Origin of the sequence: Pandoraea morbifera (assembly GCF_902459575.1) — a bacterium.
GTDB lineage: Bacteria > Pseudomonadota > Gammaproteobacteria > Burkholderiales > Burkholderiaceae > Pandoraea > Pandoraea morbifera.
In genome coordinates this window covers 629,971-745,313 of the sequence record NZ_CABPSD010000001.1, presented here as the reverse complement: position 1 = coordinate 745,313, position 115,343 = coordinate 629,971, and the positions used below count along the sequence as shown (strand labels likewise).

General features: G+C 65.4%; 95 protein-coding genes and 1 tRNA gene (1 of these 96 running past the window's edge). 59 read left to right on the top strand and 37 right to left on the bottom strand.

From position 1 onward, the window contains the following. From PMO31116_RS03190 to PMO31116_RS03160, 7 genes are all read left to right on the top strand, one after another. Positions 1-1,027: the 3' portion of an ABC transporter ATP-binding protein gene (locus PMO31116_RS03190; RefSeq protein WP_150565416.1), read on the top strand. Its footprint begins 83 nt before the window's first position; the window shows 1,027 of its 1,110 coding nt (coding positions 84-1,110); its start codon lies off the left edge, out of view; its stop codon occupies positions 1,025-1,027. Continuing rightward, positions 1,020-1,925, top strand: a complete 906-nt coding sequence (locus PMO31116_RS03185; protein ID WP_150565415.1) for an ABC transporter permease — start codon at positions 1,020-1,022, stop codon at positions 1,923-1,925. The genes PMO31116_RS03190 and PMO31116_RS03185 overlap by 8 nt, the downstream gene beginning before the upstream one ends. 39 nt (positions 1,926-1,964) lie before the next feature. After that, the gene (locus PMO31116_RS03180; protein WP_023871609.1) at positions 1,965-2,759 is read left to right on the top strand and encodes an ABC transporter permease; all 795 of its coding nucleotides are present in this window, start codon (positions 1,965-1,967) and stop codon (positions 2,757-2,759) included. 23 nt (positions 2,760-2,782) lie between these two features. Continuing rightward, the gene (locus PMO31116_RS03175) at positions 2,783-3,187 is read left to right on the top strand and encodes a (2Fe-2S)-binding protein (RefSeq protein ID WP_150565414.1); all 405 of its coding nucleotides are present in this window, start codon (positions 2,783-2,785) and stop codon (positions 3,185-3,187) included. After that, positions 3,180-4,631 (top strand): FAD/NAD(P)-dependent oxidoreductase, encoded by a 1,452-nt coding sequence (locus PMO31116_RS03170; protein ID WP_150565413.1) that lies wholly within the window; start codon positions 3,180-3,182, stop codon positions 4,629-4,631. Before PMO31116_RS03175 ends, PMO31116_RS03170 begins: the two co-directional genes overlap by 8 nt. Then, entirely contained in the window at positions 4,624-5,787 is a 1,164-nt protein-coding gene (locus PMO31116_RS03165; protein ID WP_150565412.1) for an NAD(P)/FAD-dependent oxidoreductase, read from the top strand. Before PMO31116_RS03170 ends, PMO31116_RS03165 begins: the two co-directional genes overlap by 8 nt. A gap of 77 nt (positions 5,788-5,864) precedes the next feature. Further along, positions 5,865-6,911 (top strand): ABC transporter substrate-binding protein, encoded by a 1,047-nt coding sequence (locus PMO31116_RS03160; RefSeq protein WP_023871605.1) that lies wholly within the window; start codon positions 5,865-5,867, stop codon positions 6,909-6,911. Between the two features lie 130 nt (positions 6,912-7,041). On the opposite strand, the gene PMO31116_RS03155 is transcribed toward PMO31116_RS03160, so the two are convergent. Beyond that, a complete protein-coding gene (locus tag PMO31116_RS03155) occupies positions 7,042-7,620 on the bottom strand; it encodes a BLUF domain-containing protein (protein WP_150565411.1) in 579 nt (192 codons plus the stop codon). A 37-nt stretch (positions 7,621-7,657) separates the two neighbouring features. On the opposite strand from PMO31116_RS03155, the gene PMO31116_RS03150 reads away from it, so the two are divergent. After that, positions 7,658-9,232, top strand: coding sequence for a GGDEF domain-containing protein (locus PMO31116_RS03150; protein ID WP_150565410.1), 1,575 nt, complete (start codon positions 7,658-7,660; stop codon positions 9,230-9,232). Between the two features lie 5 nt (positions 9,233-9,237). Here the strand turns inward: PMO31116_RS03150 and PMO31116_RS03145 are convergent, their stop codons facing one another. Then, complete coding sequence (locus tag PMO31116_RS03145; RefSeq protein ID WP_150565409.1) at positions 9,238-10,326, bottom strand: helix-turn-helix transcriptional regulator; 1,089 nt, start codon at positions 10,324-10,326, stop codon at positions 9,238-9,240. A gap of 287 nt (positions 10,327-10,613) precedes the next feature. Between PMO31116_RS03145 and PMO31116_RS03140 the strand changes: the two genes are divergently transcribed. Beyond that, entirely contained in the window at positions 10,614-10,973 is a 360-nt protein-coding gene (locus PMO31116_RS03140) for a hypothetical protein (RefSeq protein WP_150565408.1), read from the top strand. A 28-nt stretch (positions 10,974-11,001) separates the two neighbouring features. Here PMO31116_RS03140 and PMO31116_RS03135 read toward each other — a convergent pair whose 3' ends face one another. Continuing rightward, positions 11,002-11,247 (bottom strand): hypothetical protein, encoded by a 246-nt coding sequence (locus PMO31116_RS03135; protein WP_150565407.1) that lies wholly within the window; start codon positions 11,245-11,247, stop codon positions 11,002-11,004. Positions 11,248-11,487: 240 nt separating this feature from the next. Here PMO31116_RS03135 and PMO31116_RS03130 point away from each other — a divergent pair, with 240 nt between their 5' ends. The 3 genes from PMO31116_RS03130 to PMO31116_RS03120 all read left to right on the top strand — a co-directional run bounded on the left by PMO31116_RS03130 (position 11,488) and on the right by PMO31116_RS03120 (position 14,493). Further along, entirely contained in the window at positions 11,488-11,811 is a 324-nt protein-coding gene (locus PMO31116_RS03130; RefSeq protein ID WP_174970779.1) for a hypothetical protein, read from the top strand. 212 nt (positions 11,812-12,023) lie between these two features. Further along, complete coding sequence (locus PMO31116_RS03125) at positions 12,024-14,030, top strand: DUF2849 domain-containing protein (RefSeq protein WP_150565405.1); 2,007 nt, start codon at positions 12,024-12,026, stop codon at positions 14,028-14,030. Next, a complete protein-coding gene (locus PMO31116_RS03120; protein WP_150565404.1) occupies positions 14,020-14,493 on the top strand; it encodes a DUF934 domain-containing protein in 474 nt (157 codons plus the stop codon). Before PMO31116_RS03125 ends, PMO31116_RS03120 begins: the two co-directional genes overlap by 11 nt. Before the next feature lie 36 nt (positions 14,494-14,529). Here PMO31116_RS03120 and PMO31116_RS03115 read toward each other — a convergent pair whose 3' ends face one another. Next, entirely contained in the window at positions 14,530-15,363 is an 834-nt protein-coding gene (locus tag PMO31116_RS03115; protein WP_150565403.1) for an oxidoreductase, read from the bottom strand. Between the two features lie 154 nt (positions 15,364-15,517). Between PMO31116_RS03115 and PMO31116_RS03110 the strand changes: the two genes are divergently transcribed. Beyond that, complete coding sequence (locus tag PMO31116_RS03110) at positions 15,518-16,429, top strand: AraC family transcriptional regulator (protein WP_150565402.1); 912 nt, start codon at positions 15,518-15,520, stop codon at positions 16,427-16,429. 117 nt (positions 16,430-16,546) lie between these two features. Then, positions 16,547-17,254 carry a VIT1/CCC1 transporter family protein gene (locus PMO31116_RS03105; RefSeq protein WP_150565401.1) on the top strand — a complete coding sequence of 236 codons (708 nt, stop codon included), beginning with the start codon at positions 16,547-16,549 and terminating at the stop codon, positions 17,252-17,254. Positions 17,255-17,303: 49 nt separating this feature from the next. Here PMO31116_RS03105 and PMO31116_RS03100 read toward each other — a convergent pair whose 3' ends face one another. The 5 genes from PMO31116_RS03100 to PMO31116_RS03075 form a co-directional block, all read right to left on the bottom strand. Further along, positions 17,304-17,501, bottom strand: coding sequence for a hypothetical protein (locus PMO31116_RS03100; protein ID WP_150565400.1), 198 nt, complete (start codon positions 17,499-17,501; stop codon positions 17,304-17,306). Positions 17,502-17,778: 277 nt separating this feature from the next. Beyond that, a complete protein-coding gene (locus PMO31116_RS03095) occupies positions 17,779-18,060 on the bottom strand; it encodes a hypothetical protein (protein WP_150565399.1) in 282 nt (93 codons plus the stop codon). 76 nt (positions 18,061-18,136) lie between these two features. Then, on the bottom strand, positions 18,137-18,349 hold the full coding sequence (locus PMO31116_RS03090; protein WP_150565398.1) for a cold-shock protein: 213 nt from the start codon (positions 18,347-18,349) through the stop codon (positions 18,137-18,139). A gap of 291 nt (positions 18,350-18,640) precedes the next feature. Next, positions 18,641-19,027, bottom strand: coding sequence for an integrase core domain-containing protein (locus PMO31116_RS03085; RefSeq protein ID WP_150565397.1), 387 nt, complete (start codon positions 19,025-19,027; stop codon positions 18,641-18,643). 975 nt (positions 19,028-20,002) lie between these two features. Further along, positions 20,003-20,079: transfer RNA gene (locus PMO31116_RS03075), tRNA-Pro, on the bottom strand. Between the two features lie 290 nt (positions 20,080-20,369). Here PMO31116_RS03075 and PMO31116_RS03070 point away from each other — a divergent pair. Beyond that, positions 20,370-22,058 (top strand): AMP-binding protein, encoded by a 1,689-nt coding sequence (locus tag PMO31116_RS03070; protein WP_150565396.1) that lies wholly within the window; start codon positions 20,370-20,372, stop codon positions 22,056-22,058. A 15-nt stretch (positions 22,059-22,073) separates the two neighbouring features. On the opposite strand, the gene PMO31116_RS03065 is transcribed toward PMO31116_RS03070, so the two are convergent. Further along, entirely contained in the window at positions 22,074-22,847 is a 774-nt protein-coding gene (locus PMO31116_RS03065; protein ID WP_246185110.1) for a sulfite exporter TauE/SafE family protein, read from the bottom strand. A 360-nt stretch (positions 22,848-23,207) separates the two neighbouring features. On the opposite strand from PMO31116_RS03065, the gene gshA reads away from it, so the two are divergent. Then, complete coding sequence (gshA, locus tag PMO31116_RS03060) at positions 23,208-24,830, top strand: glutamate--cysteine ligase (protein WP_281350088.1); 1,623 nt, start codon at positions 23,208-23,210, stop codon at positions 24,828-24,830. Between the two features lie 67 nt (positions 24,831-24,897). Here the strand turns inward: gshA and PMO31116_RS03055 are convergent, their stop codons facing one another. The 5 genes from PMO31116_RS03055 to PMO31116_RS03035 all read right to left on the bottom strand — a co-directional run bounded on the left by PMO31116_RS03055 (position 24,898) and on the right by PMO31116_RS03035 (position 29,927). Then, positions 24,898-25,221, bottom strand: a complete 324-nt coding sequence (locus tag PMO31116_RS03055) for an AzlD domain-containing protein (protein WP_023595621.1) — start codon at positions 25,219-25,221, stop codon at positions 24,898-24,900. After that, complete coding sequence (locus PMO31116_RS03050; RefSeq protein ID WP_150565394.1) at positions 25,218-26,012, bottom strand: AzlC family ABC transporter permease; 795 nt, start codon at positions 26,010-26,012, stop codon at positions 25,218-25,220. Before PMO31116_RS03050 ends, PMO31116_RS03055 begins: the two co-directional genes overlap by 4 nt. Before the next feature lie 219 nt (positions 26,013-26,231). Then, complete coding sequence (locus PMO31116_RS03045) at positions 26,232-28,748, bottom strand: penicillin-binding protein 1A (protein WP_425494754.1); 2,517 nt, start codon at positions 28,746-28,748, stop codon at positions 26,232-26,234. Positions 28,749-28,899: 151 nt separating this feature from the next. After that, the gene (locus PMO31116_RS03040; protein ID WP_150565393.1) at positions 28,900-29,532 is read right to left on the bottom strand and encodes a LysE family translocator; all 633 of its coding nucleotides are present in this window, start codon (positions 29,530-29,532) and stop codon (positions 28,900-28,902) included. A 92-nt stretch (positions 29,533-29,624) separates the two neighbouring features. Next, positions 29,625-29,927, bottom strand: a complete 303-nt coding sequence (locus tag PMO31116_RS03035) for a tetratricopeptide repeat protein (protein WP_145863988.1) — start codon at positions 29,925-29,927, stop codon at positions 29,625-29,627. A gap of 311 nt (positions 29,928-30,238) precedes the next feature. Here PMO31116_RS03035 and PMO31116_RS24240 point away from each other — a divergent pair, with 311 nt between their 5' ends. Next, positions 30,239-31,861 carry a methyl-accepting chemotaxis protein gene (locus tag PMO31116_RS24240; protein ID WP_150565392.1) on the top strand — a complete coding sequence of 541 codons (1,623 nt, stop codon included), beginning with the start codon at positions 30,239-30,241 and terminating at the stop codon, positions 31,859-31,861. A gap of 113 nt (positions 31,862-31,974) precedes the next feature. Then, entirely contained in the window at positions 31,975-32,376 is a 402-nt protein-coding gene (locus PMO31116_RS03025; RefSeq protein WP_150565391.1) for a hypothetical protein, read from the top strand. Between the two features lie 63 nt (positions 32,377-32,439). Here the strand turns inward: PMO31116_RS03025 and PMO31116_RS03020 are convergent, their stop codons facing one another. Both PMO31116_RS03020 and PMO31116_RS03015 read right to left on the bottom strand, forming a co-directional pair. Beyond that, positions 32,440-34,158 (bottom strand): NADPH-dependent assimilatory sulfite reductase hemoprotein subunit, encoded by a 1,719-nt coding sequence (locus PMO31116_RS03020; protein WP_150565390.1) that lies wholly within the window; start codon positions 34,156-34,158, stop codon positions 32,440-32,442. Between the two features lie 139 nt (positions 34,159-34,297). After that, the gene (locus tag PMO31116_RS03015) at positions 34,298-36,163 is read right to left on the bottom strand and encodes an assimilatory sulfite reductase (NADPH) flavoprotein subunit (protein ID WP_150565389.1); all 1,866 of its coding nucleotides are present in this window, start codon (positions 36,161-36,163) and stop codon (positions 34,298-34,300) included. 542 nt (positions 36,164-36,705) lie between these two features. Here PMO31116_RS03015 and PMO31116_RS03010 point away from each other — a divergent pair. From PMO31116_RS03010 to zapE, 4 genes are all read left to right on the top strand, one after another. After that, on the top strand, positions 36,706-39,567 hold the full coding sequence (locus PMO31116_RS03010; RefSeq protein WP_150565388.1) for a 2-oxoglutarate dehydrogenase E1 component: 2,862 nt from the start codon (positions 36,706-36,708) through the stop codon (positions 39,565-39,567). Between the two features lie 89 nt (positions 39,568-39,656). Continuing rightward, positions 39,657-40,925 (top strand): 2-oxoglutarate dehydrogenase complex dihydrolipoyllysine-residue succinyltransferase, encoded by a 1,269-nt coding sequence (odhB, locus tag PMO31116_RS03005; RefSeq protein WP_150565387.1) that lies wholly within the window; start codon positions 39,657-39,659, stop codon positions 40,923-40,925. A gap of 94 nt (positions 40,926-41,019) precedes the next feature. After that, positions 41,020-42,459 carry a dihydrolipoyl dehydrogenase gene (gene lpdA, locus PMO31116_RS03000; RefSeq protein WP_150565386.1) on the top strand — a complete coding sequence of 480 codons (1,440 nt, stop codon included), beginning with the start codon at positions 41,020-41,022 and terminating at the stop codon, positions 42,457-42,459. 93 nt (positions 42,460-42,552) lie between these two features. Then, positions 42,553-43,650 carry a cell division protein ZapE gene (gene zapE, locus PMO31116_RS02995; RefSeq protein ID WP_150565385.1) on the top strand — a complete coding sequence of 366 codons (1,098 nt, stop codon included), beginning with the start codon at positions 42,553-42,555 and terminating at the stop codon, positions 43,648-43,650. A 205-nt stretch (positions 43,651-43,855) separates the two neighbouring features. Here zapE and PMO31116_RS02990 read toward each other — a convergent pair whose 3' ends face one another. Next, on the bottom strand, positions 43,856-44,176 hold the full coding sequence (locus PMO31116_RS02990) for a hypothetical protein (protein WP_150565384.1): 321 nt from the start codon (positions 44,174-44,176) through the stop codon (positions 43,856-43,858). 226 nt (positions 44,177-44,402) lie between these two features. Here PMO31116_RS02990 and PMO31116_RS02985 point away from each other — a divergent pair, with 226 nt between their 5' ends. From PMO31116_RS02985 to PMO31116_RS02975, 3 genes are all read left to right on the top strand, one after another. Then, the gene (locus tag PMO31116_RS02985; protein WP_150565383.1) at positions 44,403-45,044 is read left to right on the top strand and encodes a DUF2939 domain-containing protein; all 642 of its coding nucleotides are present in this window, start codon (positions 44,403-44,405) and stop codon (positions 45,042-45,044) included. Between the two features lie 128 nt (positions 45,045-45,172). Beyond that, positions 45,173-45,607 (top strand): DUF2147 domain-containing protein, encoded by a 435-nt coding sequence (locus PMO31116_RS02980; RefSeq protein ID WP_425494757.1) that lies wholly within the window; start codon positions 45,173-45,175, stop codon positions 45,605-45,607. Between the two features lie 196 nt (positions 45,608-45,803). Continuing rightward, on the top strand, positions 45,804-46,286 hold the full coding sequence (locus PMO31116_RS02975; protein ID WP_150565381.1) for a DUF2147 domain-containing protein: 483 nt from the start codon (positions 45,804-45,806) through the stop codon (positions 46,284-46,286). Positions 46,287-46,529: 243 nt separating this feature from the next. On the opposite strand, the gene PMO31116_RS02970 is transcribed toward PMO31116_RS02975, so the two are convergent. The 6 genes from PMO31116_RS02970 to PMO31116_RS02945 form a co-directional block, all read right to left on the bottom strand. Then, positions 46,530-47,672, bottom strand: a complete 1,143-nt coding sequence (locus tag PMO31116_RS02970; protein WP_174970776.1) for a Tle-like phospholipase domain-containing protein — start codon at positions 47,670-47,672, stop codon at positions 46,530-46,532. Between the two features lie 493 nt (positions 47,673-48,165). Beyond that, positions 48,166-49,452 (bottom strand): collagen-like triple helix repeat-containing protein, encoded by a 1,287-nt coding sequence (locus PMO31116_RS02965; protein WP_150565379.1) that lies wholly within the window; start codon positions 49,450-49,452, stop codon positions 48,166-48,168. Positions 49,453-49,510: 58 nt separating this feature from the next. Further along, positions 49,511-50,242, bottom strand: coding sequence for a MarR family winged helix-turn-helix transcriptional regulator (locus tag PMO31116_RS02960; protein WP_150565378.1), 732 nt, complete (start codon positions 50,240-50,242; stop codon positions 49,511-49,513). Between the two features lie 85 nt (positions 50,243-50,327). Further along, complete coding sequence (locus PMO31116_RS02955; protein ID WP_150565377.1) at positions 50,328-51,506, bottom strand: collagen-like triple helix repeat-containing protein; 1,179 nt, start codon at positions 51,504-51,506, stop codon at positions 50,328-50,330. Positions 51,507-51,829: 323 nt separating this feature from the next. Beyond that, the gene (locus PMO31116_RS02950) at positions 51,830-53,398 is read right to left on the bottom strand and encodes a collagen-like triple helix repeat-containing protein (protein ID WP_150565376.1); all 1,569 of its coding nucleotides are present in this window, start codon (positions 53,396-53,398) and stop codon (positions 51,830-51,832) included. 27 nt (positions 53,399-53,425) lie between these two features. Beyond that, on the bottom strand, positions 53,426-53,713 hold the full coding sequence (locus PMO31116_RS02945) for a hypothetical protein (protein WP_150565375.1): 288 nt from the start codon (positions 53,711-53,713) through the stop codon (positions 53,426-53,428). 1,079 nt (positions 53,714-54,792) lie between these two features. Between PMO31116_RS02945 and PMO31116_RS02940 the strand changes: the two genes are divergently transcribed. From PMO31116_RS02940 to PMO31116_RS02865, 16 genes are all read left to right on the top strand, one after another. Next, positions 54,793-54,978 (top strand): Flp family type IVb pilin, encoded by a 186-nt coding sequence (locus tag PMO31116_RS02940; protein ID WP_023595646.1) that lies wholly within the window; start codon positions 54,793-54,795, stop codon positions 54,976-54,978. A 146-nt stretch (positions 54,979-55,124) separates the two neighbouring features. After that, positions 55,125-55,334 (top strand): Flp family type IVb pilin, encoded by a 210-nt coding sequence (locus PMO31116_RS24235; RefSeq protein WP_343038590.1) that lies wholly within the window; start codon positions 55,125-55,127, stop codon positions 55,332-55,334. A gap of 49 nt (positions 55,335-55,383) precedes the next feature. Beyond that, positions 55,384-55,863, top strand: coding sequence for an A24 family peptidase (locus PMO31116_RS02930; protein ID WP_150565373.1), 480 nt, complete (start codon positions 55,384-55,386; stop codon positions 55,861-55,863). Positions 55,864-56,071: 208 nt separating this feature from the next. Continuing rightward, positions 56,072-56,557: a TadE/TadG family type IV pilus assembly protein gene (locus PMO31116_RS02925; RefSeq protein WP_150565372.1), complete on the top strand. Its 486-nt coding sequence runs from the start codon at positions 56,072-56,074 to the stop codon at positions 56,555-56,557. A gap of 124 nt (positions 56,558-56,681) precedes the next feature. Then, complete coding sequence (cpaB, locus tag PMO31116_RS02920; RefSeq protein WP_150565371.1) at positions 56,682-57,695, top strand: Flp pilus assembly protein CpaB; 1,014 nt, start codon at positions 56,682-56,684, stop codon at positions 57,693-57,695. Between the two features lie 58 nt (positions 57,696-57,753). After that, positions 57,754-59,130 carry a type II and III secretion system protein family protein gene (locus PMO31116_RS02915; RefSeq protein WP_217424710.1) on the top strand — a complete coding sequence of 459 codons (1,377 nt, stop codon included), beginning with the start codon at positions 57,754-57,756 and terminating at the stop codon, positions 59,128-59,130. A 77-nt stretch (positions 59,131-59,207) separates the two neighbouring features. Further along, on the top strand, positions 59,208-60,548 hold the full coding sequence (locus PMO31116_RS02910) for a CpaE/TadZ family protein (RefSeq protein ID WP_150565370.1): 1,341 nt from the start codon (positions 59,208-59,210) through the stop codon (positions 60,546-60,548). Position 60,549: 1 nt separating this feature from the next. Next, positions 60,550-61,920 (top strand): TadA family conjugal transfer-associated ATPase, encoded by a 1,371-nt coding sequence (locus tag PMO31116_RS02905; protein WP_150565369.1) that lies wholly within the window; start codon positions 60,550-60,552, stop codon positions 61,918-61,920. After that, positions 61,917-62,861 (top strand): type II secretion system F family protein, encoded by a 945-nt coding sequence (locus tag PMO31116_RS02900; protein ID WP_150565368.1) that lies wholly within the window; start codon positions 61,917-61,919, stop codon positions 62,859-62,861. Before PMO31116_RS02905 ends, PMO31116_RS02900 begins: the two co-directional genes overlap by 4 nt. Positions 62,862-62,880: 19 nt before the next feature. Next, positions 62,881-63,930 (top strand): type II secretion system F family protein, encoded by a 1,050-nt coding sequence (locus PMO31116_RS02895; protein ID WP_150565367.1) that lies wholly within the window; start codon positions 62,881-62,883, stop codon positions 63,928-63,930. Beyond that, the gene (locus PMO31116_RS02890) at positions 63,927-65,033 is read left to right on the top strand and encodes a tetratricopeptide repeat protein (RefSeq protein WP_150565366.1); all 1,107 of its coding nucleotides are present in this window, start codon (positions 63,927-63,929) and stop codon (positions 65,031-65,033) included. Before PMO31116_RS02895 ends, PMO31116_RS02890 begins: the two co-directional genes overlap by 4 nt. A gap of 80 nt (positions 65,034-65,113) precedes the next feature. Beyond that, a complete protein-coding gene (locus PMO31116_RS02885; RefSeq protein WP_246185109.1) occupies positions 65,114-65,686 on the top strand; it encodes a DUF3613 domain-containing protein in 573 nt (190 codons plus the stop codon). Positions 65,687-65,692: 6 nt separating this feature from the next. Continuing rightward, positions 65,693-67,816: a pilus assembly protein TadG-related protein gene (locus PMO31116_RS02880; protein WP_150565365.1), complete on the top strand. Its 2,124-nt coding sequence runs from the start codon at positions 65,693-65,695 to the stop codon at positions 67,814-67,816. Positions 67,817-67,939: 123 nt separating this feature from the next. Continuing rightward, positions 67,940-69,361 carry a sigma 54-interacting transcriptional regulator gene (locus PMO31116_RS02875; protein ID WP_150565364.1) on the top strand — a complete coding sequence of 474 codons (1,422 nt, stop codon included), beginning with the start codon at positions 67,940-67,942 and terminating at the stop codon, positions 69,359-69,361. A gap of 345 nt (positions 69,362-69,706) precedes the next feature. Next, positions 69,707-70,441: a DUF2968 domain-containing protein gene (locus tag PMO31116_RS02870; RefSeq protein WP_150565363.1), complete on the top strand. Its 735-nt coding sequence runs from the start codon at positions 69,707-69,709 to the stop codon at positions 70,439-70,441. A gap of 412 nt (positions 70,442-70,853) precedes the next feature. Beyond that, a complete protein-coding gene (locus tag PMO31116_RS02865; protein WP_174970773.1) occupies positions 70,854-72,746 on the top strand; it encodes a potassium transporter Kup in 1,893 nt (630 codons plus the stop codon). Positions 72,747-72,946: 200 nt separating this feature from the next. On the opposite strand, the gene PMO31116_RS02860 is transcribed toward PMO31116_RS02865, so the two are convergent. Then, on the bottom strand, positions 72,947-75,289 hold the full coding sequence (locus PMO31116_RS02860) for a Tex family protein (RefSeq protein ID WP_150565362.1): 2,343 nt from the start codon (positions 75,287-75,289) through the stop codon (positions 72,947-72,949). Between the two features lie 105 nt (positions 75,290-75,394). Here PMO31116_RS02860 and PMO31116_RS02855 point away from each other — a divergent pair, with 105 nt between their 5' ends. The 3 genes from PMO31116_RS02855 to PMO31116_RS02845 all read left to right on the top strand — a co-directional run bounded on the left by PMO31116_RS02855 (position 75,395) and on the right by PMO31116_RS02845 (position 78,965). Then, entirely contained in the window at positions 75,395-76,288 is an 894-nt protein-coding gene (locus PMO31116_RS02855) for a hypothetical protein (protein ID WP_150565361.1), read from the top strand. A 126-nt stretch (positions 76,289-76,414) separates the two neighbouring features. Continuing rightward, positions 76,415-76,618 (top strand): YdcH family protein, encoded by a 204-nt coding sequence (locus PMO31116_RS02850; protein WP_023595663.1) that lies wholly within the window; start codon positions 76,415-76,417, stop codon positions 76,616-76,618. 118 nt (positions 76,619-76,736) lie between these two features. Then, positions 76,737-78,965 carry an ATP-dependent DNA helicase gene (locus tag PMO31116_RS02845; protein ID WP_150565360.1) on the top strand — a complete coding sequence of 743 codons (2,229 nt, stop codon included), beginning with the start codon at positions 76,737-76,739 and terminating at the stop codon, positions 78,963-78,965. Positions 78,966-79,043: 78 nt separating this feature from the next. Here PMO31116_RS02845 and PMO31116_RS02840 read toward each other — a convergent pair whose 3' ends face one another. Beyond that, the gene (locus PMO31116_RS02840) at positions 79,044-79,868 is read right to left on the bottom strand and encodes an outer membrane protein assembly factor BamD (protein ID WP_150565359.1); all 825 of its coding nucleotides are present in this window, start codon (positions 79,866-79,868) and stop codon (positions 79,044-79,046) included. Positions 79,869-79,889: 21 nt separating this feature from the next. On the opposite strand from PMO31116_RS02840, the gene PMO31116_RS02835 reads away from it, so the two are divergent. Both PMO31116_RS02835 and pgeF read left to right on the top strand, forming a co-directional pair. After that, the gene (locus PMO31116_RS02835; protein ID WP_174970770.1) at positions 79,890-81,050 is read left to right on the top strand and encodes an RluA family pseudouridine synthase; all 1,161 of its coding nucleotides are present in this window, start codon (positions 79,890-79,892) and stop codon (positions 81,048-81,050) included. Next, a complete protein-coding gene (gene pgeF, locus PMO31116_RS02830) occupies positions 81,031-81,852 on the top strand; it encodes a peptidoglycan editing factor PgeF (RefSeq protein ID WP_246185108.1) in 822 nt (273 codons plus the stop codon). The genes PMO31116_RS02835 and pgeF overlap by 20 nt, the downstream gene beginning before the upstream one ends. Here pgeF and PMO31116_RS02825 read toward each other — a convergent pair. Next, the gene (locus tag PMO31116_RS02825; protein ID WP_150565357.1) at positions 81,845-82,120 is read right to left on the bottom strand and encodes a hypothetical protein; all 276 of its coding nucleotides are present in this window, start codon (positions 82,118-82,120) and stop codon (positions 81,845-81,847) included. The two genes, pgeF and PMO31116_RS02825, sit on opposite strands and share 8 nt — an antisense overlap. Positions 82,121-82,406: 286 nt before the next feature. Between PMO31116_RS02825 and phaC the strand changes: the two genes are divergently transcribed. The 10 genes from phaC to PMO31116_RS02775 all read left to right on the top strand — a co-directional run bounded on the left by phaC (position 82,407) and on the right by PMO31116_RS02775 (position 94,887). Further along, positions 82,407-84,164 (top strand): class I poly(R)-hydroxyalkanoic acid synthase, encoded by a 1,758-nt coding sequence (gene phaC / locus PMO31116_RS02820; RefSeq protein WP_150565507.1) that lies wholly within the window; start codon positions 82,407-82,409, stop codon positions 84,162-84,164. 103 nt (positions 84,165-84,267) lie between these two features. Beyond that, a complete protein-coding gene (locus PMO31116_RS02815) occupies positions 84,268-85,449 on the top strand; it encodes an acetyl-CoA C-acetyltransferase (RefSeq protein ID WP_150565356.1) in 1,182 nt (393 codons plus the stop codon). 214 nt (positions 85,450-85,663) lie between these two features. Then, a complete protein-coding gene (locus tag PMO31116_RS02810) occupies positions 85,664-86,404 on the top strand; it encodes a 3-ketoacyl-ACP reductase (RefSeq protein ID WP_023595671.1) in 741 nt (246 codons plus the stop codon). 162 nt (positions 86,405-86,566) lie between these two features. After that, positions 86,567-87,157: a polyhydroxyalkanoate synthesis repressor PhaR gene (phaR, locus tag PMO31116_RS02805; protein ID WP_023595672.1), complete on the top strand. Its 591-nt coding sequence runs from the start codon at positions 86,567-86,569 to the stop codon at positions 87,155-87,157. 173 nt (positions 87,158-87,330) lie between these two features. Next, entirely contained in the window at positions 87,331-88,698 is a 1,368-nt protein-coding gene (gene rimO / locus PMO31116_RS02800) for a 30S ribosomal protein S12 methylthiotransferase RimO (RefSeq protein ID WP_150565355.1), read from the top strand. Further along, on the top strand, positions 88,698-89,660 hold the full coding sequence (locus PMO31116_RS02795) for a sugar kinase (RefSeq protein WP_150565354.1): 963 nt from the start codon (positions 88,698-88,700) through the stop codon (positions 89,658-89,660). The genes rimO and PMO31116_RS02795 overlap by 1 nt, the downstream gene beginning before the upstream one ends. 69 nt (positions 89,661-89,729) lie before the next feature. Then, the gene (gene bktB, locus PMO31116_RS02790) at positions 89,730-90,911 is read left to right on the top strand and encodes a beta-ketothiolase BktB (RefSeq protein WP_150565353.1); all 1,182 of its coding nucleotides are present in this window, start codon (positions 89,730-89,732) and stop codon (positions 90,909-90,911) included. 53 nt (positions 90,912-90,964) lie between these two features. Further along, complete coding sequence (locus PMO31116_RS02785) at positions 90,965-92,182, top strand: cystathionine beta-lyase (RefSeq protein WP_150565352.1); 1,218 nt, start codon at positions 90,965-90,967, stop codon at positions 92,180-92,182. 319 nt (positions 92,183-92,501) lie between these two features. Continuing rightward, positions 92,502-93,560 carry an OspG family effector kinase gene (locus tag PMO31116_RS02780; protein WP_150565351.1) on the top strand — a complete coding sequence of 353 codons (1,059 nt, stop codon included), beginning with the start codon at positions 92,502-92,504 and terminating at the stop codon, positions 93,558-93,560. A 208-nt stretch (positions 93,561-93,768) separates the two neighbouring features. Then, positions 93,769-94,887, top strand: a complete 1,119-nt coding sequence (locus PMO31116_RS02775) for an OspG family effector kinase (RefSeq protein WP_150565350.1) — start codon at positions 93,769-93,771, stop codon at positions 94,885-94,887. 33 nt (positions 94,888-94,920) lie between these two features. Here the strand turns inward: PMO31116_RS02775 and serB are convergent, their stop codons facing one another. Continuing rightward, complete coding sequence (gene serB / locus PMO31116_RS02770; protein WP_150565349.1) at positions 94,921-95,787, bottom strand: phosphoserine phosphatase SerB; 867 nt, start codon at positions 95,785-95,787, stop codon at positions 94,921-94,923. Between the two features lie 194 nt (positions 95,788-95,981). On the opposite strand from serB, the gene PMO31116_RS02765 reads away from it, so the two are divergent. Beyond that, positions 95,982-101,747, top strand: coding sequence for a hypothetical protein (locus PMO31116_RS02765; protein WP_150565348.1), 5,766 nt, complete (start codon positions 95,982-95,984; stop codon positions 101,745-101,747). A gap of 12 nt (positions 101,748-101,759) precedes the next feature. On the opposite strand, the gene PMO31116_RS02760 is transcribed toward PMO31116_RS02765, so the two are convergent. The 7 genes from PMO31116_RS02760 to mfd all read right to left on the bottom strand — a co-directional run bounded on the left by PMO31116_RS02760 (position 101,760) and on the right by mfd (position 112,333). Continuing rightward, positions 101,760-102,776: a GlxA family transcriptional regulator gene (locus PMO31116_RS02760; protein WP_150565347.1), complete on the bottom strand. Its 1,017-nt coding sequence runs from the start codon at positions 102,774-102,776 to the stop codon at positions 101,760-101,762. A 43-nt stretch (positions 102,777-102,819) separates the two neighbouring features. Beyond that, positions 102,820-103,377: a cysteine hydrolase family protein gene (locus PMO31116_RS02755; protein WP_150565346.1), complete on the bottom strand. Its 558-nt coding sequence runs from the start codon at positions 103,375-103,377 to the stop codon at positions 102,820-102,822. Between the two features lie 156 nt (positions 103,378-103,533). Continuing rightward, positions 103,534-104,559, bottom strand: a complete 1,026-nt coding sequence (locus PMO31116_RS02750) for an ornithine cyclodeaminase family protein (protein ID WP_150565345.1) — start codon at positions 104,557-104,559, stop codon at positions 103,534-103,536. A gap of 110 nt (positions 104,560-104,669) precedes the next feature. Then, entirely contained in the window at positions 104,670-105,698 is a 1,029-nt protein-coding gene (locus tag PMO31116_RS02745; protein WP_150565344.1) for a threonine/serine dehydratase family protein, read from the bottom strand. A 70-nt stretch (positions 105,699-105,768) separates the two neighbouring features. Continuing rightward, on the bottom strand, positions 105,769-107,055 hold the full coding sequence (locus PMO31116_RS02740) for an MFS transporter (protein WP_023874581.1): 1,287 nt from the start codon (positions 107,053-107,055) through the stop codon (positions 105,769-105,771). 305 nt (positions 107,056-107,360) lie between these two features. Beyond that, complete coding sequence (argE, locus tag PMO31116_RS02735) at positions 107,361-108,578, bottom strand: acetylornithine deacetylase (RefSeq protein WP_025249045.1); 1,218 nt, start codon at positions 108,576-108,578, stop codon at positions 107,361-107,363. A 290-nt stretch (positions 108,579-108,868) separates the two neighbouring features. Next, positions 108,869-112,333 (bottom strand): transcription-repair coupling factor, encoded by a 3,465-nt coding sequence (gene mfd, locus PMO31116_RS02730; protein WP_150565343.1) that lies wholly within the window; start codon positions 112,331-112,333, stop codon positions 108,869-108,871. 109 nt (positions 112,334-112,442) lie between these two features. Here mfd and ispD point away from each other — a divergent pair, with 109 nt between their 5' ends. Both ispD and ispF read left to right on the top strand, forming a co-directional pair. Further along, positions 112,443-113,165, top strand: a complete 723-nt coding sequence (gene ispD / locus PMO31116_RS02725) for a 2-C-methyl-D-erythritol 4-phosphate cytidylyltransferase (protein WP_150565342.1) — start codon at positions 112,443-112,445, stop codon at positions 113,163-113,165. Between the two features lie 46 nt (positions 113,166-113,211). After that, the gene (gene ispF / locus PMO31116_RS02720) at positions 113,212-113,751 is read left to right on the top strand and encodes a 2-C-methyl-D-erythritol 2,4-cyclodiphosphate synthase (protein ID WP_281350078.1); all 540 of its coding nucleotides are present in this window, start codon (positions 113,212-113,214) and stop codon (positions 113,749-113,751) included. Between the two features lie 240 nt (positions 113,752-113,991). On the opposite strand, the gene PMO31116_RS02715 is transcribed toward ispF, so the two are convergent. Then, positions 113,992-114,519 carry a carboxymuconolactone decarboxylase family protein gene (locus PMO31116_RS02715; RefSeq protein WP_023595690.1) on the bottom strand — a complete coding sequence of 176 codons (528 nt, stop codon included), beginning with the start codon at positions 114,517-114,519 and terminating at the stop codon, positions 113,992-113,994. 59 nt (positions 114,520-114,578) lie between these two features. Continuing rightward, on the bottom strand, positions 114,579-115,127 hold the full coding sequence (locus PMO31116_RS02710) for a peroxiredoxin (protein WP_150565341.1): 549 nt from the start codon (positions 115,125-115,127) through the stop codon (positions 114,579-114,581). Positions 115,128-115,343: the final 216 nt, after the last annotated feature.

Sequence of the window (115,343 nt, the reverse complement as noted above, 5' to 3'; positions counted from 1 at the left end):
GGGCGAGTTTGTCTCGCTGCTCGGCCCGTCGGGCTGTGGCAAGACCACCACCTTGCAGATGATCGCGGGATTCGTCGAAACCACGACTGGGCGCATTACGCTCGACGGGCGCGACATCACGCACATGCGTCCGAACAAACGCGGTCTGGGCATCGTGTTCCAGAGCTACGCGCTCTTTCCGCACATGACCGTTGCCGACAACGTGGGCTTTGGCCTGGAGATGCGCGGCGTCGACAAGGCGGAGCGTCAGGCGCGCGTTCGCGAGGCGCTCGCCCTGGTGCGGCTCGATGCGCTGGGCCATCGTTATCCGCGCGAACTCTCCGGCGGTCAGCGTCAGCGTGTGGCGATCGCGCGCGCCGTCGTGATCGCGCCGCCCGTGCTGCTGCTCGACGAGCCGATGTCCAACCTCGATGCCAAGCTGCGCGAGGACATGCAGTTCGAACTGCGTGCCATCCAGCGCAAGATCGGCACGACCACCATCATGGTCACGCACGACCAGTCCGAGGCACTCTCGATCAGCGATCGCGTGGTTGTGATGGAGGCCGGGCGCATCACCCAGGTCGACACGCCATATCGCGCGTATGAGCGTCCGGAAACCCCGTTCGTCTCGCAATTCATCGGCAAGGCGAACATGCTCGCCGGCCGGGTGGCGGCACGCGACGGCGAACATCTGCATGTCGAGCTGGGCGCGCAGCTCACGCAACGCGCGTCGCTGGCCGAACTCTCGCCGCGCGAGCGCGGCCTGGCCGTGGGCGACGCGATCACGCTGTGCCTGCGCCCCGAGAAGGTCCGGTTGTGCGCCCCTGCGGCAGGCCGTTTGCCGGCGACTGTGACGAGTCGCTTTTTCCTGGGCAGCCAATGGCTCTATCGTGTGGACAGCGCCCTGGGTGAAGTGCTCGTGTGCTGTCAGAACGAGGGTGGCGAGCCGCTCGACGAAGGGGCGCCGGTCGGTCTCGACTGGCAGTCCGAAGCCGTGCGCTTCATCTCGCAAGGGCCGGTGAATATGGGAGAGCGCGCCCATGTCTGAGACGCTGCAAGTCATGCGCGCCGAGGCCTCGACCGCCACACGCGCCCCCTGGCACGCGTATCTGCCGATGTGGCTCATGAGCGCGCCGGCCATGCTGCTGTTCGTGGCGCTGGTGCTCATTCCGTTGCTGATGACGCTTGCGCTCACGTTCTACCAGTTCGATCCCGCGAGTGGTCCGATTGCGGCGTTCCAGTTCGACAACTATCGGGAAGTCCTGTTCGACCCGTACTTCCATACGATCTTTCTGCGCACGTTCGGCATCTCACTTACGGTCACGGCCGTGTGTGCCGTGGTCGGCACGTTCGAGGCCTATGTGCTCTCGCGCATGGGCGACCCGTGGCGCTCGCTGTTCCTGCTGATCATTCTCTCGCCGCTGCTCGTGTCCATCGTGGTGCGCGCTTTTGGCTGGAGCATGCTGCTCGGCTCGGGGGGGCTGGTCAACCAGACGTTCGGCCTGCTCGGGATGGGACCGTTCAAGCTCGAATACACGAATTTCGCGATTGTGATCGCGCTTGTGCACGTGATGCTTCCGTTCATGGTGATTCCGGTATGGACATCGCTGCAACGGCTCGATCCGCAGACGGAGAACGCGGCACTGTCGCTCATGGCCTCGCAGGCGACCACGCTGCGTCGCATCGTGCTGCCGCAACTGGTGCCGGGCATCCTGTCGGGCAGTCTGATGGTGTTCGGCCTGTCGGCGAGCGCGTTCGCGATTCCGAGCCTTCTGGGCGGGCGACGCCTCAAGGTCGCCGCGACCGCCGTGTACGACCAGTTCCTGAGTTCGCTGAACTGGCCGCTGGGCGCGACCATCGCCGTGCTCCTGCTGGTGGCGAACCTGATCGTGATGCTGACGTATTACCGCCTGCTCGAGCGCCGCTATTCGCGCAGCATGGGCTGAGGCGCCACGTTTTCCGCAGAACAGAATCCATTGGCCATCATGCGCAAAAACAGTCCCCTGGCGCTCGCGTTCCACGCGCTCGTCATCCTCTTCGTGCTTGCCCCGATGATCATCGTGGTGCTCGTCGCGTTCACGCCGGAGCAAACGCTGTCGCTGCCAACGCGCGGTCTCTCGCTACGCTGGTTCCGCGCGATTCTCGACTACCCCGACTTCATCGCGTCGTTCTTCACCAGCCTGAAGCTCGCCTTCCTGTCGGCCACGCTTTCGCTGGCGATCGCGCTGCCCGCGGCGCTGGCGATCGGGCGCTCGCGCTTTCCCGGGCGCAACTTTCTCAACGGCCTGCTGCTCTCGCCGCTGGTCATCCCGGGCCTCGTGCTCGGCATCGCGCTGTTGCGATTCTTCGCGATGCTCGGTGTGACCGGCTCGTTTGCCGCGCTCACGTTCGCGCACATGATCGTCGTTACGCCGTTCATCATGCGTCTGGTGCTCGCGTCGATCAGCGGCCTCGACCGCAGCGTCGAGCACGCCGCGGCCTCGCTCGGCGCCGGGTCGTGGACGACCTTTCGGCGCGTCACGATGCCGATGATTCTGCCCGGCATCACCGGAGGGTGGTTGCTCGCCTTCATCAACAGTTTCGACGAGCTGACGATGTCGGTCTTCATCACTTCGCCGCAGACGGTCACGTTGCCCGTGCGCATGTACATGTACGCGACCGAGTCGATCGATCCGATGATGGCGTCGGTCTCGGCGCTGGTGATCGCCGTGACGTTGGGGGCGATGCTGCTGCTCGATCGCGTCTATGGCCTGAACCGCATTTTGATCGGCCAGCATTGAGCTCGCGTTCCGGAACGACATTCATGTCCCGCACTTCCCATTTCCTGCCAGACGAGAGCGTGCCGCGCGCGTCGGCGCAACCCCAGTTGACGCGCCTGGCCGAGACGGCGCGCACGCCCGTCACGTTCTATCTCGACGGCGCGCCGGTGCAGGCGCTCGCGGGCGACACGTTGCTCACTGCGATCCTCACGCACCAACGGCACGTTCGGTTCAGTGAGTTCAGCGGCGCGCCGCGCGCGGGCTTTTGCCTGATCGGCGCATGCCAGGATTGCTGGGTGCGCTGCGAGACATTGGGCGAGGTCACGGGCGACGCACAGCGCACCCGCGTGCGCGCCTGCTCCACGACGGTACAGGCCGGCATGCGTATCCTGACCGATGCGCCCGGCGCCCCCCATGCCGGTGACGACCAGGGAGGCACGCATGGCTGAGCCCGCCAAGATCGTGATCGTCGGCGCCGGTCCCGCCGGCGTGCGTGCCGCGCAGACGCTCGTGGCCGCCGGACTCCGTCCGGTGGTACTCGACGAAAACCCTCGCTGGGGCGGGCAGATCTATCGGCAGCCGCCTGCGCATGCTGGATTCTCGCGCTCCCCGAAAGCGCTTTATGGGTTCGAGGCGGCGAAGGCCGAAGCGATTCATCGCACCATGGCCGAGTTGCTGCCTCGGGTCGACTACCGGCCCGAGACGCTCGTATGGGCGTGCGATCCGAAGCAGCTCCACACCATGCACGGCGGTCGCGAGACGCCCGTCTCGTTCACGCATCTGATCATCGCCAGCGGTGCCACCGACCGCGTGCTGCCGGTACCGGGCTGGACGCTGCCGGGCGTGTACACGCTAGGGGGGGCGCAGGTCGCGCTCAAGGCCCAGGGCTGTGCCATCGGCGAGCGCGTGGTGTTCGCGGGTACGGGGCCACTACTGTATCTGGTGGCGTATCAGTACGCGAAGGCCGGTGCGAACGTGGTGGCTGTGCTCGACACGAACACGTTCGTCCGTCAGGTCATGGCCGCGCCGCGTCTGCTGAATCAACCCGCCACGCTGGCCAAGGGCCTTTACTATGTCGGCGCATTGCGTGCGCGCGGCGTTCGCGTGGAGCACGGCGTCACGCTCGACGGGATCGAGGGCGGCGGACAGGGCGGGGAGAGTGCCGGCGTGCAGGCGATTCACTGGCGTCGCGACGGGCGCAGGCACACGCTTGCGTGCAGCGCGATCGGGTTGGGCTTCGGCCTGCGTCCCGAGACGCAACTGGCCGATCTGGCGGGCTGCCGCTTCGTCTTCGACACACTCAACCAGTGCTGGTTGCCCGAGCGCGACGCGGCTGGGCGGAGCTCGCAATCCGGGATCTATCTGGCGGGCGACGGCGCGGGCATCGTGGGGGCCGACGCGGCCGAGCTGGCCGGTCGGCGCGCGGCGCTCGCCGTGCTCGAGGATATCGGTATCACGACACCGGCTACCGCGATGGCGACCGACGGGCCGGACGCGCTCACGCTCGAGCGCAAGCTCGCGAGCATCCGGCGTTTTCGAGAGGGCATCGAACAGGCGTTCGCCCTGCCGCGCGACCCCTCCGCCGACTGGCCCGACGACATGCTCGTGTGCCGTTGCGAGGAAATCGACGCGCGCACGCTTCGCGACTGCGTGCGGCACGACGGCGTGACCGAGATCAATCGCCTCAAGGCGCTCACACGCGTCGGCATGGGCCGCTGCCAGGGCCGCATGTGCGGCGAGGCAGCGTGCCATCTGCTGGCCGAGGCGAGCGGACAAACCCTCGCACAGGTGGGGCGTTTGCGTGCGCAGGCGCCTGTGAAACCGATTCCGATCGCCCCCATGCTGTTCGACGAGAACGTCGCGGCGATTCCCGAGGAGGCCCGCGATGAGTAACGCGCTCAATACCCGTCATACGCCGCACACCCGGCATTACGACGTCGTGGTGGCCGGCGGCGGACTCGTCGGCGCGTCGGCTGCGCGCGCGCTGGCCGAGCGTGGCATGCGCGTCGCGTTGTTCGAGCGCCGCTACTGCGGCGCGCAGGCCAGCGGCGTGAACTATGGCGGCGTGCGTTGCCAGGGGCGACCGGAAGAGCAGCTTCCGCTTGCCATGCGCGCGCGCCGGCTCTGGGACCGGCTGCCGGAACTCATCGGCATTGACGGTGAGTTCGTGCGCTCCGGGCACTTGCGTCTGGCGCGCAGGGAGAGCGATCTTGTGCCGCTCGACGCGTGGTCCGAGATGGCGGCGGGTTACGGTCTGGCCACCACCGTGTTGCGCGGCGCGGAATTTCGCAAGCGTTTTCCGTGGCTGGGCGAGGGCGCGGTGGGCGGTTCGCTGTGCATGAGCGACGGCCACGCGAATCCACGGCTCGTGTCGCCCGCGTTTGCGCGAGCGGCACGCGCGCTCGGCGCCGAGGTCCACGAGCGCACGCCGATCGCGGCGATCGCGCACGATGGCGTGCGCTTTCAGCTCAAGGCGCAGCCCGAGACGGGCGAGCCCCTGGACGTGAGCGCCGACTGGCTGCTCAATACGTCGGGCGCCTGGGCCAATCACATCGCGGGTGCCTTCGGCGAGCGCGTGCCGATGCACGCCATCTATCCGAACATGTGGGTGACCGAGCCATTGCCGAGGTTCATCGGCCACAACCTCGGCGTGTACGGTGGCGGCGTCTATGCGCGTCAGGTCGAGCGCGGCAACTGCGTGATCGGCGGCGGGCGCGGCACGGGTAACGGCGAGTACGCACAACCATCGGCCGACACCACCCGCGCGGTCATGCGCGAGGCGTGCGCGTTGTTGCCGGCGTTGCGCAACGCGCTGCTCATCCGCACCTGGAGCGGCGTGGAGGGCGAGACCCCGGACAACAACCCGATCATCGGCATGAGCCGCACCACGCCCCGGCTCGTGCACGCCTTCGGCTTTTCGGGCGGCGGGTTTCTGCTCGCGCCCGGCGTCGGCGAAGTGCTGGCCGACCTTGTTACTCACGGCGAGACCGACACACCGATCGGCGCGTTCGCCGTCGACCGCTTCGCCGCCGTGAGCGAGGCCGCCTGATGCGCCACGCGCGAACCCTGGTTCCGAGTCTGTCCCAACCCACAGTCCTACACCCTGAAAACGCAAGGAGAACCACGATGAAGCTATCCCGAAAGGTCGTCATGTGCGCTGCGGCGCTGGCATTGGGCGCGAGTAGCGCGGCCTGGTCGCAGTCCAAAACGCTTTACGTCGGCATGAACGGCGGGTCGATGGAAAAGGCTTACACGAGTCAGGTCTTTCCGGAATTCGAGAAAGCCAACAACGTGAAGGTCGTGGTCGTGCCCGGCACGTCGTCCGATGTGCTCGCCAAGCTGCTTGCCAACCGGAACAGCCCGCAACTGCATGTCGTGTTTCTCGACGACGGCGTGATGGCGCGCGCTATCGCCATGGGCGTTTGCCAGAAGCTCGACGACTCGCCGGTGCTCAAGGAGCTCATGCCGTCCGCCCGCGTGAAGGATGACATGGCCGCGGGGGTGCAACTGGGCATGACCGGCATCGGCTACAACACCAAGATCTTCAAGGAGAAGGGCTGGGCTGCGCCGACGTCGTGGACGGACTTCGCCGATCCGAAGTACAAGGGCAAGGTGGTGTTCCAGTCGGCGTCGAGCAGCACGTTCGGCCTGCACGGCTTCCTCGCGCTGAACCGGATCTGGGGCGGCAGCGAGACGAACGTCGAGCCGGGCTTCAGCAAATGGGCGACCACCGTGGGGCCGAATGTCGTCGAGTACATCCCGAACTCGGCCAAGCTCTCGGAAATGATCCAGACCGGCGAGGCCGCGATCTTCCCGCTCACGCCCACGGCCGTGAGCGAACTCCAGGAAAAGGGCATCCCGGTCGCGTACGTCGCGCCCAAGGAAGGCGCGGTGCAATTGCTCGTGGATCTTTGCGTGGTGAAGAACAGCCCGGACAATGCGATGGCGCAGAAGCTCGCGCAGTACCTGCTCTCGGCACGCGGGCAGACGCTGGCCGCCGCGGCGGGCGCGTACATCCCGACGAATACGCAGGCCACCATGCCGCCCGCAATGCAAAAGCGCCTGGGCAAGATCGATGACCTGGTCAAGAACCTCAAGACGGTGGACTGGGACGCCATCAACCAGCGCCGCGCACAGTGGGATCAACGCTGGAATCGACAGATCGAGCAATAAGCGCCGAAGGGGATGTCCTTGCGCGTGAGCCGCTCACACGCGCGAGGCCGTCGTGGCAAAAAACGCCGGATACCCGAGAGGGGTCCGGCTTTTTCTTACGGAGCGATTTCAGACGCGATTTCGGACGGGGTTACATGGCGTCGGCTTTCGCCGCGAGCGCGCCGAAAGCCGTCACCAGCGCCGCGTGGTCTGCCGGCATGACGAAGGCGCGCAGGAAATGCGGCGGTTCGTCGAGCAACAGATAGCCCAGGCTCCACGTCGAGAACGCGCCGCTCGTGCGTGGCGTGCCGTCGATCAGGACGTCGACGTCGATATGATGGCGCGACGCCTCGATGCGCCCGCGAGCATCCGCGATCGCTTCATGAGGCCCCTCGATGTACTGATAAAACATTGCCCCGTCGTAAAGCAATACGCCGGTGACGCCGTGCGCCGCATTGAACCCGCGGGAATTCACGATGATTCTCGAAAGTTCCAGCGGATCGAGATCGGGCAGGGCACGGCTGACATACGCGTAGCACTCTAACAATTTTGGTGTCCCCAAAGACAATCCACGCGAACGCGCGCGCAAAAGGCATCCGAACGACTGGGCGCATGGATGTCGACGAAACGCACCGGCCAAGCGTACGCACACATTAGAATACTCGATGTGCTGTGCTCTGGTATGAACGGCATCGCGGTCGTGCCGCGGTGCGACCCTGGCGCGGAACATCGCAACCCTCCGTTGTCATCCCGCAAGGCCATTCGATATGACCCAACGCTCGGGAGTACTCACGCGAAAGAAATGGTCGGCAAGGCTGCGAGCCCTGTCGGAAATGATCGATGCCCGTCCGTCGGCGGTGGGGTGGGCCGGCACCGGGCTGGCGCTTGGGATCTTCGTTGGCGTTGGCGTGTTGTTGCGAATGGACCTGCAGACCCGAGAGAGTTTGGTGCTGGAGCGGGCGCAGGGCGTGTCATCCGTGGTCGCAGCGAGTCTTGGCGCCAATTTCGCAGTCTACGACGCGTTGCTCAAGGAGATGGTGCGTGAGGCGGAAGACCCGGCCACCCCCATGTTTCCCGCGCGCGTGCGCGACCGTGTTCGTTTCGGTCAGGCGCTCGTCCGCGATTTTCTCGATGATGCCTACATCGTCGACAAGAACGGCATCATCGTGGCGCCGCTCGATGCCGCAGGCGCGTCGCCCGAGAACGTGGCGGATCGCGATTACTTCCGCTCGCACGAAATCAACCCGTCGCTCGGTCTCTATATTTCGCAACCCTACGCGTCGCGCAACCACCGGGGGACGGTGTCCGTGGCACTCACGCGCCGGATTGCGTCGCCGGATCATTCGTTCAATGGTGTCGCCGTCATTGCGTTGCGCCTGGACCATCTCGGCGCGCTGGTCAAAGACATCGATTCGGCCGATATTCGGACGATCGACATCGTCGAGGAGAAGGGCGCCGTGCTCGCCTGTGATCCGTGCGCCGGAACACGTCTGGGGGCGCTCGTACCGCTGCCTGGAAACGCCACGCGCGAGCGCAACCTCACCGAGGCACTGTCCTTCCCGTTGGGCGTACGGGCGCGAGAGTATCGCTCCGTGCGCGTGCCGGGGGCTTCGATGTACGTGGTGGTCACGCCGTCGATGCAAGCCGCGATGCACGAATGGCGGCGTAATGCCGCGCTGCTGGGGGCGATCGCCGCCACATGCGCGGCCACAATGATCGCCGGGGCCTGGTTGCTGGTGACGGCCATGCGGGCTAGGGCGGCGACCGTCGCGCAACGCGAACGTCTCTCGGCAACGGACGGCCTGACGGGGCAGGGCAATCGTCGTGCGTTCGACGCGAAGCTGGCCGATGCGTGGCGTCGCGCGCAGCGTTCCGGCAATCCGCTATCGGTCCTGATTGCCGATATCGATGACTTCAGGCACTTCAACGACACCTATGGGCACGCCGTGGCCGACGATGTCTTGCGCGCGGTCGCCTCGAATATCGGTGGACACATGCGTCGGGACACCGACCTGGCGGCACGCTACGGTAGCGATGTGATGGCGGTGGTGTTGCCCGAGACCGATGCGGCAGCGGCGGTGGTCATGGCGGAGCAATTTCGTCGCGACGTCGAGCGCCTGCATATCGCGCACGAGGGCAGCGCGACGGGGACGCTCACGGTCAGCGTGGGCGTGGCGACCGGCGTACCCGGCGAGTGCGGCAGTGCCGAAGCCCTCCTGAAGGCGGCCGAAGCGCAGTGCCGGCTTGCCAAGCAGGCCGGGCGCAACCGGGTCAGTGCGGTCGTGGTGAGCAGGGAAAGCGCGGGCCACGACGGCCTGAGCGGGCCCGGCCCCGGCCCCTGAGTCCGTCACGGCGAGAGCATCGCGGCAAGCCGCAACAGTTCCCCCTGGCGATGGCAGCCGGTCTTGCGCAGAATGGAGGAGAGCTGCGTGCGCAACGTGCTGGCGCTCAGTTGCAGCACCTCGCTGCACTCCCCGATGGTCAGCCCCGCCACAAGGTGGTGGAACAGGCGCGCTTCGGCCTGCGTGAGCGCGAAATGATGGCGCAGCGCCGCTTCGGTGGGCACATTGAAAATGCTGCGGCGTTCGAAGCGAATCCCGACCGCGGAGCGCAGCCCGTGGTTCATTTCGTGTCCCACGGCGCGCATCGTTACGCGAAACGCGCTGCCCCAGGAGTCTGGCACCACGAGCGAGGCGGGTTCGCGTGAGGCGCCAACCCGTTGCAGCGCCTGCGTCAGGCGGGTCTGCCACTCGGACTGGCGGTGCATGAGCTTGCGCTGCCGGATCAGCAGTTGGCTGTCATTGGCGCCGAGCAGCGAGTCGAGTCCCGGCGCCGAGGCGAGGATCCAGGCGTCAGGGGAGGCGATGGCGAACCCCTCGCGCTCGGGGTCGAGCATCTGGCCGAGAATGTCGAGGCTGGCGCGCGTGGCGGCGCGTCGCGTTGCGAAGGCGGCGGCAAGCTGTCGTTCGTACTCCGCGATTCGAGCCGCATGCGCAAAGGACGGCTCGACCACATGCATGCGCTGGATGCTCAGTGCCGTGAGGGCGTCATCGTCGTTGCAGATCACCACGCCCACGAGCTGCTGGAGCTGGTGCGGCCGCATGAATTCGTTCCAGAACACGCGATCGTTCGCCGATTCGTGCTTCAGCGCGATGGAGGAGTCGAACCAGGTGCCCGCCGGCGCATCCCAGAAGCGCCGCGTCGAATCGTCATACTGATAGAAGCGCTGCGAGTATTCCTCGATCAGGCCGGCCTCGTGCCCCGATTGTTCGACGAAACGCACCGCGTGGCTTTGCTTGTCGTGGCAGAGCAGCGTGGCCGCGTCCGCGCCAAGAAATTCGCGCGCCGTCTGCACGACATCCAGCCAGTCTGCCTGGCCGGCGCCCACGGCCCGCACCGCTTCCGATGCTCGTCGAAAACTGACATCGTCCGACATGGGACCCCCCGTTATCGCTTATTGCCGAGCCGTTGACTCGCTTTTTTTGCGAAGTGTAGCAGAGCGGGCTGTCGAAATTGATAGGGACGTCTACTGTGATTTATGCAGGCGACAATGTGTCGCGTCGCTGCGACAATGCGAGCCATGTCGGGATCCGGTCTGACGCGAGGCGGCGCGAAAGCGCGGGGGCACGGAGACCGGGCGTTACCATCGGGTGTTACAACCGGGTGTTACAACCGGGTGTTACAACCGGGTGTTACAACCGGGCCAACCAACGGGGAGCCATTGTGAACCACGGCAAATTCATCGTCGTCTGTCTGAGTCTCGCGGGCGCATTGCTGTCCGGTCAGGCCGGCGCGCAGTCCTATCTGGGGGCGGGAGATCTTGGCAGCATCCGTCAGGCCAACCAGTCGCCGGCCCGAAGCCCGGCGGTCACGGCAGTCGGTGCACCGTCCATCGCCGTGACGGACGCCCAAAGCGCCAGCGCCACCATCAACCGCACGGTCAGCGAGCGCAACGGCGCGGCGCCGGCATCGAACGAACAGGCAATTTCGGCACGAGAGCGCGCGCTCGACACGCGCGACCTCCAGCACCCCCGTCAGACCCGCTCGTTCGACGCCATCGCCCGGCCCACACGGGCGCAGTGATCGGACGCGCATGCGCTGCAATGCCGCGCTACTCGGCCATCGCGGGAATGGCGCCCTCCTGGAAAAGCACGCGTGGCGCGTCCATCGTGCCGTCTTCCTCGTCGACGAGCACCTCGTAGGCGGCGATACCCGCGAAGCCGGCCGCCATCGATTGTGCGATGCGCACCGCGCCGAATTCCGTGCTCGCCTGACGCAACTCGCCCGGTTGCAACACGCCGTCCTTGTTCTTGCGGTACGGCACGACGATGAACCTGATAGATTTGGTGTCGCTCATGATGTCTCTCGCGATGATGGGAGTGATGAGCGGAAATGTAGCATGACTACTGTATAAAAATACAGGTATTTTTCGGGGATGGAAGCCCGCGCGTCTTCCGGGGCGACGAGGCCTTCTGGCCCGAGGCGCGTGCCTGCTAAGATGTCGCGTCGTCGGCGGCGGGCGTGCGCATCGCCGACGGACGGGCTCGGGGAGTTCGTCTCGACATGTTGGATGCAGACCATCGTACACGGGGAAGAAATGAAAGTCGTTGCCGTGCAAGCCAATCTCGACGAGACGGTCGATCTGGTGCGCAAGTTCGCCCATGACGAGTTCGCCCGGTCCATCGGCGTGGAATCGCCGTCCGATCAGGACATCCGGGGCTTCCTGCTCGACCGTTTGCGCTGCATGCGCCTGCATGCCGTGGAATCGGGCGCCGAACCCACGATCCAGCGGGTGTTCGACTGTGTGTACGTGATGCCGGTATTCACGAAGGTCGACGGCACCCGCGTCGTGGAGGCCCGCCTGGTGGTCATGCCCGACGCGAAATTTGCACTGCGCGCGTATATTCCGATCTCCGACTAGGCGCGCACGCGCCGGCCACAGGCCTGCCGCTCCTGCGCCACAACCCCACCACAACCCCGCCGGACAGGGCTCGGCGGGGCGGCGCGATGCCCAAACAACATCGCGTAATGTCTAAATAACTTCTTAATGGTCGTCTATTTCCGCTCAGCTTGATAGCCTGCCGGTCGACTCGCGACGTGCGACCACAAAACAACAGGCATTGAGAGCGTGGAATGAATGCAGGCAATCTGATTTCGGCGAACCGGCTCGACGACGGCTTGGTCGTCTGGCTGGACAAGCATCACGACTGGGTCGACGACCTTGCGAAGGCGGAAGTGTTCGACGAGCATGGTCTGGCGTCGGCCCAGGCGGCCGCGCAGGCGGCGTTGGCGGCCAATCGGATCGTCGATCCGATGCCGCGCCCGGCACAGATCGGGCCGACCGGCCCGGTGCCGGTGGATTTCCGCGAGCAGCTGCGCTCGCGCGGTCCGTCGGTGCGTGCGGACCTGGGCAAGCAGGCATCGGACGCCGCCGTCCAGGCCGCGCTCGCCGACGCGCCCGCACTGACGGTCGCACCGGAACATGCGGGCATCTACCGCTACGATCCGTCGGAGCGCGAATTCCTCAAGGAACGTGCCAACGAGTTCGGCAAGCAGGTGGCGCGTCGCCTGAGCGGCGAGTTGCGCGAAGACGACTTCAAGGTTTATCGCCTGATGAACGGCCTGTACCTGCAACTGCATGGCTACATGTTGCGCGTGGCGATTCCGTACGGCACGCTGAGCGCGATTCAGTTGCGGCAGTTGGCGTTTGTGGCCAACCGCTACGACAAGGGTTACGGCCACTTCACCACGCGTCAGAACCTGCAATTCAACTGGCCGACCCTGACCGACGCCCCCGAGATCCTGTCCAAACTCGCGGACGTCGACCTGCACGCCATCCAGACCAGCGGTAACTGCATTCGCAACGTCACGACCGACCAGTTCGCCGGCGCCGCTCGCGACGAAATCGTGGATCCGCGCGTGTATGCCGAGATTCTGCGTCAATGGTCGACGGACCATCCCGAATTCACCTATCTGCCGCGCAAGTTCAAGATTGCGATCACGGGCGGCCAGACTGACCGTGCGGCGGTGCGCTTTCACGATATCGGCATTCTTGCGCGCACCAACGAACGCGGCGAAGTGGGCTTCCAGATCTATGCCGGTGGTGGTCTGGGGCGCACACCGATCGTTGCCACGCTGGTACGGGACTGGCTGCCCGAGGGCGACCTGCTGCGCTTCGTCGAGGCCATCCTGCGCGTGTACAACGCACTGGGCCGTCGCGACAACATCTACAAGGCGCGCATCAAGATCCTCATCAAGGAAATGCAGCCTGCGAAGTTCATCGAGATGATCGAGGAAGAATTCGAGCGTATCGCGCAGACGCATCGGCCGTTGCCCGACGACGTCATCGCCGCGATTCGCGAGCGATTCATCGTGCCGGAATTCGCGACACTGCCGCAGGCATCCGCGGCTTTCGATCAGTCTTACGCGAGCGACATCGATTTTCGTCGCTGGGTCGACACCTGCACGCATGAGCACAAGGTGCCCGGCTACATCAGCGCGGTCGTGTCGCTCAAGCCCGCCGGCGGTATCCCGGGCGATGCGAGTTCGCAGGAAATGCTGTTGCTTGCGGACCTGGCCGAGCGATACTCGCACAACGAATTGCGCGTGACCCACGAGCAGAATCTGGTGTTGCCGCACGTCAAGCGCGACGAGCTGCATGCCTTGTGGACGCGCCTGAAGGCGGCCGGACTGGCGACGCCCAACATCGGTCTGATCTCCGACGCGATCGCGTGCCCGGGCCTCGATTACTGCGCGCTCGCCAACGCCCGCTCCGTGCCTGTGGCCCAGCGTATCGCCCTGCGTTTCACGCCGGAGCAGCAACGCGACATCGGGCCGATCACGCTCAACGTGTCGGGCTGCATCAACGCGTGCGCGCACCATCACGTCGCGCACATCGGCATTCTCGGCGTCGACAAGGCGGGCAAGGAAAACTATCAGATCACGCTGGGCGGCTCGGCGGACGACAACGCTGCGGTGGGCAAGATTCTCGGCCCCGGCGTGAGCTACGACGACGTGCCGCAAGTGATCGAGAACATTCTCGATCGATATCGCTCGCTCAGGCACGAGGGCGAGCGCTTCATCGATACGCTCGCTCGCGTGGGCGCGGAACCGTTCAAGGGAGCTTTGAATGTTGATTGATCGAAACGGGCTGCCGGCCGCAGACGTCTGGACCTATCTCGGCGACGATGCTTCGGGCGCGTCGGGTGCGCGCAGCAAGGCCGTGCTGCCGCTCGACGCCTGGCTGGCCGCGAACGCGCAAGGCGCGGCGCCCGCCGGTGTGCGCGTGCAGGGCCACGACGACCCGGAACGCATCGCGCCGTGGCTGGCGCAACTCGAGCTCGTCGTGATCGAGTTTCCGAAGACGCGGGATGGACGGGGCTTCACCCTTGCCAAGGTACTGCGCGACAAATGGGGTTTCGAAGGCGCCATCCGTGCTGCCGGTCCGTTGCTGCCGGACCAGTTGGCGATGCTGTGGGCCTGCGGCTTCGACAGCCTGCTCTCGCCCTCGGACGTGCCGACCGCTCGCTGGCACGAAGCTGCACAAGCCGCTGCCGGGCGCGCCGCCCGCCCGCGCACGCTGCTCGCGCGCCTGACGGCCTGATCCCCCCGGCGCGGGTGCGCGCCTCGTCGATGCGTTTCAACCGTCGGTGGAAACCGTGAGCGCTTCCCACGCGTTGAATTCTTCGTTCAACGCGGACAGCTTCGCGCGAACGAGCCCGAGTGCATCGCTGCCGAGCAGCAGATGCGCTGGCGGGCGGTCGGCCGCAATCGCGGTCAATATGGCGCGCGCGGCTCGCACCGGGTCTCCCGGTTGTTTGCCGCTTTTTTCCTCGCGGGCACGACGCACGGGGTTGAACGTCTCGTCATAGTCGGCGATCGAGCGGGGCGTTCGCGCCATCGAGCGGCCCGCCCAATCGGTGCGAAATGAGCCCGGCGCCACCGCCGTCACCGTGATACCGAACGGCGCAACCTCCTTGCCAAGCGCCTCGGAGATGCCTTCCAGGGCGAATTTGCTCCCGCAGTAATAGGCGATCCCCGGCATCGTGATGTAGCCGCCCATCGACGTGATGTTCAGAATGTGGCCGCGGCGGCGCGCGCGCATGGACGGCAGCACGGCCTTCATCATGGCGACCGCGCCGAAAACGTTCACGTCGAACTGTCGGCGCATTTCCGAGATCGGCGATTCCTCCAGGATACCTTCGTGCCCATAGCCGGCGTTGTTGACCAGCACGTCGATCGGCCCTGCGTCGGCTTCGATGGCGCTTACGGCGCCGTCGATGCCGTCGAAGTCGGTGACGTCGAGCACACGTCCCCAGGCGGCGCTTGCCGAGAGGGACTCGAACGCTCGCTTTGCCGCTTCGCTTCGCACCGTACCGACGACCTTGTGTCCCGCCGCCAGGGCTTCGCGTGCGAGCGCGCGTCCGAAGCCGCTGCTGACGCCGGTGATGAGAAGTGTCTTGGCGAGTGTCATGGATGCATCTCCCAAATGTCGATGGAAGATTGCATGTTAGGCTTGCGATATCGCGAAATTAATCCAAATTCCGCGAATTTTCTTGCATAAAGCTATGAACATCGGACGGACCACAGATTTGCTGTCCGCGCCGTCCCCGCGAGGGCGGAAGCGCATGGTCGCCTTGCTGGAAGCCCTGGCGCCGGAAGAGGGTTACAACCTGACGGCACTGCCGAGCGTTCGCGTCCTGCGTTCGAATCGTTCTTTGTCGCGCACCCCCGTTCTGTACGATCCGGGCATCGTCATCGTCTGCCAGGGTGCCAAACGAGGCTATTTCGGTGATCGGCGCTATCTCTACGACGAGCAGCATTACCTGGCCGTATCGGTCCCCGTGCCGTTCAGCATGGAGACGGATGCCACCGAGGATCGTCCGTTGCTCGCGCTGTACCTGCATCTGGATTTCGCGTTGGCGGCCGAACTTGCGGAGCGGATTGCCCGCGAAGGGGGCGTAGCATCGGGAGCTTCGCCGCAGAGCATGATGTCGACGCCGATGGAGGGCGCGATGCGAGCGTCCGTGCTGCGCCTGCTCGAGGCGCTGCATCGGCCGCTGGAGGCGGCGGTGTTGGGGCAGGGACTGCTCAGAGAGCTGTATTTCCGCGTGCTCACCGGCGCGCAGGGTGGCGCGATGCGCGAAGCGTTGGCCATGCGCGGGCAGTTCGGCCGGATTGGCCGCGCGCTGCAATTGATTCACGCGAACTATGCACAGCGTCTCGACGTGCGCCAACTGGCTCGGGAAGCGGGCATGAGCGTGCCGAGTTTTCACAGTCATTTCAAGGCGATTACGCGGGTCTCCCCGATGCAGTATCTGAAGTCGACACGGCTGCATCAGGCGCGTCTGTTGATGGTGCGTCGGGGGATGACGGCGGAGGCCGCGGGTCTTGCCGTGGGGTATGGGAGTGCGTCGCAGTTCAGTCGAGAGTTCAGGCGTCTGTTCGGTTCGACGCCTGCGACGGAAGCCAGGCGGATGCGCGAGAGCTTCGCGATTCCGGCGGAGTTTGCCGATACGCCCTATGTGTCGTCGCACTGAATTTTGTGCGGTGGCTTCACCCGGGTGCTGCGCGGGCGCATACTGCGTCGCATGCGTGGCGGGGTGTCGCGCATGAACAGACTGCCCAATGCTGTTTCACACGGATCGGAATCTGCAATGACAACGTTTCAACGCCGCGCTCATCCGGAGCGTCATCGCACCGAACACATCGGCTGGTTGCGTGCCGCCGTCCTGGGGGCCAACGACGGCATCATTTCCACGGCCAGTCTGGTCGCAGGTGTCGCCGCGGCCCAGGCGAGTCATGCCAGCATTACGACCACGGCGGTCGCGGGACTGGTGGCCGGGGCCATGTCGATGGCGGCTGGCGAGTTCGTATCGGTTTATTCGCAGGCCGACACGGAAAAGGCGGATTTGACGCGCGAGCGCGAGGAGCTGAAGAACAGCCCCGATGCGGAGCATCGTGAGCTGGCCGCCATCTATGTGCGGCGTGGTCTGGATCACCAGCTCGCGGACCAGGTCGCCACGCAACTGATGGCGCACGATGCGCTGGGCGCGCATGCGCGCGACGAGTTGGGGATCTCGGAGGCGTTGAGCGCGCGTCCTCTGCAAGCCGCGCTGGCTTCCGCCGGGAGCTTCGCCGTCGGGGCGGCCATGCCGCTGGCGGTGGTGCTGCTGGCACCCGAGCAGAGTCTGCTCTATTGGGTGGTGGCAACGGCGATTGTCTTCCTTGCACTGCTCGGTATCGCCGCCGCCGCCGTGGGCGGAACGCCATTGTTCAGAAGCGCGTTGCGCGTGGCCTTCTGGGGCACTCTCGCCATGGCGGTGACGGCAGGCGTGGGGGCCGTGTTCGGCACCACTGTCTGAGTCGGTGCACGGTTCGGCTGCGGGGTGGCCGTCGCCGACGGCTACGCGCTTACCACGTCGGCCGGATCGTGTACGCGTGCCGGAAATAGGCGCGACCAAACTCGGTCGGCTCGTAGTGCTGGCCGACGGGGCGTATCAGGTCTCGCGCGAGCAACGCGTTGATCACCGCATCCGACGGCTGCAGAGGGCTTTTTTCCGCGATGCGCTGGAGCGCGGTGGTAATGGCTTGCGCTGAAAGGGCGAGCATGATGTGCTCCTGTTGGATTTGTTGGAAACCCTCGGGACTGCGTTTCGATGGAGACGCTCAGTAGGGGCCTTGAACGGCGTGGACGGTCGGTGAAGCGCGTAACCGAGTCCATTTTCGAACGCGACCGTGTCGGCATCGTGTCGCAGGAAGTGTTTTCGGGCTGAGTTTCATGGCGTCAGCGATCGATGCGACCGAAAGGCGTCTTGCCCGGCCCAACGGCGCATGGCGCGGAAACGGGAACCAACGGGCGGATGCGGTCATGGGCGACATGTTGGCGCTAAGCCTGCGCCGCGCTTCGGTCGAAAAAGCCGTCGACGAGCGAGCGGCCGTACTCATCGCCGGCGCGGCGCGCATCACCGATCGAATCGAACAGCACGCTTTCGAGCCGAAAGACGCGCGAGTCGTCCGACGGCGCCCGGTCTTCCGCGTCGACCGGGCTGATGCGTACCGAGACGGCGAGTAGTCTTTCATGCTTGCGCCCGTTCGGATCGCCGGCAGGGTCGTGAAACACCAATGTTTCGAGGCGAAAGCCGCGATACGACGGGGTTATGTGGGACATATTTCCTCCGACGAGGTGAGCGGATCCGCGTCACCGTGCATGCTTGAGGTGATCGGGAAGGCGGCGTGCGAAAGGATCAGGCTGGCTTGATGTTCGAGGCCTGCAAGCCCTTGGGGCCGCGTTTGACGTCGAACGTGACGTGCTGATTCTCTTGCAGGGTGCGGAACTCTGTGCGTCCCTGCGGCTGAATCTCGGAAAAATGCGCGAACAGATCGTCGCTGCCGTCATCCGGCTTGATGAAGCCGAAGCCTTTGCTGTCGTTGAACCATTTGACGATTCCGGTGCTCATGTGAACTCCTGGTTTTCCCGGCGAGCCGCCAACGCGGAATGCGTGACTGGGCGCCAGTGGCGGACAAACAAGAAATTCAGAGATCGGAAGTGTCTCGCAAAGATCGATGAGATCGACGCTTGATCGATAAACGTCAGACTTGATGTTCGATAGATCACTTATACGCGGGTTGGGTACCTAACACAATGAATATTGTGTAAGTGCACTTGCCCGCGACGCGACGTCCGGGGGCGCTCAGGTTGCCTGAAAGTCGGGCGCGCGGCTGTAATGACCCAGCGGAACCTGCTCAGATCAAGCGGCTGATGCGAATGCCTCAGCCGGGGTCCTCATCCCGAGCGCCTGGTGTAGGCGCCGGTGGATGTAAAAGCGTATCCAGCCACCGATCACGCGAGCGGCATGCCAGATCGTCGCAAAGTGTTGCCGATGCGCGCATTGCGCTTTCAACGTACGGATGACGCGCTCAGCCATGCCGTTCTGTTGTGGGCAATGCGGCGTGATGAACGCTTCGCGCAATCCGTAGCGGCGTACCAGCGTGGTGTCGCTTCGCGAGGTAAACACCTGGCCGTTATCCGAGCGCAGCAAAAACGGAGCGGGCACGCGACCAGGCGTGCCGAAGCGAGCGATCAGGGCGTGTTCCAGGGCGCTGACGGCAATGCAGGCCTTGCCACTTCGCGACACGTGCCAGCCCGGTAGCTCGCGCGTATGGCAGTCGGGGTCTCTGGATTCGTTTGTGGCCGTTTGCCGTCATCAGAAGCGATTCGCCCAACGTCACCCCGTCTTCAGTGGGGCTAGGTTTTGGCGTCCGAGGATTAATGTAGCTGCTTGTCTTCCGGTTTCCGCGCGTAGGTCATCGGCGTCAATCCAACATCGGCTGTTCGGCGCTCGGAGGGTATCGACGGCATCGCCAACGTCAAGCACAATCGTGGACTTCCTACCCAGAAAGCATCGCCGATGTCTCGAGCTTTAACGATCGCCTTTCTTCTCTGCGTCGCATCATTTGCCGGCAACTCGAGCAATGCATTGGCGATTGATCAATCCGAGAGACATTCCGGGCCGGCCGTTATGGTTCATTTTGACTACTATCGAACGGACGACGCAACCCTTAGGAAGCTTGAGGCGCGGCTCGGGAAAGCGATCAAACGTGCCCAGGTAGGGGATCTGGGCGAAAGCGAATTGCACCTCGATGGCAATGATGGCTATCTATACATGTACGGCCCTGATACTGACCGGTTATATGACGTGGCTCGTCCGATTTTGCGAGCCAATAGGTTGACAGCCAACGCCGAAGTCACGAAGTGGCGGGGAGGGCACACGGAGACCGTTTTGCTTTCGCCGGGTAAGGCCGACCTTCCTTCCAGTGGCGCAAATATAGCGCCGTGACGAAGAGATTTGAACCTCCGACCATCCGCAGCCCATGGGCGTTTGCTATAGCGCCGATGCGCTATAGCGTGCCATGTGTGCCGAGTGGGCAAGGGGCTGTTTTTCCGCCAACGAGGTGCAAACGATCACACGGCCCATGCTCGATGTCTTTCCTTGCTAAGACGCCAATGACGCGATATCAGGCAATTGCCTAATATCGCGCCGTACAAATCAACAGATTGACTCAAACGAAAAAACCCGCACAGCCAATGACTGTGCGGGTTTTTTCTATTCTGGTCGGGGCGAGAGGATTTGAACCTCCGACCACCTGCACCCCATGCAGGTACGCTACCAGGCTGCGCTACGCCCCGTGAGAGATGCATCTGGAAGAAGCACCGCTCGAAAGAACGCGATTATAGCAGAGCTTTTCGCGGGATTGAAAGGGGCTATGCAGGCCGGACGCATATTTTTTTGCGTGAGGGGCGTCATCGCTGCGTTCGTCGCGCATCATGCATCGATTCACCCCGAATTTTCGCGCGCCCAGGACGACCTATTTCCGCTTCCGAGCGCGGTGATGGTTATCCCGAATGTCGAATTCGAAGGCGCTCACGATAATGGAATTCTGCCGACATCCTGCCCCCTTGTGGCTCGGAGACAAGCCATGCCGCAAACCCTGAATTTCGAGGACGCGCGCGATCTGCTGCTCGCACAGCGCGCGCACTACGATGTGGCGTACCGTGACTTCCGCTGGCCGGTTCTGACCCGCTTCAACTGGGCGCTCGACTTCTTCGATCCGCAAGCGCAAGGCAACGACCGGCCCGCCCTCTGGGTCGTCGAAGAGGATGGGCACGAGACGCGTCTGTCGTTCGCCGAGATGTCGGCGCGCTCCAATCGCGTCGCCAATTTCCTGCGCCAGCGAGGCGTCGCGCGCGGCGACCGTGTGCTGCTCATGCTACCCAATCAGGTCGAACTCTGGGACCTCATGCTCGCGTGCATGAAGCTCGGCGCCGTCATGATTCCCGCCACGACGCTGCTCGCCGCCGGCGATCTCGTCGACCGACTCGAGCGCGGTCGCGTGCGGCACGTGATCACCACCGCACGTGAGGCCGCCAAGTTCACCGCGCTCGCCGGCGACTACCAGCGCCTTGCCGTGGGCGAGGCCCCGCCCGAAGGATGGACGTCGCTCGCCCCGGCCTACCGGGCCAGCAATCGGTTCGTACCCGATGGCGAGACCCTGGCGACCGATCCGCTGTTGCTGTACTTCACGTCGGGCACGACATCGCGTCCGAAGCTCGTGCTGCACACGCATCAAAGTTACCCCGTCGGACACCTCGCCACCATGTACTGGCTAGGACTGCAGCCCGGCGACATTCACTGGAACATCAGCTCGCCCGGTTGGGCCAAGCACGCATGGAGTTGCTTCTTCGCTCCGTGGAACGCCGGCGCCACGATCTTCATCTACAACTTCTCGCGCTTCGACGCCCGCACCGCTCTGCAAACTGCGGCACGCTGCGAGGTCACCACGCTCTGCGCTCCGCCCACCGTCTGGCGCATGATGATTCAGGAAGATCTCGCGCGGCACCCGGTGAAGTTTCGTGAACTCATCGGTGCTGGCGAGCCGCTCAATCCCGAAGTGATCGACCAGGTCAGGCGCGCCTGGAACATCACTATCCGCGACGGCTACGGCCAGACCGAGACGTGCTGCCAGATCGGCAATTCACCTGGTCAGCCGGTCAAGGCGGGCGCGATGGGGCGTCCCATGCCCGGCTACCGTGTCGTGCTGCTCGATCGCGACGGCAACGAGACCGACGAAGGGGAGATCTGTCTCGCGCTGGCGTCGCGTCCAACCGGACTGATGCAGGGGTACGAGGATGACAGGGAGAAGACCGCCGAAGTCATGCGCGACGGCTATTACCACACCGGCGACGTCGCGATGCGTGACGAGCGCGGCTATTTCACGTACGTGGGCCGGGCCGACGACGTCTTCAAGGCGTCCGACTACCGCATCAGCCCCTTCGAGCTCGAGAGCGAACTGATCAAGCACCCGGCGGTGGCCGAGGCGGGCGTCGTGCCGAGTCCCGATCCCGTGCGCCTCGCGGTGCCGAAAGCCTTCGTGTCGCTTCGCGCGGGCTTTCAGGCGGACGACAAACTCGCTCTCGATATCCTGCGCTATTGCCGCGACCACCTCGCGCCATACAAACGGATTCGCCGTATCGAGTTTTGCGACTTGCCGAAGACGATCTCCGGCAAGATCCGTCGTGTCGAATTGCGACGGGCGGAGGAGGGGCGTGCGCTGGAGTTGCGGCGCGAGATGGAATTCTGGGACGTCGATTTTCCCGATCTCAAATGACGTGCGGCGCCGTGCTCATCGGATGTGCTGAATCACCAGCTCCGCACCGAGCATCGCCAGGCCGACAAAGAAGCATCGGCGAAAGACGGGCGCACTCACACGGGTGCGCACCCACTGGCCGAGGAACATGCCGCCCAGCGCCGGGACGAGCGCCAGCAGGGAAACCCCGATCGCATGTCCATGGAAGATGCCGTCGTGCGCCAGGCCCGCCGCAAGTGCCAGTGTCGACACGGTAAACGACAGCCCCAACGCCTGAACCAGATCGTCCTTGTCGAGGTCGAGCGCCTGGAGAAACGGTACGGCAGGGATGACGAATACGCCCGTCGCCGCCGTGACCAGACCCGTGATCGCGCCGATACCGCCCCCGAGCGCGCCGGTCCTCGCCCGCGACCAGTGCCCTGGCACATGCAGGCGCACGGCCGCGAGCCCCAGCGCCGCGTACACGAGCAGCGCCACGCCCAGTGCGATGCCTGCCAGGTGGCCGCCGTTGGCGAGCCATCCGCTACCGGCCCATGTGCCGACGCAAACGCCGACCAGCATCGGCCACAGGCGCCTGGCCAAAGCCGCGAAACGCGGACCGGCGAGCAGTTGCCAGACATTGGTGACGAGCGACGGCACGATCAGCAGTGCCGCGGCTTCGGCGGTCGGCATGGCCAGACCGAGCAAGCCGACGGCCACCGTCGGCAGGCCCAGCCCGATGACCCCCTTGACGAAGCCCGCAAGCAAAAAGGTGACGAGCCCCAGCGAGAGCAGGGGGATGTGGTGGGCCATGTGTTGGATCGTCGTCATGGCGCCAGTATCGGCGTCGCGCACGGGGCCGCCAATGCGGCATTCACGCAGGCGGACTCAGGCGCACGCTGAGGCTGGCGCGACCGGCGCGGCATGCGCCCGGGAGGCGTCCGACGCAGTTTGGCGTTTTCAGTTATGCTCAGGCCAAATTCACGCCGTGCCGCGCATCGGGCGCGTCCCCCGGAGCTACCGCTCCGGGGGTCGCGCCGGTGCCATCGGCACCCCGTAGACCCCCGTCACCGCCCCCGCACCGATCATGGCCGTCGTCATGAGGGGCCGTCGGCGACGACAGCCATGCCAATGCATTGCGCCTGCCCAGAGGGATGGAAGTTGGAAAACCAGAATCGTCAACACGAACACATCGCACACGCCGGTCAGGAGGCTGCTCACGGGCTGCTCGACCGGCGTCTGGCGCTCATCATGCAACCCGCCCACCGCGCGCTGCTCGCTGACGGCCTGTCCGGCATCGAACGCGAGACCCTGCGCGTACAGGCCGATGGCGCGCTCGCACTGACCCCGCATCCGCGCGCCCTCGGTTCGGCGCTGACCAACGACGAAATCACCACCGATTACTCCGAAGCGCTGCTTGAGTTCATCACGCCACCCCAGCACGACGCCGCCGACGTCATTGCCCGGCTCGACGAGATCCATCAGTTCGCCTATCGCAAGCTCGGCGCGGAGTTGCTGTGGAGCGATTCGATGCCGCCGGCGCTGCCGCCGGAAGACGTGATTCCCATCGCCGACTACGGCACGTCGCACATCGGCATGCTCAAGCACGTGTATCGTCGCGGTCTCGCGCTGCGCTACGGTAAGCCGATGCAGTGCATCGCGGGGATTCACTACAATTTCTCGCTCGCCGAGCCGGTATGGGAGTTGCTTCGCGCGAGCGAGGGGGCCACCGAGTCGCCGCGCGATTACCAGTCGGCCCGCTATGTTGCGCTCATCCGCAACTTCCGCCGCTATAGCTGGCTGCTCATGTATCTGTTCGGCGCGTCGCCGGTGTTGCACGCCGAATTCCTGCGCGGACGCGAACACGGCCTCGATGCATTCGACGAAGGCACGCTCGGTCTGCCCTACGCGACGAGCCTGCGCATGAGCGATCTCGGCTATCAGAACAGCGCGCAGTCGGAAGTCTCGCCGTGCTACGACTGTCTGCCCAGCTACATCGACGCGCTCACGCAAGCGGTGAGCCAGCCGCACCCGGCGTACGAGGCGCTCGGCACGAAGCGCAATGGCGAGTGGATCCAGCTCTCGACCAATCTGCTGCAAATCGAAAACGAGTTCTATGCCACGATCCGCCCGAAGCGGGTGACGTACAGCGGCGAGCGCCCCGTGCAGGCGCTCGCGCGGCGTGGCGTGCAGTACGTGGAGGTGCGCTGCATCGACATCGATCCGTTCCTGCCGGTGGGTATCGATGTCGACACCGCACGCTTCATCGACGCGTTCCTGCTGTTCTGCGCACTCGAAGACAGCCCGTCGTGCTCGAATGCCGAGAACATGGAAAATCGCGACAACTTCGCGCATGTCGTCAAGGAAGGCCGCAAGCCCGGCCTCGTGCTGCATCGCGCCGGCGAAGCCATTACGCTGTTCGACTGGGCGCAGGCGTTGCTCGATCGCATCGATCGCACGGCGGCGGCTTTCGACGCCCAGCGTGGCGGCGCCCACTATGCGCACTCGATGGCACTGCAGCGCGCCAAGGTGCAGGACGTCTCGCTCACGCCGTCGGCGCGCGTGATGGCGGCGCTCGAACCGCTGCGTGGCACGAAGGGCGGCGCATTCCAGGCATTCGCGCTCGAGCAGAGCAAGCGTCACGCAAAGACGTTGCGCGACATGCCGCTCGATCCGAAGATCGAGGCGCATTTCGAGGCGCTCGCGCAGAAGTCGCTGGCATCGCAGGCCGAACTGGAACGCACGCAAGTGGGCGACTTCGACGCCTTCGTGGCTGCCTATCGCGCCGGCACGCTCGGGACGGTCAGCGTCTGAGGCCGAACGAACCGCTCTACGAAACAAGCGCCCCTCAGGGCGCTTTTTTTACGAGCGTGGCATGGCGTCAGGCGAGCACGCCGAGTTGCCAGGCGAAGAAGACCGCCAGCCCGGCGCCGATAGTGAGCAATTGGTGACGCGTGGCCGCGCACACGGCGATCGCCACCAGAGCGGCCACGAGTTGTGGATTGCGCCAGGTCAGCTCCAGTCCATTGCCGTGGGGCGCGAGCGTCATCGGCACGATGATGGCCGTGAGCACGGTGACGGGCACGAACGACAGCGCCTCGCGCAGCCACTCCGGGAATCTCACCCGGTCGCCCAGCACGAAGATGCCGGCCTTGACCGCCAATGTCACGGCCGCCATGCCGAGAATCGCCAGAACGTAGTTCATTGCGCACCTCCCGCCGGCTTGCCAGACGCGCCCATGCCACCGGGTTTGCGCGCATCGTCTTCGCCGCTCTTGCGGGACGGGCGCGCGCCGTTGCGACGCTTCGCATGCAGCATGATCATGCCGGCCGCGATGCCCAACGCCACGGCCGCGAGCAGGCCGAGCTTGTAGGGCAAGCCCTGGCATGCGTAGGCGCTCGCGCCGGCGACCACGGTAGCCACCGCCCAGGGCACGCGGGCCATCTGGGGCACGATGATCGCAATGAACGTGGCCACCATGGCGAAATCCAGGCCCAGGGTTTGCAGGCGTGGGAAGGCGGCGCCGAACAGCAGACCCGCGAGCGTCCACACCTGCCAGTTGAGGTACATCGACAGGCCCGAGCCGAGGAAGTACCACTGCCCCAGCGGATCGTCCGGGTGACGATGGAAGTGACCGCTGGTGACGGCGAAGGTCTCGTCCGTGAGCAGGAATCCCAGTACCGTGCGCCACCGCAGATCCAGGTGCTTCACATGGGGCAACAGGTTCGCGGCGTAAAGCATGTGACGCAGATTGACGATCAACGTGGTGGCCCACAGCACCGCGTAACCTACGCCGGTGGCGAACAGGCCTGCGGCGATGAACTGGCTCGAGCCGGCGAAGACAGTGAGTGACATGAGCTGCCCGTGCCATGGCGCGAGCGGCGTGGTGGCAACCAGCGCACCGAAAATCAGGCCGAACGGTGCTGCGCCGACGATCATCGGCAGGGTGTCGCGAGCGCCTGCGGCGAAGCTTGCCGCACGGGACGGAGCCGGCATGGAAAAACGTTCCTCGATAGAAGTCGACCGAAGTCGATGCGGGTCAATGGAAGCGGCGCGGGCAGGATCGCGCGCCAATGCCGGGAGCTTAGCGCCTGCCCGGGCCGACGCGCTTGTACGTTCTTGCGCTTGACGTGCTTGAGGTCGAAGGCCCGTGCTCATGAAAAAGCGGCCACCGCCTGGGTGGCCGCTCAGTGCGTGGACGATGCCCGGCGCGGCTCAGGGATGTTTGAACAGATCGAGAATGCGCGCCTTCTCGCGAGCATCCACGCCGCCGGGCGAGGGCGGCTGCGCGGCGGCCGGCGGCGGAGCCGCGGGCTCGGGCGTGCTGTTTCCGAAGAACGGCAGCGAGAAGCCGCCGCTGTTGTCGTCGATGCCGATACTCGCCACGAAGCCGTTGCCGGGCAGTTTGTCGGACTCATACAGCTCGCCGTTGACCACGCTCACACCCGGCGGCATGGCCATTTGCTGCTGCGGCACGCCGTTCAGGGCAACGCTCATGTATTTGGTCCAGACCGGCAACGCCAATTGCGCGCCGAATTCGCGGCTGCCGAGCGTCTTCGGCTGATCGAAGCCGAGCCAGGCCACCGCCACGAGCGTGTGCTGATAACCGGCGAACCACCCGTCGAGGGCGTCGTTCGTGGTGCCGGTCTTGCCGGCCAGATCGGTGCGCTTGAGCACGTTCGTGCCGGCGCCCGTGCCGCGTTGCGCCACCGATTGCAGCAGGCTGTTCATGATGAAGGCGTTCGGCGCCGAGATCGCGCGCGCGGCGTTCACATTCGCGATGACCGGCGTGGCCTTGTTGAGCACGTTGCCGCGCGCGTCGCGAATTTCGCTGATCAGGTAGGGCGCGACGCGATAGCCGCCGTTGGCGAACACCGCATAAGCCCCTGCCAGTTGCAGCGGCGTGGTCTGGCCCGCGCCGAGCGCCATCGGCAGATACGGCGGCACTTTGTCGGCGTCGAAGCCGAAGCGCGTGGCGTATTCCTGTGTGTATTGCGTGCCGGCGAATTGCAGCAGACGAATCGCCACCAGGTTCTTCGAGCGCTGCAGACCCTCGCGTACCGTCATCGGACCGCTGAAGGCGTCGTCGTCGTGCGGGTCCCAGGCCTGTCCGCCAGTCTGCGAGGGCGGCAGGTTGAGCGGGCCGTCCATCACCATCGTGGCGGGGCTCACCCCCTTCTCGATGGCTGCCGAATAGACCACGGGCTTGAACGTCGAGCCCGGCTGGCGCCAGGCCTGCGTGGCGCGGTTGAACTTGCTCTGATTGAAATCGAACCCGCCGACGAGCGCACGAATCGCCCCGTCGTCGGGCGAGAGCGAGACCAGCGCGCCTTGCACCTCCGGCAACTGCGCGATGCGCCACTTGCCGCGCGCGTCCTTCATCACTCGGATGATCGAGCCGGGGCGAATGCGCAGCTTCTCGCTCGCCCGGGACGAAAGTGCCGACGACGCGAAACCGATGCCGTCGCCGCTCACCACCACGGCGTCGCCCGAGAGCGGCACCGCGGTCACCTGCGACGAACTGGCCGCGACCACGACCGCCGCGACGAGATCGCCGTTGTCCGGATGTTCCAGTAGCGTGTCCTCGATCAATTGCTGTCGATCGGGCATTGCCGCGGGCAGCTCGACGAATCCCTCCGGTCCGCGGTACGCGTGACGACGCTCGTAATCGAGCACGCCCATGCGAACGGCGTCGTAGGCCGCTTGCTGCTTTTTCGAATCGAGCGTCGTGATGACCGTCAGGCCGCGCGTGTACGCGTCGTCCTTGTACTCGTCGTACACGGCCTGACGCACCATTTCGGCCACGTACTCGGCATGCACGTTGTATTCGTTGCCCGACGTCCGGGTGCGGATCGGTTCGTGCAGCGCATCTTCGTATTGGTTGCGCGTGATGTAGCCCAGATCGAGCATGCGCTTGAGGATGTATTCCTGACGGATTTTCGCGCGCTTCGGATTGACGATCGGATTGTAGGCCGACGGGGCCTTCGGCAGGCCGGCCAGCATGGCGGCCTCGCCAAGCGTGATGTCCTTGAGATCCTTGCCGAAGTAAATGCGCGCGGCGCTCGCGAAGCCGTAGGCGCGCTGGCCCAGATAGATCTGGTTCATGTACAGCTCGAGAATCTTGTCCTTCGACAGCGCGGACTCGATCTTGTAGGCGAGCAGCATTTCGTAGATCTTGCGCGTGGCGGTCTTCTCGCGCGAGAGGAAGAAGTTGCGCGCGACCTGCATGGTGATCGTGCTGGCACCCTGAGCGGCGCCGCCGTGCAGTACGTCCGACACCCCGGCTCTCAGAATGCCGATGAAGTCGACGCCGCCATGATCGTAGAAGCGGTAGTCCTCGATCGCGAGCACGGCCTTCTTCATCACGTCCGGAATCTGGTCGATCGTGACGAGACTGCGGCGCTCCTCGCCGAATTCGCCGATCAGCACGTTATCGGACGTGTAGACGCGCAGCGGCACCTTCGGGCGATAGTCGGTAATGACGTCGAGCGGCGGCAGGTTGGGGCGCATGACGATCAGCGCATAACCGACGATCAGGGCGCCGACGACCGCCAGGCCAGCGAGCGTGGCCAGGACGACGGCAAGCGTGCCGAAGCCGCGCTGACGACCGTGGCGGCTGGTCGAGGCAGCGGGCGCCTGGGATGCGATGGCGGGGGCGTGTTGGCGGATTTGGCGGTGTTGGCGCGCCGGATGAGACGGCGTGCGAGGCGGCAAACAATGCTTCAAGGACATACCCAACGAAAATTGCAGGATGGGAACAGGCCGGCCGGCCTAGCGCTGCGTGGATCCCCGCCGCGCGGCGAAATCGAAGCAGTATGCCACGCCCGGCGCGTCACCCTCCAAAAAAATGGGGGGGACGCCCGGAAGACATACGGCGTATGGGTCAGCGACGGGCCTCCGTGGCCATGCGCAGGGCGAGTGCCCCAAGCACGCCGCCCATGAGCCAGCGCTGGATGCGCAGCCATGCCGGACGCTGGCCGAGGAATCGCGCGATCCCCCCCGCCGACAGGGCGACACCGGCGTTGACCATCACGCTGCACACGATCTGCGTGGCGCCGAGGGCCAGCGACTGCGTGAGCACGCTGCCATGCTCGGGGTGCACGAACTGCGGCAGCAGCGCCAGGTACAGCATGGCGATCTTCGGATTGAGCACCGACGTGAACAGGCCCATCAGGAACAGGCGGCGGTTGCCGTCGCGCGCCAGGGCGCGAACCTCGAACGGAGAGCGGCCACCGGGCTTGAGCGCCTGCCAGGCCAGCCAGAGTAGGTAGAGGGCGCCGCCGAAACGCAGTATGTCGTAGGCGAAGGGCACCGCGAAGAGCAGGGCGGTAATGCCAAACGCCGCGCACAGCATGTAGAAAACGAAGCCCAGCGCCACACCGCCCAGCGAAACGAGTCCCGCGGCCGGTCCCTGGCACAGGGAGCGTGAAATCAGGTACATCATGTTCGGCCCCGGCGTGAGGGCCATACCGATAGCGACCAGTGCGAAGGCCAGCCAGGTCGAAAGTGCAGGCATGTTCGATGCGTCTCAAATGGGCAAACTGCACGATACCACGGTGTCGCCGGGTTCGCCGGTTGGCCCGAACCGCTCGGTCACGCGATGCGAAATCAGCCTAGCCGTTTGAGAAACACGGTCATTTCCTTTTCGGCCTGGCGGTCGCCGTGCGCCTGTGCCGCCGCGATGCCGCGCGTCCAGGCGTCGCGCGCCCCGTCCACGTCGCCGGCGCCCTGTCGCGCCTTGCCCAGCAGCTTCCACGCGGCGGTGTAGGCCGGATCGAACGCGACGCATTGCGTCAGATGCGTGGCCGCGACCGGGTAATTGCCGGCGTCCAGATAGGCCTTGCCGAGGCCGAATCGCAGCAGCGCATTGTCCTTGCCGCCGGCCAGCAGTTTCTCGAGTCCTTCGATCATGATTTGTATATATGTAATGAATATATAAAAAACGTAATAAGATTGCGAGGCTTCCCCGATCACCGGCAGCGCCACGGCCATTCGCCGTGGCGTTTTCGGTTTCGGCGTTCGAGACGCACGACGCCACTGCGTACGCGTCGACGACTTGACTTGCATCAACTGAACGTCGCGACCCGTCGTGGCGCATGGGCACGTAAACCCGCAGGATGCTCAAGTCTGGTGCACATCGCGCCGATGTGACAAGTGATGACGGCCCGTCAGAGGCACGGATCCACGGGTGGTGACCCATTACGTAAGACGGAGACGACAGCATGTTGCGTAGCTTCTCGATCAAGGCACGCCTTGGCATCACCATGGCGCTGCTGGCGGTATTGTTGATTCTCTTAGGGGCCTTGGGCATCGCGGGCATGACACGCACCGGTGACGCATTGCGAGAGACGTATGCCAATCACCTTGCGGCTACGGTGGCGCTGGGCAAGGACAACGCGACGCTCGCGCGCACCCGGGCCATTCTCGACCGCGTGGTGCTGCATCCCGAATCGCCCGATGGCGACAAGATCGCCGCCCGCGCGCGCGGCATGATCAAGGACGCGAATGCGGCATGGGCCACATATCAGGCGTTGCCGCGCGAGGCGCAGGAGGCGCGGCTCGCGGATGAGGTCGCGCGCCAGCGCGCGACGTTCTTCGACAAGGGCATGAATCCGATGCTCGCCGCGATCGACGCGCGCGACCGCACGGCGATGGACGATCTCACGATGAATGCGCTGCCCAAGTACTATGCGGCGCTTACCGCCGCGAGCGACGCACTGGCCGCGTACAAGTTGAAGCTTGGACACGACACCTATGAGGCGTCGATGACCGAGCTCGCGGCGTTTCGCTGGCTGAGCATCGGCGCGACGGTGTTCGGCGTGCTCATTGCCATCGCTTGTTATTTTTCGTTGCGCGGCGCGATCATGCGTCCTCTCGGCGAGGCACTGACGCATTTCGAGCAGATCGCGGCAGGGCGCCTGGACAACCCGGTGGAGGTGCGCGGCAAGGACGAGATGTCGATGCTCATGCGCGGGCTTGACGCCATGCAGTCGCGTCTGGCGGACACGATTCGCGGCGTACGTCGCAGTTGCGACGCCATGGCCACGGCCACCGCCGAAATTTCCGCGGGCAATACTGACCTGTCCGCGCGCACCGAGCAACAGGCCGCGTCGCTCGAGGAGACGGCGTCGTCGATGGAGCAACTGACCGCAACCGTGAAGCAGAATGCCGATAACGCCCGGCAGGCGAGCCAGCTCGCGGTCAACGCGTCGGATATTGCCGCGCGCGGCGGTCAGGTCGTCGCGCGCGTCGTCGACACCATGCAGGGTATCTCGACGAGTTCTTCGCAGGTGGTGGACATCATCGCCGTGATCGACGGCATTGCCTTCCAGACCAACATCCTGGCCTTGAACGCGGCCGTGGAAGCGGCGCGCGCCGGCGAACAGGGGCGGGGCTTCGCGGTGGTCGCAGGCGAGGTGCGCACGCTCGCGCAGCGCAGTGCAACGGCGGCGCGCGAGATCAAGGGGCTCATCGAGACGTCGGTGCAGAAGGTGGCCGACGGCTCGACGCTCGTGACCGAGGCCGGCCGCACGATGGACGAGATCCTTCAGGCGGTGCAGCGCGTGACCGACATCATGGGCGAAATCTCGGCGGCGTCCGACGAGCAAAGCGGCGGTATCGAACAGGTGAACCAGGCTGTCACCCAGATGGACACCGTGACGCAGCAGAACGCGGCGCTCGTTGAGCAGGCGGCGGCGGCCGCGGCGTCGCTCGAAGACCAGACGAACGCCCTGCGCGAGGAAATGGCGCGGTTCCGCCTGGGCGACGAGGGGGGCACGAGCGGCGCCGCCCGGCGACCGGCGCTGCACGCCGTGGGGGCGTCGCCGCTGTCGCTGGCGGCCTGAGGCGGGGGCGCGCGACACGCCGGTGTGCGGGCGAAAGCGGGGCAGCTTCATGGCGGCGGCGCGCCGAACCGGGTAACATTGCCCATCTTTTGCTCAGTTGAGGGTGTCGAAGTATGAAGCGAATGGCGCTGATGGCGGCGGTGGCCGTGGCTGTTCTGGCAGGTTGCGGCCCGATCAACCAGATGAGCCGGCCCGATCCGGCAACGGGTCGGCTGCTCGACCAGGGGACCGGGGCCGACCGCTTCATGGTGCTCAACTGCATTTATCACGGGTGGAGCGAGCTTTCGCAGAACGTCGATTCGACGTCGTACGCCCGTCCGGGGGCCGACCGCGTGCGTGTATATCGCGGTCAGGACGCGCAGGGTAACGCCATCTACAACCCCTACGTCGACGTCATGCAAGGCGGATTCGGCGCGCGCTTGCAGTATTTCGAAACGCCGGGCAGCCATCTGCCGCGCGATTTCGAAAATACGGTCAAGCGCTGCATGGTGCCTTACTCGGGCAGCAACGACTGAGCCCGACGCCGGCAATTCCATGACGGCAAGCCCCGGCACGATGTGGCCGGGGCTTTTCCTTTTTCAGCCGTGAAAGTCCTCGCGCGCCTCGACCACTTCCTTCACTACGCCCTGGCGCACCAGGAAGTCGCCGAATTTTTCGCCGGCGTCGCGCTCCTTCGCGTAGCGATGGAAAAGGGGCGTGAGCTCGGCCACGATCTGGTCTTCGCTCACCGACTCCTTGTACAGCTTGTTGAGGCGCTGGCCATGGAAGCCCGCGCCCAGATACAGGTTGTACTTGCCCGCTGACTTGCCGACCAGACCGATCTCCGCGATGTACGGTCGCGCGCACCCGTTCGGGCAGCCCGTCGTGCGAATGGTGATCGGCTCGCCCGCGAGGCCTGCGTCGTCGAGCACCGACTCCAGCCGCGTGACGAGGCCGGGCAGGGCGCGTTCGCTCTCCGCCAGCGCGAGGCCGCATGTCGGGAAACCCACGCACGCCATGGAGTTGATGCGCAGGGCGCTCTGGTGCTTGCCGTCGAGCAGGCCGTACTGACTGACCAGCGCTTCGATCTGCGCCTTCTTCGCGTCGCTCACCCGCCCGACGATCAGGTTCTGGTTGCCCGTGATGCGAATGTCGCCATCGTGCACTTTGGCGATCTCTCGCAAGCCGGACATGAGGCGATAGTCTTCCCAGTCCTTCACGCGACCGTTCTGAATGAACAGCGTGAGATGCCACAGATCGTCGGCGCCCTTGAGCCAGCCGTACTGGTCGCCGTTGGTCGTGAACCGGAAGTCGCGCGCCGGTGCGAGATTCCACCCGAGATACTGGTTGAGTGTTTCCTTGAACCACTCCACGCCGCGGTCGTCGATGGTGTACTTCAGGCGCGCATGCTTGCGATTGGTGCGGTCGCCGAAATCGCGTTGTACGAGCAGCACCTTTTCGGCCACGTCGACGATGCGATCGGCCGGCAGGTAACCAATGACGGTGCCGGTGCGCGGATACGTCGCGGCGTCGCCGTGCGTCATGCCCATGCCGCCGCCCACCGAGACGTTGAAGCCTTCGAGCTTGCCATCGGTGCCCACGATGGCGATGAAGCCCAGATCGTTGGCGTAGACGTCGACGTCGTTGTTCGGCGGAATGGCGATGGCGATCTTGAACTTGCGCGGCAGGTAGTGCTTGCCGTAAATCGGCTCGTGATCTTCCTTGCCTGCCCCAAGGCGCTTGTCGCCGAGCCAGATTTCGCGATAGGCGGTGGTCTGCGGCAGCAGATGGCGATCGATCTTCAGGCACCAGTCGAGCGCTTCGGCATGCGCCGGCGAGAGGTGCGGATTGTTCGAGACGAGCGTGTTGCGATTGACGTCGCCGCACGCGGCGATGCTCGTCATGGCCACTTCGTCCACGCCCTTGATCAGCGGGCGCAACTGGTGCTTGAGCACGTTGTGATACTGCACCGTCTGCCGGGTGGTCAGCCGGATCGTGTTGCCGCCATATTTCTGCGCGAGCTCGTCGAGCTTGAGCCACTGCGCCGGCGTGCACACGCCGCCCGGCATGCGCAGTCGGATCATGAATTGATACGCGGGTTCGAGTTTCTGCTTCTGCCGCTCGCTGCGCAGGTCGCGGTCGTCCTGCATGTAGGAGCCGTGGAACTTGAGCAGTTGCGCGTCCTTCTCAAAGATCGCGCCCGTGAGCGGATCGGCCAGCCCCTGCGCAATGGTGCCGCGCAGGTAGTTGCTGGCGTCTTTGATCTTCTCGACTTCGGAGCGCGCCGGGGCGGCGCTGGTAGGCGTAGTTTGCGTCATGTGGGCTTGCTGTCTCTGTGAGCGCGCGGTGCGGGTGCTCGGGCGCGCCTCATGTGCGAATTGGGGACGAACCGTACGCTTATCGCGTTCTCATCGGTGGCGTGTCGCTTGCGTGTCAGGGGCGTGGCGCGCGCCACGTTCAGTACACGTCGCGCTGGTAGCGCTTCTCGCGCTGCAATGCCTTCACGTACTCGGCTGCGGCATCGGGCGAAAGGCCGCCGTGCTCCGCGACGATGTCCACGAGCGCGGTGTTCACGTCGCGGGCCATTTGCTCGGCGTCGCCGCACACATACAGGTGCGCGCCTTCCTGAAGCCACGCATACAGCGCCTTGCCCTGCTCGCGCATGCGATGCTGCACGTAGACCTTGTCTTCGGTGTCGCGCGAGAACGCCAGATCGATGCGCGTGAGCGCGCCGTCCTTTACGTAGCGCTGCCATTCGCGCTGATACAGGAAGTCGGTGCGGAAATTGCGATCGCCGAAGAAGAGCCAGTTCCTGCCCGGCGCATCGAGTGCCTGCCGTTCCTCCACGAAGGCGCGAAATGGCGCAATGCCGGTGCCAGGGCCGATCATGATCACCGGTGCGTTACTGTCCGCGGGCAGCTTGAAGTTGCGGTTTGCCTCGATGTACACCGGCACCGACGCACCTTCGCGCGCAACGTCCGCCAGATAGGTCGACGCCACGCCGCGACGCGCACGGCCATGACTCTCGAAGCGCACGGCGCCCACGGTGATGTGAACCGCTTCCGGGTTGGCGACAAGACTCGACGCAATCGAATACAGACGCGGCTGGAGCGTGCGCAGCGTGCCGACGAATTCGGCGGCCTTGACCTGGCGCGCCGGGAACTGACGCACGACGTCGAGCACGTCGCGGCCGTGGAGATACTCCCGCAACGCCGTTTCGTTACCCGCCGCGAGCAAGGTCTTCAGTTCGCTCGATTCAGCCAGCGCGGCGTACTTCTCGAGGAAGGCGCGCGAGAGCGTGGTGATGTCGTACGCGCCCAGGAACGCGTCGCGCAGCGACAGCGTGCTGTCCTGCGTGGTGGTCGTGGCCTGCGGATCGAGCGCGAGCGTGTCGATGAGTTCGTCGACGAGCGTCGCGTCGTTCTTGACCACCACACCAAGCGCGTCGCCCGGCTCATAGGTCAGGTCCGAGCCTTCGAGCGACAGTTCGATGTGGTGCACTTCCTTGGACGAGCCGCGACCCGAGAGCGTGATGTTCTCAATGACGCCGGCGTCGAACGGATGCTTTCGGCTGTACTGACTGGCCGCCGCGCCGGTGGACGACGTGGCGCTCCCGCCCAGGGCGGCGAGGGTGAAGGTGTCGATGAGCGACGCCGCGCTCGCATTGCCGGCCGTCGTTGCCGTCGTGCCTGCCGTACCGGCAGGCACCGACACGCGCGAGAGCGCCTCCACCGCGTCTTCGATCCAGCGCTCGGCCGGAGCGTCATAGTCGACGTCGCTGTCGACGCGCGGCACGAGACGCTCCGCGCCGAGTGCCGCGAGTCGGGCGTCGAAGTCCTTGCCGGCCTGGCAGAACTTCTCGTAGCTCGAATCGCCCAGGCCGAGCACGGCGAAGCGCGTACCCGCGAGCCTGGGGGCCTTCTCACCGTGGAGGAATTCGTAGAAATCGCGCGCGTCGTCGGGCGGTTCGCCCTCGCCCTGCGTGGAAACCGCCACGAGCAACAGCTTGTCGTTCTTCAGGCGCGAGGCCTTGTAGTCGCCCATCGCGAACAGATCGACCTTGAAGCCGGCGGCAACGGCGCGCGCCTTGGCTTGCTCCGCCACTCCCTGCGCGTGGCCGGTCTGGGAACCGTAAAGGATGGTCAGCGCTGGTGCGGTGGCACCGGTATTGGCCTGCGTGGCAGCAGGCGCGCCGGCCTGGCGCACCGAGTGATTGATGCCCGCCAGAAAACCCCGCACCCAGGCGAGTTGCTCGGTGGAGAGTCCGTCGACCAGTTGGCTGAGCCACTGGGCCTGCTGGGAGGAAAGGGGCGTCTCTTGCATGTCGTGCTTGGCTCCAGGGGCCGGACCAGCATGGGCGCCAGGGCGGGTCGATTCCGTCAGGCCACCCCCAGATGGACCGGCAAGGGGATACACAACACCTTATCGGCTGGCACTTAGAAATTAAAATAATAAAATTTAATTCTTATATATCTATTTTCCATATAAGCATAAGGACGGGGCGTCCCGGTGGGGAGGGCCGGAGGGATGGCAATGTGCGCGATAACGGCATGTTCGCGGTGGGTTCGATGGCAGTGCCGCCCATTCGGGGTCGGATGTGGGCACGATGCGTCCATGGCAAACGGCTGTTCGAACGGGGCCCGCGCGGCGTCGGGGACGCATGCGGCGGGCACGCCGGAAGTCCCCGTGTGACGGCTTTCCGGGGGGATGGCTGTCGGTAAAACGTGCTATGCTCCTCGCCGTGATTGATCAGGTCCTTCCAAGCACCACTTGATTCTCGCAATCCGCTAATCGGTCAGGCCGTGTCGCGGAAGGTTTCGTAACCCGCTATTTCTCGAGACACTCGTAGAAAAGGTGAGCGCAAAATGAGTTTGATGGAACAATTCCAAGCGAACTCGTATCTCTTCGGCGGCAATGCCCCCTATGTCGAAGAACTGTACGAGTCGTATCTTGATAATCCGGCGTCCGTGCCGGACAACTGGCGCCAGTATTTCGACGCGCTGCAAAACGTTCCCGCTGTTGATGGTTCCAACGCCAACGACGTGGCTCACGCCCCGATCGTGGAGTCGTTCGCCCAGCGCGCCAAGGCCAATGCCTTCGTGTCGCACGCCGGCGCATCCGACCTGGCCGTGGCCCGCAAGCAGGTTCACGTGCAGTCGCTCGTGGCAGCCTACCGATTCCTCGGCGCTCGCTGGGCCAATCTGGACCCGCTCAAGCGTCAGGAGCGCCCGGCCATTCCGGAACTGGAACCCGCGTTCTACGACCTGACCGAAGCCGACATGGACAGCGTGTACTCGGCCGAGAACACGTACTTCGGTTTCGAGCAAGCCAGCCTGCGCGATCTGCTCAAGGCATTGCGCGACACGTACTGCGGCTCGATCGGCGCCGAGTACATGTACATCAGCGATCCGGTGCAAAAGCGCTGGTGGCAGGAGCGTCTGGAGAAGGTGCGTGCAACGCCCAACTTCACCGCCGACAAGAAGAAGCACATCCTCGAACGCCTCACGGCCGCTGAAGGCCTGGAGCGTTATCTGCACACCAAGTTCGTCGGCCAGAAGCGATTCTCGCTCGAAGGCGGCGAATCGTTCATCGTGGCGATGGACGAGCTCGTCCACCACGCCGGTGCGAAGGGCGTGCAGGAAATCGTGATCGGCATGGCCCACCGCGGCCGTCTGAACGTGCTGGTCAACACCCTGGGCAAGATGCCGTCGGACCTGTTCGCCGAATTCGAAGGCAAGCACGTCGACGATCTGCCTGCCGGTGACGTGAAGTACCACAAGGGGTTCTCGAGCGACGTCTCGACGGCCGGTGGTCCGGTCCACCTGTCGCTGGCGTTCAACCCGTCGCACCTGGAAATCGTGAACCCGGTGGTCGAAGGCTCGGCCAAGGCGCGTATGGACCGTCGCGGCGAAGCCGACGCGGCCAGCGTGTTGCCGGTGCAGGTCCACGGCGACGCGGCATTCGCCGGCCAGGGCGTCGTGATGGAAACGCTGAACCTCGCGCAAACGCGCGGCTACGGCACGCACGGCACGGTGCACATCGTCATCAACAACCAGATCGGCTTCACCACGTCGGATCCGCGTGACGCTCGTTCGACGACGTACTGCTCGGACGTGGTCAAGATGATCGAAGCGCCGGTGCTGCACGTGAACGGCGACGATCCCGAAGCGGTCGTGCTGGCCATGCAACTGGCCCTCGAGTTCCGCCAGGAATTCAAGAAGGACGCCGTCGTGGACATCGTTTGCTTCCGCAAACTGGGCCACAACGAGCAGGACACCCCGGCGGTCACGCAGCCGCTGATGTACAAGAAGATCGCCCAGCACCCGGGCACGCGCGCGCTGTACGCCGAGAAGCTGGTCACGCAAGGCGTGATCTCGGCCGACGAGGGCGACGGCTTCGTCAAGGCCTACCGCAAGGCCATGGACGACGGCCATCACACCATCGACCCGGTGCTCTCGAACTACAAGAGCAAGTACGCCGTCGACTGGGTGCCGTTCCTGAACAAGAAGTGGACCGACGCCGGCGACACCGCCGTGCCGCTCAATGAGCTCAAGCGTCTTGCCGAGCGCATCACCACGATTCCCGCGAACTTCAAGGTTCACCCGCTCGTCGAGAAGGTCATCAAGGACCGCGAGAAGATGGGCAAGGGCGAGCAGCCGCTCGACTGGGGCATGGGTGAGCATCTGGCGTTCGCATCGCTGGTCTCGTCGGGCTTCGCCGTGCGCCTGACCGGCCAGGATTCGGGCCGCGGTACGTTCACGCACCGCCACGCCGTGCTCCACGACCAGAACCGCGAGCGTTGGAACGACGGCACGTACGTGCCGCTGCAACACGTGGCCGACGGTCAGGCCAACTTCACGGTGATCGACTCGGTGCTGTCCGAAGAAGCCGTGCTGGGCTTCGAATATGGTTACTCCACCGCCGAGCCGAACACGATGGTGCTGTGGGAAGGCCAGTTCGGTGACTTCGCCAACGGCGCCCAGGTCGTGATCGACCAGTTCATCTCGAGCGGCGAAGTGAAGTGGGGCCGCGTCTCGGGCCTGACGATGTTGCTGCCGCACGGCTATGAAGGCCAGGGTCCGGAGCACTCGTCCGCACGTATCGAGCGTTACCTGCAACTGTGCGCCGACACGAACATGCAGGTGGTCCAGCCGACCACGCCGGCACAGATCTTCCACCTGCTGCGTCGTCAGATGATCCGCCAGCTGCGCAAGCCGCTGATCGTGTTCACGCCGAAGTCGCTGCTGCGTCACAAGGAAGCCGTGAGCGACCTGTCGGAACTCGCCAAGGGTGGCTTCCAGACGGTCATCGGCGAGACCGATGCCTCGATCGACGCCAAGAAGGTCAAGCGTGTCGTCGCCTGCTCGGGCCGCCTCTACTACGACCTGATCGCCCGTCGTCGCGAAGAGAAGTCGAGCGACGTCGCGATCGTGCGCGTGGAACAGCTGTATCCGTTCCCGCACAAGGCGTTCGAGAACGAACTGAAGAAGTACGAAAACCTCGCCGAAGTGGTGTGGGCCCAGGATGAGCCGCAAAACCAGGGTCCGTGGTTCTACATCGAACACCACCTGATTGATGCGATGAGCGCTGGTCAGAAGCTGGCTTACGCGGGTCGCGCGGCTTCGGCCTCGCCTGCCGTGGGTTACTACGCCAAGCACTACGAACAGCTCAAGTCGCTGCTCGACACCGCGTTCGGTCGCCTCAAGGGCGCGACCGTGAAGCAGTAACCGGTCAGGTCTTACAGCGGTCGTCCTCCCCCAGGGACGGCCGCTGCCGTATTTCCGAATTGAACGTTTATCGAATCCAGGATCCAGAAATGGCCATTGTTGAAGTCAAAGTCCCCCAGTTTTCCGAGTCGGTTTCCGAAGGCACGCTGCTCGACTGGAAGAAGAAAGTCGGCGAAGCTTTCGCGCAAGATGAAACCGTGATCGAAGTCGAGACCGACAAGGTCGTGCTCGAAGTGCCGGCGCCGGCAGCCGGCGTGCTCGTCGAAGTGAGCGCGGCCGCGGGCGACACTGTGACGTCCGAGCAGATCATCGCCAAGATCGACACCGAAGCCAAGGCAGGCGCCGCCGCTCCGGTTGCCGCCAAGCCGGCCGAAGCCGCCGCACCGGCCGCCGCCGCTGCGCCGGCCGCAGCCCCCGCAACGGGTGGCGCGTCGGGTGGCATCGCCAGCCCGGCCGCAGCCAAGGTCCTCGCCGAGAAGAATCTGTCGGCCACGGATGTGGCCGGCTCGGGCCGCGACGGCCGCGTGACCAAGGGCGATGCCCTGGCCGCCGGTGCCAAGCCGGCCGCCGCTGCCGCGTCGTCGATCCCGGCGCCGGCCCAGCGCGCCTCGCTGCCGGCGGTGTCGGCCCCGGTGGGCCGCGACACGTCGCTCGAAGGCCGTCCGGAGCAGCGCGTGCCGATGTCGCGCCTGCGTGCCCGTATCGCGGAGCGTCTGCTCCAGTCGCAACAGACCAACGCCATTCTGACCACGTTCAACGAGGTCAACATGAAGCCGGTGATGGATCTGCGCAACAAGTACAAGGACAAGTTCGAGAAGGAGCATGGCGTGAAGCTGGGCTTCATGTCGTTCTTCGTGAAGGCCGCCGTCCATGCGCTGAAGAAGTATCCGGCCGTGAACGCCTCGATCGACGGTAACGACATCGTCTATCACGGCTACTTCGACATCGGTATCGCCGTGGGCTCGCCGCGTGGCCTGGTGGTACCGATCCTGCGCAACGCGGACCAGATGAGCCTGGCCGACATCGAGAAGAAGATCGCCGAATACGGCAAGAAGGCTGCCGACGGCAAGCTCTCGATCGAGGAAATGACCGGCGGTACGTTCTCGATCTCGAACGGTGGTGTGTTCGGCTCGATGCTCTCGACCCCGATCATCAACCCGCCGCAGTCGGCCATTCTGGGTGTGCACGCCACGAAGGACCGCCCGGTCGTGGAAAACGGCGAGATCGTCATCCGCCCGATGAACTATCTGGCCATGAGCTACGACCACCGTATCATCGACGGCCGTGAAGCCGTGCTGAGCCTCGTCGCGATGAAGGAAGCGCTGGAAGATCCGGCCCGCCTGCTGCTCGACCTGTAAGCGTTAGCGCGCATTGCGCGGCATTGCCCGGCCATGCGCTGCGTGGCCGGCGCACCGCGCCTCCCCCTGCCGTCAACCTTCACTGAGTCTCAAAATGGCAAACAAAGAATTTGATGTCGTCGTCATCGGCGCCGGCCCCGGCGGTTACATCGCCGCGATCCGCGCCGCCCAACTCGGTTTCTCCGTCGCTTGCGTCGAGAAGTGGACCAACCCGACCGGCAAGATGGTGCTGGGTGGTACGTGCCTGAACGTCGGCTGCATTCCGTCGAAGGCGCTGCTCGCCTCGTCTGAGGAATTCGAGAAGGTCGGTCACCATCTGGCCGATCACGGTATCACCACGTCGGATGTCAAGATCGACATCTCGAAGATGCTCGCGCGCAAGCAGGGCATCGTCGACAAGATGACCGGTGGTATCGAGTTCCTGTTCAAGAAGAACAAGATCACGTGGCTCAAGGGTCACGGCAAGTTCGTCGGCAAGACCGACGCCGGTGTGCAGATCGAGGTTTCGCCGACCCAGGACGGCGAAGTCGAGACGGTCACCGCCAAGAACGTGATCATTGCCACGGGTTCGAAGGCCCGTCATCTGCCGGGCATGCCGGTCGACAACAAGCTCATCTCGGATAACGAGGGTGCGCTCTCGTTCGACACCGTGCCGAAGAAGCTGGGCGTGATCGGCGCCGGTGTGATCGGTCTGGAGCTGGGTTCGGTGTGGCGCCGTCTGGGTGCCGAAGTCACCGTGCTCGAAGCCATGCCGGAATTCCTGGCTGCCGCGGACGCGGGCGTGGCCAAGGAAGCCGCGAAGCAGTTCAAGAAGCAGGGTCTGGACATTCACGTCGGCGTGAAGGTCGACGAAGTGAAGACCGGCAAGAACAACGTCACGATCCATTACACGGACAAGGACGGCAAGGCGAACACGCTCGAAGTCGACCGTCTGATCGTGTCGGTCGGCCGTGTGCCGAACACCGACAACCTCGGTCTGGAAGCCATCGGTCTGGCGGCCGATCAACGCGGGTTCATCCCCGTCGACGATCACTGCAAGACGTCGGTGCCGAACGTGTACGCCATCGGCGACGTGGTGCGCGGCCCGATGCTGGCCCACAAGGCCGAAGACGAAGGCGTGCTGGTCGCCGAAGTCATCGCGGGCCAGAAGCCGCATATCGACTACAACTGCATTCCGTGGGTCATCTACACCTCGCCGGAAATCGCATGGGTGGGCAAGACCGAGCAGCAGCTCAAGGCCGAGGGCCGCGAGTTCAAGCCGGGTCAGTTCCCGTTCGCGGCCAATGGCCGTGCGCTGGGCATGGGCTCGTCGGACGGTTTCGTGAAGGTGCTGGCGGACGCCAAGACCGACGAGATCCTCGGCGTGCACGTGATCGGCCTGAACGCTTCGGATCTGATCGCCGAAGCCGTGGTGGCAATGGAGTTCAAGGCCGCGTCGGAAGACATCGGCCGTATCTGCCATCCGCACCCGTCGCTGTCGGAAGTGATGCGTGAAGCGGCGCTCGATGTCGAGAAGCGCGCACTGAACAAGTAAGCGGATTCGCGCTGACTTGCAGGAACAAAGGCGAGGCGACTCGCCTTTGTTTTTTCCCGATGACCCTTGCCCCCCGGCCCGTCGCCGTACCGCATGAACGTTCGCGAATACTACCAACAAGAGCTCGCCGCGCGCGGCTACAAGCCCGACGAGGCGCAGGAGCGCGCCGTCGATCGTCTGCAACAATGCTACGACGAATGGGCGGCATACAAGTCCCGTCGCTCGAATACGCTCAAGAAGTGGCTCGTGCATCCGGAACTGCCCAAGGGGGTTTACCTGTGGGGCGGGGTGGGGCGCGGAAAGAGCTTCCTGATGGACAGCTTCTACTCGGTGGTGCCGCTGCAGCGTAAGACGCGGCTGCACTTTCACGAGTTCATGCGCGAAGTGCACCACCAGTTGCAGGCGCTCAAGGGCTTGCCCGATCCGCTCGACGAACTGGCCAGGCGCATCGCCAAGCGATACCGCCTGATCTGCTTTGACGAATTTCATGTGTCCGACGTGGCTGATGCCATGATCCTGCATCGGTTGCTCGCCGAGTTGTTCAAGAACGGGGTGCAGTTCGTGATGACGTCCAACTACCGTCCCGATACGCTGTATCCGGATGGACTGCATCGCGACCGAGTGCTGCCGGCGATCAAGTTGCTCGAAGACAGGCTCGACGTGCTCAACGTGGACGCCGGCATCGATTACCGTCGTCGTACGCTGGCGCAGGTGCAGGTGTATCACCACCCCCTCGGCAACGACGCGAACCGCGCATTGCGCGCGGCGTTCAGCGAAATTGCCGGCGTGCCCGACGAGAGCCCGCTACTGCATATCGAGCAACGCGAGTTGAAGGCGCTGCGCCGCGCGGGTGGCGTGGTGTGGTTCGATTTCCACACACTGTGCGGCGGTCCGCGCTCGCAAAACGACTATCTTGAACTGGCCAATCGCTTCCACACCGTGGTGCTCTCTGACGTGCCTCGCATGACGCCTCGCATGGCGTCGGAAGCGCGACGCTTCACGTGGCTCGTCGACGTGTTCTACGATCACAAGGTGAAGTTGCTCATTTCTGCGGAAGTGCCGCCCGAGGCACTTTACACGGAAGGTACGCTGGCCAACGAATTCACGCGCACGGTGTCGCGTCTGGTGGAAATGCAGTCGCGCGAATATCTCGAGGCCCCGCGGCGCGTGGTGGACACTTCGCTGACCTGATCGTTCGCGAACCTCGCGTCCCTGGCCGACGCTTGTCGGAGACGAAGGGGCGAAAGCAGGGCAAATGAAGGGCGAATGTCGGTAGAAGAGAGGCCGCGACACGGTCGCCACAAGGGCGCAAGAAATGCCAGGCGGCATTGCATCGGCACTCGGTCAGCGCGTGTCGCCGGCCGAGCGTGTCGTCTCGATGCGGATGGGGGCGACGTCAGCGTCCGCCGCGCTGTCGTCCGTTGGGATTGCGGGATGGGGGCGGCGCGGGCGGCGCCGACGGCTGGCGCTGCTCGCGGATGTGGTTGTAGATGTCGCCGCGCAGGTCGCCCTGCGGCCGAATTTCCTGAGGCTGCGGCCGTGACGGTCCGGGGCGTGGGCCGCCATGATGATCGCCGCGTCCGTTGGGACGCTCGGCACCCTGTGCGAACCAGCCCTGGAAAAACTGACTGGCCGACGACGCCTGGGCCGTTCCGCTCATCGCGGCGACGGCCAGCATGACGATACCCATCATCCGGACAAGTCGGGTGTGACGCATGGTGCCACCTCCTTGTCGGTTGGATTGCCGCGCGTCGGACCCGGGTTGCGCCAGCCGGAATGCGGATGCGGGAGATGCAGCATGGGCGACGAACGTTGCGGCTACGCTTCGAGAGTAAAAGGGTGGACGCCAGCGTGCTGTAAAGATTTGTAAAGCAATGTAAGCCGGAAGGCGCTGGCTGCCGTGCGTCACCTACCATGCGCTGTTTGAACGTCGGAGTTTGGAAATGCGTAAGCTGTCGATCGTCACGACGTGCGTCGTGACCGTGGTTGTGGTGATGGGGCTGCTTTTCGGCACGCCGTATTACACGCTGTGGCGTGCGCGCGATGCTGCGAATGCCCGCGATGCCGACACGCTCTCCTCGTACGTCGATTATCCCGCGGTGCGCGACAGCCTGAAGACGAGCCTGCACGATCAAATGGCGCGTCAGATGGACAAGCAGCGCAGCAACCCTTTCGGGGCGCTGGCGCTGGCGCTTGGCGGCTGGGTGTCGGATCGCGTGGTCGAAGCGTTGCTCACGCCGGAGGCCGTGGCCGCGATGCTGCGCGGTGACAGCACTGGCCTGCCGCCGGCGCCAGGTGCCCCGGCGCCGGACCAGGTGGTGCCCCAGACGCCCCAAGCCCCCCAGGCGCCGCAGCAATCCTCCGGGACGCCGCCGTCGTCGAACGCGCCGTCCAATGACGGGAAGCCGCAAGGTGCGGACACCGCCTCGCCGCGCACGATCACGCGCACGGAGTTCCAGGACTTCAACCACTTTCTCGTCCATGTGTCGCGCAGCGACCGGCCTGAGCGCGTGGTGACGTTTACGCTCACCCGGCGCAATCTCGTGCAGTGGCGCCTGAGCGCCATCGCGCTGCCGCCGCTGTAATCGGCGGGGGCGCATTTCACAACCGCAGGACGATGCTTTTGAGAGCGATATTGAACGCCGTGTTCCGGCGGCGCCCGTTCGCCGCCGGTTACCCACGCACCTCGGCGGCGCTGTGCGTGCTCCACGTGCTGCGTGTGATCAGTGTGATCAGTGTGATCAGCGCGACCGTGACACCGGCGTTCGCGGACACGCTGTCCCCGGTCGGGGTGTGGCGCATTGTCGACGAGACAGGCGACCCGAAGGCGCTGATCGTCATTTCCGAGCGCGACGGCGAGTATGTCGGGGCGCTTGCCAAGAGTCTCGGGCGACGCGACGCGCTCGAGCGTCGCTGCGATGGTTGCACCGACGATCGCAAGGGCAGGAAGCTTCAGGGCATGGAGATCATTCGCGGCCTGCGCAAGGACGGTGACGAATACACCGGTGGGAAGATTCTCGATCCGGACAGCGGCAGCGAATATGGCTGCAAGATCCGCGTGGTGGATGGCGGAAAAAAGCTCGAAGTTCGAGGCTATTTCGGCATCTCGCTGCTGGGCCGTACGCAAACGTGGATTCGCGAGCCTTAGCCGATTTTCCCAGGATATCGATTGACGTGGATCCACGCCAAAGGCGTAGCCTCGGCTAGAGGACTTCCTCAGCACGACGTCACGCCTTTGGCGTAATCTTCAAAGCGACTCACGTGCGAACCGGTGCATGCGCCGGGCGGGTCGTCGCTATCGCGAGTCCTACGACAATCAATCCGTATCTGGGAGGATGACAATCATGAAGCAGATCTCGAATGCAACGTCGTGGCGACGTTTGGGTGCTCACGCGCTTGTTGCGGTGGCATTGCTCGGCGGCGTTGCCAAAGCGGCCATGGCGGCCGACAACACCTCACCTGTCGGCGTATGGAAGACGATCGACGACAACACCGGCAAGCCGAAGGCACTCGTCACGATCTCGGAGCAGAATGGCCAGCTCGTGGGCGTGATTACCAAGGGGCTGGGACCGAACGACGATCCGGAGCGCATCTGCACGAAGTGCACGGACGAGCGCAAGGATCAGAAGATGCTCGGCATGCAGATCATTCGCGGCATGCAGAAGGACGGCGATACCTATGACGGCGGCACCATTCTCGATCCGGAGAACGGCAAGGTGTACAAGTGCAAGATGACCGTGAAGGACGACGGCCAGAAGCTCGACGTGCGTGGCTACATCGGCATCTCGCTGCTGGGCCGCACGCAGACCTGGGAGCGCGAGCAGTAAGGCAATGTGACACGTGCGGCCGCCGACGCGATTGCAAGTGCAAGTGCGGGCGCGGCGGCCATGACGTGGGCATCGACCCCGGCGCGGTCCCATCTCCGACGCGCGGTGCAAGGCCCCGGACGATACGTCCGGGGCTTTTTTTCATGCACGGCCATGGCGTCACGAGGGTCCGGACCATGCCGCGCCGCGGGTGTCGCGTCGCCGATGCGCTCCGTGACCGGTCTTGGAGGCATCGCGCCCGCGTCACTTGAGCAATATGACGTTACGGTTTGCCGATGTCATCGTAGGCACACGCGCCAGACGCGCGAACAGCGACCGAATCATCTGCGGCATCGAATGACGCGCGATCGATTCGGAGAGGCCGCTGCCGGCCGGGTCAGGCGCCGATCTCTCCCGTTGCGTGCCTGACGATGCCGCCGGCGGGAGTCCGATGCGCGTGCCGACCGGATGCGGCATCGATAACCGTGCCAGCCAGGCCACCATGGCGCCGATCAGGGGAATGCGCCCGGCGATTCGCGTGGCGTTGCGCACCAGGCTTTGAACGACCGAGAGAATTTCGCCCTGCACGTGGTACGCGTCCACGCGCGAGGCTGCCGGAGTCGCATGATGGCGGGCCACCGTGCGTTCGTGCAGGCCGGCGGGGTCGAACGTCAGGCCGTGCGATCGCTCGACCACGGAGGTCTGCGCCGAGGCGAGGCCGCCGCCCAGCGAGTGCCCCGTGAACACCAGCCGCGACGCCGGATACAGCTGCGTCAGCGTCTTCGCCCAGGCGATGGCCGCCTCGTATTGCCGTGAAGGTAAGCCTAGCGCCTGCAACACGTTCTGCTTCCAGTCGACGTAAGCGTGTGCCGCGATGTTCATCTCCGTGCCGCGATTGGCGACCAGGATGTTGCCGCCGACCGGGTCGGCGTAAACCGCGCCGAAGAAGCCCGAACCACCAGGGTCGTTGTCGTCGTGCGTGTCGATGCGTTGCACCCGGGCGGGCAGGATCTGCGGAATCGACTGGTCGAAGTAGACGTCATGATCGACAAGCGCTGCGGTCATGACGTTACGTTGTTCGAGCATCTCGCGAGGCATGGCGTCGATGCCGTGCCTCTCGATCCATGCGTCGATGTCATCGATGCGTTGCGCGACCGGTACGAGACGAGACGTCTGATGTGCCGACGCTTGCGCCTCGCTGGCGTTCACGAGCGGTGTCATTTGTGCGAGCACGCTGTCGAACGCCGCCGCCTGTTGCGGGTCCGACGGGCGCTCCGGTGGCGAGCGTCGGCAAAGTTCGCGCGTCGCGTCGATCCACGCCTGCGTCAATGCCCGCGAGCGACGCTCGTGGGGGTCGTGCGTACCGGTTGCATTGCCGGTTCGGGCAGACGTCTGGATGCTGAGCAAGCTGCGTCGCCATCTCGCGCCAGCGATGCGTTGCTCACGCGTCAGCGCATACCACTGGCTTGACGTTTCGGATGCCGAAGAAGGCGGCGATGGTTCGGGGCCCGCGTCGGCGTTCGCGGTGGGGGCGGGCGTTTCGTCGAGGACGACGTGGGACGTTGCGGCAGGGGCGTGCCGCAGACTTGTTTGGCCAATCATGATATCGGTGCGTCAGAGGAGGCGTCGTGGGAAACCGCGCGCGGGTCGCCCGGCGTCGGGACACGACGCGGGCAAGGACGACGCGGAACGGCGAGCGATTCTGCTCGCACGCGACGCTGCCGGACACCAGGAATGGCTCATTTCCCAAATGTCGGGGCGCGACGAAATGCGGGGGGGCGTCAACACCCTGGCACGACAAAGCCCGGGCAGTGTCGCTTCACTGTCCGGGTTTGCCGACGTCATTGGCGCCTGCACGCCGCCGACGTTCCCCCCTCGCGATCCTCGGACGCTGGCGCGCTTACCTTGCCAGTCCGCCCAACAGTCCTGTGACCGGCGTCAGCAGCGCTCCGGCACCGCCTGCACTGCCGGACCCGGTCGCGCCGCCCGCGCCGGCGCTGGCGAGCGATGTGAGTGGTGTCGTAACGGTGCTCAACAACGTGGTGACGGTGCCGAGCGGGTTCGTGGCGCCGTTGCCACTTCCACCGATTCCACCGGTCCCGCCGGTCACGGCCGTGGCGCTGCCGAGCAGTCCGGTGAGACTGCCCAGCGGATTGGTGCCCGACGCGCCGCCGCCCGCGTTCCCGCCGAGACCGCCGAGACCGCCGAGCAGGCCGGTCAGGGCGCCCAGCGGATTGTTGCCACCGGCCGTGCCGGGCGTCACCGTCGTATTGCCGACGTTGGCGAGCACATTGCCCAGTGCGTTCGGGCGCGTTGCGCTGGTGTTGCCGAAGAGCAGGCCGCCGGCGCTGGTAGCGGTGTTACCCAGTGCCATGAGCGGATTGCCGAGGCTGGCGACCACGGCGTTCGGCGCGGCGCTTTTCACCTGGGCACCCGCCTGATTCAGCGCGCCGCCCAGTGTGCCCAGCAGGCCCGCCACCGGCGTGCCCACGCCGGTCGTGTTCCCCAAGGTCTGCGTGGCGCTCACCACCGTATTCGTGATCGGCGAGATGGCGGACGAGAGCGCCGTGGTCGCCTGCACGACGGGGGCGCTCCCGAGCGTCTGCGTAAGGGCTGCGCCGCCGCTCACGCCCCCCTGACCGACGGTGGCGACCGCGTTGCCGAGCACGCCCGTGAGCGTGTCGACGGGGGTGTTCGCGAGCGGCCCGCTCTTGCCGATGCCCGCGATACCGCTGCCGAGCGATTTGCCCGCGTTGCCCAGATCGGTCACAACGTTGCCGGTGCTCGCGAGCGTGGTGCCGACCGGATCGGCGCCGGCTTTGCCCAACTGTCCAAGCCCGCTGCCCACGCCGGAGCCCAGGTCGGTCACGGCGTTACCCGTCTGCGTGAGAGCCCCGCCAAAACCTTGCGTGGCCTGTGGCGACACGCCCGGAATCGTCGTGCCGGACACCTGGTTTCCGACGGCGCTGACCACGGAGCCGACCGAGCTCACCACACCGTTGCTCGACGTTGTCGGGTTCGTCGGATTATTGGGGTCGTTCGGATTGGTCGGTGTGTTGGGATTGTTTGGGTTTGTCGGCGTGTTCGACGTCGCGCCACTGCCGCCGCCCGAACTGGAGCAGCCGGTGACGCCGAAGAGCGCTGCGACGAGCGCGGCGAGCAAGGTGGGGTGAAGCCATTTCGACATGACATGTCTCCTCGAACAGGGACGAGCGCTTCCGGGGGCCGTGGCTCGCCGGTGGCCGTCAGGCCCTGGACGTTGGGCCTCGGGCACTGGAGACCAGACCGGCGATGTCCTGGTCGGCCTCGAAGCGCAGACGGAAGGTTTCGCTCTTCAGGGTGCGAATGCTTTGCACCAGGAAGTCGTGAATCGCGGCGAGCTCGCTGTGGTCATACGCGGCGCTCACGGCGGTGAGCTCGCGCGAGACCGACGACAGGAACTGCTCGATCTGCGCGCAGCGCTCGGCGATCGGATGGATCATCACCATGCGACGGTCGTGCGGATTCTTTTCGCGCTCGACGAAGCCTGCGCGCTCGAGCCGGTCGATGACGGTGGTGATGCCGCCGGAGCTCACGCCCATGAGCTCGGCCAACTGACCGGCGGTGATCGATTCGAGTTCGAGAATCAGGTCGAGCGCGTTGAGGTCGGTGACGTTCAGGCCGAGCTGTTCAGCCAGCGCTGCGTGATAGAGCGCGGTGTACACGGCGAGCCGGCGCCCGAGCGAGCGGACGATGCCGGCGACGAGATCGTTTCGGTTCGTATGTCGGTCGCTCATGGTGCCGTGCGTTGCGTTGAGCGGGGAGGCAGTGGAAGTCGCCCCGGAAGCGGCGCCCGAATCGGCGCCGAACGTGTTGTGGCTCTGGCGGGCGCCGACACCGCCGGCGCTCTCGCGCATGGCCGCGGGGTCGGCATATTGCGAGGCGGATTCGCCAAGACCGCGCATCAGCACGCCGGTGTCGGATAGGAAGCGGGCCATGGCATCTCCTTATCGATGAATTGCCTGCGGCATACGCGGCGCCGCAAGGTCGGCGGCGCGCGCAATGCCATGTGTCACGTGCGATTTACTTGCCGACGCTGGCAACGCTGCCGAGCAGGGTGGTCACGGGTGCGAGCAGACCGCCGAGGCCGCCCGTTGCGCCGCCCGAGCTGCCGCCGGCCGCGCTCGTCACGCCCGAGAGCAGGCCCGTCACGGGCGCGAGCGGGCTGCTGCCGCCCCCCGATCCCGAGGCTGCACCGCTCAGGCCGCCCAGCAGACCCGTGACCGGCGCAAGCGGGCTGCTGCCGCCGCTGGTGCCACCGAGTCCACCCAGCAGACCGGTCACCGAGCCGAGCGGATTCGCGTTGCCGCCCGCCGCGGTCGAGCCGAGGTTGCCGAGCAGCGAGCCGAACGGGTTGGCCGTGCCGGTCGAGGTGGACCCGTTCAGGAACGAGCCGACGCCGCCGACCGTATTGCCCGTGGCGATGACCGTGTTGCCGAGCGCCGTCACCACGCCGTTCGATGAGGTGCCCTTCATCGTGGTGCCGACCGTGCCGACCGTATTGCCGAGCGTGGTGAGCAGGTTCTGCACCGGCCCGCCCAGGCCGGTCGTGGTACCCACGGTGCGAGTGGTGTCGGACACGACATTGGTGACCGGGTTGATCGCCTTCGAGAGCGTGGAAGTCACCTGGGTGACCGGTCCGCCCGTGAAAGCCTGCTTCAGAATCGCACCCCCCGCGATGCCGCCCTGGCCGACCGTGGACACCACATTGCCCACGGCGGACGTCAGTCCGTCGACCGGGGTGCCGGCGAGCGGGCCACTCTTGCCGACGCCGGCCACACCACTGCCCAGCTGGACGCCTGCCTGGCCCAGGTCGGTCACGACGTTGCCGGTGCTGGCAAGCGTGGTGCCGACGGAATCGGCCGACGTGCCGGTTTGACCGAGACCGGCACTCACGCCGTTGCCGAGATCGGTGACCGCATTGCCAGTGCTCTTGAGCGCGCCGCCGAATCCCTGTGACGCCTGCGGCGAGACGAGCGGCAACTGCGTGCTGGCGACCTGATCGCCGAGCGCGCTCACGACATTGCCGGCGGAGCTCACGACGCCGCCGGCGTTCGTCGCGGTAGTGCCCACGGCGTTCGGCGTGCCCGTGGTGCCAGCCGAGGTGGCGCCGCTGCCGCCGCCGCCGCTGGAACAGCCGGTCAGTGCGATGGCGGCGATGGCGGCCGAGGCGAGAAGGGAGCGTTGAAGTGCGAGGTTCATGGTGTCTATCTCCTATGTCGTTCTGAATGTTTCGGTTCGGTTTCGGCGAGTCGCCGTGTGCTTGACTGCTGGATGTCAGGCTGGACCGGCAGGTACGGCACCGGCGCCGCGTTCCACTACTTCCACTTGAGAAACCGGGTCCGCGCGCTGCGATGTCGCTGCGACTGCGCGCGCGCCGCGTCGGGGATTGGCCGGACCCGGTCCCTTCCGACCCGATGCGTGGGCGTCGGGACGAGGGCCGGATCGCGGCGGTCGCACGCCGGGGGAGGGATCGCGCGGGTCATGGTCGGTGAGCTTGGGCGCGTTTCGTGGCGAATCGCCGCTTATTTCTTCGCGCCGAGCAGACCGCCGAGCAGACCGGTTACCGGGGCGAGCGGGCCGGTGCTCCCGGTACCGCCCGCGCTGGTTGCACCGCCGACCGCGCCCGTGACGGCGCCGAGCAGGTTGGTCACCGGCGCGAGGGCGCCGCCTGCGGTCGTGCTCCCGGTGCCGCCGGTCGCACCGCCGGCCACAGCGCCGAGCCCGCCCGTCAGACCCGAGACGAGATTCGTGACCGGTGCGAGGGCGCTGCTGCCTGGCGTACCACCGGCGGCGCCACCGAGCGCCCCCGTCACGCTGGCGACGAGCGTGGTGACCGGCGCAAGCGGGTTGCCGCCCGAGGTGCCGCCCGTGGCGCCGCCGAGACCGCCCGTCAAGCCGGAGACGAGCGTCGTCACCGGCGCAAGCGGGTTGCCGCCCGAGGTGCCACCGGCGGCGCCGCCGAGCGCACCGGTCAGGCCCGAGACCAGGTTCGTGACCGGGGCGAGCGGGTTAGCGGCGCCAGTGCCGCCACCCAGGCCGCCCAGACCGCCGGTCAGTCCGCCCAATGCCGAGGTGAGCGGTGCGAGCGGATTGGCGCTGGTGGGCGTGCCGTGCACCACGCCGCCGAGACTTGCCACCGTGTTGCCCACGCCTGCGACGATGCCGCCAACGTCCGCGGCGACCGGGTTGTTGAGTTGCCCGCCGATCTTCGTGCCCACGCCGGCCAGACCGCCGCCCACGGTGGCCAGCAAGCCGGCAACCGGCGTTCCCAGGCCCGTGGTATTGCCAACCGTTTGCGTCGTGTTCGTCACCACGTTCGTGATCGGGGTGATCGCGGAGGAGAGCGACGTGGTCAGTTGCTGCACCGGCGCGCTCGTGACCGTCTGCGTGAGCCCGGTGCCGAGCGACTGCCCGGCCATGCCGACCGAGGTCACGACACCGCCGAGCAGCGTGGTGACGCCATTGATCGGCGTGCTTCCGAGCGGGCCCGTCTGACCGAGACCGGCGACGGCGCTACCCAACTGCGTGCCCGCCGTGCCGAGGTTCGTCACCGCCCCGCCCACGCTGGCGAGCGTCGGGTTGAGCGGGTCGCTGACCGATCCGAGCTTGCCGATGCCGTTGGTCAGGCCCGTACCCAGCGTCTGCACGGCCGTGCCGGTGGACACGACGGCGCCCGAGAGACCCGACTGCGTTTGCGTGCTCAGCAAGGGGAGTTGCGTGCCAGCGAGCGTCGTGCCCACGTCGCTGACGGTCTTGCCGACTTGCGTGACGACCCCCGTGCTCGCCGTACCGGCGACCGTGCCGATCGGATTGGTGGTCGCGCTCGTACCGGTTCCGCCGTCGCCATTGCCATTGCCATTGCCATTTGTGTTGCCGTTGCCACCCGTTCCCGAGCCGCCGGCGCCCGAACCGTCGCTGACCGTGCCGGCGCCCGTGCCGCCGCCACCGCCGGCGCCGGCCGTGGTACCGCTGCCGCCACCGTCGCCGAGCGAGCCGCTGGTGCCCCCGGAGCCGGAGCTGGCGCAGCCCGTCATCGTGATGACGGCAAGAAGGCAGGCGGAAGCGAGCAGATTGCGTTGAAGGTTATTCATGATGGTGTCCTCTGGTCGTTGTCGTTATCAGGCGAGCACGGCTTGTGCCGCCAGACGGTTGTTCATGCGTTGTGCGATAAGCGCGAACAGGAGCGCGTCGACAGCGGCACTGCCGGGGCCTGTCATTGCATGCGCCGAATGCGTGGTGCGGCCGTTGGCCGGATCGAACGGTGTGGCGGTGGCGCGTACGCCACCGCCGTCTTCACCGCCCCTCCCTGGGCTTGCGCCTCTACGTTCGTTGCCGCCGATGCTCTGACGCTGCGCGGAGATGGCTTCGGTGCGCTGCGTCGGTTGCTTGGTATTGCCAATGATCATGGTGTCCCCCGGTGATCTTCAGCGTTGCGATGCAGGGGTAAGCGCAAGAGGTGTGCCAATCATTGATTTCAAAGTTGAATAAGCGCTCTAGTTTTTCCGTAAAGCGGCTGAAAAGCCTGTATTTATTTGCGTTTTGGAAAACAAGAATCTTTCGAATCGAGAGATCGAGGTTTGCTGGAAGCCGGTGAAAATCAGGGTTAACGAGATCGGGAAATGGCGAGTGTCGGGCCAGAATCCGTTCCCGTTACGTCGGGCGTTACGGGTAACGTTACGTAACGCCACTGTCCGGAAATCCTTCGGGATGTCTAAGAGAATGAAGCGCCCGATAGCGTTACGTCGGCTTCAATTCGAATTCGAGATGGGATGGCCGTCGCGGTCGAAACGGCTTGTTACGGCATGCGTCGCACGGGCGGTTATCGATATCGATAAGGCACTCGAATCGAATAACGAATCAATCCCATGCGCGCGGGACAGCGCTCGGAACGCATGATGAACGGAAAGGAGGGGACAGTCCGGGCGTCTGACTCGTCTGTGCTGGCGCACCGAAGCGGTTCCGATGCGCGCTACGCGGCATGTTGCCGCGCTGCGCCGTCAGTGCGTCCAGCCCGGCAAGAAAAAAGGGCGGATGTCGCGCTCGACAGGGCGATCGGCGGCGTGGAAATGAATGAAAAGTTATTTAAACGGATGGTGTATTGGATTCGCGGTTGTGTGTGGCGTGGCACAAATCATGGTTTTCCCTCGCGAGCGTTGTACTGCGTGGTTTTGGAGTATTGTTCGATCAACTAATGTAACGATTTCTTACACTCTCGGTGGTGATTGGAACCAAGACTCTAGTTTTTGCGATTTACTTTAAATTACGATCAGAAAAAATAAGCGCGCCACCGCAAATGATGTGTCGACAAGCAAAGAATTAGTGGCGTACAACGTAAAAGAGGTTCGAAAGCCTTGCTGCGCAACGAACCTGAGGCCGAAGTCCAGAATTGATGAGTGATTTGGCGGGATGCGTCACGTGGCCGACAGGCCGGTGAGGCGTTGCCGTGGGCGATTGGGCGCCTCGCGCCTTCATGAAGGAGACTGATATGAAACTCGGCAAACGTATTCGACTGTTCGCTCGCGACGAGCGAGGCGTTACGGCGCTGGAATACGGCATTCTCGCCGCGATCGTCGCCGTGATCATCGGCGGCACGATCTACGCCAATCTCACGGGCACGTTCTCGACGGTCTTCTCGAAAGTAACCTCTGCCGTGACGGCTGTCGGTGCCTGACGCTCACCGACGCTCGCCGACGTTTACTGACGTCGGCCGGTGGGCGCCAAGCTTGCTCACGGCTGCCGAAGCGCAAGCAATGAGGACAACAGGCGCCGCAGTCATCGAGACGCCGTTGCGGGAAGTCGGATGCTGTATTCGCGGGGATGCGCATCATGAAAGCAATGCGAGCAGGAACAAGACACCGAAGGCACCGTCTTTCGCGGCAACGCGGCGTCACGGCACTGGAGTACGGAATTCTGGCGGCGATCGTGGCGCTCATCATCGGCGGGGTCGTCTACACGAACCTGAGCAGTGCGTTGACGACGGCCTTCAGCACGGTGTCGTCGGCGGCGACGTCCGCGGTCTCGCATTAGCGCGGGGAGCGCATTGCCCGGCTTTGCTCGTATCGAGGCGGAACATCGCGTGCTGATATTGCTGAGTCTGTTGTGCGTGCCGATCGTGGTCACCGACCTGGTTGCGCGCCGTATTCCGAACGTTTGGCTGTTGTGCGTCGGTGCGCTCACGCTGGTCTGGATGGCGTGGCGTGCGTGGCACGGCGAGCCTCGGGTGTTGTGGGTGCATGGCCTGGGTGCGCTCATCGGGCTGATCGCGTTGCTGCCGTTCTGGTGGCGCGGCGTGATGGGCGCCGGTGACGTGAAGCTGTTCGCGCTGATCGGGTTGGTGGCGGGGTATCCCGCGTTGCTGCCGGTCTGGTGTCTGGCGAGCGTGGCGGCCGGCCTGCATGCGCTGGTGTTGTTGGCCGGGCGGGTGAAGGGCCTGGCGCGGTGGCGTGAACGCCTGGCGTCGTCGCGGGCGTGGCAAGGCATTCTGCGTTGGCGGGATGGACGCATCGGATTGCCCTACGGGGCCTATCTGGCAGCCGCGGCTCTCGTCGTGAGGTAATCGGGCGATGGGAAGTCGGCGGTAGGGACGAAGCCGGTGCGGCGTGAGGGCGCCGTCCGAGATGCCGGCGCGGTGGCGTGTGGGGAACGAGTGCTGCACGAAGCGGCACCGCTAAAACGGGAGGCGCGGGCGACGCCGCGCAAATGAGCAGCACCAACGCGTCGCCAAACACGGCCGCACAGCGCCGTGCGCGACGGGGAGTTTCTTCATGAAGCGGTTTGGGGCACAGGCAGCATCGGCATGGCCGGGACGGCGAGGTGCGCGCTCGCGCGGCGTCGCCGCTCTCGAATTCATGCTGATCCTGATGGTCCTTCTGCCGGCCTTCTACGTCGCCGTCGCTTTCTCCATCAATATTCTCGCCCGACAGATGCTCACGCAGGCCGCCTCCGAGGCCGGCCGCGCCATGCTGCGCGCGGGCACGATGGCCCAGCGCCAGAGCTACGCCACGACGGCGATCGCCAACACGCTGACCTGGCCGTCGCCGTCGGTCGTGAGTACCAGTTTCCCGGCTGACGCCACCTATCCCTGCCCGGCATCGGGTTCGGCCACCAGTTCGCAATGCATCGTTCACGTGACGCTGACACTGACGCAGCCCATGACCGTCAACTGGCCGGGGTTGGGAGCGCTTGTGCCGGCCAGTGTCGTGGGCGCGGCGGCGGTCACGCTCGATACGTCCACGATCGGTGGGAGTTAGCCGTGTCGCCGCGTGATTTGCGTATCGGGTTAGAAACAAGCGATGTGCGGTTTGCCAGGTTGTCATGCCGCCGGTGTGCCGGCGTCCCGCAGGTAGTGACTGAACGGCCGAAAGGCCCCAAGCCATGAACAAAGCCACCAAGATTCTTGCTGCCGTGCTGGTTGTCGCAGGCGTGCTGCTTGCGCTCTTCGCGTTGCGTCTGGGGACGTCGAATGCGCCTGCGCCTGCGGCCACGCCGTCGCCGGTGACGCAAACGCTCACGCAACGCTTTCCGGCCGTGGTGGCGGCCAAGGCGCTCGCGCCGGGGCAGCCGATCGGCGCGGGCGACGTGAAGATCGAGGCGTTCAACAGCCAGACGGTGGGCGGTTTCTCGAACCCGGCCGATGTGGTGGGGCGCGTGCCGCTCGTGGCGCTGGCGCCCGGCGTGGCGCTCACGCAAGGCACACTCGCGCATGGTCTCTCATTGCAACTCGCGCCGGGCGAGCGTGCGGTCGCCATCCCCGTCACGGAAACGGTCGGGGTGAGCAACCGGATTCGCCCGGGCGATTACGTGGACGTCTTCTTCACCCTCAAGACCAACCAGGCGGGACCCAACGGCGCCGTGGCGGATGACACGCAGGCACGTCTGCTGGCATCGCGCGTGCGGGTGCTGACCTACGGCAATGCGTCGCTCGACGACGTGACGCCGCCGCCGGCGTCGCCCGGCGTGGCCTCGACGGTGCAGGCCGTGGCGTCCACGGCACCGCCGCCGCAACCGGCGAGCAACCCGCCGCCGGTGCCGGCGACGTCCGCCGTGGTGGCCGTGCCGGTGGCCGACGTCAACCGCGTGATGCTCGGCACACAGCAGGGAAAGATCATGCTCGCGCTTCGCAACCCGAGCGATGACGCCATGCCGGACACGTCGCTGTTCCCATCGCCGCCGCCGGTATTGGCCGGTAAGGCCGGCCTGCGGGTCGACGATCGCGCCGCGCTCGCCACACCAGAGAACCAGGCCTACGCCGGGATCGCCGCGACCGGGCTTGCGGGAGAGCCGGCGCGTCGGGCGACGGCCTCGCGTGGTCCAGGCACGCCGGGCGGCGGAGCGGGTAGTGCCATCGAGGTGGTGCGGGGCGCCGAACGATCGACGGCCGCTTATTGAGCCACACGAAGCCGCCGACACACCCATCAACCGACACAGTGACCGATACAGCCACGCCATGACCAGAAGCCAGGTTCGCACCGCCAAACGAGAGACCAGACGCGTTACGGGACTGCTGTTGTGCTTCGCCGCGTTGCTCGCGAGCTCGGCGTCGGTGTGGGTCCGCCTGGCCGATGCGGCCGACTCGGGCGTGAGCGCCGCAACGCGCTCGCTGACGATGGGCGTTCGCGAGCAGCGTGAGTTGCCGGTGCCGGGCTCGCTCGAGCGTGTTGCGGTGGCCGACCCCACGGTGGCCGACATCGTCGTGCTGAAGGGCACTGGCGGGCGGCGCGGTTCGGTGCTCGTCGTGGGCAAGAAGCCGGGCACGACGCAGATATCGGCGTGGCCGCGTGCCGGCGAGCCAGTGCGCTGGGAAGTGCATGTCACCGGGGATCTGCAAGGGGCGCTCGGCGACACAGGCACCGCCAGCGTCGATGCGCGCGGCAATGCGGCGCTCATCAAGGGCCATGCGAATACGATGATCGAGCACAGCGGCCTGCAATCGGCGGCCGTCGACGCGTCGGGCAAGGGCGGGGTGGTGGTCGACCGCTCGACGGTGGGCGACACCGGGGTGGTGCAGGTCGACGTGAAGATCGTGGAGATCAATCGCAACATCCTCAATCAGCTGGGGGCGAGTTTCAGCGCCTCGCGCACTTCGGGCTCGGGCAGCTTCGGTGTGGGCTCCACGCTCAACTCCGCGTTTCGCAGCGGTGCCGTGCCGAATTTCGGCTCGTTCTTCGGCACGATCACGCGCGGCGCATTCAATCTCGCCGCGGAAATCGACCTGCTGCAGACCAACGGTCTGGGGCGCGTGCTGGCCGCGCCCACGCTGGTCGCCCTCTCGGGACAGAGTGCAAGCTTTCTCGCCGGCGGCGAGATCCCCGTGCCGCAGGCGGGTGGGCTCGGCACCACGAGCATTATTTACAAGCCGTTCGGCGTGGGACTCACGGTGACGCCGACCATCCTGTCACCCAATCGCATCGCGCTGAAGGTCGCGCCCGAGGCGTCCGACATCGATTACACCAACGCCATCGTGACCAGTTCGATCCAGATCCCCGCAATCACGACGCGCCGCGCGGACACGACCGTCGAACTGGGCGACGGCGAGAGTTTCGTTATCGGCGGCCTGATTTCCCGCACCACGACGGCCGCCGTGGACAAGGTGCCGCTGCTCGGCGATCTGCCGCTCATCGGCGCATTTTTCCGGAATCTGAAGTACAGCAGCGCCGAAAAGGAGCTGGTCATCGTCGTCACGCCGCATCTGGTGAAGCCGGTGGCGAAGGATGTGGCCATGCCGTTGCCCGGAGATACGCGCGAGAAGCGACCGGGGCCGGTATGGGGCGACTATCTGATGGGTGGGGCAAGCGACAGCGAACTGCCGGGATTCTCGAAGTAGCGCCGACACCGTCGTCACGACGGGGCCGCGCGAAGCGGAAGCCGCAGCGTTGCGCGCAAGCAGTAAGGAGTGCATATATGAACGCACCGACACGAATACTGGACACCATGACCGAGTTGCACCGTTTCCTCTTTTGCAGTGCGCACGCGGGCCACGGTCAGTGGCTCTCGGCAGCGCTGCGCGACGAGGGCGTGGTGCTGCAGGAAGCGGGGCGCCCGGCGCAATTGCAGCAGCGCATTGGCGATCTCGATCCGCAGGTCGTGCTGCTCGATTTTTCGGGCGAGCCGACCGGGCATGCCGACGAAGTGCCCGACGGCGGCATTGCCCAGGCTGTCGAGCTCGCGCAGATGCTCAAGCGCGTGGCGCCCAAGCTGCCGCTCGTGGCCGTGGGCTCGATGGCTCGCGCCGACGGCATGAAGGCGGCGATTCGCGCTGGCGTGCACGATTTTATCGACGTGCACGCCACGCATGACGAGGCGCTCGAAGTGGTTCGCCGCGTGGTGGATCAATCGCCACCGCCGGGACCTGGCGCCGCACAGCGCCATGGGCGTTTCGTCGTGCTGCTGGGCGCACGAATCGGCGTGGGCTGCAGCACGCTCGCGGCACATCTCTCGCAACTCGGGCAGGAGGTGTCGGTGGGGAGCGTCGACGACAAGCCCGCCAGGCTCGCGAAAGCGCCGGCCGCCAAGGACGACAAGTTCGATACGTCGTTGCTGGGTCATGTCGCGCTGCTCGACCTCGGGTTACCCTCGGGCGACGGGCTGCTGTACCTGAACACGCAAAGCCAGTTCAGTTTCGCCGAGGCGGTGCAGAACCTGCGGCGCTTCGACGAGACGCTCGTGCACACCGCGGTCTCGCATGCGCCCAGCGGACTCGCGGTGCTGCCGTTGCCGCTCGACCTGGGCGACATGCGCAGCGTGGCTGCCGCCGACGCACTTGCGCTCACCGACCGTCTGCGCGCGTTCTTCGACCTGATCGTCGCCGATCTGGGCGGCTTCTCGAACCCGGCGTTCGTCGCGAGCCTCGTGCGCGCGGCCGACGAGGTCTGGCTGGTGGTCGACCAGAGCGTGGGGGCAATCGTCTCGCTCGCGTCGATGTTGCGCGATCTCGAGGAAAAGGGCGTCGACCGCGGCCATTTGCATCTGGTGCTCAATCGCTACGACCCTCGCTACGGCATGGCGGCCGATCAGATCGCGAAGCGCTTCGACGTGCCGCTGCTCGCCACGTTGCCCGACCGCCCGCTGGCCATGCTCTCGGCGACCAACCAGGGCAAGCTGATTCTCGACACCGCGCGCGGCGATCCCTATGTGCGCGCGTTGCAACCGCTCGTCGAACGGCTTCTCTCGGCGCAGCATGCGAAGACCGCAGCGCACCGCCAGCCGTCGGGCTGGTTGGGTCGATTCATGGGAAAGCACTGATATGACCGACTCCATCGAATTCGCCGACGACAAGCGTGCGTTCGCCAATTCGCAGCAATTCCAGGACATCAAGAACGCGGCGCACGAACATCTGCTCGCGCGCATCGAGGAGCTCGGCGCGGAGTTCGGGCGCTGGAGCCGGGGTGCGATCCAGCAATTCGTCGACCTCGAGATGGACGGCTTCGTGCGCCTGCGCCGCATTCCGATCAACGAGTCGGAACTGCGCCAGATCTCCGACGCACTCACCAAGGAACTCGCAGGGTTCGGTCCCATCGAGGATCTGCTGGCCGATCCGGCCGTCGAAGACATTCTCATCAACGGCTACAACGACGTGTACGTGTCGCGCAAGGGGGTGCTGGCCCGTGAAGCGCTGCGCTTCTCGGACAACCAGCATCTGTTGCGCATCGTGCGCCGCATTCTCGCGCCCATCGGCCGGCGTCTGGACGAGTCGAACCCGATGGTCGATGCGCGCCTGCCCGACGGGGGGCGTCTGAACGTGGTGATCGAGCCGCTTGCCGTGGACGGACCAGTGGTCTCGATCCGCAAGTTCCGCAAGGATCCGCTCAAGCCTTCGGACCTGCTCGCGCTCGGCAGCTTCAACGAGGAAATCTACGCGCTGCTCGAAGCGGCCGTGCGTTCGCGTTGCAACATTCTCGTGTCCGGCGGCACCAGCTCGGGCAAGACCTCGTTGCTCAACGCGCTCGCCAGTTTCATTCCGGCCACCGAGCGGGTCGTGACCGTCGAGGACACGGCCGAGCTCTCGCTCAATCACCCGCACGTGGTGCGCCTCGAGTCGCGCCAGGGTGGCTTCGACGGCTCCGGCGAAGTGACGATTCGCGACCTGATCCGCAACAGCCTGCGCATGCGCCCGGACCGGATCATCGTGGGTGAAGTGCGCGGCTCCGAAGTGCTGGAAATGATGCAGGCGATGAACACGGGGCACGAAGGCTCGATGGCGACGATTCACGCCAACTCGCCGCGCGAATGTCTCTACCGTCTCGAAATGCTCGCGGGCTTCGCGGGTTTCCAGGGCAGTGAAAGCAGCCTGCGACGGCAAATCACCAGTGCACTGGATTTCATCGTGCAGATCGGGCGTTTGTCGAGCGGGCGGCGACGCATTTTGTCGATCACCGAAGTCACCGGTGTTTCGGATACGGTGATTTCCACACAGGAGCTGTACCGCCACGAGACGGTCGTGGGGCCTGACGGGGAAGAGAAGGACCGCTGGATATCGCTGGGGCTGCAGCCTCATTCGCCGAAGCTGCAACGCTACAGGGAGCACACGCGCAACACGGCGGCCGCCGCCGCGCAGACGCAGGGCAATCCGCCGCCCGATTCGGGTGGCGGCGGATTCTTCGGGCGCCGGCGATGAATGCCGTCGTGCTGTGGGCCGCATGCATCGCGCTGCTGCTGGTGGCGGCGGGGCTCGAACTTTGGCGCCGGACCCAACTGCGCGCCAGGGCGCAGGCGACGAGCGCGTTCATCGAGAGGCAGCTTGCCCAGTCCGCCCCGCGCTTCGGTACCCCCGGCGCACCCGGTGACGCCGGCGCGAACGGCGCGAGACGTGCGCCCCGGCGCAAGTCATTGCCATGGGAGTTCTTCTTCGAGCGCGCGGGCGTGCAGCCCGATCCGACGTTCTACACGCTGCTCATCGCGCCGGGGCTGGGGCTGGTGCTGGGGTTCTGGCTCTGGCACGGGCCGCTCTCGGCGATCGTCATTCTCGTGATGTATGCCGTGGGTACTGTACTGCGTTACTGGTTCAAGGCGGCGCGCCGCCATCGCAATATCGTGCGGCAATTGCCGGTGTTTCTCGACGGCATGGTGCGCATGCTCACGGTCGGCAACAGCTTGCCCGCCGCGTTTCAGACGGCGGCGGGCAATGCGGACATGCCGCTGCGCGAACTGCTCGAGCGGGCGGTGCGTCAGGTGCAGGCGGGGGTCGATTTGGATGTGGCGCTCAAGCAGATCGCCCGCGTGTACCAGGTCGAGGAGATCTACCTGTTTGCGGCGGTCGTCGATCTCTCGACGCGCTTCGGCGGGCGCGCCGATCAGATTCTTGCGCGCATGGCCGGCTTCATGCGCGATCGCGAGCAGGCACAGGCCGAACTGTATGCGCTGTCGTCCGAGACGCGGTTGTCCGCGTGGGTGCTCGCGGCGCTGCCGATCATCGTGAGCGCGATGCTGATGCTGCTCAATCCGCGATTCTTCGAGCCGATGTTCCAGGAGCCTTCCGGGCAGAAGTTGCTGGCCGTCGGCGTTGGGCTGGAAGTGCTGGGCGGCTTCTTGCTGTACCGGCTGGCCAAGTCGCTGTGAGCGGGCAAGGGTGACGTTCATGAACTTCTCGTCCCTGTCGAACCTGTCGGGCGATTCGCATCTGTGGATGACGCTCGGTGTGCTGATGGTCGCCGCCGGGCTGTTGCTGGCCGCCTCGGCCATCCTGTTGCGTGCCCTGCGCCAGGGCCGCAACGAGCGAATGATCGACCAGGTCCTCGCGAGCCGCCAGCAACAGGCGCTCGCCGCGCTGCGTGCGGCCAGCGCGCCGCTCGGTCATCGGGTGGCAAACGACGCCGCCGCGGCGGACCCCGGTGAGGCGGGCGAGGGCGTACGACGCGGCTGGCGTGCCGTCTTCGACCGCGCGGCGGCACTCGGCAAGCAGTGGTCGGAGACGCGTTTGGGACAGCATCTGATCGCCGCCGAGGATCGTCTGCTGCTGGCGCAGTGCGGCTGGGACAGCGTGCGCGCCAAATCGCTGTTCCTGTTCTCCCGAGTGGCGCTCGCCGTGGTGCTTCCGCTGCTCGTGTGGCTCTGGTTTCCGGGAGGCGGCGGCCTGAGCACGATCGTGCGCCTGCTCGGCGCGGTTGGTGTCGGCCTGCTTGCGCCGAAGTTCTATGTGCAGCGCAAGGCAGCCGCGCGCCGTCGCGACCTGATCGAGGAACTGCCACTGCTCATCGACCTGCTGCGCCTGCTCCAGGGCGTGGGGCTGTCGATGGATCAGAGCCTGTACGTGATGGTGTCGGACTTCCGCGAAGTGCTGCCGATCCTGTCGAAGGAATTCGAGAACGCCAACCGGCAATACGCCTCGGGGCGCGGACGCGAGGCGTCGATGGGCCGCTTGCGCGAGGTGTACGACAACGACGATCTGCGCGCGCTGGTGCGCCTGATCGTGCAGGTCGAGCAGCACGGCGGCGCCGTGCAGGAGCCCTTGCAGCAGTTCAGCGACCGGCTGCGCGAACAGCGTCGCCAGACGATGAAGGAGCGTATCGGCAAGCTCACCGTGAAGATGACTCTGGCGATGATGCTGACCCTGCTGCCGGCGCTGATGCTGGTGGTCGCCGGGCCGGCGTTGCTCTCGCTGACCAAATCCATGGAGGTCATGCAGTGAATCGACCCATTCCGACATCAGGACCGAGCGCCCGTGAGGTGCGTCGGTCGATCGACATCGCAGGTATTGAAGACATCGACCCCGTGGAGCGCGTCGGGCGCGCTGCCGGCGTGCTCGCCCGTGCATTCGCGGGTGTCTCGCTTGCCGCGCTTGGTTTGTCGATGCTCGCCGCATGCAGCGCCACGAGTATCGGCGGATACGGTGCGCCGTCGGCCGCCGCGCTCATGCAAGCCCAGCAGAACGACGAAGAGAAGGCCAAGGCGGCCAGGCCCGACACGCGCGAGTTGTACCTCTCCATGATTCGACAGCTGCAGGAGCACGGTTCCTACTTCGCGTCGCTCGCGCACATCGACCAGTTCCGCATTCAGTACGGTGCCGCGCCGGATGTCGATCTGCTTCGTGCCGATGCGTTGCGCGAGACCGGTCAACCGGATGCGGCCGAGCAGGCTTACCGGGCATTGCTGGGCGGAACCGAGTCGGCAGCGGCATGGCACGGTCTCGGTCTGGTGGCGGCGCAGCGCAAGGATTACGCGAGCGCGGCGCAGGCGTTGCGCGAGGCCGTGACGCGCGCGCCGACCGAGGCGTTCTATCTGAGCGACCTCGGCTTCGCCCTGTTGCGCAACGGCGAGACGAGCGCCGCGCGCGTGCCGCTCGCGCAGGCGGCCGAATTACGCCCCGACAACCGCAAGGTCCTGAGCAATCTCGCGGTCTATCTCGTGGTGACCGGCGAGCGTGCGCGCGCCGAAGACATGATGACGCGCGCGAAAATGCCGCCGTCCACGCGAGAAGCCATCAACAAGCTTGCCGCCGATATCAAGGCGCATGCGAAGGCCAGGCGGGCCGCGGCCGCAGCCGATACAGCGCGCCTTGCCGCGCACGAGGCGGCGTCGTTGAGCATGCCTGCGCCGGGCGCGTTGCCGGTTGCCACCGCGCCAGGCGACGCGGCGCCGGTGGTCGTTCGGCTGTCGCGCCCGGCGCATGCGCCGATGCCGCCTGCCACCACCGCGACGAGTCGTGGGGATGCAAAACTCGCGCGCGCGGCTGACGTCTCGCGCAGCGACATGCCGACATCGATGCTCGATCGGTTCGGGCGGTCGCAATGACGCGGCGAATCGCCCTTACCCGCCAGGCGACGAGCGACGCGATGGAGAAACGCATCAGGCGAATTCAGGGAGACGTGATCATGGCTGTTCAGACATCACAATGCGCATCGGGTATCCGTCCGCCCCCGGCAAGGCGGATTGCGGTGACGATGTTCGCGCTATGGGCGGGCGCTGCCGCCGCGCAAATCAATCCGCCGATTACGGGGACCATGGGCGGCGTGGACGCTCGCACGGTGGCGCCGGCTCAGGCGCAGCCTGCGCCGGTCGCGCGGCCGCAGACGGCGCCGACAATGACAACGACCGGTATGCCAGGCGCCGCGACGACGGCCGCGGCCGCCGCGTCGCAGCCTTCGCCCATCCCGGCCAATGTCGTTCGCCGCACGACCCCGCTGCGCGTGGGCGAACATGCTGCCGACGGCATGCTTGGCGATGAAACGCAGGCCTTGCTGGCATTGCAGGCGAGCGGCATGGCCGCTGGCCCCGGCTTACCCATGCTCGGCGCGACGACCACGCGGGCGTACAAGCGTTACCTCGACAGCTTCGCCTACCCGATTCCGGAGTTCTTTTCGGCCGTGGTGCAAAACAACGGCGCCGGCGGTGGGAGCGGCGGTGGCGGGGCCGCAACGGCGACCGGGGCTGGCGCGAGCCAGTGAGCTGTCATGACAGTGCGTGCGCCTGTGCGCTCAACGGATCGTGCGGTGCCGCCCGGCAGGCGGCAGCGCGGATCGGTGCCGATCCTCGCCTTCGTCTTCGTGATCGTGGTGATGATTCTCGCGGTCGCCATCGACGCGGGCTTCGCGTTCATGAAGCGACGCGATCTGCAGCGCGCCGCCGACATGGCCGCGCTGGCCGGCGCGCAGACACTGCCCGGGTGCAACAACGCAACGTCGTATGCCACCGCCGTGCAGAACAACGTCAATGCCAACATGGGGAGCAACGCGACCGACTTGCAGGTGACCTCGGCGTGCGGTTTCTGGACCTCGCCCGCGGCGACGGCCAGCGGCCCGGGCACCTTCGTGACGGCCACGTCGGCGAACGCGTCGACCGGCAATGCGGTCTCGGTCACGTTATTCCAGCAGGTGCCGTCGTTTTTCCAATTGGCCGGCACCCGCACGATCACCGCCACGGCAACGGCGCGCAAGGCGCCGGCGGTGGTGACGTTCACCGTGGACTCCGGTTTGCTCGCGCTCAATACGGGCAACTCGGTGCTCGGCCCGTTGCTCACGTCGCTCGGCGTGAATGCCTCGGCCTATATCGCCAACGGACAGCAGCTCGTGGGCACGACGATCACCCCGAGTGGCCTGCTGCAGGCGCTGGGCGTGCCGATTACCGGCGACGTCACGGTCGCGTCGCTGCAGGGGCTGGCGACCGTCAAGAATCTCACGGTGGGTACATTGCTCAGCGCCACCCAAACGGCGCTCGCCGCCCAAAGCGGTGCGCTCTCGGCATCGGTCACGGCGCTCAATGGCGTGGTGAGCGCGCTGGCGGGTTCGAACGCGCTGAGCCTGCCGGTGAATCTCTTCGGCACCGCGACCACGCCGGGTGTGTTCGCCAACATCGACATGGCGGGGGTGAGCGCCGCCAACGCGCTGACGGCCAACGTGAATGTGATGGATCTGATCTCGACGGCGATCATCGGCGGCAGTGGCACGAGCGCGATCTCGATCCCGTCCCTGTCGATTCTCGGCAAACCCAATACCGTGAGCGCGAAGGCCAGCATCATCTCGCCGCCGCAGTTGGGCATCGGCGGCGTGGGCGCCACGGCGAGCACGGCGCAGGTGCGCCTGTTTCTCCAGATCAATACGCAGGCCAACGGCTTGCTGGGCGGCGTGCTCAATATCGCCGGCACCAGCCTGACCCTGCCGCTCACGGTCGAGCTCGCCCAGTCGACGGCGACCGTGACGGCCCTGCAATGCGGTGCAACCCCTTCGGCAACACTTCAGGAGACCTCGGGACTCGTGAATCTGTGCGTCGGGTCGGACGCGTCCGGCAGCGTGCAGAACACGAGCACTGCCAGTTGCACGACGGTGCTGAGCAACCGTGTGCCGATCGCCACGCTGCTCGGGGCGATCACGGTCAACGGCAAGGTCAGTGCCTCGCTCGTGACCAGTACCACGCCGGCGCCGACCAAGACCTTTACCGGCCCGTTTCCGCAAACCTGGGGGCCGGTCGGCTCGACGGTGAACCTGAGCCAGATCGTGGGGGCGCTGCTCGGTGGCCTCACGGTCGATGTGGGCACGCAGCCGATCGGCAATTCCCCGGGCGCCAGTCTGAGCAATGTCACCAACGGGCTGCTCGGCGTCGTCCCCAATGCAGGATTGGGCATCACGACCGTGAACAATTACCTGAATACGGCGGCGTCGAACCTGCAAGCGACGCTCAACAGCCTGAACACGACGCTGGGCGGCGTGCTCACGCTGAATGTCGGATCGATTGTGGGCGGCCTGAGTGGCACGATCACCGGTTTGGTCAATACGGTCGGGAGTCTTCTGGGGGGGCTGCTCGGCAACGTCGTCACCACGCTGGCCGACACCGGTTGCAGCCTGAGCGGCAACCCGACGAGCTGTCGCGCACAGTACATCAACAGCAACAACATCGTCAGCACGAGCAACCTCACGCCAGTGCTGACGAGCGTGCTCTACACGCTGCTCAACCCGCTGCTCTCGCCGTTGAGCGACCTGATCAACAGCGCGTTGTCGGCGCTTGGTATCACGATCGGCACCACGACGGTGACCGTCGACAGCATCAACTGTCAGAACGGCCTGGTTCAGCTCGTGTACTAGGGCAGCGCGACGACAATGGCCGATGGATCACGAACGCTGCCCTGACCCGGATTCGGCATCGGGCCGGACTACGGAACTTCATCATGCCGGGCGCCGGGCGCGTTCGGAAAAACGCGGATCAGCATGAAAAGCAAGCCAGTACGTGAAGACCTCGACGTGTATGTTTGGGAAGGCAAGTCGGACATTGCCGACCGGGTGGCGCATTGCCTCGCGAGCTTCGACATGGAAGTCATTCGCGCAGACGGGATCGACCTGTCGCGCGAGCGCACCAAGGCGCGGCCTTCCATTGCCGTGGTCAGCGTGTCGGTCATCGAGGGCGCCTCGACCAACCCGCAGGAGTGGCAGCTCGGTCACGGCATGCCGGTGATCTGGGTAGCCACGTCGCCGCGCGAGAACGATCCGCGCGTTTATCCGCCCGAGTACAGCAACATCCTCACGCTCGACTTCACGGGCGCCGAGCTGCGCACGCTCATCTTCAAGCTCTCGGGCGCCATTGCCGAGGCCGACCGCGCACCCGCGCCCACCGATCCGCTCGTCGCCCGATCGAGCGCCATGCTCGGACTGCTCGCCGAGGTCGATGCGTTCGCCGATTGCGATTCCAACGTCCTCATTCACGGCGAGACCGGCGTGGGCAAGGAGCGCATTGCGCGCCTGCTGCACGACAAGCACAGTCACTATGGGCAGGGACCGTTCGTGGCGGTGAACTGTGGCGCGATCCCGGACGGACTCTTCGAGTCGCACTTCTTCGGCCACGCCAAGGGCGCGTTCACCGGCGCGCTCTATTCGCACAAGGGCTATTTCGAGCAGGCCAACGACGGCACGCTCTTTCTCGACGAAATCGGCGACCTGCCGCTTTATCAGCAGGTCAAGCTCTTGCGCGTGCTTGAAGACAGCGCCGTCACGCGTCTGGGCTCCGCACAGCCGGTCAAGCTCGATTTCCGTCTGGTGGCGGCGACCAACAAGAATCTCAAGTCGATGGTGCGCGACGAGCTGTTCCGCGCCGATCTGTTCTATCGGCTCGCGGTAATCGAGTTGCATATCCCGAGCCTCGAGGAGCGCGGCCCCATCGACAAGCTGGCGGTGTTCACGGCGTACCTGGACAAGGTCGTCGGCAAGCTCGGCGGCGATGGCGATGGCGATGGCGACGTCGCGGCGCAGGTGCCCGGGTGGCTTCGCGAACTGGTCGAAGGCGGCGTATTTCCCGGCAACGTGCGCGAGATGCGCAATATCGCCGAGCGCGTCGGCATCATTTACCGGCAACTCGGCGGCTGGGACGAGCGTCGCATCCGGCCAATCTTCGATGCGCTGACGATCAGCCCGGCCACGCGTGGCGACGATACGGCGCGTGCCGGCGCGCTGTCCGATCGCGCTCGCTGGGACGCCGCCGAACGCGCCCGTATCGTGGCGGCGCTCGACGCCAACGGCTGGCGCCGTCAGGACACCGCCAACGCGCTGGGCATCAGTCGCAAGGTACTGTGGGAAAAGATGCGCAAATATCAAATCCTCGGCAACGACTCGGAATTGGCCAGCGAGTACGAGGGGTAGGCGGGCAGGGCGCGGTACGAGGTGTTTTCCGCGGCTTGCGTGGGCAAGTGCGCAAGATGTCGGCTTGTGACGGGATTTTTCCGACAAGCAGGTTCCGCTCGCAGGAACCCGCGCGGCCCCCGGAGTTGCGCGGTATCAACAATTGAAATTGCACCTGCACAATTCAGCATTCCCTGCTTGGAAGAGCGCCCTGCAATGGATAGAATTGGCGGCTGTTGCGGGCGTGCGGTTATCATTCAGCAAATACGCAGGTCTCAGATCCTCGGGACGGAGTCCGGGGTGGCGAATGAATGCGACGAATAAGGGTCGACCAACGATCCAGTCGATAACAGGAAAACAGATCAGATGAAAATCAGTGATTGCCGGGGGCGGTTTTGGTTAGGCGTGGGGGTGGCATGCCTGGCAGCGTGGGGAACGTCGGCAGGCGCCGCTGAAGCGGTCAAGGATGTCACCGGCGCAACGCCTTCGCAACTGGCTGCGCCTGCTGCGGCCGCTGCGCCTTCGCAGACCACCGCGCCGGCCGCCGCATCCGGGACCATTCAGGAATTGCGCGACCGCATTCAGAACAAGGAAGTCACCGAACTTCGCACCACTTACAACGGCCGCTACGGGGCAAGCCTGTTGTTCTATCCGCAGACGATGGGTTACTACGTCGCCCTGTTTCACGAAGGGCAGTTCTGGCGTGCCGTCAAGCTGAACAACGAGAAGAAGGCCGAATCGCTTTACGCCGACTTCGTGCGCCAGACGCAAGTGCTCGCCGATGTGGAAATCCGCCGCATCAAGCTCGAAGCGCAGCGTGCCATGATGGAGCGCCAGTTGGCCGAAAGCGAAGCGCGGCTGAACGCCGTGCAGAACGATCTGGCCATTCAGCGCCAGCAGGAACAGGCCCTGGCCCAGAATCAACAGGCCGTGCGTGAGCAGGCCTCGGCGCTGGAAACGGAACGCAATGCGGCCCGCATTCGCCTGACGGACCTCCAGGGGCAGATCCGCTCGCTCGAAGCCGCCCAGAACAGCGCCGATTCCGATCTCGTGCGCTCGGTCAAGGGTGCCGGTACGCGCAAGCCGGCCCGTCGTCGCTGATTGTCACTGATTCCCCTGGGGTGCCGCCGCTTCGCCTGAGGCGGCGTGCTGACGAAGCCGCCCGGCGGGGCATGGGTGCGTGGCAGCAAAAGAATCGCCGCCTTCGGGCGGCTTTTTCGTGTCCGGTACACCCATTTGCGGGGACTGTCGACACACGAATCGCGCATACCTGGGATATGTCGCGCATTTGCAACTCGAAAAGCGGGACTTCCCGCGCGGTCCTGCGCCGCCGAGACGCGGTAAAACCCTTGGCGTGCCGCACTGGTCATGGGGCGCCGCGCGAATTATCCTAGCTGGGCATGTCGCGCCATACCTCCGGAAATCCGCACCTGTCCGGACTGGCGAGGGAGCCGGCGCCCAGTTAGAATAGCGCCCATTTTGTGCAGCGCAATAAAGCGATTACCCAAACCTTATGACGCAAAACATACGACAGGGGCACCGCCCCCAGGCCATGCCTGCGCTCATGGTGGCGGCCATCGGCGTGGTCTTCGGCGATATCGGCACCAGCCCGCTCTATGCGCTCAAGGAATGTTTCGATCCGCAGCACGGCATTCCGTTTAATCAACAAGCCGTGTTCGGCATCATCTCGCTGCTGTTCTGGGCACTGGTGATCGTCGTCTCCCTGAAGTACGTGCTGTTCGTGATGCGGGCGGACAACCGTGGCGAAGGCGGCGTGCTGGCCCTCATGGCACTCAGCCTGCGCAGTGTGCGAGCGGGGAGCAAATGGGCCGCGGTGCTCATGATGCTCGGTATGTTCGGCGCCTGCATGTTCTACGGGGACGCGGTGATTACCCCCGCCATTTCGGTGATGTCGGCCGTCGAAGGCCTGGAGATTGCCGCGCCGTCGCTTTCGCGCTTTGTGCTTCCCATCACGATCGTCATTCTGATCGTCCTGTTTTCGATGCAGAAGTCCGGCACGGCCAAGGTCGGCCGCCTGTTCGGGCCGGTGATGGTGACGTGGTTCGTGATTCTCGGCGTGCTCGGCGTCTACCACATCGCGGCCGCGCCGGAGATCATCAAGGCGATCAATCCGTACTACGGCATTCATTTCATCCACACGCACGCGCTGCAGGCGTATATCGTGCTCGGCTCCGTGTTCCTGGTGCTCACGGGCGCGGAAGCCCTGTACGCCGACATGGGGCACTTCGGCATTCGTCCGATTCGCTTCGCCTGGTCGTTCCTGGTGTTTCCCGCGCTGGCATTGAACTATTTCGGTCAGGGTGCGCTGTTGCTGACGAACCCCAAGGCCATCGAGAATCCGTTCTTTCTGATGGCGCCGGACTGGGCGCTCATCCCGCTGGTGATCGTCGCGACTGCGGCGACCGTGATTGCGTCGCAGGCGGTGATTTCCGGGGCGTTCTCGCTCACGAGCCAGGCCATTCAGCTCGGTTATGTGCCCCGCATGAAAATCCTGCACACTTCCGATCGCGAGATCGGGCAGATCTACATGCCGGTGATCAATTGGGCACTGCTGCTGGTCATCATCTGGATCGTGCTGGCGTTCAAGTCGTCGAGCAATCTGGCGGCGGCCTACGGTATCGCCGTGACCACGACCATGGTGATCACCACCGTGCTGGCCTGCGTCGTCATGGTGAAGGTCTGGAACTGGAACAAGTTGCTCGTCGCGCTGGTCATCACCGGTTTCCTGGTCGTCGACTTTGCGTTCTTCGGCGCCAACCTGATCAAGGTGGAAGAGGGCGGATGGTTGCCGCTGGCACTGGGCGCGTTCCTGTTCTTCATGCTCATGACGTGGCACAAGGGACGTCAGTTGCTGCGCGAACGCACCGCCGCCGACGGTATCCCGCTCGGCCCGTTCCTGCAGGGTCTGCTGGCGCATCCGCCGCATCGTGTGGCAGGCACGGCCATTTACCTGACCGGCGGCAATTCGCTCGTGCCGGTGAGCCTGCTCCATAACCTCAAGCACAACCGGATCCTTCACGAACGCACGATCTTCCTCACCTTCCGTACCGTCGACGTGCCGTACGTGGAAGATTCGACCCGTATCGAGGTCAAGGACCACACCGGCGGGCTGTTCAGCGTGGTTGCCACCTTCGGCTTCAACGAGACCCCCGACGTGAAGGAGGTGCTGCATCTGCTCGAAGAGAAGACCGACATGCATTTCGAGCTGATGGATACGTCGTTCTTCCTTGCACGCGAGACCGTGGTGCCGACGAAGCTGCCGGGAATGTCCATCTGGCGCGAGCGCCTGTTCGCCTGGATGCATCAGAATGCGGCCAAGCCGACCGACTTTTTCAGCATTCCGGCTAACCGCGTGGTGGAGCTGGGCACCAAGATCGAGATCTGATGCGAAGGATGCGGCCGGCGTAATACGCCGCGCGCAGCATCGAATGCCGCCGGTGGAGCGAGGGCTCCGCCGGCTTTTTTTTGCACCTTCGGTTCGGGCGCAAGGAATCGACGAAAAAAAACCGCCGTCGCGAGACGGCGGTTTTCGTGCTTGCTTCGTGGTGCGGCATCGACTGCCGCACGTCGTGCTTGTCACACGGCTCAGCGCTTGAGCTTGGCGAAAGCGGCTGCCATGGCGCTGACCGTTTCCGGCTCGCGCTGACGCGCGCCACCGCCGCCGCGATGGCCGCCGCCGCCATTACCGCCGCGTGCGCCGCCGCCGTTGCCCGGGCGATCGCTCGCGCCAGCCACCGGGAGGTCGTCGTTCAGGCGCATGGTGAGCGAGATGCGCTGACGGCGCGGGTCGACTTCGAGCACCTTCACCTTCACGATGTCGCCTGCCTTGACGACCTCGTGCGGGTCCTTGATGAACTTCGTCGACATTGCCGACACGTGTACCAGGCCGTCCTGATGCACGCCGATGTCGATGAACGCGCCGAAGGCCGCCACGTTCGTGACCACGCCTTCGAGCTGCATGCCGGGCTTGAGATCGGTCAGCTTTTCGACGCCCTCCTGGAACGTGGCCGTCTTGAATTCGGGGCGCGGATCGCGACCCGGCTTCTCGAGTTCGGTCAGGATGTCCTTGACGGTCGGCAGGCCGAAGCGCTCATCGACGAACTCGTTGGCCGAGACGCTGCGCACCACCGAGCCGTTGCCCATCACGTCGCCGATCGACTTCTTGATCTTCGCGAGAATGCGCTCGACGACCGGGTAGGCTTCCGGGTGCACCGACGAGCGATCGAGCGGATTGTCGCCGCCGTTCACGCGCAGGAAGCCGGCGGCCTGCTCGAACGTCTTGTCGCCCAGGCGCGGCACCTTCTTGAGTGCCTCGCGGTTCGGGAACGGCCCGTTGCTGTCGCGGAAGTCGACGATATTCTTGGCGAGCGTGCTGTTCAGGCCCGACACGCGCGCGAGCAGGGGCACCGACGCGGTGTTCACGTCCACGCCCACGGCGTTCACGCAGTCTTCCACCACGGCATCGAGCATACGGGCCAGTTCACGCTGGTTCACGTCGTGCTGGTACTGCCCCACGCCGATGGCCTTCGGCTCGATCTTCACAAGCTCGGCCAGCGGATCTTGCAGGCGACGAGCGATCGACACGGCGCCACGCAGCGACACGTCGAGTTCCGGGAATTCCTTCGCGGCGAATTCGGACGCGGAATAGACCGAAGCCCCGGCTTCCGAGACCACGATCTTCTGCAGCTTGAGCTCGGGGTGGCGCTTGATCAGTTCCAGCGCCAGCTTGTCGGTCTCGCGCGACGCCGTGCCGTTGCCGATGCTGACGAGCTCGGCGCCGGTCGCGGCGGCGATCTTCGACAGGCGGGCAAGCGAGCCGTCCCAATCCCGGCGCGGCTCATGCGGGTAGATCGTGTCGGTGCCGAGGAGCTTGCCGGTCGCGTCGACCACGGCCACCTTCACACCGGTGCGCAGGCCCGGGTCGAGGCCGATCACGCCCTTCTGGCCGGCCGGCGCGGCCAGCAGCAGCGCCTTGAGGTTGCGCGCGAACACGCGAATGGCCTCGCTCTCGGCAGTCTCGCGCATTTGCGTGAGCAGTTCCGATTCGAGGTGCGGCTGCACCTTCACACGCCAGCACCAGCGGCACACGTCGGCCAGCCACTTGTCGGCGGCGCGGTTCTGTTGGCGAATGCCGAAATGGCCGGCGATCACGCCCTCGCACGGGTGCGGGACCTGCGCATCGAGTTCTTCGCCAAGGCCCAACTTGACCATCAGGATGCCGAGATTTCGTCCACGGAAAAGTGCTAGCGCACGGTGCGATGGCACGGCGGCAATCGGCTCTGCATAGTCGTAGTAATCGCGGAATTTCTCGCCTTCCTCGCTCTCCTTGCCTTCGACGACCTTGGAGGACACGACGCCCTGATTCCACAGATAGTCGCGCAGCTTGCCGAGCAGTTCGGCCGTCTCGCCGAACTGCTCCGAGAGGATGTCGCGGGCGCCGTCGAGGGCGGCCTTGACGTCCGCCACGCCCTTTTCGGCGTCGACGAATTTGGCAGCCTCGGCTTGCGGATCGAGCGTCGGGTCGGCGAGCAGGGCCTGGGCGAGCGGCTCGAGGCCGGCTTCGCGGGCGATCTGCGCCCGGGTGCGGCGCTTCGGCTTGTAGGGAAGATAGAGATCTTCGAGCGTCTGCTTGGTATCGGCCGCCTCGATGGCGGTGCGCAGTTCGTCGGTCAGCTTGCCTTGCTCGTCGATGCTCGCGAGGATCGACGCACGGCGCTCCTCGAGCTCGCGCAGATAAAGCAGGCGCTCTTCCAGCGTGCGCAACTGCGTGTCGTCTAGGTTGCCGGTCACTTCCTTGCGGTAGCGCGCAATGAAGGGCACGGTGGCGCCTTCGTCCAGCAGTTGCACGGCGGCGGCGACCTGACGCGGCTGCACGCTGAGTTCGTCGGCGATGCGTTGAACGATCTGAAGGGCTACGTTTTGCGTCATGAGTGTTGCGATTTACCCAAGTGCCAGGAGCGGGGCATTTTGCCATAAACCGCGGGCGCGTCCGGGCGGGCAATGCTAAAATTTGGCATCACTCTGCTCAACCTCATGATTTCTTTCGCAAAATTGTTTCCGCGCCTGACTTCGCATCGTGAGCGACACGCGTCGCGTGTCGTTGCCGCCGTGTTCGGCCTCGTGGCGGCCGCGGCCGTCGTGCCTGGCGCGTCGTTAGCGCAAGGGCTTTCGGCCACCGAGGCCGCAGGGCGAACGTCGTCGCAGCTGCGCGTGCCGCAAGTGCCGTTCGATGCGACCGCCGATCGCGTGCCCGCGTCGGCCAGCAAGGCGGCCGCGGCCCAGGCCGAAGACGACAAGCCGGTAGCCTACGACGATCAACTCGACCTGCATCCCGCCGCCGATGATTTTGCCGGTCGACGCGCCTTGCTGGATCGCCAGCGTGCCTGGATCGATTACCGGTTCGACGAGGCGAAGTACGAATGCGCCTCGAAGTTCTTCGTGAACTATTGCATCGACAATGCGCGCGACGAACAACGCGAGGCGCTCCGCGCGCTGCGCAGCCAGCGTCTGGTGCTCGAAGACCAGGAGCGCAAGGCGCGCGCCGAGGAGCGCGACGCCCGTCTGGCCGAAAAGCGCGCACAAACGGAGGCCGAAGCGCCGCAACGCGCGGCCGAGCGCGCGAAGAACGTCCAGGATTATCAGACGAAGCAGGCCGAATACCAGCAGCGCGTGACCGAGCGAACGGGGCAGGCACCGCAGCGTGCGGCAAACGCCGAGCAGTACAATGCCAAGCAGGCCGAGCAACAGCAGAAGCTCGATGATGCCAAGGCGACGGCGGCGCAAAAGGCGGCCGAGCGCGAAGAGAACGTGCGCAAGTACAACCTGAAGCAACAGGAAGCGATCGAGCGTCAGAAGAAGTCGGACGAGCGTCGCAAAGAGTCGCAGTCGGGAAGTACGCCGGCACAGAAGGCGCTGCAAGGACAGTAAGCTGTTGGCGCCGGCGCCCCACGCCGCAGACGCGGCAAGGCGGCGCGAGGTTGCCGACCGGCCTTCGGGGCATGACGTCATTGGCCATGACGGGAATCATTCGAGAGTTGCAGGAGAGTTGCCACGATGCAGCACGATCTTCACTCCATTGGACGCCGCATCATCGAGTTGCAGATCGAACACCGCGATCTGGACTACCTGATCGACAAGTTGCTGACGGAGCCCGCGTACGACGAACTTCAGGTCACCCGGCTCAAGAAGCGACGCCTGAAGATCAAGGACACGATCACGTTGCTGCAAGTGCAGCAGATGCCGGACCAACCCGCGTAAGCGGGGCGCCTGTGCGGCGCTCGAGGCGACTGCCCTGACGTTAGCGCCATTTTTTCCATTGCCGGCGTCGCGAATCCCGCTGTAGCGATTCGCGGCGCCTTTGAGTTTTTGAGCCGTTTTGACCGATTCCGCCGCATCCAGCGATTCCCCTGACGTTTCTCCGAGCACCGACGCGCCCAACTTTCATGGACTCAAGCCGCTCGCCGCCAAGCGCGAGCGCGAGTTGCAGGAGATATTCGGCGAGGGCGGCATGCTTGCGCGCGCGATCGACGGCTACCGTCCGCGTGAGCCGCAGACCGAAATGGCGCGCGCTGTCGCAGCCGCCATGGACACGCACGATACGCTGATTGCCGAGGCAGGCACGGGCACGGGAAAGACCTATGCCTATCTCGTGCCCGCCATGTTGTGGGGCGGCAAGACGATCATCTCGACCGGGACCAAGCACCTGCAGGATCAGATCTTCGCGCGCGACATTCCGACCGTTCGCAAGGCGCTCGCCGTGCCGGTCACCGTGGCCATGCTCAAGGGGCGGGCGAATTACCTCTGCCACTATTACCTGGAACGTGCGCAGCAGGAAGGCCGTTTCGCGTCACGTCACGAAGCGGCGCAACTGCGTGAGATCACCACGTTCGCGCAGATCACGCACAGCGGCGACAAGGCCGAACTGGCGTCGGTGCCGGAGAATTCTCCGATCTGGGCGCAGGTCACGTCCACACGCGACAACTGCCTCGGTCAGGAGTGTCCGCGCTACAAGGACTGCTTCGTGATGCAGGCGCGCAAGGAAGCGCAGCAGGCGGACATCGTCGTGGTGAATCATCACCTGTTCTTCGCCGATGTGATGCTGCGCGACACGGGGATGGCCGAGTTGTTGCCCAGCGCGAACACGGTGATCTTCGACGAAGCCCACCAGTTGCCCGAAACCGCAACGCTCTTCTTCGGAGAAACGGTTTCGACGGGACAGTTGCTGGAGCTGGCCCGCGACTGCGTGGCCGAGGGCCTGATCCATGCACGAGACGCGGCCGACTGGGTCAAGCTCGGCGCCGGTCTCGAGCGTGCCGCGCGCGACGTGCGCCTGACGTTCGGGCAGGACAACGCGCGCATGTCGGTGGCGCAACTTGCGGACGATCACGAACTGTTCGGTGCGCTCGATGCGGTGGATCTCGCCCTGCAGGACATGATCGAGACGCTCCAGCACCAGGCCGAACGGGCCGAAGCGCTGGGGGCATGCGCGCGCCGCGCCGTGGAACTGCATCAGCAACTCGAGCGATGGCAGATGGGGGTGACGCCACCCACGCCAGGCGACACGCCGTTGCCGCTGCTGGATCCCGAGGCGCCGCGCGTGACCGACGGCAAACGCGAGAAGGCCGCCAAGGCACGTGAGGCGGAGGCGGCTCGCGTCGCTGTCGAAGCGAAGGCAGCGCAGCAAGCTGAGGCGGGGCAAGGCGAGGGCGGTGAGCCGAAGCCGTATACGCCCCCGGAAACTGTTCGCTGGATTGAGGTGTTTTCCCAGGCCGTTCAACTGCATCAGACGCCGCTATCGATCGCTCCCATTTTCGCCAAGCAGCGCGCGGGCGCGCCGCGGGCGTGGATCTTCACGTCGGCGACGTTGTCGGTGAAGGGCAATTTCATGCACTATGCGGCGCAATTGGGGCTGGATGCAGGCAAATCGCTCACGCTCGCCAGTCCGTTCGACTATCCGAACCAAAGTCTGCTATACGTGCCGCGCGGCCTGCCACAGCCGTCCGCGCCCGGCTTTACCGACGCCGTGCTCGACGCTGCCTTGCCAGTGCTCGAGGTGAGCGGTGGGCGCGCGTTCGTTCTGTGTACGACGCTGCGCGCCGTGAATCGTGCGGCGGAGCGTCTGCGAGATGAATTCGAGCGGCGCGGCTGGACGTATCCGTTGCTCGTGCAGGGCGACGCGAGCCGAACCGAATTGCTCGATCGTTTTCGCGCGCTCGGCAACGCGGTGCTCGTCGGCAGTCAGAGCTTCTGGGAGGGGGTGGACGTGCGCGGCGAGGCATTGTCGCTGGTCATCATCGACAAGCTGCCCTTCGCTCCCCCCGACGATCCCGTGCTGGCCGCGCGTCTGGATGCGTTGACCAAGAAGGGGCTCAGTCCGTTCGCGGTGCATCAGTTGCCGCAGGCGGTCATTACGCTCAAGCAGGGTGCGGGGCGACTGATCCGTTCCGAGGGGGATCGCGGCGTGTTGATGATTTGTGATCCGCGTCTGGTCGACAAGCCGTACGGGCGCCGAATCTGGCAAAGTCTGCCGCCGTTCAAGCGGACCCGGGAGCTACCGATCGTGCGCGGATTCTTTGACGAGATCGCCGCTGGCGCGAACGGCTGAGTCGTCGCGATAGCGCATAAAAAAAGCCAGACCCGAGGGTCTGGCTTTTTTCTGAGCAGCGTACTGGCACTCGCCTGTTCAGCGCCAGATTTGCCACCAGGATTTCTTGTCGCCGCTCGTGTCGGTGCGATGGCCGACCGTCAGGTAGCCGCTGTTCGGATAGGTCTTCTCCATCACGCGGCGGGCGTCGTCGCGCAGTTCGGTCATGCCGAGCTTGTCGTACGACTTGATCATGATGCCGAGCGCGTCTTCGAGCGCCGGTGCCTTGTCGTATTCCTTGAGTGCGCTCTGCGCCCGGTTCACGGCGGCGAGATAGGCGCCGCGGCGATAGTAGTACTCGGCGGCGTGAACCTCATGGGCTGCCATCGCATTGACGGCATAGCGCATGCGCAGGGCCGCGTCGTTCGCGTACTTGCTGTTCGGATAGTGCTCGACCAGATACTTGAAGCTGTCGTAGGCCGCGCGCAGGGCCTTCGGGTCGCGCTCGCTCAGATCCTGACCGGAAAAGCGGCCGAACAGACCCAGGTCGTCGTTGAAGTTGATCAGACCCTTGAGGTAATAGGCGTAATCGATCGAGGGGCTGTCCGGATGCAACCGGATGAAGCGATCGACGGCGGTGAGCGCCTGTGCCGGCTCGTTGTCCTTGTAATAGGAGTAGGCCGTGTTGATTTGCGCTTGCTGGGCATGCGGGCCGAACGGGTCGCGGCCTTCGAGCAACTCGTAGTATTTCGCGGCCTTCGTGTAGTCGCCGCTATCGAAGCTGTCCTTGGCTTCCGAGTATAATTTGTTCGTCGACCAGCCGGCCGTTTCGTCGACTTTCTCCGGCAAAATGCCGCAGGCGGCCACGCCGCCGACCACGACTGCGGCCAGCATCAGTTGTTTGACAAGTTTCAGGGCTTGCATGCTCGTTGGCTTCACTTCTCGATGACCCGATCAATTCTGCCGGATTATAGCGTAACCGCCTCATTTGCCACGGAAATTGCGGAGGATTCGTCTGATGACGACCTCGACTCGCTTCCCGACGCTTTTCCAGGCGCCCCCGATGCCACCCTTGCCGCAGGACAATCCCCGGGGACAGCCATGCCCGGCGGCGCCCCGTGCGGCGAGCCGCTGCGCGCCATCCTGCCCGAGTCGGTCGCCGGCGAGCGACTCGACAAGGCGCTCGCGCAGTGCTTTCCTGAATATTCCCGAAGCCGCCTGCAGGCGTGGGTCGAAGGCGGCCGCGTGACGCTCGACGGCGAGACGGCGAAGGTACGCCAGAAGGTGGCGGGCGGCGAAGCCGTCTGCATCACCCCCGCCGCGTTGCCGGAACAACTCGCGTTTGCGCCGGAGCCGGTGCCGCTCGATGCAGTGTACGAAGACGCGACGCTCGCGGTCTTCGACAAGCCGCCGGGGCTGGTCGTGCATCCGGCCGCGGGCAATTGGTCTGGCACGCTGCTCAACGGCCTGCTGCATCGCTATGGCCAGGCGGCGGCGGACCTGCCGCGCGCGGGAATCGTGCATCGACTGGACAAGGAAACCTCGGGCCTGATGGTCGTGGCCCGCACGCTGGTGGCACAGACCGATCTGGTGCGGCAGTTGCAGGCGCGCACGGTCAAGCGTCACTATGCCGCGCTGGTGTGGGGGCGCGCGCCGCAACGCACTGTCGTGGACGCGCCCATCGGGCGCGACCCTCGCGAGCGCACCCGCATGGCGGTCGTGCAGGGGCAGGGCGGCAAACCGGCGCGCACCCGCGTCGTCACCGTTGCCAGTACCGAATGGGGCGGCTCCCCGGTGTCGCTCGTGCTCTGTTCGCTGGACACTGGGCGGACGCACCAGATTCGCGTGCATCTCTCGCACCTCGGGCATTCGTTGCTGGGCGACCCGTTATACAAGCCTCGCCACAAGCGACCGACCTTGCCGGACGGTTTCGCTCGGCAGGCACTGCACGCCTGGCGGCTCGGACTGATTCACCCCGAAGACGGACGGGCCATGCACTGGCAGGCGCCGTTGCCCGACGACATGCGTGAACTCATGGTCGCGCTCGGGCTCGAATTCGACTTCTCAACGCTCCCCGACTCGCTCGATGACTTCTTTCCCGACTGAGCCAGCTCCGATGCCCGCGGACTGGATCGTGCCCGACTGGCCGGCCCCCGCAAATGTCCGTGCCGTATTCACCACCCGCGCGGGCGGAGTGAGCCAGGGCCCGCAGGCCACGTTCAACCTGGGTTACAAGGCGGACGACGATCCCGATGCCGTGCGCACCAACCGTGAGTTGCTGGCCGCTCGCACGGGTGTGCCGTCGGCGTTTGTGGCGCAGGTTCACGGTCCCCGCGTGGTCGACGCCGGCGCTGCACTCGACGCCTTGAACGCCGGCGAGCCGTTGCAAGCGGATGCCAGCGCGACGAGCGCCGTCGGTCTGGCCAGTATCGTGATGGTGGCGGATTGTCTGCCCGTGTTGCTGTGCGATGTCCAGGGACGCGCTGTCGCCGCCGCCCATGCAGGCTGGCGTGGACTTTGCGCTGGGGTGATCGAGGAGACGGTGCGGGCACTGCGCGCTCGCCTGCCGCGGGACGATGCGGACGCGTCCGTCATCGCGTGGCTGGGGCCGTGCATCGGCCCGGCCGCGTTCGAGGTGGGCCCCGAGGTGCGCGAGGCGTTCCTTGCCGCGGCTTCGCCTCAGGAGCGGGAGGCCACTCGGGCCGCCTTCGTTGCGCATGGCGACCCGGGCATCGGCAAGTCGATGGCGGATCTTTGCGCGCTGGCGCGTCTGCGGCTCGCGCGCGAAGGCGTCACGAGCGTGTCGGGTGGCAAATGGTGCACTGTCGCGGAACCGTCTCGCTTCTACTCCTATCGCCGCGACCGCATGACCGGTCGCATGGCCGCGCTCGTCTGGCGTACTAACTGAGATCGCGCTCCGGCGAAGTGCCCGCTGTGGGGCGGGCTCCGGGCGGGACGGCGTCGGCGTCGGACGCGGACGGCGTGAGTGCACCACCGTCCGCGTCAGAGCGTCGCATCGCGCGGGAGCGCCGGATGCGGCTTCCCGCGATGTAAAGCCAGAGGGCGACGGGCGCCACGCCACCGCCGAGGAACATCATGATCCCCAGCCATGCGGACGGCGCGGTGATGGCGACCATCGCAATGACATAAAGCCAACCCAGAATGACGATAAACATCGGGGCAAACGCGCATTCAAAAAAAGGTGCTGCAACGCGACAATGCGCTGAGGACGTACGCCGCAAGCCATTGACACGCCTGCGCGCGCACGCAAGAATGCTTCACAGGTGGGGCGCATCGCTGTAAAAGGCGAAGCACGCCGCCGCGTTTCGGGCGCCGGCCCGTGAACGCAACGGACGTGACACTCAGGCTATCATGAATCGCGCCAGTGCCAACTTCGATCCGGCTTCGTTTGCCGCCTCGTTTGCCCAGCAGTTTCCCTCCGCTTCGCTCTCCGCTCAGGACATGTCGCAGTGGTTCAGTGCCGCCCAGCAAATGTTCGGCGCATTGCCGGGGGCTGCCGGCCCGTCGTCCGCTGCCGCCCATGGGGCTGCCAGCGCCGCGAATCCGTTCGCGGGACTTTTCGAACTGTTCAAGGCGGGCAGTCTGCCTCATCCGGCGCCGATGCGTGTCGATCCGGCGCGACTGAACGCGCTTCAGTCCGAATATGCCCGTGAATTTTCCGAACTTGTCGCCAGCTTCAACCAGCCGGGGCTCGACACGGCGCCCACGTTGGGCGACCGTCGATTTGCCGGCGATGGCTGGCGTAATCCCTTCTTCGCGCTGCCGGCGGCGCTCTATCTGCTCAACGGCCGCTTCCTGATGCGCATGGCCGAGCTGATCGACGCCGACGCCAAGACGCGCGAGCGGATTCGCTTCGCCGTCGAGCAATGGGTGGCGGCGAGTTCCCCGGCCAATTTCATCGCTACCAATCCCGACGCGCAGCAGCGCCTCGTGCAGACGCACGGCGACAGCCTGCTCACGGGCATGCAGAACATGCTCGTCGACATGGGCAAGGGCAAGGTTTCGCAGACCGACGAGGCGGCTTTCGAGGTCGGTCGCAACGTGGCGACGACCGAGGGCGCGGTGGTCTTCGAGAACGACCTCATCCAGTTGATCCAGTACAAGCCACTCACGCCGACCGTGCATCAACGGCCGTTGCTGGTCGTACCGCCCTGCATCAACAAGTACTACATCCTGGATCTGCAACCCGAGAACTCGCTGGTCCGCTACGCGGTGGAGCAGGGGCATACGGTGTTCGTGGTGTCTTGGCGCAACCCCGACATGTCGCTCGCGCACAAGACGTGGGACGACTACGTGGGCGAGGGGCCGATCTCCGCGATCGACGTGGTGCGCGAGATTAGTGGACAGCCGCAGATCAATGCGCTCGGTTTCTGTGTCGGTGGCACGCTGCTGGCCGCGGCGCTGGCGGTGTTCGCGGCGAAGGGGAGCAGGGGCGCGAAATCGCCGGTCGCGAGCGTGACCCTGCTCACGACATTGCTCGACTTTTCCGATACGGGTGTGCTCGACGTGTTCGTGGACGAGCCGCACGTGCAGTTTCGCGAGCAGACGATCGGCGGCGGGCTCGGTCAGCCTCCGGGGCTCATGCGTGGCGTGGAGCTGGCCAATACGTTCTCGTTCCTGCGTCCGAACGATCTCGTATGGAATTACGTGGTCGACAGCTACCTGAAGGGCAACGCGCCCCAGCCGTTCGACCTGCTCTACTGGAACGGCGACGGCACCAATCTGCCGGGGCCGATGTTCTGCTGGTATCTGCGCCATCTCTACTTGCAGAACGAATTGAAGCAGCCTGGCATGGTGCAAACGTGCGGCGTGCCGGTGGATCTCGGGGCCATCGACGCCCCGGCATACGTCTTTGGCTCGCGCGAGGATCACATCGTGCCGTGGACGTCGGCTTTTCGCTCGCTGCCGTTGCTCGGCGGCGAACGTCGCTTCGTGCTTGGGGCGTCTGGCCACATTGCCGGCGTGGTCAATCCACCGGCGAAGAAGAAGCGCAGCTACTGGCGCAACGACGACACGGGCGTGGACGCCGGCGACTGGCTTGCGGGCGCGACGGAACACCCGGGAAGCTGGTGGACCGATTGGAGCGAGTGGCTCGCGGGCTACGCCGGCAAACGCATCAAGGCGCCAAAGGCGTATGGTAATGTTGCTTATACCCCTATCGAACCGGCGCCCGGCCGCTATGTGAAGGCGAAGGCCTGAGCGTGGCGGCGATCGGCAAGTGCCGCGCGACGCCGAGGTGCGTCCGCGGACACCGGGCGGGCACCCCCCCCGGTTCGAATCATTTGAAAACGAGGAATGAGACATGTCGGATATCGTGATTGTGTCGGCTGCGCGCACTGCGGTCGGTAAGTTTGGCGGCTCGCTGGCCAAGGTGGCGGCGCCGGATCTGGGGGCTATCGTGATCGACGAGGTCCTCAAGCGGGCGAAGCTCAAGGACGAGGACGTCAGCGAAGTCATCATGGGGCAGGTGCTCACGGCTGGCTCGGGCCAGAATGTGGCGCGTCAGGCTTCGATCAAGGCCGGCCTGCCCGCCATGGTGCCGGCCATGACGATCAACAAGGTGTGTGGCTCGGGCCTGAAAGCGGTGATGCTGGCCGCCAACGCGATCAGCGCCGGGGACGCCGACATCGTCGTGGCTGGTGGCCAGGAAAACATGAGCGCCGCGCCGCACGTGCTGCCGGGCTCGCGCGACGGCTTCCGCATGGGCGACGCCAAGCTGATCGACACGATGATCGTCGACGGCCTGTGGGACGTCTACAACCAGTACCACATGGGCATCACTGCCGAGAACGTCGCCAAGGAATACGGCATCACGCGCGAGATGCAGGACGCCTTTGCGGCCGCTTCGCAAAACAAGGCGGAAGCTGCGCAGAAAGCGGGCCGCTTCGACGACGAGATCGTGCCGGTCTCGATTCCGCAGCGCAAGGGCGACCCGCTGGTATTCAAGACCGACGAATTCGTGCGTCACGGCGTGACCGCCGAAGCGCTGGCCGGTCTGAAGCCGGCGTTCGCGAAGGACGGCACGGTCACCGCTGCCAACGCGTCGGGCATCAACGACGGTGCCGCCGCCGTGGTGGTGATGTCGGCCAAGCGCGCGGAGCAGCTGGGGCTCACGCCGCTTGCGCGCATCGTCGCGTATGCCAACGCCGGCGTGGATCCGAAGGTGATGGGCATCGGCCCGGTGCCGGCCTCGCAGCGCTGCCTGTCGCGTGCCGGCTGGAAGGCGAGCGATCTCGATCTGATGGAAATCAACGAAGCGTTCGCGGCGCAGGCGTTGGCCGTGAACAAGCAGATGGGCTGGGACACGTCCAAGATCAACGTGAACGGTGGCGCGATCGCCATCGGTCACCCGATTGGCGCGTCGGGCTGCCGTATTCTGGTGACGTTGTTGCATGAAATGGCACGTCGCGACGCGCGTCGCGGTCTGGCATCGCTGTGTATCGGCGGCGGCATGGGCGTGGCGCTGGCGGTCGAACGCGTCTGAGTCTTCGAGGGCGCGAGGCGTTGAAGCGCCGAGCGCCACTCGGACAGTCCACCATAAAGCACTGAACCGCCACGGCCGTGTGCGTGCAATGCGCACCGGCGATGGCGGGTCGTCAGGAGACGAAAGGCATGCGCGGGAACGCGCGGCCTGCGCGTCGGTCAATTGGCAGTCGCAACAGGCGGCAGATTTGCCGTTATTTAGGGGGAAGCGTTCCATGACTCAACGCATTGCATATGTGACAGGCGGGATGGGCGGTATCGGTACGTCCATTTGTCAGCGGCTGTACAAGGATGGCTTCAAGGTCGTGGCGGGCTGCGGTCCGAATTCGCCGCGTCGCGTGAAGTGGCTCGAAGATCAGAAGGCGTTGGGCTTCGATTTCGTCGCATCCGAAGGGAATGTCGGCGACTGGGATTCCACCAAGGCGGCGTTCGACAAGGTGAAGGCCGAGGTCGGCGAAGTCGACGTGCTGGTGAACAACGCCGGGATCACGCGCGACGTGGTGTTCCGCAAAATGACGCGTGAAGATTGGGACGCGGTCATCGACACCAACCTCACGAGCCTGTTCAACGTGACCAAGCAGGTGATCGAGGGAATGTGCGAGCGCGGCTGGGGCCGCATCATCAATATCTCGTCGGTCAATGGACAGAAGGGCCAGTTCGGTCAGACGAACTACTCGACGGCCAAGGCGGGCATTCACGGTTTCACAATGGCGCTGGCGCAGGAAGTGGCGACCAAGGGCGTGACGGTCAATACCGTGTCGCCCGGGTATATCGGCACGGACATGGTGCGCTCTATCCGCCAGGACGTGCTCGACAAGATCGTGGCGACGATTCCGGTCAAGCGGTTGGGTGAGCCGGGCGAGATCGGGTCCATCGTGGCATGGCTCGCGTCGGACGACTCGGGCTTCTCGACGGGGGCGGACTTCTCGCTGAACGGCGGTCTGCACATGGGGTAAGCGGTAACGGGGCGATGGCCGGTGCGGTCCGAGAGCAGGCGCCGCGCTCCGTTGCGGGTTAGGGCTTTGCCGCATAGCAGCAAACGTCCTAGAATCGATAATATGTGACTAACCCCGACCGCCGGTCGGGGAAGTCCTTCATAAAAGCAGGAAACCCACCGCATGGCCGCGAGCAAGAAGACTGACGAACGCCTGATCAAAAAGTATCCGAACCGGCGTCTGTACGATACCCAAACCAGTACGTACATCACCCTTGCCGATGTGAAGCAATTGGTGCTCGAGACCGAGGAGTTCAAGGTCGTCGACGCCAAGACGGGCGAGGACCTGACCCGCAGCATTCTGCTGCAGATCATTCTGGAAGAAGAGACCGGCGGTGTGCCGATGTTCTCGAGCGCGATGCTCGCCCAGATCATCCGCTTCTACGGCCATGCGCTGCAGGGGATGATGGGGACGTACCTCGAGAAGAATATCCAGACGTTCATTGAAATTCAGAACAAGCTGGCCGATCAGTCGAAGGGCATCTATGAGGGCGCAGCCTTCAACCCGGACGTCTGGGCGCAATTCATGAACATGCAGGCGCCGATGATGCAGGGCATGATGACCAACTATATCGAGCAGTCGAAGAACCTGTTCGTGCAGATGCAGGAGCAGATGCAGAGCCAGGCCAAGAACATGTTCAGCACGTTCCCCTTCCCGGGTGCGCCGGGCGCCCCTGGCGGCATGCCGGGCAAGGATCCGAACAAGAAGCCCTGAACGACCCCGTGCCGCGACAGCGGGCGCGCGCGGCGCTCCGATTGTCTCGCGGTCAGGTGAGCGAGGGCAGGGAGCGGTCGGCAACGATAGTTGGAACGGACCGAGGGCGAACAAGGTAAAATACGCGGCTTCGCGCAGTCGTTACCGTATTTACTAGATCAGGATTCCGCCCCATGTCCCGCCCATCGCCCGCCGGCACCCCCAAGGTCGGCTTCGTTTCGCTCGGCTGCCCCAAGGCCCTGGTCGATTCCGAGCAGATCCTGACGCAATTGCGCGCTGAAGGCTACGACATTGCCGGTACCTACGACGGTGCCGACCTCGTCGTGGTCAACACCTGCGGCTTCATCGACGACGCCGTCCAGGAAAGCCTCGACGCCATTGGTGAGGCACTCGCCGAAAACGGCAAGGTCATCGTGACCGGTTGCCTGGGCGCCAAGAAGGACGCCGCCGGTCAGGACATCGTGAGCGCCGTACACCCGAAAGTGCTCGCCGTGACCGGCCCGCACGCCGTGGGCGAAGTCATGAGCGCGGTGCACACCCACCTGCCCAAGCCGCACGATCCGTTCACCGATCTCGTGCCGCCGGCGGGCATCAAGCTCACGCCGCGTCATTATGCGTATCTGAAGATTTCCGAAGGCTGCAACCATCGCTGCACGTTCTGCATCATTCCGTCGATGCGCGGCGATCTCGATTCCCGCCCGGTCGCGGAGGTGATGCTCGAGGCCGAAAACCTGTTCAAGGCCGGGGTCAAGGAGTTGCTGGTGATTTCGCAGGACACCAGCGCCTACGGCGTCGACGTGAAGTACCGTACCGGATTCTGGGCGGGGCGTCCGCTCAAGACCCGCATGACCGAACTGGTCACGGCGTTGGGCGAGTTGGCCAGGCAGTACGGCGCGTGGGTGCGTCTGCACTACGTCTATCCGTACCCGCACGTCGACGAAATCATTCCGCTGATGGCCGAAGGCCATATCCTGCCGTATCTCGACGTGCCGCTTCAACACGCGCATCCCGACGTGCTCAAGCGCATGAAGCGCCCGGCGTCGGGCGAGAAGAATCTCGAGCGCATCCAGGCGTGGCGCAAGATGTGTCCGGACCTCACGATCCGCAGCACATTCATCGCCGGGTTCCCGGGCGAAACGGAAGCCGAATTCGAATACCTGCTGGACTTTTTGCGCGAAGCCGAACTCGATCGCGTGGGTTGCTTTGCCTACTCGCCGGTCGAGGGCGCCAAGGCGAACGAACTGCCGGGTGCCTTGCCCGACGAGGTGCGCGAGGAGCGTCGCGCGCGCTTCATGGAGGTGGCCGAGGAGATTTCGGCGCAACGCCAGCAGCGCAAGGTCGGCACGACCCTCCAGGTAATCGTTGACGAAATCAATCAGGACGGCGGCGTCGCCCGCTCCGCGGCCGATGCGCCGGAGATTGACGGCCTCGTATACATCGAGCCCACCGCAAAGGCCGCGAAGCGCCTGAAGGTCGGCGAGTTCGTGAACGTGACCGTGACCGGCGCGGACGGTCACGACCTGTGGGGCGAGGTCGTCTGATGGCGCGCGTGGAACCGCAAGCGGCGGCACCCGTTCCCCAGGTGCTGGCCATGGGCGAAGCGATGATCGAGTTCAATCAGTCGCCGAACGACGCCCGCCAGTATCTGCAGGGCTTCGGCGGCGATACGTCGAACTTCGTCATTGCGGCGCGTCGCCAGGGAGTGACGACCGGCTTCGTGAGCGCCGTGGGCGACGATCTCTTTGGCCGCATGTTGCTCGACCTGTGGGGCGACGAAGCGGTCGACACCCGCTACGTGACGGTGGACCCGCAGGCGCCAACCGGCGTCTACTTCGTATCCCACGACGAGAGCGGTCATCACTTCGACTATCTGCGCGCGGGGTCGGCGGCGAGCCGCTATCGTGCGCAGCAGTTGCCGGCCGATGCGCTCGCCGGCGCATCGTTTCTGCACCTGTCCGGGATCAGCCTCGCGATCAGCGTGAATGCCTGCGACGCCGCGTTCGACGCCATGTCGAGCGTCCGAAAGGCGGGCGGCAAGGTGTCGTTCGATACGAATCTGCGCCTGAAACTGTGGCCGCTGGCGCGCGCTCGCGCCACCATGCGCGAGGCGTTCGGGCTGACGGACGTCTGCCTGCCGAGCTGGGACGACGTGACCGCCGTGACCGGCCTTGATGACCGTGACGCCATCCTCGACGAGATTCTTTCTCATGGCGTGAAGGTTGTGGCATTGAAGCTGGGTCGGGAAGGGTGTTACGTCGCCACGCCGCACGACCGGCGCATCGTGGCGCCATATCCCGTGCAGGCGGTCGACGCCACCGGCGCCGGCGACTGTTTCGGCGGCGCGTTCGTGGCGCGTCTGGCGCTGGGCGACGATCCGTTCGCGGCGGCGCGATATGCCAACGTTTGCGCCGCGTTGTCCACGACCGGTTATGGCGCGGTCGCTCCGGTGCCGCGCGCGGACGCCGTGCTGGCCCAACTAGCCACCGAAGCTTCCCTCCAGTGACCCTTACATCGCGGGAACCCGCGACGGCGCTATACTCGTTGCAAACTGATATCCACCCGGAGAAGAGACATGCAGCGAGAAGTCGTGATCGTCAGCGGGGTTCGTACCGCGATCGGTGATTTTGGGGGCAGCCTGAAGGATTTCGCGCCGACGCAGCTCGGTACGATCGTCGCCCGCGAAGCCATGGCTCGCGCACAAATCGGCGGCGACGACGTCGGACACGTGGTGTTCGGCAACGTCATCCATACCGAACCCAAGGACATGTATCTGGCGCGCGTCGCCTCGATCGAGGCTGGCGTGAGCCAGCATGCGCCTGCCATGACCGTGAACCGCCTGTGCGGCTCGGGGTTGCAGGCGGTGGTCTCGGCCGCGCAGTCGATCCTGCTGGGTGACGCGGACGTGGCGATGGCAGGCGGCGCCGAGAGCATGAGCCGTGCCCCGTACGTGATGCCTGGCGCGCGCTGGGGCACCCGCATGGGCGAATCGCGCCTCGTCGACATGATGCTCGGTGCGCTGCACGATCCGTTCGCCAACATCCACATGGGCGTGACGGCGGAGAACATCGCGAAGCAGTGGGGCATCACGCGCGAGGATCAGGATCGTCTTGCCGTCGAGTCGCACCAGCGCGCCGCGCGCGCGATTGCCGAGGGTTACTTCAAGGACCAGATCGTTCCGGTCTCGATCAAGACGAAGAAGGGCGAGATCGCGTTCACGACCGACGAGCACGTGCGGGCCGAAGTGAGTCTGGAAGACATGGCGAAGCTGCGTCCCGTGTTCGAGAAGGATGGCACCGTGACGGCCGGGAATGCGTCGGGCCTGAACGATGCCGCGGCCGCGTTGATTCTGATGGAGCGCGCCGAGGCGCAGCGCCGCGGCGCAAAGCCGCTGGCGCGTCTGGTGAGCTACGCGCATGCGGGCGTGGATCCCAATTACATGGGCATCGGTCCGGTGCCGGCTTCGCGCAAGGCGCTCGAGCGCGCCGGACTCCAGGTCGGCGACATCGATATCGTGGAGGCGAACGAAGCCTTTGCCGCCCAGGCCTGTGCGGTCACGCGCGATCTCGGCTTCGATCCGGCCAGGGTGAATCCGAACGGTTCGGGCATTTCGCTTGGCCATCCGATCGGCGCGACGGGGGCACTGATTACCGTCAAGGCGCTGCATGAACTGCAACGCATCGGCGGCCGGTACGCGCTGGTGACGATGTGCATCGGCGGCGGCCAGGGCATTGCGGCCGTGTTCGAGCGCGTGTAAGTTACTCCCGGGGGCCGGCGTCGTTGCCGGCCCGAGTCTTTTCCGGAGCCGTGATGACGCAAGACAACCGCAAGCCCCTCGATACGCCGGAAGCCAACGGCTGGCACTGGCAGACCAACATCCTGCACGCCGACACGCAACTCCCGGCGGGCTTCTCCGCGATGCCGGTGCCGGTGGCACGTGCCTCGACGGTGGTTTTTTCCGATCTGGCGGCAATGCGCTCGCTCGACTGGAAGAACGACAGCCAGTGGCGCTACGGTTTGCACGCCACACCGACCTCGATGGAGCTCATGCGCCGTCTGGCGGCACTCGAGGGCGGCAAGCACTGCCTGCTGTTCCCGTCGGGGCTCGCGGCCATCTCGAATGTCTACTTCGGGCTGCTCAGGCACGGCGACGACGTACTGATTCCGGACAATGCCTACGGCCCGAACCGCGAGCACGGTGACTGGCTGGCCGAATCGTTCGGCATCACGGTAAGGTATTACGACCCGATGGTCGGCGACGGCATCGGCGCGCTGATTCGACCCGAAACGAAGCTCATCTGGCTCGAGGCGCCGGGCTCGGTGACGATGGAAGTGCAGGATGTGCCCGCGATCGCGCGCGTCGCCCGCGAGCGCGGCGTTGTCACCGCCATCGACAATACGTACTCCGCCGGATTGGCGTTCCGGCCGTTCGATCATGGCGTCGACATCTCGGTACAGGCGTTGACGAAATACCAGTCGGGCGGCAGCGACGTCCTGATGGGCTCCGTGGTGACCGTCGACGACGATTTGCATCACCGTCTCAAACAGGCGCGCATGCGCATGGGCGTCGGGGTGTCGGCCGACGATTGCAGTCTGGTGCTGCGCAGCCTGCCGAGCATGCGCTTGCGCTTCGAGGCGCACGATCGCGCCGCCATGACGCTGGCCACGTGGCTGGATTCGCGTCACGAGATCGCGGCGATGCTGCACCCGGCGTTCGAGGACTGTCCGGGACATGCATGCTTCCGACGCGATTTCACCGGCGCGGGCGGCCTGTTCTCGGTGGTGTTCGACGAGCGCTATTCTCAGGCGCAGATCGACGCGTTCATCGAGGGGCTGCGGCTGTTCAAGATCGGATTCAGTTGGGGCGGTGCGCACAGCCTGGTCGTGCCGTATCGCGTATCGTCGATGCGCACGGCGACGCCGTGGGCGCACAAGGGCTCGCTCGTGCGTTTCTATGTGGGGCTCGAGGATGTGCGCGATCTGCAGGCCGACATCGAAGCCAGCCTGAAGGCGCACCTGGGCGCCTGAACGGTTGCCGCGACGATCGGCGAGCGAATCTCGCAAGCCGTCGCGGCGCGGACGATGGAAGCTGGCGGCTCCTCCGTTCCGAATCGCAGCGATAGGATGACGCCCGCGGTCGCGGGCGCGCCGTCTCGCTGCCGCCGCCATGTTCTCCATCGTCCTGACGCCTGTCGTTTTTCCCTCGCCGCCCTCCACGGCTCGCCCGGGCACGCAAGCCGGCATCCGATTACCGGAGCACGATCCGGTCCGGGCCTCGGCCCATGCGCTTCCCGCCCACTCCCCGAGCCCGTATGCGACGCTCAACGTCGTCCACGATTCGCGGCCGTTGGACGCTTTCATCGGTTATCCCGTCGAGCAACAGTGCGTCGTTCCCGGCGAGCGCTCGCGCGTCTTTCACGAGATCGGCAACACCGGATACGCGATCAAGGTCTACGACGACACGCACACCGCGGCCCGGCCCGAGCGAGGACTGGCCCGCGCCAACCACGAGGTGGCGTGCTTCAATGCACTGTACGGTCCCGCCGGCGCGGAGGTATTCGTCACGTGTGACGCCCGGCTTTGTGTGCGCATGCGTCTGCTCGCGGGCATGCCGGTGCGTGGCATGCTTCCGTCGGCGCTCGGCTCGAAGGCGCAGGTCAACCAGTCGCTTTACATGCTCCGGCGGCAGTTGATCGAGTGCGGCGTCATTCATCACGGTCTTCATGCGGAAAACCTGCTTTATCACGCAGGGGCCTTTCTTCCCGTTGGCTTTCGGGAAGCGTATGTGACCACGATGAAGTCCCACTCGCTGTTCGCCGTCAACGAGTGTCAGCTGGAATACACGCGACACCAACTATTTGCGCTGATCGACAGCCGGTCGCCGGAGATCGCGGAAACGACCGCCACGCGAGCCGATCTGTTGGGTGAGGACTTCGCGCAGGCGCTTCGTCCGCGCTGCGGCTACGTGACCCCGGATCCTCGGGATGGGTCCAGGGTGTACAAGCTGCTGTTCCGCTTTCATTTGCCTGACTTCTGGTCCGGCGCATCGGAAGGGCCTGCCAAGCTCGGGCGGGCGATACGCGAGAAGCGAATGTTCGAGGCGTACTACGGCGAAGGGTCCGCACGACTGGTGCGTACCAGCGACGGCGATATCCTTTTGCACATGCGGCGTATGGCGGGCAAACCGCTGACGGCCGAGACGGTCGATGCCGACAGGCTCTACGACTTGCTCTTCGCAATGAACGAGCGCTTGCTGGCGAGGGGCATCCTTCACGCGGGGCATTTCGCGAACTCCGGCGTGCTGTTCGATGCCGCGACCGATCGACTCAATCCGCTGAGCTTTGGCGACGCGTGGCCGAGCCCCGATGTGCCGGAAGCGCGGGCGGACGCCCGGCACAGCGGCTGAGCGCCGCACGCGCGTGCACCCAAACCGGCCACGTTCCTGCAAGCTCGGGCCGTGCTGCCGCGACGATTTCTTCATCCGGTTCATGTCACCCATGCCATCGACGTCTCTCATGCCGCCTCCCACCGAAGTTCGCGTCGTATCGCCATCCGCGATATCGCCCCAGACCTTTGCGCCAATCCCGTCGCATTCGAGCGGCGAGTGTTCCGCGATGATTCGCGACCCCCGCACGCGCGACGATCTTCTGGGGGCACCGGGCGAGCGCAGGCCAATCGGTGGCGGCGACGGCGGAGCGGTATTCGAGGATCTTCGCGATCCCGAGTTCGTCATCAAGATTTTTCACGGCCCGCGCGCGAGCGGCATTGATGGCGTCGATGGCATCGATTTCATCCGGGCGGCCGCCGAGCATGAGGCGGAAATGTTCAACCGGCTCTACGGCGCGTGCAGTGCCGAGGCATTTTTCACGCGCGACGATTACCTCTGCCTGCGAATGCGCCGGGTGCCGGGCAAGCCCATGAACAAGGTCTGGCCATCGGAGTACGGCGAGTCGAAGCGAGAGATCCTGGAGGCGCTCGACACCATGCAGGCGCAACTGATGGAGGTGGGCGTGACGCATGGCGATCTTCACAGCGCCAACGTGCATTTCGACGCACAGGCCCGTCGCTTCTGGCCGGTCGACCTGGGTGCCGCATCGGCATTTGCCTGGTCGCGGATGGGGCCGGACGCGCCAACGCCTGGCCCGCTGGCATCGGACGATTCGCACGTGGTTTCGCTGCAGGCGCGCGTGTCTGCGCTGATGGACAGCCATGTGCCGGAAGTGGGCGAAGTGCATGCACCACTTTTCGAACTCGTGCACTGGCAGTCCTACGTCCGGATGGCGGCGCGGTGCGGCGAGGTCTTTGCCGATCCGGCGGATGCGGCGTACGTCTACAAGTTGCTGTTCTCCTTCAGCTTCACGGATTTTGCACCGGGCGTCGACACGGGGCCGCGGGAGCTGCAACGTGCCGTCAATGAGTTGCGCCACTTCGAGCGGTACTACGGGAGCGGGACGGCAAGACTCATCCGTACGAGCAACGGCTGCTATTTACTTCGCATGCAGCGGGTGCCGGGCGTGCCGGTCAGCGGACTGGGGGCGATACCGGACGACTATCCGGCCGCGCGGGCTGCCATGATGCGCAGGTTGGGTGCCGCGGGCCTGGCGCATCCGGATCTGCGCCCGGACCATCTGCTCTACGACGCGACGACGCACTTGCTCAACCCGGTGAGTTTCGCGTCGTGCCGTCTCGCGGCGACGCCGGGATCGTCTGGCGGGCGCGAGAGCGACACGTGACGACGGGGGCGCGGCCGTCGGGCTGAGGGTGTCTCAGTCGTTGCGGAACAGCGACAGCAGGCCGTCGAGTCCCACGTAGTCGAAGGCGACGGACGCCTTTTCCCGCACCACCGGCTTCGCGCGAAACGCCACGGACAATCCGGCGAGGGCCATCATTTGCAGGTCGTTCGAGCCGTCGCCCATGACGATGGCCTGCTCGGGCGCGGCGCCGAACCGGGCCGTCACTTCGGCGACGGTGCGGGCCTTGACTTCCGCGTTGACGATCTCGCCGAGCACTCGCCCGGTGAGCTTGCCATCGACGATCTCCAGCGTGTTCGCACGGGTAACGTCCAGGTTCAGGCGAGTCTTCAGCCGTTCCGTGAAAAACGTGAAGCCGCCCGAGACTAGCAGCGTGCGAATGCCGAGCGCCTGCACGCCACGCAGCATGGATTCTGCGCCAGGCGAGAGCCGCAGGCGCTCGTCGTACACCTTCTCGAGCGCGGAGGCGTCGAGCCCCTTGAGCAACGCCACGCGACGCGTGAGGCTTTCATTGAAGTCCTTGATCTCACCGCGCATCGCGGCTTCGGTAATTGCCGAGACCTCCGCCTTCAGCCCGCAGTAGTCGGCGATTTCATCGACGCACTCGATCGTGATCAGCGTCGAGTCCATGTCCATCGCCACCACCTTGAAGTCCGTCAGGCGGCGCGCGCTGTCCACGAGCACGGCATCGACCTGATGCTGCTGCGCGAAGCCTGCTGCCGCCGCGCGCAATGCCGGCGTGTCGGCAACGTCGGCGATGCGTGCCGCATTACCGGCGAAGGTCACCGGTGCGCCGGGCACCAGCGCGTGAATAGCGGATTGCAGCGCGTCTGAAGTCGAAGGGGAGGCAGGGGTGCCCAGAATGACGAGATCGTGGTTCATCGTGGAATCGGAAGTCTTGCGAATACGTGCGACCGTCATTCTACCCGGGTTGCGCGTCGAGCCGCCTGCGGGGCGTGCGTCGGGAAGCCCGTCCGGTAGGCGATGAGCGAATCGTGGCAGTGGTGCCTGTCGGTGGACTCGAAGATGGCAGCGGGATGCCGTCGTAACAGCGAACACCGGTTCAAGGAGGTCGCATGCGGATCAACGGCGGGGAACACGGCCCGTGGCGCCTTCACGGCGCCGAGACGCCGGGGGAGGCAGCGGCGCGTACACGCGCGCAATGGTGTGGGCAAACCCAGGACCTCGCGCCGGTGAGCACGATGGACTGGCGCGTGCAGGTCGTGTATCGATTCGCCGTTTCCCCGGAACGCTGGGGGCCGGTCGCCGCGCAACTGATGCGATGCCTGCTCGGCGGGCAGGAGGTCTTGCGCGACGCAGGCGCCGCGGCGCACTGGACGCTCGGCGAGACGTCGCTGCATGCGCTGCTGTCCGAGTGCGCCGGGGCGCGCTCGGCGCGAGCGGGCGCGACAGGCGGATTGACGTTGTGTCAGGACGGCTGCCGCTTTGGTGTGTGGCGCGATGGCCAATCTGACTGGGGTGCGCCGGACCTGCCGTTCGGTGGACTTTGCGATGCGATTCTTGCCGCCTTGCGCGGGTGCCGCCTCGGTGACGTCGCCACCGCCGACGCGCAATGGCTCGGCGAGCGGTTGCCCGCGTTTGTCAGGCGGCATCCCGCGCTGGCGATGCAGGCATGGGAGCGCGTCATGGCTGGCATGACCGACGCCGGCGGCGTCGTCGCGGTCACGGAGCCGAGCCCGGTGCATGGGTTGGCGCAAAGCGCTGTGCTGCTGGGTGCCGCCGGCGTTGCCGGTTACGTCCTGTCCGATTCGCCAACGTGGGGGCTCGTGGCTGGCGCATCGCTCGAAGCCGCTGCCGTGGCGCGCGCGGCAGCGGCGTTGACACGGGGCAGCGACGGTCATGCGCGAGCGCGATACTCGGCGGCGCTGGCGCTCGCCTTGCCGATGCTCACGTGCGCGGAAATCGGTGCGCTGGTGGCCAGGTTCATGGACGTGCACGCACAACTGGATTTCTTTCATCTCACCAATGCGATTCGCCGCCGCCTCGAGAGCCGGTGCCCGGGACAGACGCCAATCGATGTCATCACCGGACTCAAGGTGCGCGACTTTGTGCGTGCGGCCGCCCACAGCGCCCGGCGAGCATTTCGCCTGCAGCCGTGCATGGCGGCTCAGGCGCTCGATGCGCTGCTCGCGCTGATGCATCAACACGGCGCGTTCGCGCTGTCGGGGGGCGTCGAACACGTGGCGGCGGCCCACCGGCAATTGCAGCGGCGGCGGTGGGCACGGATCTGCGATCAATGGGACGCCGACGATCGCGCGCGGGCCAACGCCGTCAGGCAACTGACTGCCGCGCCCGATCCGACACCCGCGCCGCACGTCGCGACGACGCGATCATCGGTCGCCCCGTTGCCACCGCCCTCCGCGCCGCCGCCCGCGAATTCCGGCGATGTTGCGGAGCCGCTGCTGGGTGGAGCGGCGCGGCTGGCCGGCGCGGGTGCGTCGCTGGCGACGCTGTGGGGGCAGTGGCCGGCGCGAACGCGTCGGGTCGTTGCGGGGGCGACGTTGCTGCCGGTCGCCGCGCTCGCGGGCGTCGTGACCTATCGCCAGGCGTTCGGCGAGACGCCCGCGAGCCCTTTGGGCGAAGCGTCGCACGACGGCGACGCTGCGGGGCATGCCTCACCCGAAGCGAACGCACGGCGCGCGGCGGATCCGTCGGATCGATCGGAGAAGCGGTTCGACGCGCGCGACGTGCTGTCGCTCGATCAGGTGCTGACCTTGTACGAAAGTGGCGAGGCTGTCCGCGACGCGCTGCGCGATCTCACGTTCTACGAGCGTCAGACGGTGACGTATACGAGCGCATTGATGGAGCGCGTGCTCGGCGACCGTACCGCGCTGGGTTTCGCGCAACACGACGCCTTGCCCTGGGACGCCATCGTCGAGGTGCGTTATCGCGAGCAGGGATTTCACTTTCAGGGGCACGGTGCCAACGCTCAGCTCGTGACGTCCGAGACGTTCTCCTTGGCGCAGATCGCGCTGGGCCATCACTTTCGCAAGGAGTATCTGAAACTTGGCGGATCGCGCGAGGTGGCCTCGGTTTCCACCCGCGACACCCGCGCCGCGCGCTTGCTCGCTGCCGTCGACAACGACGCCTTTCGGCAGGCGCTGCATGACAGCGATGTGGCGGCCGTGCAGACGCTGGAGCGCTCCCGCGAGGTGGCGACGGCCCATGCGCAACTCGTGCGCGCGGTGTTCGTCAGCACGTTGTACCGCGCGATTTCCGAGCGCGCCATCGGCTGTGGTGCTGATCGGTTTCTGCTTGAACAGGACGATCAGGCGATGCAGGCCCGGACACAACTGATCACGTTCCGACATCACGTGATCGCCGACCTTGTGGCCTATGTGGTGCGCGAGGGCGAGTTGGCCCTGTTGATTTCGATCAAGCGAGGCGACTACTTCGTGTGGCGTCCTGCCACGGAAGACACGCAGGCGTTCAAGTCCTTCATGCGCGACCACATGTCGATGGTCGATGCGTCGAAGCTCGACAGTCCGATCTTCTGGGAACAACGAAAGTTTCGCATCGCCGCGGCGTCGGCCAGCGATACGACGACGACCCCGCGCGTGGTGCCGCACGGCGCAAATGTCACGCCCGCGCGCGCATCGACGATCGATGTGCTGTACGAGGCGCTGCGACCGTATCCGGACTTCCGGTTCATCGTGCCCGATCGCCTCGACGATCTGATGTGGTCGGCGCGGGTGCGTCACATTCGACTCAATATCGACGTGCACATCGTGACCGAATCATGGCGCAAACTCCGCCATTGGGACCAGATGCGGCTATCCGCCTTCGACGGACTCAAGGTCATGGCCATCGCCATATGCGGCGTGCTGGTGCGCAGCTTCGGCTGGAAGGCCGAGTTGGTCTACGGTGCGAGTGCGGCGAGCATGATGGGGGCCGGCTACGGCGTGCTCTCGCAGCGTTCGGCCGGTGCGGACCTCACGGAGCTGCGCAGCATTCATCGCCAGATGCTTTTCGCCAACGCCATGCGGATGTTCTTCCGGCGCCCCGACAACCAGTCCTTGTCCGACGCCGTCAACGTCATGCTCACGCATCTGAGCGATGTGCCGCCCGTCTTCACGCTGGTCGATCGTATCCTCGATCCGGGCGCGGTCCCCGATGCGTCGCGCGAAGAGCTGACCCATCTGGCGACTGCGCTCACGCAGTTCTCCAGGCATTCCACCGTGTCGGACACTCCGTGGCGCGTGCTGAGCCGGTTCCGTACGGACTTGCGCATCGGTGGCGACGGCGCAGGTCGCCCGCCGCTGAGAGAGGGGCAGGACAACGTGCATGATTTCCTAGGCCCGGCATGCATGCCCGTCGAGTCGGAGGCGCAACTCATGCGCGTGCCCGCCGGCTACCTGATCGCTTTCGCCGATTCCCGGGGGCGCATGCTGTTCGCGGGGGTCACTTGTGGCGCGGGACGCATCGCCGGCGCGTGTACCGACGACAGCATTGCCACACTACCGAACGGTGGATTCGGCATGGTCGGTGGCGCGGCGCATGACAGTGCGTTGAAGTTCACGGACAACGGCCGCGTCGAGAGCGACGGCCGCATCTTTCACGTCTTTATCGAGCCGCTCAAGGATCTGATCCCCGAGATCCTCATCGGCACGCCGGCGAGTGCCGCTGCGATCGATTCCCCCCGCGCGGGGGCGTCGACCCTTCGCCCCTTGCCGTCGATGCCGGCTCCGGCGAAGCCCGCAGCGCCGGGACCCACGACCCCGCGGCCCACACCCGACTTCAACGAACCCACCTACGAGACACGCCGGCAGCGCGCCTTTGCGCGATGGACATACTTCGTCGATCAATGGAAAGCGGGGCATGTGTCAGGGACGCAACCCTGCAGCGGCGAACCGGTCATGATGCCGCCCGCCGCGAGCCCTGCCGTCGAGGCGCCGGAGCTGGACATCCGGCAGCACATCGAAACCGCTTGGAGTGACGTGCGTTTTCAGACATCGCTCATCCGCACGCTTGCCCGCATCGAAGCGGGCCTGCTGTTCTGGTACCTGCCTCGAGTTCCGCAGGTCCACCAGACATTGATTCGCGATCGACTCGCGGGGGCGGGTGAGCTGTCGATCGTGGAGGTCTCGGGGTGCCGGGTGGCCGGTGTCGTGGCGTTGCGCGGCGCCTTCGATCATTTGCTCCTGTCGCTCGTCACGGGCGAAGCGCTCCTGCTCGGCACGCGCCTGGACGTGCCGGGGAACCCCGCGCTACAGGCCTTTCTCGCGCCCCATGTCACGCGTTTCGACGCCGAACGGCTGAAAAACGTGCTGAACGATGCCGCACAAGGAAGCGCGCCCGCCTCGGCGCTGCGCATGACATTCGCCCGGCGCGGTCACGAAGACGTGGCAGGCGGCCTGCGGCAATGGCTGCTCTCGGAGGTGGGTTCGGCGCTCGAACTGACGGGCCTGCCCAGACGCCCGGCGAGCGACATGATTTATCCGATTGCCTATGCGGCGCGTGACCTGCCGCTGCCTCAGGGAGACCGATTTCTTGCGGAAGTCCGCCGCGCCTGTGCGACGGCAGCCCATCCGCTCTGGCGTCCCGGCGCGTGTCATTACGATTCGCTTGCACAGTCCGGATACTGCCTGGGATTGCCGTTCGCGCATTTCCTCGGCGAATCCATCGAAGATTTCGTGATGGGAACCTCGACACCGCTGTCGGCCCAACACGATAGTCGATGGTTCGTCGACTTCGCCGACGACTACATCGCACGCGTGTGGGCGTGCTATGTCCCTCACATCGCGCATCGCGATGCAGCACACCTGGTGCGCTCGGGGCTCGGCAATCATGCGTTCGGAGCCGCGTTGCTCGACGCGGGAGCCTACGAAGGCAGCGGGCATTTCGGGGCCGTGCTGCCATCGATCTGGCGCGGGATTCCGACCGGCGGGCGGGTGTGTGAACGTCGCGACCTTCGCCTGTCCTCGGGTGTTGAGATCATGAGTCTGGACGCGTTTCGCAATGTGCCGTCGGGGTATCGTGTCTTCCTCATGGCCGCCGACGAACATCGGGACCTCGAACAGGTCGACATCATGAGCCTGGGCAGTGGCCGCGCGGCGATGCATCACATCGACGACGACGGTGCGGTGCAGTCAACCGCTTACTACTGTGTCGATCTGGCGCGCGGCAACGCGCCGATACGGTTCAGGGACGGGCGATGGTGGCTCAATGGCGCCGTACCGATCCGCTTGTGGGCGGAGAACGGCACGCCGGGCATCTTTGCCGAGTTTCCCGCGCCACCCGCGAGCGACGCGACGCTGGGCACCGCGGACATGCTTCGCGCCCTGCTCGACGACACACAGATCCGCGCGGCGATCCAGCAGAACGTGGCGATGGGGCATTGGGCGCTGACAGGCGCCGAGCGGCACGTGCTCGGGAAGATCGAGCAGATCATGGCGCGGTTCGGCGTGACGTCGATCCGCTACCGCATCGTGCTGGCGTGGTCGCGTCCCACGCAGCTCAGGCCGTCGATGTCGTTCGCGGTAATCGGGCGCACGCCCCGCAAGCAGGGCGACACCGATGGAGACCGGAATGTCGTGGTCGACTTGTTTGCATCGCGGGTGCTGGGCGCGCAAGAGGGCGTCTCGACGGCCGGCAATGTGCTGGGCGAGCATGCGTGGGCACAGATGTACGTGGCCAGGGCGGGCAATCGTTGTATCAAGTACCGCACGGCGATTCACGCGGATCTGGCGGTCAGCGTCGCGTTGGAGTACCAGAGCGAGCCGGGGGTGTCGCCCTACGACGAGCGAGGCGACGGCACGCTCCTGCACGCCCCCGACTGGACGCGCTTTCCTCAGCCGGGATGGCACCCTGACGATCGCTAGGGCTGCGACATGTCATGCGGCGCGGGCCTCGCGGCGCGCCTCGCTCGGCGGCGTCGGGCTGAATTTCTGCCACACGCGCCGCAAATGGCGACTGGATCCGAAGCCCGCGCGCTCGGCAATGTGCTCGAGATCCAGTTGGCTGTTGCCGAGCAGCTCGCGCACCAGCGCGATGCGCAGCCGGTGGACGTAGTCGATGGGGGCGGTGCCCGCATGCTCTCGAAACAGCCGCGTGACCTGACGCTCGCTCACGCACGCGATTTCCGCCATGCCGGCCAGCGTCCAGTCGCGCGCGGGGTCGGCGGCAATCGCGTCCTGCACCCGATGCAGCGCGGGATGCAAATGGTTGCGTCCTTCGAGCCAGGGGGAGAGTTGTGGATCGGCGCCCGCACGCCGCGCGTACACGACCATCTGTCGCGCGACCGCGGCCGCGCACAACGGGTCGGTGGTCTCGGCGATGAGCGTGAGCATCAGATCGAGGCCGGTGGTCACGCCCGCGCTCGTCCACACGTTGCCGTCGTGAACATAGAGACGATTGTCAGCCACACGGGCCCCGGGCGCGAGCATGCGTAGCGCGTCGCAACTGCCATGATGGGTCGTGCATGCGCGCCCGTCGAGCAAACCCGCCCGTGCGGCGAGCAGCGCGCCGGTGCAGATGCAGGCGAGCTGATGCGTCGGCCGCACGACGCGGCGCAGCCAGTCGACCGCCCGGGCTTCGACCACCTGCGCGGTCTCGACGCTTTGCGACGGGGCGGCCGAGGCCTCCGGCAGAACCATCGGCAGCGGTTTTGAGACCGTCCCCGTGACAACGAGCCACGCCCCGTCGGGCAGCGCCTCGGGGAACGGCTCCAGCGGCGAGACGCACAGGCCGATGGACGTGGTGGCCGAGCGCTGTGCGCCAACGTAACGCAGCGAGAAGCGAACCGCGTCCTGCTGATGATTGGCGATGCGCAACGCCTCGGCCGGCGCGGCGATATCGAGTAACAACGCGTTGGGCGTGACAAGCACGTAGACAGGTTGTTCGCGCGGCATCGTGGGCAATCTCGCTGAGGACGGATTCGGACAGACCTCGACGTTACACCGCGGCGAGGGCTTCCTCAACCGTGACGATACGCGCGAAGCGATTCACCAGCACCGTTTCCGTGCGTTCCTTCAGCTCGGCGACGGACAGCTCGCGGCCGGTGCCCGGATGCGTCATCGGGAAGGTGAGTGTGGCTTCGGTCACGAAATCGACGACGTAGCCCGCGTCCGATGCGGCGCGCGTGGTCGTCTCGCAGCATTGTTCCGTGCGAATGCCCGACACGATCAGCCGCGTGATGCCGTGCTCCACCAGCCAGGCGCCGAGTGTCGAGCCTGCGAGCGCACTGTGCTTGACCTTGTCGAGCGTGAAGTCCGGCGCGATGCGCAGTTCTTCGAGCGTGCGCACATAGCCCGAGTCTCGGGAGAACGGGCCTGAGCTGACGTGAAACACCTGGACGACGGGCACGCCGCGCGCGACGGCACCGTCGATGAGCGCTTGCTGGCGCTCGAAATACTGCGCGAGATCGTCTTCGCGCCAGAACGGGCGCTGACGAAAGGATTCCTGGGCGTCGATGACGAGCAGGGCGGTCCGGGACGATGGGGTGTGCGACATGGCGTGGCTCCGTCAGGCAGGGTGGCAATGACCCCATGCTAAGGCTTGGACGCGGCGTGCGACAGCCCCTGAAGCGACCAGAACCGGACGGATTCCGACATCGAAATCAGACGTCGGACTGCCGAACCCCGGTCGACACCTCGCGCAGTACCGGTATCAGATTGACGCGTGCGTACCTGCGCCTTCCGCCTGTGCCCGGCGGTACAGCGCGGCCGCCAGGGCGACGTCCTGCGCCCCCATGCCGAGCGATTTGAACAGCGTGACGGCCGTCGCGCCGGAGCGCCCGGCGTGCTGGCCGATGACGAGTTCACCGAGTTCGGCGAGCAGGTCTTCCGGACCGATGCGGCCCTCGGCGGCGGCGGCCAGGTAATCGCCGGACTCGTTGACGGTCGATTCGCGACGATCGACGAACAATTCGGCGCGCGCCATGAGTTCCGTGTGGGCTTCGCGATGGCGCGGCGTGCTGCTGCCGACCAGATTGACGTGCGCGCCCGGGGCGATCCATTCGGCCTGAAGGATCGGCTCGGTCGTGTTGGTAACCGTGACGACGATATCGGCGTCGTGTACCGCGGCCTCGACAGTAGCCACTGCCTCGAGGCGGAACGCGTAATTCGGCTGCTCACGATCGACGAAGGCCTGCGCCGACGCCAGCGAGCGGCTGGCCACGCGCACGTGGGTCAGCCCTCGTGCGGCGGCGAGTGCGGCGAGGTGCCAGTGCGCCTGATGGCCCGCGCCGATCAGCGCGAGCCGGGAGGCGTCGGGGCGAGCGAGCAGGTGCGTGGCGAGCCCGGTGACGGCCGCGGTGCGAATGCCGGTGATCTGCGCCGCGTTCATCACGGCAAGCAGTTCGCCCGTTTCGCCGCTCATTAACAGCACACATCCCTGGTGAGGGTCCTTGCCGAGGCGGCTGTTCTCGGGAAAGAACGTGCCGACCTTCGCGCCGTAGACAGGCATGCCGCAGGCCTCGGCGCCGAGGAAAGCGGGCATCATGCCGAGCATACCTTTGGCACCGAGGGCCTCGGGCGGGCGAATGATCTGGCGTAGCGGCAAGTGGATCTGGGCGCGCGCGAGCGCTGCGAACATGTCGGACATGACCGGAATGGCGTCGGCCACGGGCATGAGTGCGGCGATTTGCGCGGCGTCGAGGAGCAGTACGGCCGGGGAGGGGGATGTGGCGGGCATGCGGGATCCTTAAGCGCGGTCGGGGTGAACGGGCGTTCGCGGGTGGCCAAACGACGACGCGACCGTCGGGTCGCGTCTCAGGTGTCGTGCAGCGCTTGGGGCGCCGTGGCTCAACCGTTGGCCTGCGCCGCGAGTGCGGCTTCGATGTGGCGGTTGAAGGTGATGGTATCGGTGTTCGTGCCGCACAGCAGCACCCCGACGCGTTTGCCCTTGAGCGTATCGCGCAGCGGCCCCATGAGCGCGGCCGTCGCCGCGGCGCAGGCCGGTTCCACGGCGAGCTTCAACTGGCGGAACAACGTCAGCATGCCGGCGCGCATTTCGTCGTCGGTCACGGTGACCAGTTCGTCGATGTGACGGCGGCACAGCGTGTAGCTGTACAGCTCCGTATGCGGCGCCATGAGACTGTCTGCGATGCCGGTCATCGGCCCCATTTTCACCGGGCCATTGGCGGCGAAGCTCTGTGCCATGGCGTCGGCGCCGGCCGGCTCCACGCCGTACACCTTCACGTGCGGAGCGAACAGCTTGAAGGCGGTTGCGACGCCGGAGATCAGTCCGCCGCCGCCGATCGGCACGATCACGGCGTCGAGATCCGGCGCCTGTTGTGCCCACTCGTAGCCGAGCGTGGCCGTGCCGAGTACCGTACGGTAGCCGTTGAACGGATGCACGAAGTAGCGGCCTTCCTCCTGTTCGACGCGTTTGACGATGTCGAATGCCTCATGCACGTTTTCCGCGAGGATCAGGTCGGCGCCGTAGTCGCGGCACAGCGCGGAGCGTGCCGGGCTGGCAGTCTTGAGCATGACGGTCTTGGCGCCCACGCCCATCGCCTGCGCGGCGTAGGCCACGGCCACGGCGTGGTTGCCCGCGGACACGCACGTCACCCCGGCCTTGCGTTGCGCGTCGTCGAGCGCGAGCAGGTTCGAGAATGCGCCGCGGGCCTTGAACGTGCCCGATGCCTGTAGCAGCTCGTACTTGAAGGTCACACGCGTGTCGCCGAGCGTCGGGAAGTCGTTTCGGGTGAACACGGGCGTGGTGCGCACGTAAGGCTTGAGCCGCTCGTGCAGGGCGGCGATGGCGTCCTTCGTCGGCACCGGTTGGCCGTCGATGGTTTCGGCGTGCAGTTCGGGGGGCGATTGCGTCACTTGAGTTCTGTCTCCTAGGTCGTGAGGCCCGGGCGGTGGGGATACCGCCCGGGACGGCCTGCATTGCGCGTCAGCGCATGCCGAGCGAGCGGCTGCGCAGCAGCGCGGCAATGCTGATGACGGCCGCGAAAATCAGGTAGAAGCTGGGGGCGAGCTTGTTGCCCGTGGCACCGATCAACCACGTGATGATAAACGGTGCGAAGCCGCCGAACACGGTCGCGGCGATGTTGTACCCGAGCGAGAGACCCGTGGTGCGCACCTGCACCGGGAACAGCTCGGTGAGCAAGGCGGGCAGGGCACCGAAGTAGGTCGTCATGAGCAGGCCGAGCACGATCTGAAACACCATCAGCGAGCCGAACGTCGGATGCGCATCGAGATAGTGGAACATCGGGTAGACGAGAATGAGCAGCGCCACGGCGGCGCTGAGCATGGGCTTGATGCGCCCGTGCGTGTCCGACCAGTGGCCGACGATCGGGGCGACGATCAACTGCACCACCCCGGTGAGCAGCACCGCCGAGAACGCCGCCGACGACGGCAGGCCGAGTTGCTTGACGGCATACGTCGGCATGTAAAGCACCAGATAGGTCGCCACCGTGGCCATCACGACCACGCCGATGGCGAGCATCAGCCGCTCCTTCTGGCTGGCGAAGGTGTCGCGCAGCGGGCTCTGCGTCGGCTCGATGTCGAGGAACTCGGGCGTCTCGTCCAGACGGCGGCGAATGTAGTACGCCACCGGTCCGATCAGCAAACCGAAGAAGAACGGCACGCGCCATCCCCACGAGGCCATTGCTTCGGCCGACAGATTGCCGGTCAGCAGCGCGCCGAAACCGGCGGCAAGCAACGTGGTGAGACCCTGCGAGGCGACCTGCCAGCTCGAGAAGAAGCCGCGGCGCTGCGGCGCGTGCTCGGCCAGGAACGCCGTCGCGCTGCCGAATTCGCCACCCGCCGAGAAGCCCTGCACCATGCGGGCGATGACGATGCCCACCGGCGCGAGCACGCCGATCGACGCATACGTCGGCATCACCGCGATGAGCAGCGTGCCGACCATCATCAGCAGAATCGAGAGTGTGAGGGCGGCCTTGCGTCCCGCACGGTCGGCGTATGCGCCGATCACGATGGCGCCCAGCGGCCGCATGAAAAACGACACACCGAACGTGCCGAGGGTGAGCAGCAGTGAAATCGTATCGTTGCCGGTCGGGAAGAACAGCTTCGCGATCGTGACGGCAAAGAAGCCGTACACCACCAGGTCGAACCATTCGAGCGCGTTACCGATGGAGGCCGATACGATCACACGCCATGCGTGCGGGGAAGTGCGGGCGGACGAGGCCGTCGCGTTGGGGGCTGCGCTTGCGCTCATGGGCGAGATCTCCAATACCTGTCTGGCGTAGGTGCTTGTTATGTGATTGTTATGCTGCGAATGGATGTCCTGTGCGCCTTTGCGTGAGGCGTCTGGTACTGCCTTGCCTGGTGCCTGATACGTGCTGCGTAGTGCGTGATGCGTAGGGCGTAGTGCGTGATGCGTGATGCCTGTCTCGTGAAGCGGTGCCGCCATGGGAAAGGGCCGCATCCCGCAAGCGGAATACGGCCCGGCAACACGTACGCGACGTAGGGCCTGCGGGTGCTGCCGGGCGGTGCAATGCGCACGCTCGGCCGCACGAGGTGTCAGGCGCCGACGGTATTGCTTCGAATCAGCTTGTGCAGGAACGACTCGCACTGGGCGATTTGTTCGAGCGAGACGAATTCGTTGGGCTTGTGCGCCTGTTCGATGTTGCCCGGGCCGCACACGATCGACGGCACGCCGGCCCGTTGGAACTGACCGGCCTCGGTGCCGTAGGCGACCTTGCGCTTGTCGGCGTCCTTGGTGAGGGCGCGCACGAGTTGCGTGATGGCGTCCTGCTCGGAGGCGTCGAGCGCCGGCGCGGCGGCGATCTTCTTGAACTCGATGCCGGCGTTCGGGTGTTCCTTCTGCATCTTCGGCACGAGTTCGTCCATCGCGTATTGCTGGATGCGCTGGAAAATGCCTTCGGCGTCGACACCCGGCAGGTTGCGGTACTCGAAAACGAATTCGCACAGCGCCGGAATCGTGTTCAGGGCGATGCCGCCGGAGATCGTGCCCGTCTGCGCCGTGGTGAACGGCACGTCGAACAGCTCGTCGAACGGACCGTTCTGCTTGAAGTGGTCGGCCAGATCGCGGATGTAGCAAATCAGGCGCGCGGCGTACTCGATGGCGTTCGAACCCTTCGGGGTGAGCGAGGAGTGCGCGGCGTGGCCTCGCACGCAGCACTGATAGGCGTTGATGCCCTTGTGCGCGACGATCACCCGCATGCTCGTCGGCTCGCCGACGATGCAGCCGTCCGGACGAATGCCGCGCTCGCGCAATTCCGCAAGCATGACCGGTGCGCCCACGCAGCCGATTTCCTCGTCGTAAGAAAACGCGAAATGGAACGGCGTCTTGAGTTTGGCGTCGCGCATTTCGGGCAGCAGGGTCATGACCGAGCCGATGAAGCCCTTCATGTCGCAGGTGCCGCGACCGTAGAGGTTGCCGTCGCGCACGACTGGCTTGAACGGATCCGTGTCCCACGGCTGGCCGTCGACGGGCACCACGTCGGTGTGGCCGGAGAGCACAATGCCCCCCTGGGTATTGCCATCGGCCGCAGGCAGCGTGACGAACAGGTTGGCCTTGCGCTGGGTGGCGTCGTACGACAGCCACGGCTCGACGCCGGCCTGCTGGAGGCTGTCGCGTACCGTCTCGATCAGGCCGAGGTTCGATTCGCGGCTGGTGGTGTCGATACTGACCAGCTTCTTGATCCAGTCGAGCGATGCCGGTTCGGTCTCGGGAGTAGCCTGAGCCGCAACGGCTTGGGGGGAAGCGCTTGTCATTCGAATCTCCGTGAATCTTCCAGTCTTTCGTGCAACACGCGTAATGCGCATCGATACCGGGAAATCTTACTCAAAAATAATTTAGAGGTAAAAGGTTGTGCGAACAACCATTCTTGCCTCGCGGGAATCGGCGGGTCGACACGGACGTCGTGCGGACCCGCCTGAGAGGAAAGGCGGTGAAATTGCTGCAGCGCACACCGTTTCGCGGCCGGAAGCGACACGTCGGTGCGCACGCGGCCGGTCGACAACGCGGTATGGTGCGCCGGCGATTTTCGTCGTCATCGCGCCCGTCAGGCGGCCCTTGCACTGGGGGAGCCCAGCGCGCGCAAGGTCTCCTTGATGGCACGTACGCGATCGGTCAGTTGCGCGTGCTTGACCTCGATGCGCAGCTTGTCCTGGCCGGCGAGCTTGATGTGGCGATGCTTTTGGACCAGTTCGATGATGCGCATCGGATCGACGGCGGGCGTGGGCTCGAATTGCAGCGCGATGGCTTCCTCGCTCGCATCGATCTTGAGAATGCCGAGCGGTTTGGCCAGCAGCCGGAGGCGGTGCGTCTCGATGAGTGCCTGGGCCTGCTGCGGCAACTTGCCGAAGCGGTCGACGAGCTCTTCCTGGATGGTGTCGATGGCGTCGGGCTGCGTTCCGTTGGCCAGGCGCTTGTAGAGCGAGAGGCGCTCCTGCACGTCGCCGCAGAAGTCGCTAGGCAGAATGGCCGGTACGTGCAGATTGATCTCGGTGGTGGCGGCCAGCGGCGCGGTGAGGTCGGGTTCGCGCCCGGCCTTCAACGCGCTCACGGCGTCGGCCAGCATGTCGGTGTAGAGCTGGAAGCCGATCTCGTGAATCTCGCCGGACTGCTTGTCGCCGAGTACTTCGCCCGCGCCGCGAATTTCCAGATCGTGCATGGCGAGGTAGAAGCCCGCGCCCAACTCTTCCATTTGCTGAATCGCTTCGAGACGTCGCTGGGCCTGTTTCGTGAGCGACTTCGGATCGTGCACGAGCAGATAGGCATAGGCCTGATGGTGCGAGCGTCCGACGCGTCCGCGAAGCTGGTGCAGCTGTGCGAGGCCGAATTTGTCGGCGCGATGCATCAGTATCGTGTTGGCGGTCGGTACGTCGATGCCGGTCTCGATGATGGTCGTGCACAGCAGCACGTTGGCCCGTTGCGTCACGAAGTCGCGCATCACGCGTTCGAGATCGCGCTCGTGCATTTGGCCGTGCGCGACGACGATGCGCGCTTCCGGCACGAGGGCTTCGAGCTGGGCCTTGCGGTTTTCGATCGTCTCCACCTCGTTGTGAAGGAAGTACACCTGCCCGCCGCGCTTGAGCTCGCGCAGCATGGCTTCGCGAATGACGCCGTCTTCCTCGCGGCGCACGAACGTCTTGATCGCGAGCCGCTTCTGCGGCGCGGTGGCGATGACGGAGAAGTCGCGCAGACCCTCGAGCGCCATGCCCAGCGTGCGCGGGATCGGCGTGGCGGTGAGGGTGAGCATGTCGACCTCGGCACGCAGCGCCTTGAGCGCTTCCTTCTGGCGCACGCCGAACCGGTGTTCCTCATCGATGATGACCAGCCCCAGTCGCTGGAACTGAATGTCGTTCGAGAGCAGCTTGTGCGTGCCGATCACGATGTCGACCTGGCCTTCGTTGATCGCCTTCACGCTGGCGTTGACTTCCTTTGCCGTCTTGAACCGGGAGAGCTCCGCGATGCGCACGGGCCAGTCGGCAAATCGGTCGGAGAAGGTCTGCGCATGCTGTTCGGCGAGCAGCGTGGTCGGCGCGAGCAGGGCGACCTGCTTGCCGTCGAGCACGGCGATGAATGCCGCGCGCAAGGCCACCTCGGTCTTGCCGAAGCCCACGTCGCCGCACACCAGGCGATCCATCGGTCGGCCGCTTGTCATGTCGCTCATCACGGCCGCGATGGCAGCGGCCTGGTCCGGCGTTTCCTCGAAGCCGAAACTGTCGGCGAATTTCTCGTAGTCGCGCGGCGAGAGCTGGAAGGCGTAGCCCGAGCGCGCCGCGCGACGGGCATACAGGTTGAGCAGTTCTGCCGCCGTGTCGCGAATCTGCTGCGCCGCCTTGCGCTTTGCCTTTTCCCACTGTCCCGAGCCGAGCGAATGCAAGGGCGCCGTGTCGGGATCGGCGCCGCTGTAGCGCGAGATCAGATGCAGCTGCGAGACGGGCACGTACAGCTTGCTCTCGCCCGAGTATTCGAGATGCAGGAACTCGGTCTCCCCTTCGCCGAGGTCCATGCTCACGAGGCCCTGGTAGCGCCCGATGCCATGCTGGCTGTGCACTACCGGGTCGCCGACCTTGAGCTCGGCGAGATCGCGCACCATCGAGTCGACGGACGTCGCCTGCTCCTGACGGCGCTTGCCGGCGCGGCGCGCGAGACCTTCGTAAAGCTCGTTTTCGGTGATGAACGCGAGATCCTCGGTCGGCAGCAGGAAGCCGGCGGCCAGCGGCGCGACGCCGATGGCGAAGCGGGCGTCGGACGTCAGAAAATCCTCAAGCGATTCGACCGATACGGGACGCAGATCGTGGTCGTGCAACAGTTGCAGCAGCGTCTCCCGGCGCCCGGCCGAATCGGCGCACAGCAGCACGCGCGCGGGCGTGCGAGCCAGATACGCGCGCAGCGCGGCGAGCGGGTCGTCGGCGCGACGGTTGATCGCCAGCGGCGGCAGCGCCATGGCCCAACTGCCGTCGCCCGGCGTGGGCAGTGTCAGGCGCGCGAAGGGCTTGGCGAGCGCGAAGAAGTCCTGGTCGAGCAGGAACAGTTGCTCGGGCGGCAGCACCGGCCGCTCCCGATCGTGCGACAGAAAGTTGTAGCGCTGTCGTGTGTCGTTCCAGAAGCGGGTTATCGCCGCGTCGAGGTCGCCCACGAACACGAGCTGCGCGTCGGCCGGCAGATAGTGAAAGAGGGTGGCCGTCTCGTCGAAGAACAGCGGCAGGTAATACTCGATGCCCGCGGAAGGCACACCGCTGCCGATGTCCTTGTAGATCGGACTGCGGCTCGGATCGCCCTCGAACACCTCGCGCCAGCGACCGCGAAACGCGGTACGCGACGGTTCGTCGAACGGAAACTCGCGCCCGGGCAGCAAGCGCACTTCCTTGACCGGATACAGGCTGCGCTGCGTGTCGGGATCGAAGGCGCGGATGCTGTCGACGGTGTCGTCGAACAGGTCGAGGCGGTAGGGGAGTGCGGACCCCATCGGGAAGAGATCGATCAGGCCGCCGCGCACGCAGTATTCGCCTGGGCGCATCACCTGACTGACGTGCTCGTAACCCGCGAGCGTGAGTTGCGACTTCAGCCGTGCTTCGTCGAGTCGCTCGCCCTGCGTGAAGAAGAACGTATACGCCGCCATGAAGCTCGCCGGGGCCATGCGATAAAGCGCCGTGGTGGCGGGCACGAGCACGATGTCGCAACGCTTCTCCCCGAGGTCGTGCAGCGTGGCGAGGCGCTCGGAGACCAGGTCCTGGTGCGGCGAGAACGTGTCGTACGGTAGCGTCTCCCAGTCGGGCAGCAGGCGTACGCGCAGATCGGGTGCGCACCATTTGAGTTCCTGCTGCAGGCGCAGGGCGTCGGTGGCCTGTGCGCAGATCACCGCCAGCAACGGCAGGCGCTCGCGGTTGTCCTCGAAATAGCGGGCGATGAGCAGGGCGTCGCTCGACGCGTGCGATCCGGCGAAGGCGTAACGCTGTCCCGCTTTCACGAGCGGCACGGGCGCGACAGTACGGGCTAGGGCGTTGGCGGATGACATAGGAAAAGCGTTGCAGAAATGGCAAAGCACGGGGCTCCATTCGCATGGGGCCCCGTGACAGTCAGCGACTATTATAAAATCCCTGCTTTACCCTTACCTGCGTTTTATCGTGAGCGACCGACTTTTTGCCGTCATTCCCTGTGCCGGGGCTGGCGTGCGCGCCGGGGCCGACGTGCCCAAGCAATACCGAAGCGTTGGCGGACGGGCGATGCTTCACTATGCGCTCGCCGCGTTCGACGCCTGTTCCGAGTTCGCTCAGACGGTGCTGGTGCTCGCGCCTGATGACAATCACTTCGACGGGCGGCGCTTCGGTCCGCTGCGTTTTGCCGTGCGTCGCTGCGGAGGCCCGTCGCGGCATGCGTCGGTGCTCGGCGGCCTTCAGGCGCTCACGGAGTTCGGGGCGCAGGACAGCGACTGGGTGCTCGTGCACGATGCCGCGCGCCCGGGCATCACGCCCGCGCTGATCCGCGCGCTGGTCGAGGCGCTGCGCGACGATCCCGTTGGTGGCATTCTCGCGCTGCCGGTCGCCGATACGCTCAAGCGCGAGGTGGCGTCCGGCGCGAAGGACGAGCTGGTGGCCGTTGCGGCGACCGAGTCGCGCGATGGCCTCTGGCAGGCGCAAACGCCGCAAATGTTCCGTCTGGGCATGCTGCGCCACGCGCTCGAGGACGCGCTTGCCGCCGGCGCGGAAGTGACCGACGAAGCCAGCGCCATCGAGCGCATGGGCCACGCACCCAAGCTGGTTCGCGGCAGCCTGCGCAACTTCAAGGTCACTTATCCCGAAGACTTCGCATTGGCCGAGGCATTTCTCGGCGCGGTCCGGTCGGCCTGAGCGCCTCCGATTCGACACCTCGATTTTTCGCATTTGGCGACTCTCCATGACTGAACAAGCCGGTTCCTCTTCCTCGCTCGCCGCGCTCGGCGCGCTCGGCGCGCTATCCAAACTCCGCATCGGCCAGGGCTATGACGTTCATGCGCTTGTGCCGGGCCGCCCGCTCGTAATGGGCGGCGTCACGATTCCGTTTGATCGCGGACTGCTTGGCCACTCGGACGCCGACGTGCTGCTGCACGCCATTACCGATGCCGTGCTGGGCGCCGCCGCGCTCGGCGACATCGGCCGCCATTTCCCCGATACCGATCCGACATTCAAGGGCGCGAACAGCGTGGTGTTGCTCAAGGAAGCCATGCGGCGCGTGCGCGAGCACGGTTACGAACTGGTCAACGTCGATTGCACGGTCATCGCGCAGGCGCCGAAACTCGCGCCGCACATCGCTGCGATGACGCAGTCCATTGCCGACGCGCTCGGCATTGCCGTCGGTCAGGTCAACGTGAAGGCCAAGACAAACGAGAAGCTCGGGTATCTGGGGCGTCAGGAGGGGATCGAGGCGCAGGCGGCCGCATTGCTCATCGCACCGTGAGCGTTGAACACGCCAGAAGGTGATGATCGCGCAACGCGCCGGCTTCATGCCGAGGCACGCGGTCCCGTGGATCGCAACGTCGGGATGTGATAATCCGCAAGATGTGAAAACGGCGCTACCGGGCTGCTCCCGGTAGCGCCGATTTTTTTTGCGCCGCGTCTGACGGCCCGGGCCGTCAGACGATCAGGCCGTCGACGTGTCCTCGACACGACGCGGCACGACCTTGGTAATGCCCGGAAATCAGGCAGCCTCGGCGCTGAGCACCTGCGCCGCAGCGTTGATGACGGCGGCGATACGACCGACGTCGCGCAACTGGGCGGTGCTCATCTTGTGCTCGTTGACGAGCAACGCCGCGTGCGACTGCACGCAGAAGTGGCACTTGCCGACGATGGACGCGGCCAGCGCGTACATTTCGAAACGGCGCTGGTCGACGCCACCGCGCGTGGCATAGCCGTTCATGCGCAGTTGGGCCTTCTCGTTCTTGAGCTCGGCGTTGTCGGCCATCTCGAGATACGGATACCAGGTGTTGTTCATGCCCATGAGCGCGGCTGCGGTCAACGCGCCTTCGAGCTCTTCCGGGGCCAGCACGCCGGCTTCGCGAATCGCCTTGACGATCGGCTGGCTCTTGGCGGCGAAAGCGGCGGCGAGCGCCACCCCCACGGCGTCGTTGCCTTCCAGCGAGGAGCGGACGATGGTGCCGTCGAGGTTCAGGCGAATGTCCTTGGCGTAGTCAGGGATCTGGGCCTTAATCGCGGTGATGAATTCCATAAATTTCTCCTATTGCTTGGGGCTGAAAAAGCCCGCTCACGCGGGCTTCAAGACGACGCTTACAGCGTTGCACCGCCAACGGCACGGTTGCACGGGCAGAGTTCGTCCGTTTGCAGACCGTCCAGAATACGCAGCACTTCTTCCGGGTTGCGGCCGACGTTCAGGTTGTTCACCGAAACGTGCTGGATGACGTTGTCCGGGTCAACGATGAACGTTGCACGCAGGGCCACGCCGGCAGTCTTGTCGCGCACGCCGAGCTGGTCGATCAGCGAGCCGGTCGTGTCGCCGAACGAGTAGTGGTTCAGCTTGTTAAGATCCTTGTGCTCACGGCGCCATGCGAGCTTCACGAATTCGTTGTCGCCCGAGCCGCCCATCAGCACGGCGTCGCGGTCTGCGAAGTCGTTCGCGAGCTTGCCGAATTCAACGATTTCGGTCGGGCAAACGAACGTGAAATCCTTCGGGTAGAAGTAAATGACTTTCCACTTGCCCGGGAACGAGGCTTCGGTGATCGTTTCGAAAGCCGACACGCCGTTTTCTTCGTGGTTGTTGAAACCGGGCTTGGCAGCTTCGACCGAGAACGCTTCGAGTTTGTCGCCGACAGTCTTCATCGATTACTCCTAAATTAGTGCGGTTTATGTCGAGATATCGCGGGGGACATCGCAACTGGCAACTGACCGGAATCTCACGATTCCGGTCAACCAAAGCAGTATACGCTATCGACGGATCGATCGCAATAGTTAATTTTTATGCGGGGGATAGTTAAATCAAATCCCGTCGACAGGATTTTGCGCGACCCGTGCGGGGCAAGCCTTGAGCATAGCCAA

Bases quoted from the DNA above. Each gene is read 5' to 3' on its own strand.
- PMO31116_RS02840 (WP_150565359.1), bottom strand. From the start codon at position 79,868: ATGCAAGCCCTGAAACTTGTCAAACAACTGATGCTGGCCGCAGTCGTG.
- phaC (WP_150565507.1), top strand. From the start codon at position 82,407: ATGTCGCAGTGGTTCAGTGCCGCCCAGCAAATGTTCGGCGCATTGCCG.
- PMO31116_RS02905 (WP_150565369.1), top strand. From the start codon at position 60,550: ATGACCGACTCCATCGAATTCGCCGACGACAAGCGTGCGTTCGCCAAT.
- PMO31116_RS02715 (WP_023595690.1), bottom strand. From the start codon at position 114,519: ATGGAATTCATCACCGCGATTAAGGCCCAGATCCCTGACTACGCCAAG.
- argE (WP_025249045.1), bottom strand. From the start codon at position 108,578: ATGACAAGCGCTTCCCCCCAAGCCGTTGCGGCTCAGGCTACTCCCGAG.
- PMO31116_RS02925 (WP_150565372.1), top strand. From the start codon at position 56,072: ATGAAGCGGTTTGGGGCACAGGCAGCATCGGCATGGCCGGGACGGCGA.
- PMO31116_RS02815 (WP_150565356.1), top strand. From the start codon at position 84,268: ATGTCGGATATCGTGATTGTGTCGGCTGCGCGCACTGCGGTCGGTAAG.
- PMO31116_RS03115 (WP_150565403.1), bottom strand. From the start codon at position 15,363: ATGACACTCGCCAAGACACTTCTCATCACCGGCGTCAGCAGCGGCTTC.
- PMO31116_RS02910 (WP_150565370.1), top strand. From the start codon at position 59,208: ATGAACGCACCGACACGAATACTGGACACCATGACCGAGTTGCACCGT.
- PMO31116_RS02965 (WP_150565379.1), bottom strand. From the start codon at position 49,452: ATGTCGAAATGGCTTCACCCCACCTTGCTCGCCGCGCTCGTCGCAGCG.
- odhB (WP_150565387.1), top strand. From the start codon at position 39,657: ATGGCCATTGTTGAAGTCAAAGTCCCCCAGTTTTCCGAGTCGGTTTCC.
- PMO31116_RS02825 (WP_150565357.1), bottom strand. From the start codon at position 82,120: ATGTTTATCGTCATTCTGGGTTGGCTTTATGTCATTGCGATGGTCGCC.
- PMO31116_RS02850 (WP_023595663.1), top strand. From the start codon at position 76,415: ATGCAGCACGATCTTCACTCCATTGGACGCCGCATCATCGAGTTGCAG.
- PMO31116_RS02710 (WP_150565341.1), bottom strand. From the start codon at position 115,127: ATGAAGACTGTCGGCGACAAACTCGAAGCGTTCTCGGTCGAAGCTGCC.
- PMO31116_RS02875 (WP_150565364.1), top strand. From the start codon at position 67,940: ATGAAAAGCAAGCCAGTACGTGAAGACCTCGACGTGTATGTTTGGGAA.
- rimO (WP_150565355.1), top strand. From the start codon at position 87,331: ATGTCCCGCCCATCGCCCGCCGGCACCCCCAAGGTCGGCTTCGTTTCG.
- PMO31116_RS02760 (WP_150565347.1), bottom strand. From the start codon at position 102,776: ATGCCGCGCGAACAACCTGTCTACGTGCTTGTCACGCCCAACGCGTTG.
- PMO31116_RS02955 (WP_150565377.1), bottom strand. From the start codon at position 51,506: ATGAACCTCGCACTTCAACGCTCCCTTCTCGCCTCGGCCGCCATCGCC.
- PMO31116_RS02755 (WP_150565346.1), bottom strand. From the start codon at position 103,377: ATGTCGCACACCCCATCGTCCCGGACCGCCCTGCTCGTCATCGACGCC.
- PMO31116_RS03035 (WP_145863988.1), bottom strand. From the start codon at position 29,927: ATGATCGAAGGACTCGAGAAACTGCTGGCCGGCGGCAAGGACAATGCG.
- PMO31116_RS03065 (WP_246185110.1), bottom strand. From the start codon at position 22,847: ATGACGACGATCCAACACATGGCCCACCACATCCCCCTGCTCTCGCTG.
- PMO31116_RS02775 (WP_150565350.1), top strand. From the start codon at position 93,769: ATGATTCGCGACCCCCGCACGCGCGACGATCTTCTGGGGGCACCGGGC.
- PMO31116_RS03020 (WP_150565390.1), bottom strand. From the start codon at position 34,158: ATGACGCAAACTACGCCTACCAGCGCCGCCCCGGCGCGCTCCGAAGTC.
- PMO31116_RS02870 (WP_150565363.1), top strand. From the start codon at position 69,707: ATGAAAATCAGTGATTGCCGGGGGCGGTTTTGGTTAGGCGTGGGGGTG.
- PMO31116_RS03015 (WP_150565389.1), bottom strand. From the start codon at position 36,163: ATGCAAGAGACGCCCCTTTCCTCCCAGCAGGCCCAGTGGCTCAGCCAA.
- PMO31116_RS02950 (WP_150565376.1), bottom strand. From the start codon at position 53,398: ATGAATAACCTTCAACGCAATCTGCTCGCTTCCGCCTGCCTTCTTGCC.
- PMO31116_RS02990 (WP_150565384.1), bottom strand. From the start codon at position 44,176: ATGCGTCACACCCGACTTGTCCGGATGATGGGTATCGTCATGCTGGCC.
- PMO31116_RS03105 (WP_150565401.1), top strand. From the start codon at position 16,547: ATGACAACGTTTCAACGCCGCGCTCATCCGGAGCGTCATCGCACCGAA.
- PMO31116_RS03135 (WP_150565407.1), bottom strand. From the start codon at position 11,247: ATGAGCGACACCAAATCTATCAGGTTCATCGTCGTGCCGTACCGCAAG.
- PMO31116_RS02795 (WP_150565354.1), top strand. From the start codon at position 88,698: ATGGCGCGCGTGGAACCGCAAGCGGCGGCACCCGTTCCCCAGGTGCTG.
- PMO31116_RS03055 (WP_023595621.1), bottom strand. From the start codon at position 25,221: ATGAACTACGTTCTGGCGATTCTCGGCATGGCGGCCGTGACATTGGCG.
- PMO31116_RS03160 (WP_023871605.1), top strand. From the start codon at position 5,865: ATGAAGCTATCCCGAAAGGTCGTCATGTGCGCTGCGGCGCTGGCATTG.
- PMO31116_RS02895 (WP_150565367.1), top strand. From the start codon at position 62,881: ATGAACTTCTCGTCCCTGTCGAACCTGTCGGGCGATTCGCATCTGTGG.
- PMO31116_RS03120 (WP_150565404.1), top strand. From the start codon at position 14,020: ATGTTGATTGATCGAAACGGGCTGCCGGCCGCAGACGTCTGGACCTAT.
- serB (WP_150565349.1), bottom strand. From the start codon at position 95,787: ATGAACCACGATCTCGTCATTCTGGGCACCCCTGCCTCCCCTTCGACT.
- pgeF (WP_246185108.1), top strand. From the start codon at position 81,031: ATGACTTCTTTCCCGACTGAGCCAGCTCCGATGCCCGCGGACTGGATC.
- zapE (WP_150565385.1), top strand. From the start codon at position 42,553: ATGAACGTTCGCGAATACTACCAACAAGAGCTCGCCGCGCGCGGCTAC.
- PMO31116_RS02900 (WP_150565368.1), top strand. From the start codon at position 61,917: ATGAATGCCGTCGTGCTGTGGGCCGCATGCATCGCGCTGCTGCTGGTG.
- PMO31116_RS03010 (WP_150565388.1), top strand. From the start codon at position 36,706: ATGAGTTTGATGGAACAATTCCAAGCGAACTCGTATCTCTTCGGCGGC.
- PMO31116_RS02835 (WP_174970770.1), top strand. From the start codon at position 79,890: ATGACCCGATCAATTCTGCCGGATTATAGCGTAACCGCCTCATTTGCC.
- PMO31116_RS24235 (WP_343038590.1), top strand. From the start codon at position 55,125: ATGCGCATCATGAAAGCAATGCGAGCAGGAACAAGACACCGAAGGCAC.
- PMO31116_RS02855 (WP_150565361.1), top strand. From the start codon at position 75,395: ATGATTTCTTTCGCAAAATTGTTTCCGCGCCTGACTTCGCATCGTGAG.
- PMO31116_RS02960 (WP_150565378.1), bottom strand. From the start codon at position 50,242: ATGGCCCGCTTCCTATCCGACACCGGCGTGCTGATGCGCGGTCTTGGC.
- PMO31116_RS02915 (WP_217424710.1), top strand. From the start codon at position 57,754: ATGACCAGAAGCCAGGTTCGCACCGCCAAACGAGAGACCAGACGCGTT.
- PMO31116_RS03110 (WP_150565402.1), top strand. From the start codon at position 15,518: ATGGTCGCCTTGCTGGAAGCCCTGGCGCCGGAAGAGGGTTACAACCTG.
- PMO31116_RS03130 (WP_174970779.1), top strand. From the start codon at position 11,488: ATGAAAGTCGTTGCCGTGCAAGCCAATCTCGACGAGACGGTCGATCTG.
- lpdA (WP_150565386.1), top strand. From the start codon at position 41,020: ATGGCAAACAAAGAATTTGATGTCGTCGTCATCGGCGCCGGCCCCGGC.
- PMO31116_RS03045 (WP_425494754.1), bottom strand. From the start codon at position 28,748: ATGTCCTTGAAGCATTGTTTGCCGCCTCGCACGCCGTCTCATCCGGCG.
- PMO31116_RS03090 (WP_150565398.1), bottom strand. From the start codon at position 18,349: ATGAGCACCGGAATCGTCAAATGGTTCAACGACAGCAAAGGCTTCGGC.
- cpaB (WP_150565371.1), top strand. From the start codon at position 56,682: ATGAACAAAGCCACCAAGATTCTTGCTGCCGTGCTGGTTGTCGCAGGC.
- PMO31116_RS03170 (WP_150565413.1), top strand. From the start codon at position 3,180: ATGGCTGAGCCCGCCAAGATCGTGATCGTCGGCGCCGGTCCCGCCGGC.
- PMO31116_RS03040 (WP_150565393.1), bottom strand. From the start codon at position 29,532: ATGCCTGCACTTTCGACCTGGCTGGCCTTCGCACTGGTCGCTATCGGT.
- mfd (WP_150565343.1), bottom strand. From the start codon at position 112,333: ATGTCATCCGCCAACGCCCTAGCCCGTACTGTCGCGCCCGTGCCGCTC.
- PMO31116_RS02810 (WP_023595671.1), top strand. From the start codon at position 85,664: ATGACTCAACGCATTGCATATGTGACAGGCGGGATGGGCGGTATCGGT.
- ispF (WP_281350078.1), top strand. From the start codon at position 113,212: ATGACTGAACAAGCCGGTTCCTCTTCCTCGCTCGCCGCGCTCGGCGCG.
- PMO31116_RS03095 (WP_150565399.1), bottom strand. From the start codon at position 18,060: ATGTCCCACATAACCCCGTCGTATCGCGGCTTTCGCCTCGAAACATTG.
- PMO31116_RS02945 (WP_150565375.1), bottom strand. From the start codon at position 53,713: ATGATCATTGGCAATACCAAGCAACCGACGCAGCGCACCGAAGCCATC.
- phaR (WP_023595672.1), top strand. From the start codon at position 86,567: ATGGCCGCGAGCAAGAAGACTGACGAACGCCTGATCAAAAAGTATCCG.
- PMO31116_RS03165 (WP_150565412.1), top strand. From the start codon at position 4,624: ATGAGTAACGCGCTCAATACCCGTCATACGCCGCACACCCGGCATTAC.
- bktB (WP_150565353.1), top strand. From the start codon at position 89,730: ATGCAGCGAGAAGTCGTGATCGTCAGCGGGGTTCGTACCGCGATCGGT.
- PMO31116_RS02785 (WP_150565352.1), top strand. From the start codon at position 90,965: ATGACGCAAGACAACCGCAAGCCCCTCGATACGCCGGAAGCCAACGGC.
- PMO31116_RS02750 (WP_150565345.1), bottom strand. From the start codon at position 104,559: ATGCCCGCCACATCCCCCTCCCCGGCCGTACTGCTCCTCGACGCCGCG.
- PMO31116_RS03100 (WP_150565400.1), bottom strand. From the start codon at position 17,501: ATGCTCGCCCTTTCAGCGCAAGCCATTACCACCGCGCTCCAGCGCATC.
- PMO31116_RS02940 (WP_023595646.1), top strand. From the start codon at position 54,793: ATGAAACTCGGCAAACGTATTCGACTGTTCGCTCGCGACGAGCGAGGC.
- PMO31116_RS02985 (WP_150565383.1), top strand. From the start codon at position 44,403: ATGCGTAAGCTGTCGATCGTCACGACGTGCGTCGTGACCGTGGTTGTG.
- PMO31116_RS03025 (WP_150565391.1), top strand. From the start codon at position 31,975: ATGAAGCGAATGGCGCTGATGGCGGCGGTGGCCGTGGCTGTTCTGGCA.
- PMO31116_RS02880 (WP_150565365.1), top strand. From the start codon at position 65,693: ATGACAGTGCGTGCGCCTGTGCGCTCAACGGATCGTGCGGTGCCGCCC.
- PMO31116_RS03050 (WP_150565394.1), bottom strand. From the start codon at position 26,012: ATGCCGGCTCCGTCCCGTGCGGCAAGCTTCGCCGCAGGCGCTCGCGAC.
- PMO31116_RS03150 (WP_150565410.1), top strand. From the start codon at position 7,658: ATGACCCAACGCTCGGGAGTACTCACGCGAAAGAAATGGTCGGCAAGG.
- PMO31116_RS03175 (WP_150565414.1), top strand. From the start codon at position 2,783: ATGTCCCGCACTTCCCATTTCCTGCCAGACGAGAGCGTGCCGCGCGCG.
- PMO31116_RS03185 (WP_150565415.1), top strand. From the start codon at position 1,020: ATGTCTGAGACGCTGCAAGTCATGCGCGCCGAGGCCTCGACCGCCACA.
- PMO31116_RS03180 (WP_023871609.1), top strand. From the start codon at position 1,965: ATGCGCAAAAACAGTCCCCTGGCGCTCGCGTTCCACGCGCTCGTCATC.
- PMO31116_RS02975 (WP_150565381.1), top strand. From the start codon at position 45,804: ATGAAGCAGATCTCGAATGCAACGTCGTGGCGACGTTTGGGTGCTCAC.
- PMO31116_RS03070 (WP_150565396.1), top strand. From the start codon at position 20,370: ATGCCGCAAACCCTGAATTTCGAGGACGCGCGCGATCTGCTGCTCGCA.
- PMO31116_RS24240 (WP_150565392.1), top strand. From the start codon at position 30,239: ATGTTGCGTAGCTTCTCGATCAAGGCACGCCTTGGCATCACCATGGCG.
- PMO31116_RS02765 (WP_150565348.1), top strand. From the start codon at position 95,982: ATGCGGATCAACGGCGGGGAACACGGCCCGTGGCGCCTTCACGGCGCC.
- PMO31116_RS03125 (WP_150565405.1), top strand. From the start codon at position 12,024: ATGAATGCAGGCAATCTGATTTCGGCGAACCGGCTCGACGACGGCTTG.
- PMO31116_RS03145 (WP_150565409.1), bottom strand. From the start codon at position 10,326: ATGTCGGACGATGTCAGTTTTCGACGAGCATCGGAAGCGGTGCGGGCC.
- PMO31116_RS02740 (WP_023874581.1), bottom strand. From the start codon at position 107,055: ATGAGCGCAAGCGCAGCCCCCAACGCGACGGCCTCGTCCGCCCGCACT.
- PMO31116_RS02885 (WP_246185109.1), top strand. From the start codon at position 65,114: ATGGCTGTTCAGACATCACAATGCGCATCGGGTATCCGTCCGCCCCCG.
- PMO31116_RS03155 (WP_150565411.1), bottom strand. From the start codon at position 7,620: ATGTTCCGCGCCAGGGTCGCACCGCGGCACGACCGCGATGCCGTTCAT.
- PMO31116_RS02860 (WP_150565362.1), bottom strand. From the start codon at position 75,289: ATGACGCAAAACGTAGCCCTTCAGATCGTTCAACGCATCGCCGACGAA.
- PMO31116_RS02865 (WP_174970773.1), top strand. From the start codon at position 70,854: ATGACGCAAAACATACGACAGGGGCACCGCCCCCAGGCCATGCCTGCG.